Origin of the sequence: Aequorivita aurantiaca, from assembly GCF_030410135.1 — a bacterium.
GTDB classification, from domain to species: Bacteria; Bacteroidota; Bacteroidia; order Flavobacteriales; family Flavobacteriaceae; genus Aequorivita; species Aequorivita aurantiaca.
The window spans coordinates 288,358-403,700 of record NZ_JAUGQQ010000002.1 but is presented as its reverse complement, the minus strand read 5'-3'; the positions used below and the strand labels follow the sequence as shown (position 1 = coordinate 403,700).

Here is a 115,343-nt window from a genome sequence, read left to right as displayed (position 1 = left end):
CAAAATCGAGAACTTTTGTACCACATTTCCACATTCCATTGCAAAGCGGAAGCAATGATATTTTAAAATTGATGCGCCGCCGATATATGCGTGAACTTTATACGGAAAGGGTTGAAAAAATACGTGAAGTTATGCCTCACGCTTGCATTGGTGTTGATGTTATCGTAGGATTTCCAGGCGAAACGGACGTACGTTTTCTTGAAACCTATCATTTTTTGAATGAATTGGATATTTCGTATTTGCACGTTTTCACATATTCTGAAAGGGACAACACGCCAGCTGCGGAAATGGAAAACGTAGTACCAATGAAAGTACGAAATAAACGAAGCAAAATGTTGCGTGGACTTTCTTCGAAAAAGAGAAGAGCTTTTTATGAAAGCCAGCTTGGCACAACTCGCACCGTTCTATTTGAGGGTGAAAATAAAGAGGGTTACATTCACGGTTTCACAGAAAATTATGTGAAAGTAAAAACTCCGTGGAATCCAGAATTGGTTAATACATTACATGAAATAACACTTACGGAGATTGATACGGATGGACTAGTGAGGTTCAAGACCGCTGAAAAAGTGTTTGCCTAAATATTTATACCTACCGGTAGCAAATCTTTATATACTCTGCGGTTTTTCCGCATAAATCCAGCAATTTCTGGACTGGTGGGAACAAGGCTAATACCACGTTTTTTCACTTCCTCAAAAACCGCTTTTATAAAAATCTCACGAAAACCCTGCTCTTCAAGGTCCTCGGGCATTTCATATTTAGTTAGGAAAATTTTTCGGTCCTGTAGGGCATATTCAATACGCGCCATATTATCGCCAATTTCGAGTTCAAATTGTCTTAAAAACTCGTTGTCGTTAATTTCTACATCTTCAATCATGAGGATTTATTTTAAATTCGAGAATTATTCAAAATGCAGTAATAAATTTTGAACTCCTAAAACTTTGCACTGTGAAATTCTGGGGTTCAAAATATATTTAAAGAACCATTAAAAATGATCGAATTACACCAAAAGCTAACTGTTCTATAATTCTATCTTTGTATTCGTAAATTTACGAATAATCTTTAAGCTTTGCCCTTACTTCATAAAAGACTTATGAATTCCAAAAAAACACACGTCTATTTTGTCCCCGGATTAGCGGCTGGAGGTGAAATATTTAGAAATATAAAGCTTCCCGAAAAGTATCAAATACACATTTTGGAGTGGCTAATTCCTCAAAAGGATGAAACGTTGCGCGAATACGCAAAAAGAATGGCAAATCGCGTAATTGAAGAGAATGCTATTTTGATTGGTGTGTCCTTTGGTGGAGTAGTAGTGCAGGAAATGAACGAATTTTTGAACTTGAAAAAATTGATAATAATTTCAAGCGCCAAAACTAGGAATGAGCTTCCACGACGGATGCGAGTTGCAGGGTTTACCCGAGCCTATAAATTAATTCCCACGAGTTTGGTTTTAAGTGCGGATGACCTTACGAGATTCGCAATCGGGCCACGAACAAAAAAACGTTTGGCGCTTTATCAACAATATCTATACGTGCGGAACAAACAATATTTGGATTGGGCTCTCGAAAAAATGGTACGATGGAACCGAACAGAAAAGTTGGAAAATGTAATCCATGTCCATGGGGAAATTGACATTGTTTTTCCTATTAAATATATAAAAGACTGCATAGTAATTGAAGATGGAACACATATTATGATATTAAACAAAGGAAGCGAAATTTCCAAAAAGTTATTGGAAATTTTTGCAGAATAAATATATCCGCCGGTTGAAAAATGGCTTAATTCTGTATCTTTATTGAAAATATGAAACTATGAAAATGATTGGTAAAATAGGTTTGGGATTGGGGATTTTAGCAGTTTGCGCGCTTAGCATACACGCCGTACAGGATGCCCCAACTGATGAAAATTTTGAAAAGAAATTAATAAATGATTATAATGTTTATGCATTGCCATTACCCGAAAATTTGGAATTTGCGGGCGAACCCGTGCCGCTGAACAATCCGGATATTCGTGAACGAATGGATCGGGAATTGTTGGTTAACGTGTATTGGCAATCAAATGGATTGCTTCTTTTTAAGCGTGCAAACAAATATTTTCCGCAGATAGAGCCTTTGTTGAAAAAATACGGCCTGCCGGATGATTTTAAATATTTGGCAGTCGCTGAGAGTGGTCTGGAATATAAAAGTTCGCCCGCGGGCGCTTCTGGAATTTGGCATTTTATGAAAGGCACTGGTTTGGAATATGGCCTTGAGATTAATGATTACGTTGACGAACGCTACAATCTCGAAAAGGCTACCATGGTAGCGGCGGAATATTTAAAAAATGCAAAGAATAAATTCGGAAGTTGGACAATGGCCGCCGCGGCATACAATGCTGGGGTAGGTGGAATGAATAAGCAAATAAACCGTCAAAAGGAAACCAGTTATTACGATTTGCTGCTGAATGATGAAACCAGCCGTTACGTTTTCAGAATTTTGGCGTTGAAGGAAATGCTAAACAATCCGCAGAAATATGGCTTCAATTTCAGGGAAAAGGATTTATACACAAACATCCCGACGTATACAGTTAAAGTTGATACTCCGGTAGAAGATTGGGCAGAATGGGTGAAGCCCTACGGAATTAATTATAAAATTTTAAAACTACATAATCCGTGGCTTCGGGATACGTTCTTGAAAAATTCCTCAGGAAAAGTTTATGCTATTGAAATACCCGAAAAAGGTTATTACCAATAACCCTTAAATCACAAAAGTTGAACCCGTAAAAAATTTTTACGGGTTTTGTTTTGAGGCGAAATGGGCTTTTTCTTCAACACCCAAATTCTTCAGAAGGGAAATACCGTTTAGAAAAGAGTTATAATTTAACTCAAACGATATTTCATATTTTTCATTATATGGATGGAGTACGCCCCGCCGAACATCTACTATGCGTTTCGAATCATCAATAAAAAAGGAAGTAGGAAACCCTAGACTATGCTTCATAATTTCCACTATCCTGTCGTGCTTATTTTCTTTTTCGTCCACATAAATAATGTTAATTTTGCTGGAATACCCACGGGTTGCCTTTCTAACATTCTCCTTCGAATCCCAAAAAAGGATTACAAAATCAATGTTTTGGTAATATTTTTCCGCAACTTCATTCAGGGCTGGAATTTCACCCACCCCTGGAGTACACCATGAGGCATAGGTCATTAAAAATATCGGCTTATCAAACTTGTTGAGATCAATTTTCTTCCCCGAAAGTTTTCTTACCTTGAAATTATCAAGATAACTTCCATTCACAACATTGTTGATCAATGAGTCAAAAAGAAATTCAGCACGTTCAAAATCTTGTTCCACGTAGGCGCGCTGTGAGTTTTTCGTATACTTCTTTATGTTTCTTTGAATTGCTTCAGAAAATAAAGGGCCTTGCTCAATTTGGGATTGAGCTGAAAAAAAGAGCAATAAGAAGAGGTAAAGTAGTTTTCTACCCATAAGCAAAAGCTTTGGGCAAATTTAAAGTATTTAATTGATTTACAGGAGTATATTCGATGATCTGCTTCCAAATTTCGTTCAAGTGCTCAGCCTTGGGAAACTACAGATTAGAATTTAAAATCTTTTGCCGCCACGACCTCCGCGCCCAAACTGTTGGCGTGGCTGTCCCATTTTTTTCATTTGCTGTTTCATCATTTTAATTTGATCATCTAGCATATTGTGTTTGTCCAAACCTTTGGCTTCGGCCATAAGCTGTTCCGCCTCTCGTTTCCGGTTCTTGGTCATTGCGATACCGGCTAGGTTTAATTTGGTCATGGCCATATCGGCAGACATATTGAGCCCTAATTTTTCTGCTTTCTTAAAATATTTTTCGGCCTCCACCATGTTGGTTTGTGAAACCATAAGGCCATTTAAATAATTGTAATATCCTTCCTGCTTTGGCACCAAGGCTGCTGAGGGCTCTTTAATTTTGTCCAGCCATTTTTTTGCGCCCGCGAAATCCTGTTTACGAAGACGTAGAAAGGCGAGCAGAATAATTTCGTTTTTGAAATACAAGAATACAAAAATCAAAGAAAGCAGAATGAGCATAATGCCGTTGCCAATATTCGTTTCGGTGAGTTGCCAAATAGCCGTTCCGAAAACCAGTGCGGCCAAAACTAGTTTAATGTTTTTATTGAACATTTTTTATAGGGATTTATAAGTTATTGTTGAAGTTAGTGTGGTTGGAACTTCCACGTTATTCATATCGCGCATTATGGTAATGCCTTGAACTTGCTGCGTCACCACCATGGAATTTATGAATCCTGTTTTGGTATGCGCGATCGCCACAGTTTGTTGGTCGCCCTGCAATTCCATTAATATCGTCTCGTCATTTGTTCTAAGTTGCACATTTGCAATTGATTTCAAGTCTATTGCATCTTTACTATAATTGGTTAGGGTCCATGTATTATTTGCGGTCACTGAGCCCGTATAGCTATTCTTCCAGGTTTGATTTACTTTTATTTTAGTTTCTGGATATATGTAAGTGAACTGCTGCAAACTTTCAAGCAATTCTGTATTGTTAAATTCTTTGGCAACACTTTTTTGTATCAATGCCTTCGTGAAATCGTCGTCAAATTCCACTTGGTTAAGCATGCTCGAAACTAGGTTTTCCACTCCTGTAACCGACTCAATTTTGCCAGTTTTCAGCAAGACCATTTGAAATTTCGCGCCAATTAAACCTTGAAAAATTTTAGCTTCAATATCATTTTCATCAATGGGTAAAATGGAGGTGTCAAGATTTGTTAAAACACCATAAATGTTGGATTCCGTTTTGAGTTTAAAGGTTTCGAAGTTGGTATCGATTATAAATTTTCCATCCTCCACATTTACTACTTCCATTACAAAGGTTCCTCCCAGAGTGTTAGTCATAAAATGCTCAGTGCTGTCAATTTTTTGTACAATATTCTGAACGGCTGTCTGTTCAACCTTATATATAGCACCCTTTTTAAGATCGTATTCAATTTTATGTTGCGAATTTGCTGTATGCAAGCTTGCAAAATTCAGAAATATTAATAGAATGTAAAGTGGATTCATGGAGTGCAAATGCCTAAATTTTCAAAGGCGACAAAGGTATAAAAACTTACGGCTATATGGAAGATAATACAACTGCGAACTCGAAAAAAAATTAACGAGATAGTCGCCAATTTCGAAAATTTTATTCAAATATTTTTTCCGCATAGCATAGCTGCGAAAAAATTGAGGAATTTTTTATAAAAAAGGTTTGTGCAAGTGAAAACTTCTTGTATTTTTGCACCCGACTTTTGAGGTAGTACCCAAAGGTTCTTAAAAAAGGATATCACGGAAGTTAAAGCATACTATAATGAGCAAAAGAACATTTCAGCCATCAAAAAGAAAAAGAAGAAACAAACACGGTTTTAGAGAGCGTATGGCTACCGTAAACGGAAGAAAAGTGTTGGCTGCCCGAAGAGCAAAAGGCAGAAAGAGACTTTCAGTATCTTCAGAAGCGCGTCACAAAAAATAATGTTGATAAATTATATATAAAAGGTGTTGTTTTAACCAAGCAGCACCTTTTTTTTATACCCCAATGCGTCGTAATTTTGCGGCACCAAAAATAAAATTAAAATGCCTAGAAATTCTTCAATTAAATCTGTTTTAATTATTGGCTCCGGCCCAATTGTTATTGGTCAAGCTTGTGAATTTGACTATTCCGGTTCACAATCCTTACGCTCATTACGCGAAGATGGTATTGAAACTATTTTGATAAATAGCAACCCGGCAACTATTATGACTGATCCTTCAATGGCCGATCATATTTATCTTTTGCCCCTTACTACAAAATCAATTATAAAAATATTAAAAAAACATCCCCAAATTGATGCCGTGCTCCCCACAATGGGCGGCCAAACTGCCTTGAATCTGTGTATTGAAGCGGATGAAAAAGGAATTTGGAAGGACTTCGGCGTAAAATTGATTGGAGTTGATATTGATGCAATAAATATTACCGAGGACCGAGAAAAGTTCAGAAGTTTAATGGAAAAAATAGGAGTAGGTATGGCGCCGCAGGCAACCGCTAATTCCTATTTGCAAGGAAAGGAAATTGCGCAGGAATTCGGTTTTCCGTTGGTTATTCGCGCCTCTTATACGCTAGGCGGGGCAGGAGCTTCCATCGTTTACCGGGAAGAGGATTTTGACGAATTGCTTTCCCACGGTTTAGAAATTTCACCCATTCACGAGGTGATGATTGACAAGGCAATGATGGGCTGGAAAGAATATGAGTTGGAGCTATTGCGTGATAAGAATGATAACGTAGTAATTATTTGTACCATCGAAAATATGGACCCGATGGGAATACACACTGGAGATTCCATTACCGTGGCGCCGGCAATGACTCTCAATGACCGCACTTTTCAGAAAGTGCGCGATATGGCTATTTTGATGATGCGAAGCATCGGCGATTTCGCCGGTGGTTGTAATGTGCAATTTGCAGTGAGCCCCGATGAAAGAGAAGAAATAATTGCAATTGAAATTAATCCGCGTGTTTCCCGCTCCTCGGCTCTGGCTTCAAAAGCAACGGGATACCCAATTGCGAAAATTGCTACCAAACTTGCCATCGGTTACACTTTGGACGAGTTGAACAATCAAATCACAAAGTCAACTTCAGCGTTGTTTGAACCTACTTTGGATTATGTAATTGTAAAAATTCCACGTTGGAATTTTGATAAATTCGAAGGATCTGACCGTACGTTGGGTCTTCAGATGAAATCCGTTGGAGAAGTTATGGGCATTGGCCGATCATTTCAGGAAGCGCTTCACAAAGCCACACAATCCCTTGAAATTAAAAGAAACGGAATTGGCGCCGACGGAAAAAGCTACACCAATTACGAACAAATTCTCGACAAGCTGAAAAATGCAAGTTGGGACCGTGTTTTTGTAATTTATGATGCAATACAGATTGGAATTCCGCTGAGTAGAATACAGGAAATAACAAAAATTGATATGTGGTTTCTTCGCCAATATGAAGAGTTATTTCTATTGGAAAAGGAAATTTCAAAATATACTTTGGAAACACTCCCGAGGGAATTGTTGCTTGAAGCAAAACAAAAAGGCTATGGCGACAGGCAGATTGCGCATATGTTGAAATGTTTGGAAAGCCAAATTTATAAAAAGCGCGAGGAAATGAACATTCAGCGCGTTTATAAATTGGTTGATACCTGCGCCGCGGAATTTAAGGCCGAAACGCCATATTATTACTCCACTTTTGAAAATGAAATTCAACTTCAAGGTCAAAAGCCATATTCCGAAAATGACAGCATCGTTTCCGAAAAGAAGAAAATTATCGTGCTCGGTTCCGGCCCAAACCGAATAGGGCAGGGCATTGAGTTTGATTATTGCTGTGTTCACGGGGTTTTGGCTGCTGCCGAATGTGGTTACGAAACCATAATGATAAACTGTAATCCTGAAACCGTTTCCACAGATTTTGACGTGGCGGATAAACTGTATTTCGAACCGGTTTTTTGGGAACATATTTACGATATAATTCGCCACGAAAAACCAGAAGGCGTAATCGTTCAGTTGGGCGGACAAACCGCACTAAAACTGGCGGAAAAGTTAGACCGTTACGGAATCAACATCATCGGCACAACTTATAAATCGCTTGATTTAGCTGAAGATCGTGGAAGCTTTTCCACACTTTTGAAAGAAAATAATATTCCATATCCAGAGTTTGGAACTGCCGAAACAACTGAGGAAGCTTTGGCTTTGGCGGACCAATTGGATTTTCCGCTATTGATTCGTCCTTCCTATGTTTTAGGAGGACAAGGAATGAAAATCGTTATTAACAAAAAGGAATTGGAAGAGCACGTGGTGGATTTGCTTCGGAAAATTCCTAATAATAAATTATTGCTCGACCACTATTTGGATGGCGCCATTGAAGCCGAAGCGGATGCAATCTGCGATGGCGAAAATGTATACATCATTGGAATAATGGAACATATTGAGCCTTGCGGAATCCATTCCGGAGACTCAAACGCAACTTTGCCGCCTTTCAATATTGGTGAATTTGTGATGCAGCAGATAAAGGATCACACCATCAAAATAGCAAAATCTTTGAACACTGTAGGATTGATAAACGTGCAATTCGCTATTAAGGATGATATTGTTTACATTATTGAGGCAAATCCGCGAGCTTCGCGAACGGTTCCTTTTATTGCAAAAGCTTATGGCGAACCGTACGTAAATTATGCCACCAAAGTCATGCTGGGCCACAATAAAGTAACCGATTTCGATTTTAACCCGAAATTGGAAGGTTTTGCAATTAAACAGCCGGTTTTCAGTTTCAATAAATTTCCTAATGTAAACAAACAATTAGGGCCCGAAATGAAGAGTACGGGTGAAAGTATTTTATTCATTGATAGTTTAAAGGATGACGCCTTTTATGATTTATATGCTCGAAGAAAAATGTATTTGAGCAAATAGTATAAGAAAATCCATTAGCGTATAAATTGGTTTTTTTTTGTAAATTAGACTATCAACCTACGAAACCTTTCATTTATGAAAAAAATTACTTTGTACCTTTTCTTATTTGCATGTAACATTCTCTCTGCACAGAATGCTGTGGAAATTGCTTGGATACAGGGAATCAACGAATCTGTGGCTAGTCCTACAATTCAAATAGGCGATACAGTGCTTTGGTCCTGGGCGGATACTTCACAAAAAACGGTTACTAGTCTTCCCAACGGCGCTGAAGATTTTGATAGCGGCGCATTAAAAGGGTTGAACAGCAATTTTTCCTATACATTTAACAAAGTGGGCGTAACGGAATACCAAAATGATTCGGATCCTTCAATGCATGGAAAGGTGACGGTGGTAGGCAAGCTTTCCACGGAAGAAAAATTTATTAAAAACCTGAACTTCTACCCAAATCCGGTTAAAAATGATTTGACTATTTCTTCAATTTTCAAAATTGACACCTATCAAATATATAATGTTTTGGGAACTTTGGTATCTCAAGGAAAGGGCGCTAGCAATATCACTCAGGTGGACATGAGCCGGTTAAACAGTGGCTTGTATTTCGTGAAAGTGACTTCAAATAACATGCAAACCACTTTAAAAATCGCGAAAAAATAATTAGAAATACAATTTTCATTGTTGAGCAAAATAGTATTCCATCTTGCTTTATAAAAAATTATACCCCGCAATCAACATGAATGAATTGTAGGCTGATGAAAGATTATTATATTCAAGAACTTGCCGAGGTGTATGGTATCTAGCCGATACACTATATTTATTTTTAAATTTATACCCCACACCCAACGCGACAGCAATATCTGCGTTAACATCAAGATCATATTTTCCTCCCAAATCAGATTCCATCTTTGAATTTAAATTTGATACGTCAAAGAGAACTGCTGCATCCAAAAAGAAGACCGAATCTGAGTCCAAAAACATATAATACCTGCCTCCCAAAGGCAGTTCGATTGAATTGTAATCAATGGTTATTACATTTATTTTGGTGATTGTAGGTAAGGAATTGTCAACAATTGTAGCTTCCGAACTGTAACTTCTATAGGTAGGTTCCACAAATAATGCCCATTTGCCATTGTTGAAAGGCAGGACGAATTCCGCTTCAAGACCAATTCTAAAGCCTGTTTTATCTTCAAAATCAAGTCCATCTTCGCCCTGTCTTTTAATGGAAAATGATGAAAAAGTTATTCCCGGACGAAGGGTCAAATTAAATAGTCCGCTTTGTTCCTTGTTGCCATAAACAATTGTTTCAGATCCTTTACATCGGTTATAATCAGTAATAATCCGAATCAATTTACCTTTTTTATATTGCAGATTTTCAAAACTATTTTCATTCAAATCATTGCAGGGTAGGGCCGTCGCAAGTTGCTGTTTGTAATATTCATTTGTACCAATTGAAGAGGGGGAAATAAGATATCTTTTATAAACAAGTTGCGCAATATCGGCGTTTTCCAATTTAAGAAAATACCGTTTTATGTTCTCCCTTTCGGAGGCATAAAGAGATGCCTTCCCCTCAGCCAATACTCTTAAAAATAAGGTTTCATTCGTCATTATCGGATTGCGGACGTCGGTAAGATTATTGGTCACATCCGTTGATTGGTCGATATCCACAGTTGCTTTAATAAATTTAAAGGAGTTGCTTGAACCGAATTCAGTGACATTTTGAATACTGCCCATTTTCACCTCGGAGTTTTCCTCCAATTTATATTCAAATGTTGTGGGATTTGCGCGCCAATCTTCATTTTTAATAAGACATTGCGTTTTGGTTCCATTATCTGAAATAATATAACCAGGTTCGAAATTAGTTTGTGAAAATATGGGAAGACTTAATAATAAAGTCGCAAGGAGTAATTTTATTTTCATGGATAAGATTGTTAAAGGGATGCCAAAGATATATTTTTAAATTAAAAAAACTATTTTGGGGTCAATTATAACTTTTTGCCCATAAAATAAAGGATGTTATTCATCTTCTTCTGAAGCATTATTCAAAAGGTGACGGTCAATTTGTTTGTTCGCGATAGCTCCCAATTTCTTAAGTTTTTCTACCCTTGCGGCTAAATTCCCCCGACCTTCCAACTTCACCAATGCATTATCAAAGGAACTTTGTACGGTGCCCATCTGTCTTTTTATTTTTCCGAGTTCATCCAAAAGTCCCACAAATGAATCGTAAAGTTTGCCAGCTTCGGTTGCAATTTCGAGCGAATTCCTTTTTTGGTTATCATTTTCCCAGAGATTTTCTACTAGCCGCAAAGCTGCCAAAAGAGTGGAGGGAGTTACTATCATAACCTTTCTTTTAAAAGCTTCCTGATACAAATTTTGCTGATTGGCAACGGCAATTGCAAAAGCAGGTTCAATGGGAACGAACATGAAAATAGTGTCCGGGCTCTCATTTATGGCATGATAATATTTTTTGTCGCTTAAAGTAACAATGTGCTTTTTAATAGAATCTATGTGTTTTTTCAAATGTATATTCTTCAAGTTTTCATCCTCTTCGGAAACATATCTTTCAAAATCCGTCAATGAAACCTTACTGTCAATCACCATTTTTTTTCCATCCGGAAGATGAATAATAACGTCGGTTTGAAGTCTGCCGCCGTCAGGATTTTCGTGGCTGTCTTGCAGCGTATATTCACGGCCTTTTTCCAGGCCAGATTCTTCCAATACTCTAGAAAGAATCATCTCGCCCCAGTTACCTTGTATTTTCGAATTGCCCTTTAAAGCTTTGGTCAAATTATCGGCCTCTTGGCTTATTCTAATATTTTGTTCGTTCAAAAACTGAAGCTGTTTACCCAACTCGGCGTGGGTTCTCACGAAATCTATATTGTTTTTGCCGACCTTTTCCTCAAAATTTTTAATCCTTTCATTCAGTGGTTTCAAAATACCTTCAATATTGTCCTTGTTTAGTTCCGTGAATTTTTGGGTTTTTTCAATTAGAATTTTATTGGCGAGATTTTCGAATTTGTCATTAAAGTCCTTCTCAAAATTTTTGAACCGTTCTTTCTCCTTTTCAAATTCGGAAAGTAGGGCTTTATATTCGGCGTTTTGTTTTGAAAGTTGAATGTTTGCCTGTTCCTTTTCGTTTTGAAGCGCCTCTTTATCTGAAGCCAAAATCCCCAAACGCGCGTTCAATTTTTCTTCTTGTAATGTAGCATTATTGAGCCTTTCTTCCAATTTACCAGTTTCGGATTTGCTTTTTAAACGTGCAAAATAATTTCCCAAAAATGCGCCACCTATCGCCCAAATTGCAGCAAAAAGAAGGTAGAGAAAAGTTTCAATCATTATAAAAAAAATTAAAGATAAAGATATCTATTTCCGAATGGTAAAGCGGCCCGTGGCTGCATCAAAATCTATAATATCCTTCGGAAACAATGCAGCAAAATGATCGGCTTCAATTAATTTACAGGGTGAATCAAAAAATGTTTTTTCCGAAGTCATAACTAACATTTTATCCGCAAGTTGAATTGCCAAATCTATTTCATGCGTTGAAAAAAGAATAGTTTTTTGTGTGGAGGAAGTTAGGCTTTTCAGCAATTTTAAAATATAGGCCCTGTGATAAATATCCAAATGCGTGGTAGGCTCATCAAGAATAATGATGGGCGTATCCTGAGCCAATGCCCTTGCAATTGCAACGCGCTGCATTTGTCCATCACTCAATTCAAAACATTTTCTGGGGGCGAGCGCTTGGGTTTCAGTTGCCTGAAGCGCCCAATTTATGGCTTTCTTATCGTCATCGGCAATGCCGCCCATCCAATTGGTATAGGGCTGTCTACCAAGGGAAACCATCTCCAACACAGATAGATTTTTTGAGGCTGGGGCTTCTGTCAATACCACGCTCAACTGCGTTGCAAGTTGAAAGGGGGAGTATTCCTTTAAATTTTTTCCGTTTATAATTATTTGGCCATTTAAAGGTGTTTGCATTCCTGTCAACGTACGCAATAATGTGGATTTGCCTATGCCATTTGCACCTACTAATCCAACTAATTCACCTTTGGCAATTGAAAAATTTATATCCTCAGCAATTTTGGATTCAGCTTTTCTATTGGCATAGCCCACGGAAAGTGCCGTTGTTTGCAATATGATTTTTTTTTCTTCTAAATCCATTAAAAGAAGAGTTTACGTTTTCTTACCAACAACCAAATTACAACCGGCGCGCCAACTAATGACGTTATCGCGTTTATTGGCAGCGTAAATTCACTTAATGGCAGCTGTGCTACCGTATCACAAACCAACATTAGCAAGCTGCCGCAAATAAGAACAGCCGGCAATAATACAAAATGGTTCGCTGTTTTGTAGAACTGCCGAACCAAATGGGGTACGGCCAAACCTACAAAAGCGATGGGCCCCACGAATGCAGTGATGCTTCCGGCAAGAATACTGGTTGCAAGAATAATGATAAAAGTTGTTCGCTTAATCCGAAGCCCCATGCTTTTCGCATAATTTTCGCCGAGCAGCAGCGCGTTCAAGGATTTGCTGCTAAATACACTTAAAATTAATCCTACCAAAAAAGAAATTCCCAAAATTAGCACCCCCTGCCATGACTGATTTCCCAGGCTTCCGAAGGACCAAAAAATGTATTGTTGCAACTGTTCCGCATCACTAAAATAGGAGAGTACGGAAACCACAGCGGTGGTCACGCTGCCGAACATTAGACCGATTATCAAAATTGCCATCGTATCTTTAATTCTGAAAGTTACCGCTAATACCGCCAAAAGCACTAAAAAACTCCCCATTGCAGAGGCAATTACCAAACTCCATTGGCTTAATATAAGCGTGCCGAAAAAACCTCCAAATGCACTTGCGCCCAAAATCAAAATTGCTACGCCCAAGCTTGCCCCACTGCTCAGACCTAGCACGAAAGGTCCTGCCAATGGATTGCGAAAAAGCGTTTGCATCAGCAATCCGGAAATGGCCAACCCGCCACCGGCAAGCATGGCAGTTATTGCTTTCGGAAGTCGGTACTGCAGTATAATAAAGTGCCAAGTTTCCTTAGATGCGCCTTTTCCTAAAAAAATAGAAAAAATTTCATTTAATGGAATGGATACTGAACCGACGCTCAGATTAATAAAAAAAAGAACAAACAGCACCACAAAAAGTACTATAAAATGAAGTCGAAATGTGTGCGGGGTTTGCATTATTGCAATTTATCAAAAAAGTAAAGTTCGTGCTCTGGTAACAAATGCGGATGCAAAATTTTTATCAAATCTTTCAAAACTAAATCGGGTCTATTGGGAGCGAGTTCAAAATAAATAACTCCGCCGGTTTCGCCTTTTTTTAGGCTATAAGAATAAACATTTCCAGTCTTAAAAGCAGTAAACTGTGAATAAACTTGACTCGCGTTTTTCATTTCCTCCAAACTTGTGAACTGGCCTGGGCCAATCCAAAATTCTGCTTTCTGACCTTTTTCGAGCACCGATTCTAAGTTTAAGGATAATCCGCCCGTGCCGGGCGAATCCTTCCAAAGGTAATGGCCATTGGCATCGTCAATAAATTGGGAGCCCCAACTATCTCCCTGAGGCATGTACCAAACGTCCTTGTACATTGCCCCAGCGATAACCGTCGGTTTTTTTGAGGTTTGCGATGCTGTATTTTTTGCTGAAACATATTCTCTTTCAATATTTTTGAAAATACTGTCGGCCTGTTTTTCCTTGTTGAAAAGTACGCCGAAAAATTTAATCCATTCCGCTTTTCCCAATGGGGAGGTTTCGGTCCAGTCCGCATTGTACAAAACGGGAATGCCCATTTTTTCAATTGTTGCGAACGTGGAATTGTTACCGTCAACAGCAAAACCGACCACGGCATCCGGATTTAAATCTAATAATATTTCGGTGTTTATGGCTTCATTCCTGCCTAGTTCCGTAATTTCTTTAGCCGTTATTCTTTTACGGGTGTTTTCCGAAGAAATATAATTTAAGTTCGGAAAACCTACCAATGTTTCGGTTTCGCCCAACATTTCCAATGAAGGAATGTGCGTGGTTGAAGTTACAACTAACCGTTTTACGGGAATGTGGACTACTGCATCAAACTTTCCATGCTGGGGAAGGGAACCTTGTTTTGTTACCAAGGCATAGGTAAATGTTTTACTGGTTCCGGGCCAAGGATTTTTTAATGTAACAGTTTTATAGCCATCAAAGGATTGAATTTCAAACCCCTTGGAGTGCGTGATTGCGATTGTTTCTTTTTGTTGATCGGTTTGTAATTTTTCACTACTGGATTTGGCGTTGTTTCGGCATGAAGCGTAAACACAAAGCATAAAGATGAATAAAACAATTTTTTGCATCTTCAAAAATAATGGTTTTGTTTGGGTGTACTAGTATTAAAATTCTATTTTTGCCCAGAATTTTGGTGAGTGTTTTCCATAGTGGAAAAACCTCTTAAAAGGGAAATAGGTGAAAGATTTTGCCACTGAGAATTGGCAAGCTAAATCAGAAAAATCCTATGCTGTTCCCGCAACTGTAAGTCGTCCCGAATATTTCTTTGGGCGTGCATTCTTCAAACCACTGTTCGCATGGGCGAATGGGAAGGTGGCACAAAAGACAAGCCAGGAGACCTGCCAAATTCAAACATATAAATATCAAACTTTCGGGATAAAGGTTGAATTATGGAGAAAAATTGGCTACACATATTCTTTATGGTTTTTCTGTGCACGGCTTCCGCTTTTGCGCAACTGGACAGTATTCAGCAATTGCCGGAAGTGGTACTGACAGACTCCAAATTGATTCATTTTTCAAAAGGATATAAAGTAGAAAAAATTGCCGATTCCATTATTGAAAGAAACGCATTGTCATTAACGGAAATTCTTCGATATAATTCTTCCATTTATTTTAAGGAAAATGGTTTTGGGATGGTTTCCTCACCCTCTTTCCGTGGAACGAATGCCGCGCAAACTGCTGTAATATGGAACGGTATAAATATTAATTCGGTGTTTACGGGGCAGACTGATTTCAGTACCGTATCACCGTTAAATTATAGTGAAATTTCCATTCGCAGCGGCGGCGGAGGCGTGCAATATGGCAGTGGCGCCGTGGGCGGAAGCGTTCATTTGAACAATGGTTTTACTTTTCAAAAAATAGACACAACCCATATTGGCATTCGCTATGGAAGTTTTTCCACATTCGGCGGAAATATGAGCACTACCCAAACCTGGGGCGATCATTATTTAAACGTGGGAGTGGATTTTATTAGTTCTGAGAATGACTACTCGTACGTAAATAAAAACAAAAAAAACAATCACGGACAGTTTTTAAGGTTTACCGCAAAAGTGAACGAGGCTCGAAGAATGAAACACGGCGTGGCAACCTGGAATTCAGAATATTCCTATAATGACCGCAATTTCTCCGGGAGTTTAAATACAATTGGAAAAGATGCCTATCAGGATATTAACACTCGAAACTTGTGGCAATTGCAACAGAAAATAGGCAGGATGGATTTAAAGGGAAGTTTTGCCCATCTTTTTGAGAAATACACCTATTTCCCAAATAGCCAAAAGCCGCACGGTACCGGCGGCAACGCACATACATTTATGGGTGGTATGCAGGCAGAGGTTTTATTTGCAGAAAACATTCGCATAAACGGAAAAGCGGAATATACATTCGTTGAAGCGGAAGGGGACAATGTAGGAAGTAATACCCGCAAAACCTTGGCCGCAGTTTTATTGCTGAACCATAAACTTTCAGGGAAATTTACATATGGAATTAATTTCCGAAAGGAGTTTTTAAATGACTTTGATAATCCGTTTCTTTTTTCTGCCGATGCCAAATATAAGGTTACGACAAACTATGCGCTTCGGATGAATGGTTCAAAAAATTACCGTGTGCCAACGTTTAATGATTTGTTTTGGAATGCCGGTGGAAATAAGGAGCTGCAGCCGGAAACTTCATATCAGGTTGAAGTGGGACAGGAGTTTATGTTCAGAAAAGTTAGGGCAGATGTTGCCGCTTATTATATTTCTTCAGAAAATTTAATAAAATGGGTGCCAGGAAATGGCGGAGTGTGGCAACCCGAAAATATTAGCAATACCAGAAATTACGGCATAGAGGCGCAATTGGGATATTCCCTTAGGCTCAACCCCGCGCATTTATTGGATTTCAGTGCAAATTATTCCTATACAAAAGCAGAGGATTTGGAAACTGAAAAGCAACTTATATATGTTCCGTTTCATAAAATAATGGGAACATTGGATTACAATTTCAACAGATTTTCGTTCTATTTTCAAGGCTTATTCAATGGCGAAGCATTTACTACAACTGATAATAGTGACATTGTAGCTAGCTATTCGGTCTTCAATCTGGGTGCGCAATACACTTTACCCGCTAATGCGAATGTTACATTCGGAGGTCGGCTGAAAAATGTTTTCAATGTGTACTACGAAAGCGTTTCATACCGACCCATGCCATCTCGAAATTTTGAAATATTCTTAAACTTTAATATATAACTAATATGAAAACAATGAAAAAAATAATTTTTATGGCCTTTACGGCTTTGCTATTTGCCGCTTGTAGCAGTGATGATGATACCGTTGAAACGGAAATTGTGCCCGAGGCCTTTGCCGAAGGGATTTTTGTTACCAACGAAGGCCCATTCAATAATGGAAGTGGGAATATTACATTTATTTCGGAGGATTACAGTACCGTGGCACAGAACATTTTCAGAAACGTGAATGGAAAGGAATTGGGCAATATTGTACAATCCATGGGGTTTACGGAGGATAATGCCTACATAGTAGTGAGCAATTCCCATAAAATAGAAATAGCAAATCGTTACTCTTTCGAAAGTATTGATTCTATTACTACAGGATTGGACAATCCGCGATATTTTGTTTCCGTTGCCGGCAACAAAGGTTATGTGACCAACTGGGGCGACCCGATTGATAACACGGATGATTATTTAGCAGTATTGGATTTGCGCAACAATACTATTTCTGCAACAATTCCCGTAGATTTTGGCCCAGAGAGATTGTTAGAAGCAAATAATAAAATTTACGTTGCGCATCAAGGAGGTTATGGGCAGAACAATAAAATTTCCGTTATTTCGGGAAATAGTGTTGAAAGCATTATCACCGTTGGTGATGTTCCAAACTCTATGGTAGTTATGGGCAATACGCTTTACGTGCTTTGTGGCGGAATGCCGGACTATACAGGCACCGAAACTGCCGGCTCAATTGTTAAGGTGGATTTAGGAACAAATCAAGTTATGGAAACTTTCACTTTTGGCACAACGGAACACCCTAGCAGCTTGACAATGGATGGGTCTAATCTTTTTTATAATCTTGATGGGAAAGTTTATAAAGTATCCACCGCTTCCATTAATTTGCCGGGTACGGCTATTATAGATGGTAACTTTTATACGCTTCAGGCAAAGAACGGATTGCTGTATGCCGCAGATGCTAAAAATTATGCCAGCCAAGGTTCATTATTGATTTATGATATTGCCACGAACCAACAACTCGAGGAATTCCAAACTGGTATTGTGCCCGGAGGAATTTATTTTAATGAATAAACTTCTTTAAATAACTCAACTAAAAAAGAGTCCCATAAATACTGAATTTATGGGACTCTTTTTATTTATTATTTAATATTAATTATTCCCGATCATTTTTCCGTAAATGGGCGAATCCGCCTTACTGTGTGAAATTTCTTTTAACGGCTTGAAGTCCCTTCTACCGTGGAAGGGTCTGCCGGCTATCTCAAAAAGGGCAGCGGCAAGAAGGGGTTCGTTTTCATCGCCCAATTCCCCTAAATTGAAATAATCTTCCTGCAACGCAATCTGCGGAAATAAGCCCTCAACATAATCCGTATTTCCTGCTACATTGGCGGTTTTGAAAACCAACGGCAACATTGCATAATAATGCGATGCGTTCGCTTCCTGCCTGCTAAAGGCTGGTGCCGGCGCATCGTAAAGAAGAAACGAAGCCTGGAATTTGCCCGTGGTGGTATCGCCAACTTGTACCGTATTGATATAAGGCTTTAGGCTATTTATAACCAACTCACTGGCGGAAGCAGTTCTTCGAGTGGTCAAAATATAGACGTTAGAAAGATTAAGACTGTTTATGGCAGAACCATTGCTGATCGAGCTATCAAATAAACCATCCGATGCATTTTCGGCTTGACGGTCTGAATTCCAGAATTCCTTGTAAAATACCTGTCCGTTAAATTGTCCCGTAATCATACTGGCCAAATCGGTAGCCGTTTCAACCGAACCGCCACCGTTGTAACGAAGATCCAAAACCAAATTGGTAACGCCCTCGGCTATAAATTGGGCAAAGGCACTATTTAACTGTGTTTCATAATCTTTTATAAAACCATTGTACATTAAATAACCGATTTTTTCTGAATTGACATTTAGGGTTTTCACCAAAAAAACAGGGTTTTCGTTGTATTGGGTTTTGTTCAGATTAATCGTTTCTCCAGTGGAAATAAAATTAGAACCATCAAATGTTGCCAGCCCAATGGTATAGCTATCGGGCGTTTGCAATTCAATATAATTTTCCGTGGTTATTTGCTGTCCATCAATTTTGGTGAAAATATCTCCACGTTTTAGGCCCGCAGCTTCGGCATCGGTATTCGGCAAAACGTAACGCACATAGCCAAAAACATTGCCGCTGTTGTCCGGGTATTTCACAAGGCCAAACTCCATTCCGTTGCTCAGGCTTATTCCGCTGAGCGCATCTTCAATGACTCTAAAGTCACTAAAAATGGCACTAAATCTATCTTGTGGCGAAAGTAGGTAATCGAACAAACTTTCGGGGGAACCATAATTATCGAGAAAATTATCAAGTTCGCCTTGGCTGCCAAATGCGTCATTGGCAAGCTCTGGCGTATCGGCCTTGTACAGGTAATAATAGTTGAGCCCACGATATACAAAATTTTGAATTTCCAGTGTAGAAGCTATTTGGATGTTATCATCCATATCTTCAAAACAGGAAACGGCAAGGACCGCAACGGTTAACAGTGAAATGAAAAAATTTCTTTTCATAAATAAGTTTGTTATTGTTTGGGATTAGAACAGGTAAATTAGGGATTATATTGCAATGGTAAAAATATGTTTTTTTGACCAAATTCAATTCGGGACAAAATTTCTTATGAAAATAAAAATCAAAAAATATAAGCCTTTTACATGATTCAATGAACAGCTAATGAATAAAGGATGTAACAAAAATACAGCCCGTTCGTCATTAAAATAGAAGCCGGAAAAAACCAACCACCAAATGGACAAAACCGAATTTATTGCAATAGTAATGCCCTTTAGGGATAAACTATACCGTTTGGCCCGAAGAATTTTGGTTTCTAAGGACGAAGCTGAGGACGCTGTGCAAGAAGTTTTGTTGAAATTATGGAACGGAAAAATGAATATTGAAAACCTGAAAAATCCTGAAGCCTTTGCAATAACGATGACCAAAAATTATTGCTTGGACCGCTTGAAATCAAAACAGGCTTCGAATTTAAAAATCGTTCACAGTAATTACCACACTTCTGAAAATGTTGAAAAACAGATTGAATCCAATGATAGCGTGGCACTTGTTTTCAGAATTATGGACTCACTGCCAGAGCAGCAAAAAATTGTGCTTCAACTTCGGGATGTGGAACAGTTTGAATTTTCCGAAATCGCAAAAATGCTGGACAGCAATGAAACAGCGGTTCGAGTGGCGCTTTCCCGCGCACGGAAAACAGTTAGGGATGCAATGATAAAAAATTATAATTATGGAATTGGATAACATAAAAAAATTATTGGATGCCTATTTTGAAGGCATGACCAGTCTTGAAGAAGAAAAGATATTGCGGGACTATTTCACCCAACAAACCGTGGCGGATGCATTGGTTCAATACAAACCGATTTTTTTAGGAATGGAGGTAGCAAAGCAGGAACACTCGCACAAGGCGCTCCTTCTGCCCGATAGCAAGCCAAAGGTCAACAAAGCTTGGCGGTATTCGGTAGCGGCAATTTTAGTTGTTGGTTTGGGAGTTGGCAGTTTTTATCTGTCACAATCGCGTTATACGCAGGAGGAAATGGAAGCTTTAGCCGCGTTTGAACAAAGTAAAAATGCTATGATGCTGCTCTCCGAAAATTTGAACAGGGGAACGGAACAATTATCATACGTGAAGCAGTTTGCAATTACTAAGGATAGAATTTTTGAGTGAATGGTTAAAGAAATTGATTCCGTACAACGATTAAAAACAACGAGCCAGTGATTAATACACTAATATTAAAAAGAAGTAACTAATAGTAAATAAAAAAAAGATGAAAAAAATAGTAATTATTCTAATACTCACATTAGCGCCATTGGTTTCTTGGAGCCAGAATGCTTTCGATTCCTTTGAAGATGAAAAGGACGTAACCTCTGTAGTAGTTACAAAAAACATGTTCAAGCTTTTAAGTAAAATGGACCTTAATTCCACAGATCCCGAGGCCCAAGCTTATCTTAAAATGGTAAACGATCTCGACAACATAAAAATCTTCACCACCGACAATGCAACCGTGGCAAAGAAAATGGATGACGCTGTGGCAAAATATGTTTCCACTTCCTCAAATTTAGGCGAACTAATGCGCGTGAAGGAAGATGGCAAAAACATTAAATTTTATAGTAAGGAAGGTAAAAACGATAATTATGTAAGCGAGTTGTTGATGCACTTGGACGGAATAGTTGACGGCAAACCCACCACTATAATAATGAGTATCACCGGAAATATTGACTTAAAACAAATCTCTAAATTGACTGAAGAGTTGAAAGTTCCTGGCAGCAATCAATTAAAAAACATTGATAAAAAGAAAAAACAATAAAAAAATGGCGACACTAAAATACATTTCTGCACTTGTTTTTGGGCTTACGGCTTTAGTTTCCTGCAATGACAAATCCTTGCAGAAATATTTAGTAGAGAAGCAAGACGATGATAAATTCGTAAAAATGGATATTGCTGCAAGTTTGCTTCAGGGGAAAAACAACAATTTTACCCAAGAGGAGCAGGAAATCTTGAACACCATAAAAAAAGTGAATGTGGTTGCATATCCTATAATTGAGGGTGATACAGCTGATTACGAAAAAGAAAGGTTGGAATTAAAAGCAATCCTGGACCAAGAGCAGTATAAAGAATTGACACGAATAAAAAGTAATGATTGGAACGCCACTTTAAAATATACAGGCGAAGAAGATGCGATAAATGAGGTCATTGTTTTTGCAAGTGATGATAATCGAGGATTTGCCGTTTTCCGCCTTTTGGGCGAAAACATGCGCCCCGATCAAATGATGCAACTCATGAAATCTGCGGAACGTGGCGATTTGGACGTATCAAAATTGGAGGGTTTCGGAGAAATATTTAAGGATTAAGTTGTATATAAGCATTAAAAAAAAGGCTTCTTCGGTCAGGAAAGAAGCCTTGTTTTTTTATTTTATAAACGCGGAAATAATCCACATCAATGGTCGAAGTTATTGTTCTTATAATTTTTATTTTCTATATGCCTGTATAATTTCCGGGAGTTACTGCTCTCATTTCATCCTTCACACTTTCGGGAACCTCGAGGGTTTCAATAAAATTGGATATGGAGTTTTGGTCAATCCGTGCATTCGTTCGGGTTAATCCTTTCAACGCTTCATAGGGATTTGGATAACCTTCACGACGCAAAATGGTTTGGATTGCCTCTGCAACTACCGCCCAATTATTCTCAAGATCTTCCGCAAATTTTACTTCGTTCAACAGTAATTTGTTCAAACCTTTTATTGTGGAATGGAAAGCAATAATGGTATGGCCAATGGGAACACCAATGTTTCGTAAAACCGTGCTATCCGTAAGGTCTCGTTGCAATCTGCTAATGGGAAGTTTACCGGATAGATGTTCAAATATAGCATTCGCAATTCCTAAATTACCCTCACTATTTTCAAAATCTATCGGGTTTACCTTGTGGGGCATTGCGCTTGAGCCTACCTCGCCATCTTTAATTTTTTGTTTGAAATAATCCATTGAAACATAAGTCCAAATATCCCGATCTAAATCAATCAAAATGTTGTTTATTCTTTTAAAACAATCGAATAGAGCAGCCATATGGTCGTAATGTTCAATCTGTGTGGTAGGGAAGGAGTGGTGAAGTCCCAGCGTATCCTGAACAAATTTTTTCCCAAATGCACGCCAGTCAATGTTTGGATAAGCAACTTTATGGGCATTGAAGTTTCCCGTTGCACCTCCAAATTTGGCGGCACTTTTAATATCATTCATTAAATTGAATTGTTCCTCAATGCGCACCACAAAAACCTCAATTTCTTTCCCTAATCGGGTTGGTGAGGCGGGCTGGCCATGTGTACGGGCCAGCATTGAAACATGTGCCCAACCTTCCGAAAGAGCTTTTAGCTTATTTTTTAATTCCAACAAAAGTGGAACGTAAACTTCGTTTACTGCATCTTTTAATGAAAGGGGGATTGCCGTGTTGTTTATATCTTGCGAAGTAAGTCCAAAATGTATAAATTCTTTATACTTCTGAAGTTTTAGTGCGTCGAATTTTTCTTTAATGAAATATTCAACAGCTTTGACATCATGATTGGTAATCTTTTCGGTTTCCTTTACCTTGATTGCGTCTTGAACTGAAAATTCCAAATAGATGTTGCGCAACGATTGGAAGTGATCCTTATCAAACATTATTAATTGCGGCAACTCTAGTTCAACCAAGGCAATAAAATATTCAATTTCCACCTGCACCCGATATCGGATAAGCGCTTCTTCAGAAAAAAAAGGAATTAAACTTTCAGTTTTCGATGCATAACGGCCATCTATAGGCGATATGGCTTGTAAAGCATTGGTGTACATGGCTTAAAAATTAAAAACCCCAAAGATACAAAACCACAACGAGTAAAGCAGATACGGTAACTTTATTAAAGTGAAAATAATATTGAATACAAAAGTTAAATGGATCCCAATACCCGCAATAAATCAGCCAATAGTTGGTTAAAACTTCACTACGAAAAATTATATTAAGATTTAGTTGTACGAACAATTATAAAATAAGGAATAATTTTAGAAACAGCACACCGAATTAAAATCATCAGCGTAATTCGCAGAAGCAAGAAAAACAAATAAAGAAAACCTCAAAACACGCCGCAAAACCAGCCAAATCCTGAAGAGGAAGAAGAATGAAATATAGATTTATGGAAATTAACGAAGTTATAGAATACAGCGAAACCCCTTAATCATCACAATGAGAAAGAGGTTTCTGATTGTGGGGATATAAAAAATAGCGGATTTGTAAATGTATTGAAAAAAATGCTCCGTAACACATTCAATTGATTATTAACAGTTTAAAAAAATTATTGTTATGAGTAAAGAAGTAAATCCTAAACATAGTGTTGGGAGAGGCCCGCAAAGAGCGCAGCATAATGAGCCAAACGAAAAGAGTTACACCAATGCTGGCGCCAAAGAGGAGGTGGAAAACACTGCTAACGATGACGATTATTTGGAAAAAAAATGGAAGAAAATAGCATCCAATTTTAATAAGAAATATAATTTAGATGTGTCCTCAAGTGAAATGAAGGAAAATTCATTTTCCGATACCCTGAAAAATCTTGAGGAAAGAACTGGCAAATCGGGCACGGATCTTAAAAAAGAAATAGAAAATTGGAAGGAATGATAAGATGTAAAAAAATTAACAACTTTTTTAAAAACCTCTTTACTTTCCTCAACAATTATTTCACATATAAGGGATTTGGGTTAATGATACAATCATTACAGTTAAGATTAAACAAGAAGTGTGCGTACATTAGCACTTGTAAAAGCTGCTATGAAGAAGAAAAAGCTCCAGATGAAAATTTTCACTGGAGTTTTTTTATTTATCCCTTTGTTTCTTCCTAAAATCCGATGGCGATATGCCGTATTTTTCCCTAAAAATTTTTGAAAAATAACTCTTGCTGCTTAACCCGATAGCAATAACTATTTCAGAAATACTCAAATCTGTTTTCGTCAACAAACTATATGCGGCATCCAGCCTCACTTTCTGCACATAATTGTTGACCGTTGTTCCATAAAGCTTTTTAAATCCTTCTTGCAGTTTGTTCACGTTTAATCCGGATTCCCTTGCCAAATTTTCTACGGTTGGAATGTCAGAAATATTGCTTTCAATAAGGCCGGATATATAATTTATTTGCTTTAATTCTGAAGAACGTAAGAGTGTCCGATTACCCTCATCCTTTTTATCATCTTGGTATTGCAATATTTGCTGTGTCAAAATTTGATAGGCCATTCCTTCCAAAAACAATTTGCGCGTGAAATTTTCGCTAATAAATTCATGCATGGCAGTCAATATATCAGCTATGGCAAGACTATAATTTCCGTTATAATAAAAAGCTTTCTTCGCCTTAATATCTTTAAAAAGTTGTTCAAGTTCATCGTCAAGGCTATTTATGTCGCAAGCCATTTTGGATTGGAATTTTTCCCTTTCGATTTCTAGACTGTTAACGGTTATTTTTTGATTTGCCTTAAAGAATAAAACATGTCCATTCTGATTGCTACTGGCTACAATGGCATTTTGATATTGTTCAATTGGCTGTAGGTTTGCCTGGTTTTCAAAACGGTGAAATAGAATTCCTTCTGCAGTGTAAAGAAATTTTAAGGGATGGACGTTATTCACTATAAAGTGGATTTCGAGATCTTCCTTAAAAAGGCAGTCATATTGGATAAGTCCCAAACCGCCTTCAAAATTAATACCCCGTATGGTTCCTTTTCCTACCCGTGAGGGCAGTTCCAATAAATATTCGCCGCAATTTTCTGTATAAGAAATATCAAAAATTTTGGCAATATCCCTTATTACATCCTTTAGGGGGAGTGAAATAACTTGTATGGAGTTCATTATATAGGTTGTTTATTGGGCCAAATTACTATTCTGAAAGTAATTAAATTAACAATCATGAAAGAATTATTAAACTAACGGAATTAAAGGGCGGATTAAACCATCATTCCCCTAGTTGAAATTAAAAAAAAGCAATCGGCGAAACAATGAAAATTTTTCGAACTATAAAAAATATATTGATGAAAGTTTTTACTCAAAATATTTTTTGCGCTTTTTGCGTCGTTCCAATATAAACGAAAGTATTAACAGAGGTCCTAAAACAAACACAGCCGATTTAGCAGGCTCAATTTGCCCAAATCCCAATCCCAAAAAACCAAGAATGGCGGCAACAATTGTTAAAAATAGAAGGAGGAATGTCCAAAACATAGAAGGGGAGGTTGAGGTTTGTTAACGATGACAACGCCGTTTAAAGATAAAGGTTTGAAGCTTATATTTATAATAAAATAAAAAATAACTTTAGCTCAATCCGTTTGGTCAAGGGGCTTACTGTGGGTTTAAAGATTGAATTTGAATCGAACCTTCAATAATCTCCTCCACACATTCTGGATTTAATAATGTAGAAATATCGCCAAGATTGCTAGTATCATTTTCCGCAATCTTGCGCAGAATACGGCGCATAATTTTACCGCTTCGCGTTTTTGGAAGTCCTGTTACAAACTGGATTTTATCCAATTTTGCAATCGGACCAATATGCTCGGTAATTATTTGGTTAATTTCTTTACGAAGATTTTCCTGCAGACGTCCTTCACCTGTTTCCTTTAAAATTACAAAGCCATAAAGCGCCTTTCCCTTCACATCGTGAGGAAAACCAACAATTGCGCTTTCCGCCACAGCTGGATGTTCATTGATTGCATCCTCAATAGGCGCAGTGCCCAAATTGTGGCCAGAAACAATAACAACATCATCCACCCGGCCCGTAATTCGATAGTATCCAGTACTGTCCCGAAGTGCGCCATCACCGGAAAAATAAGTGTTTTTAAAGGTTGAAAAATAGGTTTCGCGAAATCGATCGTGATTTCCCCATATGGTGCGTGCCATTCCAGGCCAAGGATATTTTATGCACAATCTGCCACTCACCAAATTTCCTTTCAGTTCATTGCCGTTTTCATCCATAAGTGCAGGTTGTATGCCAGGCAGGGGTAATGTGGCATAAGTGGGAATGGTGGGCGTGGAATAGGGAATGGGCGAAATCATGATTCCTCCAGTTTCAGTTTGCCACCAAGTATCAACAATTGGACAATTTTTTTTTCCGATATTATCATTATACCAATGCCAGGCCTCTTCATTAATGGGTTCGCCCACACTGCCCAAAATTTTCAGGGATGACAAATCATATTCTGCGGAAAAATCCAAACGTTCCTTTGCCAATGCCCGAATTGCCGTTGGCGCCGTATAAAATTGATTCACTTTATGTTTTTGGATAACTTCCCAAAACCGCCCAAAATCCGGGTAAGAGGGAATTCCTTCAAACATCACCGTAGTTGCACCATTAGCCAACGGACCATAAAGAATATAACTGTGGCCGGTAATCCAACCGATATCTGCCGTGCACCAAAACACATCGTTTTCACGATATTGAAAAACGTTTTTAAAGGTATATGCGGTATAAACCATATAACCTGCGGTGGTATGAACCATACCCTTAGGTTTTCCAGTGCTTCCCGAAGTGTAGAGAATGAAAAGCGGATCCTCGGCATCCATCAATACGGGCGGGCAATCAATCGGGGCCGAATCCAATAATGGTTGCAGCCACACATCGCGATTGGGTTTCATTTTAACTTCACTATTGATACGCTTCACAACCAACACTTTTTCCACATTTGGACAGGATTCCAAGGCCTCATCCACAATACTTTTGAGATCGATTGTCTTTCCACCGCGATAGGAGCCATCACTGGTTATAACCATTTTACAATCGGAATCATTAATTCGCGTGTGCAGTGCGGTGGAAGAAAATCCAGCAAATACAACGGAATGTATTGCCCCAATGCGAGCGCAGGCCAATATTGAAATTGCCAGTTCTGGGATCATTGGTAAATATATACACACCCGGTCACCCGTACGTATGCCTTGCTGTTTCAGTACATTTGCAAAAATGCACACCCGCTCATGAAGTTGTTGGTAGGTTATATTTTCCGCCGGTTGTGAAGGTTCATTGGGTTCAAAGATTATGGCAGTTTTGTTGCCGTGCGTGTATAAATGTCTGTCAATGCAATTTTCGGTTATGTTCAATTTTGCGCCTTTAAACCAAGAAATTTCCGGCTTGGAAAAATCATATTCCACTACTTTATCCCAGCGTTTTCGCCATAAGAAGTTTTCTTCCGCAATTTCTTCCCAGAAATTTTCGGGATCGCGTACCGATTTTCTATAAACCTGAAAATATTCCTCTAAATTTTTAATATGATAGTTGCTCATGATTTTAGGATTACGGACTTTGTTATATCTGCGGAAAGTATTTAAAAATATATCAAAATATCATACCGGCCATTTTAATATTCTAAATTCCTTATTCCTTTTTCAGAAATTAAATTTCAATTTTATACCGCCGAACCAATTTCTTGGCATTCCCGGATAAAAATAACGGGGTTCAGAATTGCCAAAACCTGTAGCATTTATTAAAACAGAAGCGGCATATTTTTCATCCGTAAAATTATTGATGCCCGCATTTATCTCAACGGCAAATACACGGGAAATCTCTGATGTATAAGCAACTTTGGCATTGAACACTGAATATTTTTCAGAATAGATTGCGTTTGCATCATTCAATGGAACTTCGCCGATGTCCAGAAAATTTGTGTTTAAGACTAAATTTTTATACCCAAAATTAATACCCCCGCTGAATTTTTTATCGGGAACGCCAGTTAGTTGATTTTCAGAAAAATCAGAATCGCCATCAATGAAATCAACAAATTTATGATCGGAAAACTCGGCATTGAAATAAGGAGAAATATACCCAAAACCATTTATGGGCTGAAGGAAAGAGAGCTGCAACTCAATTCCTTTATGCTCTGTTTTTCCGGCATTTCTTCCAATATATTGATCATTCCCGGTGCGTTGGGCAACCAATAAATCATCAATATCCAATAGATAAGCATTAACTTGAAAATGCAGTTTTTTATTTAAAAGCAAAAGCTTGCTGCCTATTTCATAATTGTACCCTTTTTCGGGGCCTAATTCAGGATTTATAATGCCATCGGGCGTCAAGGTTTCCTCAATTGACGGATAATTAAAGCCACGGCTGAAATTGAAAAATGCGTTCAGATTTTCAGAAAATTGATAAAGCAGATTTACATTTGGAGCCCAAATAGGATTGAAATCACGATCCGCTGTTTTATTCGCCTCGCCTTCGTTGAATTCATCAATAAAACTATATTGTGTTGTATTGAAATTCAGCCCAAATTGTCCTTTTAATTTATTGGTAAAGGGAATGGTGATGGTTGCAAAAAGATTCAAATTTTTTCTTTTTTCAAAATTGGCACTTAGTATATTTCCTTCCAGACTTCCGTTCCCGTTGTTTTGCTCATAAAGATTTTCGATGGTATTCCAATGATATTCGTCTTGGTACAATTCTCCTCCAAAAGTTAGTTGAATTGCTTGTTTTCGAAATTTAAAGTCATTGGTAAAAACCGTTCGACCGCCAAAACTATTTGTAAACTCATCCAGAATATTGAATGGCCGCGGTTCGTAATGATCCAAATAACTATAGAATAAACTGGTGGTATTGCCAAAGTTTTTGGAAAAGGAATGGGCAAAACTTAAACCTGTCCACAGTTGTTTGTTAGCTTCATAACCTCGGGCTTCCTTCCACGTAAATGCAGCCTGGGAAGGGTTATCATCAAAATCGGATTTACTAATGGAACTTGGAATTTGTGCCCAATAATCAATATAATTCATTAAAATTGAAATTTCATTTTTGGAGTTCAACTTATACTTTGAGGTAAGAAGTAAGGTGCTGCGTTCATATTTGTTGTTCTCCCGAAAACCATTGGTTTTCAAATAGTCATAATTCACATTTAAAGAGAATTTTTCCGTGGAAGTTGCGGTTGAAACCATATTTTTTAGCAAGCCAAAGGAACCAACCGTGAAATTGGTATTCACAAAGAAGCCGTTTGTTGGGGCTTCTTTCGTGTTAAGCAGCAGCGTTCCGCCCAAATTGGTTCCATATTGGGTGGATTTTGGACCTTTTATAATTTCGATTAACGCAATATTTTCAGGATCAAAAACGTCAATTGCTGTTTCGCCCACACCGTTTGTGACCGGAAATCCATTAAAATACGCTCGAACTTTATTTGTTCCGTAAAGCGTGCGTGAACCCACTCCGCGAATAGTTATGCGGTTCGTATTGATAGCTCCACTTTGAATATATACGCCCGGTGTTTCATTAATGGCAGATACTACATCAATTGGGCTGTAGGCATTTAACTTTGTTGCCGTTATTATTTCTGTTGGAATAATTAATCCATCGCCCATGCCCGTATTCCGTATTTGGGACTGCGATGAAAGAAATATTGCATCCAAATTTTCATTTTTGGACATTGGCGTTAGTTTGAAGGAGTTGTTCTGTGATGTCATGACCACTTCGGCAATATAATAATCGGGATGTTCTAGCTGTAAACCAATGGGGAGTTTGTAAATTTCGGGAAGATAAAAGGTTCCATTTTCATCGGTAAGAGTTACTTTTTCGGTTTGGAAATACACTGAAACTCCGGCTAAGGGAATATTTGTCGCGGAATAAACATAGCCCTCAATTTCTTGTGCATTCAACATATTGAAAAGAGCAACGCAAGGTACCAACCACGCTGCCTTTAGTAAATTATATTCCATTCGCATTCAATTAAGATTAGCAATGAACCTTCCCACATTATTTGAAAATGTCCTTGGAAGTATTCTTCATTTTAAAATTAGAAATTAACGAGGGGATTGTAGAGTGTAACTACAAAGTTTACAGATTTTTTAACGGACGCGAGTGTTTTCCCATTTTTTTGAAGATTCATTTCTGAATGAAAAATCTTCGTTTTCAATAGTATAACAATTTCTTAAGAGAAAATTTTAGGGCAAAGCAATATTTTTATTCTTCAATATTTGTTAACCATAACGACGTTTTATTATGAAATATCCACACATTATTTTTCTCATATTCATTTTACCATTTTATCTTATTTCCCAAGAATCACCTGAAAAACAGTTGCCAGAACCGTTCGCAACGGAATCTGTCACCAATTATTCAAACGTGATTGGTTGGAAAGAAGGCGAGACTCCAAAAGCTCCCGAAGGATTTGTGGTCACCAAATATGCCAATGATTTCGAAAACCCGCGTTGGATGTATGTTTTGCCAAATGGAGATGTTTTGGTTGCTGAAAGCAATAGTAATTATAGCGTTATGAAGCAAATAGGAGCAACAATAATTGGAGCAGGAGGTTCCAACAATTTAAAGAAAAGCGCTGATGTGATAACTATTTTAAGAGATACCAATAATGACGGAAAACCGGATGTTCGGGAAACACTGCTAACTAAAAAAGAAGGACTCAACCAGCCATTCGGGATGCTTCTTTTGGACAAATGGTTTTATGTGGCAAATACAGATGCAATTTTGCGTTTTCCATATGAAGAAGGACAAACAAAAATTACAAATATGGGTGAGAAAATAGCCAATCTTCCAGCGGGCAAAATAAATCAACATTGGACACGAAATATAATTGCCAATGAAGATGGCTCCAAAATATATATTGCTGTGGGAAGCGGTGATAATATTGGTGAAAAGGGAATGGAACATGAGGTTATGAAGGCCAATATTCTCGAAATGAATCCCGATGGTAGTGACCTGAGGGTTTATGCCTCCGGACTTAGAAATCCGGTAGGGATGGATTGGGAACCTACTACGAAAATTTTATGGACCACCGTTAATGAAAGGGATGAATTGGGAGATAATCTTGTTCCGGATTATCTGACTTCGGTTAAGGAAAATGGATATTACGGATGGCCCTATTCATATTGGGGCAATCATTTTGACCCCCGTGTGCCCATTCCGCCAACCATTATGTTGAAAGAGGCGATTGTGCCAGAGGTAGATTTGGGACCGCACACAGCGTCATTGGGACTGGTTTTTTATACTTCGGATTCCTTTCCGGAAAAATATAAAAATGGGGCGTTTATAGCGCAGCACGGGTCGTGGAATCGTGATATCCTTTCCGGTTATCGCGTGGTGTTCGTACCTTTTGAAAATGGTAAACCCAGTGGAAAACCAGAAGATTTTTTGACAGGTTTTATTGTAGAACCAAAAAAGGATGAAGTTCGCGGAAGACCCGTGGGGATTGTTACAATGCCAGATGGATCTATGTTGGTTACGGACGATACGACTCACCATATTTGGCGAATTGCCTATAACGGAAAATAATTCTGCCCGAATATTCTAAAAAGTAAAAAACCGTAACAGCTTAATTATTATTGCTGTTACGGTTTTTTTATGCGGAGAAAGAGGGATTCGAACCCCCGGAGGTGTAACCCTCAACAGTTTTCAAGACTGCCGCAATCGACCACTCTGCCATTTCTCCAAAATTTCAACTTACTGCCAATTGAAGCGAACTTCTTTTTGCGTAGGCGGGTGCAAATATAAAAAGCTTTTTCATATATTCTAATGCTTTTGCGGTTTTTAATTTACTTTCTTGAATAAAAATTTACTCCTCAACGCTTCTATTTTTAGAGGTAAGTGTTGCCACTTTTTATTGCTATTTTTGAAATTGAATTTTGAATTATTACAAATGGCCATAAAAACAATTGAAAAACTGCAATGGCGCTATGCTACCAAAAGGTTTGATCCAACCAGAATCCTTTCACCTGATAAATTGGAAACTTTAAAGGAAGCATTCAATCTTACCGCAACTTCCTATGGTTTGCAGCCACTAAAGCTTATAGTAGTTGGCAATAATGAAATAAAAAAGCAGTTGATGCCCCTCACCTTTAATCAGCCACAGGTTCGCGATGCATCTCATGTATTGATATTTTGCATTGAAAAAAATATAAACGCTAGTTTTATTGTCGAACATTTTAAGAGGGTGGAGGACACACGTGAAACGCCGCGTAAAATATTAGATCCTTTTGAAAAAGCCTTAATTGACAATTTCACTGAAAAAAATACTGTGGAAATAAAGCAATGGATGGGTAACCAGCTCTATTTAACTTTAGGAGCCCTGTTAACAGTCTGCGCAATGGAAAGTATTGATTCCTGTCCTATTGAAGGTTTTGAACCTCAAAAGTATGATGAGCTTTTAGGATTAGCGAATTTGGGATTAGAATCCGTAATAGTACTTCCCGTGGGGTATCGCGATGAATCGGATTTTTTCATTCAACTAAAAAAAGTGCGAAGGGGAGTAGATGAACTAATAGTCGAAATTAATTGATTAAAGAGAATTAAATACTTAAGAAAATAGAATTATGCCAGGATTTGAAATTTTTGGCGCCGAGGAGCGCAAACAGGTAAACGAAGTTTTGGAAACGGGTATTTTGATGCGCTATGGTTTTGATGGTCTGCGAAATAACCATTGGAAGGCGAAAGAATTTGAAACAACCTTCGCAAAAAGAATGGACGTGGCATATTGTCAACTTGTTTCCAGCGGCACGGCTGCCCTAACCGTGGCTTTAGCATCTGCGGGGATTGGAGCTGGTGATGAGGTAATCATGCCAACTTTTACATTCGTGGCCAGTTTTGAATCTATTTTGGCCTTGGGAGCAGTACCTATTTTAGTGGATATTGATGATACTTTAACCTTAGACCCTTTGGCCGTGGAAGCAGCAATTACGCCTAAAACGAAGTGTATAATGCCTGTACATATGTGCGGATCAATGGCAGATTTGAGAACTTTAAAAGCTATTTGCGATAAACATAGATTAATACTTTTAGAAGATGCCTGTCAAGCACTTGGCGCAACCTATGAAGGTAAGCACGTGGGAACCTATGGCGATCTGGGATGTTTTTCTTTTGATTATGTAAAAACAATTACTTGCGGTGAAGGCGGCGCAATAGTTACAAACGATGAAAAGTATGCCCTGAATGCTGATAAGTATCAAGATCACGGCCACGACCATATTGGCAAGGATCGCGGAGCAGAAACTCATCCATTTCTGGGTTATAATTTTAGGATTTCGGAATTAAATGCTGCGGTGGGTTTGGCTCAGTTGGAGAAATTGGATGGAATTTTAAAAATTCAAAAGCAAAATTACTTGCTAATTCGTGAGGCATTGGAATCCATCAAGGAGGTTACTTTCAGAAAAGTTCCTGTGGGTGGAGAGGAAAATTATTCTTTTTTAAATTTCTTTTTGCCCACTCAGGAATTGACTGCGAGGGCTCATAAAGCGATATTGGAAGCTGCCGTGGATGCATGCTTTTATTGGTACACCAATAACTGGCACTACATAAATGGATGGGAGCATCTGCGAAATTTGAAAACTTTGGGAAATCTTCCCCTGGAGGTAAAAAATCAAATGCAGGATTTAAATAACACAGATTTTTCAAAGAGTGACGCGGTAATAGGTAGAACTATTTCGGCGCTTATAAAAATTGGATGGACCGACAAACAAGTCCAGGAAAGAGCCGAAGCCATGAAAAATGCAATAGCGTCAGTACTTTAATATTTCACATATTCCATAATTTCCAAACCATACCCAATCATTCCCACTCGCTTTGTTTGCTCACTATTTGAGATTAGCCGGATTTTGTGGATACCTAAATCGTGTAGAATCTGGGCCCCAATGCCAAAATCTTTATTGTCCATTTCAATACGGGGGGCTTTTGCAATTTGATTCGGTTTTTGGTTCTCTTTTAGTTCCTTCAAACGGTTTAGAAGGTTTAAGGATTCACTCTGTTGGTTAATGAAAACAACCGCACCCTTGCCCTGATTGTTGATAACGTTGAACATATCATCAAGCTTTTGTTCGGCGTTGTTTGTCAGAGTTCCCAAAATGTCACCATTTACCAAGGTAGCATTTACCCGAACTAAAACCGGTTCATTCTCTGTCCATGTGCCCTTTGTGAGCGCAATGTGAATTTGATCGTTGGTGGTCTGTTTATAGGCCCTTAAACGAAAACTTCCAAAATTTGAATTTATATTGAAATCTTCCTTTTTTACGATTAAGGAATCATGCTCCATTCGATATTTGACGAGATCTTCAATGGAAATAAGCTTCAGGTCAAACTTTTTTGCCACCTTCATTAATTGTGGTAGCCGCGCCATGGTTCCATCTTCATTTAAAATTTCCACCAAAATTCCGGCGGGTTTTAATCCGGCCAAACGTGCAAGATCAATGGCGGCCTCGGTGTGTCCTGTTCTTCTTAAAACACCACCCTGCTTGGCTCTCAAAGGAAAAATATGTCCGGGCCTTCCTAAATCTGTCGCTTTAGTATCTTCACTAACAAGGGCTTTAATGGTTTTGGAACGGTCATGAACCGAGATGCCTGTGGTGCAACCGTGACCGATTAAATCTACGGAAACCGTAAACTGCGTATGATGGAGCACGGTATTGTTTTCGACCATCATATTTAAATCCAAAGCTTTGCATCTTTCTTCGGTTAGCGGAGCGCATATAAGTCCGCGACCATGTGTGGCCATAAAGTTTATCATTTGTGGCGTTACCATTTCTGCGGCGGCAATAAAATCTCCTTCGTTTTCACGATTTTCATCGTCAACAACAATTATTATCTTACCATTTCGAATATCTTCAATGGCTTCTTCAATTGTATTAAGATGGATGGAGGTTTCTTTTTCTGTGGAAATCATAGCATTAATTATGTATTGCAAAGATATAAAATGTACAATCGTAATTTGCCAAAAATAAGATTTGGATAATCTGGGATTGGTATGGGAATTATTTTTTTCGTTTCAACCTAAATAGCCTGCCGATACGCTGCATAAAGTTATCAAAATCGAAAATACCCTGGTCGGTAGTTGCACGGTACGTAAGCCAAATGCTCAGGGGAAGCATGATTCCGGTGCTTAGCCACGAAGCAATGAATGGCGCCATTGTTCCATCCTCCGCGCTGTTTTTGGCGAATATGCCAATGAAGTGATACGTTAAAAATAAAAGAATGGCCACAACCATGGGAAGGCCCATTCCGCCTTTTCGGATAATGGCTCCAAGTGGGGCGCCAACGAAAAATAGAATTATGCACGCTACGCCCAAGGCATATTTTTCGTGAAGCGCTATTTCAGTTTTATTTAAGCGTTTTGTTTTGGCCTTAAATTCCACTTTTTTTGCATCAATGGTTTGCAGGGTTCCTTTTATGTTATTCAATGCCAATTTTACAATTTGTAATTGTTGGGTCGGGTTGTAAATATCCAATATTGTATTGATTTCTGGAGGTTTTGCAGATTCATCAATTTTGTTTTCCTTCAGTTTTTCCAAACCACTTCTGTAATACATGTTTTTGGTGTAGGCATGGATATCTTTGGAATAGGTATCAGAGAGCGAGTCGATCTCAATCCGAAGTTCACTTATATTATACATATTTTGGTTGTTCAGGTCGTTTTCTTTATCAATATCCTTTGCGTTTAGCTCGGTAAGATCAATGTTTATTGCATATTCATCAAAATAGCTTTTAGCAAAAGGATCTCCGGTTTGTTTAGCGGGATTTGAGGTTTGAATGTCTTCATAGTAATTGCCTTTTTTTAAAATTAAGGAAAGCGTATTGCTGCCTTCCTCACTGGCCAATTCGCCATTATCTGCAATTATTACAGTGAAATTTCCATTGGGTCGTGCCTCATTTTTTTTGTGGATTACCACGTCCTTTAAATATTGATCGCGGTCGCCACTTTTTTCTTCAACTTTAATATTGAACATATCCCCAATTTGGCTAAACTGTCCTTCTGAAATTACCATGGATGGTTGAAACTGGGAAATATTTCGCCGTAAATTTTGCCATTTGTATTCAGAATAGGGGATAACGTTATTTGCGAAAAAGAAGGCGGTAATTGCCAGAAGAACAATAAAACCAATAACGCTACCCATTGCTCTTTGCAGGGAAATTCCTGTGGATTTCATTGCGGCAAATTCATATTTTTCGGCGAAGCTTCCAAAAACCATTAATGAGGTAACTAAAATGGTCAGGGGAAGAACTAACGGGATCAATCTGGGAGATACATACCACAGAAACTTTAGGACAATCCAAACGTCGAGGTCTTTTCCGGCTAATTCAGAAATGTATAGCCAAATGGTTTGTAGGACAAAAATGAACATTAAAATAATGAAGACGCTAACGAACGTCTTCAAAAAGGTTATTAATATGTATCTGTCCAATATTTTCAATTGCCCAAATTACAGTTTATTTATGTAGTAGCCGTCCTTTTTATATTTAGCCTCATCAAAAGTAAAAAGGGTTTTTGAAACGGGCTGGTTAGTTTTGAAGGAATTTACGGTAAGTGTATATTTTGTGCCTTTGGCATCCGTTTGGATCAATTTGTAAATATGTTTCGTTTGTACATCAATACCCAAGAGGATATCCTTAATTTCCGCCTTGGAATCGATTGGGATCAGTTTCACAAATTGGATTTTACGACCCTTTACGTTTTGCTCTATGTCCATTTTATAATTGTATCCCTTTTCATAAAATGTCAACATTTTAGAAGGGGTAATATCCTTGTCATCCTTAGCATTATAGGTTGAGATGGTAACTTCTTCATCCTCTGGAACAATGGTGTAAATGTTTTTGCCATCAAAAATCCGAGTGGTGCCGAGCATATTCAAAACATATTTATCGCCCTGAAGTGTTACGTCGCCACGTGTTTCCTGGTTTACATTTTCTTTGGAATTGTTCAAGTTATACTTAAAATCGATTGTGATGTTGTCATAACTTTTTGCCTTGGCGGAAACTTCCTTCAAAAGTGATTTCGCATCCTGTGCCAGGGAGACTGATGTGATAAAAAATGCGATTAAAATAATACTGATTTTTTTCATTTTAGTTATTGTTAATTTCATTATCTAAAAATTGGTTCAAAGCTTCTATCGTTGGTATTAAAACTTGCCTTGCCTTGCTGCCTTCAAAGGGACCGACAATTCCTGCGGCCTCCAACTGATCAATAATTCTTCCTGCGCGGTTATAGCCCAATTTTAGCTTTCGCTGTAATAAGGAAGCTGATCCTTGCTGAGCAATTACCAATACTTCCGCGGCTTCGCGGAACATAGCATCGCGTTCTTCAATGTTAATATCAAGATTTGTGCCACCTTCCTCTCCCACATATTCGGGAAGCAAATAGGCGTCGGGATATGCTTTTTGGGATCCAATAAATTCCGTGATATCCGCTACTTCGGGAGTGTCAACGAAGGCACACTGAATTCGGGTTAATTCATTTCCTTGCGTGTATAGCATATCCCCACGACCAATCAACTGATCGGCTCCCGAATTATCCAAAATGGTTCGAGAGTCAATTTTGCTGGTTACCCTAAAGGCGATTCGGGCCGGGAAATTGGCTTTAATTATTCCCGTTATTACATTAACGGATGGTCTTTGTGTGGCAACGATTAAGTGAATGCCGATTGCACGGGCAAGTTGTGCCAATCTTGCAATGGGGGTTTCAACTTCCTTGCCGGCGGTCATAATTAAGTCGGCAAATTCATCTATTACCAAAACAATATATGGCAAATATCGGTGTCCCTCATTAGGGTTCAGTTTTCTGTTTTTGAATTTGATATTATATTCCTTTATGTTGCGTACCATTGCGTCCTTCAGCAAATCATAGCGCGTATCCATTTCAATACAAAGCGAATTTAGGGTATGGATTACCTTTGTGGTATCAGTAATTATTGCTTCTTCCGTGTCGGGAAGTTTTGCCAAATAATGACGTTCTATTTTATTGAAGAGTGTAAGCTCCACCTTTTTTGGATCAACCAAAATGAATTTTACCTCCGCGGGATGTTTTTTGTAGAGCAATGACGTGAGCACTGCATTCAACCCAACGGATTTACCTTGCCCAGTCGCCCCTGCCATAAGCATATGGGGCATTTTTGCAAGATCCACCACAAAAGTTTCATTGCTAATTGTTTTTCCAAAGGCAATGGGCAATTCCATTTCAGCATTTTGAAATTTAGCCGAAGCTATAACGGAACGCATGGAAACAACTTTTGGATTCTTGTTGGGAACCTCAATCCCAATGGTTCCGCGACCTGGGATTGGCGCAATGATACGGATTCCCAAAGCTGAAAGGGACAACGCAATGTCATCTTCCAAATTTTTTATTTTGGAAATTCGGATTCCTGCATCTGGCACGATTTCATAAAGTGTGACGGTTGGGCCTACGGTTGCCTTTATATTGGCAATCCCAATCTTGTAATTATTTAGGGTTTCAACAATGCGATTTTTGTTTTCCTCAAGCTCTTCTTGGTCAATAGTTATTCCGCCGCCTGAAGTATGGTCACGAAGCAATTCGATACTAGGGAATTTATAATTGCTTAGCTCCAGTTTGGGGTCGAATTCACCAAAATCCTTTACCAATCTTTCACTTATGTTTTCTATTTCTTCCTCTTCGGCGGCTTGCTCAACTTCCATTTCCACATCGCCCTCAATATCGGATTTTAATATAATTTTTTCGGGAGGTGGGACGGGGCTTGTTGTTTTTCTCTCTACATTTAGTTGTGGAATAAATTTTTCTTCATCTTCTACTTTATCTTCATCGACTTTTTCCTCTGATACAAGGCTTTGAGCGGCGTTTTCTTCTTTCTTATCAGAAATAAATTCTGAAGCTATATGTTTTTTTGAACTTTTGAAGGCGTTGATGGCCATTTCCGGCGTGAGTTTTAAACGGACCACCAAATATACAATGAGCACAAAAACCATCACGAGGAGGGCGCCAACCAGACCAATGTAGTCTTGCATTAAGTCATTGATTTCATAACCAATAATCCCGCTGAAAACAGTTGTTCCTTCGCCGAAAAATCCAAAAAAGATGGCTATCCACAACATCAATAGCAAACCCCAGAACCAAAATTTGGTAAGTGGTTTTTTGGCATAGTCAAAGAAATAATAAACACCGGTAAGGGTAACGAGAAATGCAAAAATTAGTGCGGAAATTCCAAATCCGTCATAAATGAAGAAATGGGCCACGTTGGCTCCAAATTTGTTAAGCCAGTTTTTAGTTTGTAGCTCGCGTTCCGAAAGCAACCCTATCTCACTTTGATCAATTTGCCAAGTAAAAAAATAGGAAACAAAAGAAATCAGGAGCGCCAAACCAAGCAAAAATAAAAAGCTACCCAAAAGTATTTTCTGTTGTTTGGATAGCGAGAAACTTATTTTTTTACGCGGTGCGCTAGAGGTTGTTTTCTTTTTTTGGGCCATTAATAGGAAAGGTTGTATGTCAGCAAAAATACAAATATCAATGGGTAAAATTTAAAAATCCGAAGAACAAATGCAAATAGTTTTAAACCTACTGAAACTTGGGAATATAAATAATACAACCAATGATGACCGCAGTTATCGCAGCAAAGAAAACTGCACCCGCGGCAACATCCTTTATAAAACCTATTTTATTGTGAAAATCGGGGTGCACGAAATCGGCAATTTCCTCAACCGCAGTATTTATTCCTTCAATACATATAACTAGGCCAATGGCAAAAATTTGCAGCATCCATTCCGTTGCGGATAAATTAAAATAGAAACCGGCGAAAGTCATAATAAGAGCTATCGCCGATTGTACCTGAATGCTTGCTTCGTATCGAAGCAAAAGATATGCGCCTTTAAAGGCGTACCCACAACCTTTAATGCGCTTCCCAAAAAATGTTTTCCACATTACAAAAGTGGTTTTAGGGCCGAAAGATAGTCCGGCTCATCACCGATGCTTGGAACTTGTTGACTGTGGATTACCGTTCCATTTTCATCCAATACAACAACTGCGCGGGAATGCAGGCCTCTTAGATCGCCACTGGTCATTTCGACTCCATAATTTTTTCCAAAGTTGCCGCGGAAATCAGAAAGATTCGTTACATCATTTAGGCCTTCGTCATCCACAAATCTTTTTTGGGCAAAGGGAAGATCTTTTGAGATGCAAAGAACTTTCGTGTTTCTCAGACCCGAAGCTTTTTCATTAAATTTTCTCACGGAAGTTGCACAAACATTTGTGTCTATACTAGGAAAAATGTTCATCACCACACGTGAGCCTTTAAAATCTGCCAGTTTTTTGGTTGTTAAATCTTGTGCAGTCAACTCAAAATCTGGGGCAGAATCGCCAATTTTTGGGAGGGAACCGCTAGTTTCGATATTGTTATCTCCAAGTTTTATTGATGCCATAATGTTTAATTTTTTAAAGTGAAGGCTAAAGATAAGCATTCGTATTTTGTATTATATCCAACATTTTCTTAAAGAAAATGCTTCCTAAAAAAATCCCTTCATCCAAAAAAGGTGAAGGGATTAAATTTATTAATTTAGAATTATCGATCAATAGAGCCCAAAACTTTTTGTGCAAAATAATTTGCAGCATCGCGCTCGGGCATTCCGTCTTCAATCATCTTGTGAACTTCTACGGCACCGCAAAGGTTTGTGATAAGTTCACCTATAACGTCCAGTTCATCATCGGCAATTCTGTTATATTCACTATAGGATTCCAAAACCTCTATACAGTTTTCAATCTGTGCCACAGAATTATTGCGCTGTATGTGTCTAATTACCGGCAACTTCATCTACAAGATCTTTTAGGAGTTCATATTTATTTGTTTGTACCTGGTTTACCAATTCCCCATTTTTGAAAGTTGCAAAGGTTGGGAGATTGTCCACTTTTGCCATTTTTCTGCTTTCGGGAAATTTTTCGGCATCAACCATTACGAATTTATATCCTTCAGTTTCGGTGGCAAGTTTTTTAAACTTTGGTTTCATCAACCTACAATTGCCACACCAACCGGCTGAAAATTGAACAATTACGTCCTTTTCCTCGGCTATAAGTTCCTGCAGGCTGTCTTCTTTAAGTTCTAATAACATATCTTAATTGCTTAAGTAACTTGCTACACCTTCACGTGTGGCCATCATTGCTGCTTTACCTTCTTCCCAGTTTGCGGGACAAACTTCACCTTTTTGTTGAACGTGCGTATATGCATCTACCAGTCTTAGGTACTCATTTACATTTCTTCCCAAAGGCATATCATTTACACTTTCGTGGAAAATTTTTCCTTCTTCATCAATCAAATAAGTTGCGCGGTAGGTTACGTTATCGCCATCCACCATCAACAGTCCGGTTTCTTCATCATAACGCTCATTGGATATATCCAAAATTCCTAGTGCGTTTGCAAGATTTCGGTTTGTATCCGCCAAAAGGGGATAGGTCACGCCCTCAATTCCGCCATCATCCTTTGGGGTGTTCAACCAAGCAAAGTGAACTTCTGGAGTGTCACACGACGCACCAATAACCATTGTATTTTTATCTTCGAACTTTGAAAGTGCCTCTTGGAAAGAGTGAATTTCAGTTGGACATACGAATGTGAAATCCTTTGGATACCAAAACAGTAAAATCTTTTTATTGTTTTTTGTTGCCTCTTCAAATACGTTTACCTTAAACGTATCGCCCATTTCATTCATTGCATTAACCGAAAAGTTCGGAAATTTTTTACCTACTAATGACATACTTTTATATATTTTTAAGTTATTAAATTTACTGCTGCAAAGATAACAACTACGTACTGCTAAAGGAACGAGGTCGAATGGAATATTCTATAAAACAATAGATTTTGACAATGATTGATTTTTTATTGCATAAGAATTATTGATGAAACACTTAAGCTTGTTTCATTGTCAATTGACGTATTTTAATTCTGAATGCGGCAAATAGAAGAGTCATAAATGGGCTGAGCCAATTAAAGATTGCAAAGAAGAAATAATCTGCAACCCCAACCCCCAAAACGCTACTTTGGTAAGCTCCACAAGTATTCCAGGGAATTAATGCGGAAGTGACTGTACCACTGTCCTCAAGCGTTCGCGATAAATTTTCTGGCGCTAGATTTCGATCTTCGTAAGCTTTTTTAAACATTTTTCCCGGAATAACAATTGCCAAATATTGGTCCGAGGCAATAATATTTAGGCCCAAACAGCTAACAACCGTACTCGCGAATAAACCGAAAATGGTAGTTGCCAATTTCAGTAATTCTCGGGTTATACGCGCCAATGCGCCGATGCCATCCATAATGCCGCCAAAAATCATGGCGCAAATAATTAGCAAAATGGTCCAAAGCATCCCTAACATTCCTCCGGCGGAAAAAAGGTCGTTCAACTTTTCATTTTCTGTCACAATAGCTGTATCAGTAAAAATTGCGTTGGAAATGGCGCTTAAGTTCGTGTCCGAAATCTGGTTCAATACTGAACTCTGGAAAATAATGGCCACAACGGCAGCTGAAATTACGCCCACGGCCAAGGCAATCAGTGGTTTTGTTTTAAGCAGAATTAAAGCAATTACTATAACTGGAACTATAAAAAGCCATGGCGTTGTATTGAAGGTATTGTCAATGGTTGCAAGCAGTCCACTTATGTCGGCATCTCCCGTTACCTCAACCGAAGCGCTCATTATTCCAAAAGCAATTAGCGTTATTATAATTGTGGGTACGGTAGTAAAAGCCATATAGCGGATATGAGTAAAAAGATCGGTCCCCGCCATTGCTGGGGCCAGATTTGTGGTATCGCTAAGGGGCGACATTTTATCTCCGAAATACGCCCCCGATATTACCGCCCCGGCAATCATACCCGGATTTATGCCCAAAGCCGTACCGATTCCCACCAAAGCGATACCCACAGTCGCAGAGGTGGTCCAAGAACTCCCCGTAGCCACCGAGATAATTGCTGCAATAATTACCGATGCAGGAAGAAAAATCGCTGGACTCAAAACCTGTAGGCCGTAATAAACCATTGCGGGAATTACTCCACTAATCAACCAAGTGCCCGCCAAGGCGCCCACTAAAAGCAAAATGACAATCGGAACAAAAATACTTTTCAAGTTTTCCCAAACTTCCGCAAGCATGACTTTTAGCGAAACCTTATTAAAAAATCCAACAACGGCAGCAACAAGCCCACCAATCAAAAGTATGAGCTGGTTGGAATATTCACCAAACCATTCGCCATCCTTATAGAATATATTGTATGCAAGCAGTGCCATCAGCACTATTACGGGAATTAATGCTTCCCATATATTCAATTCTTTATTGTCCTGAATGTGTTGTTCTTGGATATCTATTTCAGAAAGGTTGTCATTTTCGTGCATAGCTTTTATCGGTAATTGCTTTGTAATGTTACGATTTTGTGAAAAGCTGTGCAACTTTTTACAAATCCCAAATTCCAAATTGCAACATTGGCTTCCGGAATACTAACTAAGCGAAAAGCGAAAAGCGAGAAGCGAAGAGTGTTAAAATAGATTTACATAACTACGAGGTAACAAATCTTAAGTTAACGAATTGATTAGTTCCGGAATTTCACGTCTCAAATCTGTTACCATGAGCACCCTGTCCTGAACAGCGTCGATGTGCAGCCGAAGGGCAAAATTCACATCCCAGCCTACAGCCTAAAGCGATAGAAAAAAATAAAACTTTATGAAATAGTACTATATTTGAACTTAAGCCTCGTGCATTATTCTCCCCCTTTAAATTAAAATTCGTAACCTCGGTTAACCCTTTTTTGGGTTTGTTGTGCTGGAAAGTTAGGAGGATTATTGATTAAACGGTAATGGGTACACGTGCGGAATAGCAGCAATAATTAATTAAAAACATGTACCTGCCATTTGAAAAACCAAGATGCCAAAAAGAAAAATAACGATAATCATAGTATTTTTTTGCATCGTAAAACTAACGCTTCATCTGATTGCTGACTCAAATTCAGGATTTCAAGGCGATGAATTATTACACATAGAAACAGGAAATTACCCGAGTTTTGGATATATGGAATTTCCACCCGTAATTGGTTGGTTGGCTTTTATCCAAAATCAATTTCATTCGCAATCCGTTTTTGTGCATCACATCTTTTCGCACATTGCTTCATTATTGATTTTAATATTTATCGCACTTACGACAGTTGAACTGGGTGGTAAATCAAAAGCGGTTTTTATTGTACTGCTTTGCATTTTGACGGCACCAGCTTTCGGTCGTGGACATCAATTATTTCAACCCGTAGCCTTTACGCATTTGTTTTGGCTGTTATCATTCTATCAATCGGTTAGGTTTATAAAAACGCTTGACAAAAAATATTTACTCTACTTAACAATCTGCGTCGGTTTTGGCTTCCTCACAAAATATGATATTCTTTTCTTCATAGCAGGACTTTCTGGTTTGCTATTGATCAAACGGACACGGACATCAATTTTGCAAAAAGACATTTGGAAAAACATTTTTTTGTTCATTTTAATTATAGCCCCAAATGTTTTGTGGCAATACAAGCATGGATTTCCAGTACTTGATATGTTCTCACGGCTTTATGAAACCCAATTGAACGAATTGACAATATTGGGAGTTCTTGAAAGTATCATCATATCATTAAATCTAGTAACATTAATTTTTTGGGTGGGAGGTTTGATTTATATGGTTACAACAAAAGATAATTTTAGTTATCGCCCAATTGCACTTACAATCCTTATTTCCATTGCACTATTGGCGCTTAATAAAAGCAAAGCGTATTATTTTTATCCTGCAATGATTACCTTAATGATGTTCGGGAGTATCTGGTTTGAACAAAAAATCCTGTCAAAACGCCAATGGATATTATATCCGGCAACTACTCTTCTTGTATTGTCGGGCATGGTGTTGATACCATTTGGGTTAGCCGTTCTGCCCCTGGACACATTTATTAAATTTGCAGGTATCGAAAAAAAAGACAATCGTTACGAAATTGAATATAAAGAGTATTACTCGAAATCAAAATGGGAAAAAACTATGGACGGACTTCAAACCGTTTACGATAGTCTACCACCAAATGACAAAAAGGATTGTATCATTTGGGGTAAACACTATAGTCAAGCAGGAGGAGTAAATCTATTTAGGGAAAATTACAATTTGCCAGAAGCGATATCATACCACGGGAGCTTCTACCTTTGGACACCAGAAAGGGGCGAATTACCTAAAACCATTATAGCGTTTTCAAACGGAGAAGCAGGAATAGATTTTTTTCAGTCCTTCTTTAATTCGGTTGTGGCGGTAAAGCGAATTTATAATCCATATGCCGATGACGAAAAAGATTTGTGGCAAACAATATATATTTGTAAAAAACCAAAACTAAATTTTGAACAATTGCGGAGTGAATTTAAAACAAGAATTTTCGAATAATTATGATAGCAAATAATAAATAGGCGAAACAGTAATAAATTCAAGGCTTTTTGCTCGTTTCAAAATTTATGCCTTCCCAAAAGTTACGTGCCGTTAACGGTAAGCTAAAAGCACGACAATTAATACTGAAAAGCAAAATGAAATTTGCTTGCTTTGGGTATATAAACGAAATTGATTGAAACGCTTTTTAAACAAGACCAATTTAAAACATTGGAAGAATATTTTTATTATTATGAACAACTGAAAACTAAAAATATTTAAAGCAATAGATAAAACCGAAAATAAAGTTTTTATAGTTTTAGGTTTTGATAAAGTTTCTATACCGTTAGAAATAGTACTTTTCCCAATAAGCGGGTGCAATTACTGTGCATTGTATGATTCATTTCTTGATAGATATTCCTTTTATGTAAACAAGTCCATTTTCTCGGATTATTTATGGAAACTTAAATAAAAGATTTCATTTTAAACTCCAACACACCATAGAAACCCAAAAACAAATTGCGCTTTTATAAATGAAAAAAATTACAAGAATATGGCACGGAAAAACCAAAGCCGAGCACGCACAGGAATATCTTAAATACGTGGAGGAAACAGGAATCGCTGAGTACAAAAACGTAAAAGGGAATCTTTCCGCAAAAGTATTGCGCAGATTGGATTGAGAAATATGTCATTTTCTAACAATAACAGAATGGGACAGCTATGAAAGCATTAAAAACTTTGCTGGAAATGATTATGAAAAGGCAAAATATTATCCCGAAGACAAAAAATTCTTATTGGAATTTGAGGAAAACGTAACCCATTATGAAACATTTGAGTAACAACGCAATCAAATGTAAACACTGCCCGTATTTTCCAATATTAAATTGCACGACGCGAAATACAAATAAAAACTACTATTCCCCGTTGGCGCTTCATCCTTCACCCTTCGCAAAGAAGTGCATTTTAACGAATAAAACTCCCGGTTATTGATCGGGAGTTTTTTATTTAATTTAAGTTGAAATGCTTATTCTAAAATCCCAACATCCACCATACATTCCCGCATCATTTGGTACGTGCGCTCAATATCATTATCCAAACCAATACTGAAACGAATCAATCCATCGCTTAGCCCCATTTCCTTTTGCTCCTCTTCGGGTATCTCAGAGGATGTGGAAGAGCCAGGCGCACTGAAAAGTGTTTTGTAAAATCCGAGACTTACCGCCAAATAACCAAGATTTCGTTTCTGCATTAGCTCCATTACTTCATTGGCCTTGTTAATGCCGCCAACATCAATGGTCAACATTCCTCCGAAACCGTATTCTTTATTCATCATTTTTTTGAAAAGCTCGTGGCCAGTGTGCGATTTCAAACCTGGATAAACGGTTTTTAACCCATCGGCCTCAAATTTTTCGGCTAAGTACAATGCATTTTCGCTGTGTTGCTTTATTCTTATGTGAAGCGTTCTTAAATTTTTCAGAATAGAAGCCGCGCGTAAACTGTCCATAGCCGGACCCAAAAGCATATTGGCACCATCGTTAACGTTCCGAAGTGCGTCAATAAATTCTTGTGTTCCGCACGTTACGCCGCCCATTGTATCACTGCTCCCGTTTATAAATTTCGTCAAACTGTGCAAAACAACATCTGCTCCTAATTTTGCGGGGGAAATGCTCAAAGGCGAGAAAGTATTATCAACAAAAAGTTGCAAATTGTGTTTCTTCGCAATTTTTGAGAGCCCTTCAATGTCGGCAATTTCCAAAAGTGGATTGCTAACGGTTTCGCAATAGATAATTTTTGTGTTTTTGGAAATAGCGGCTTCAACAGACTCAAGATTTGTAATATCTATAAATGATGTTTTAATATTCAATTGCGGTGCAAAGTTTTTCAGAAAGGCGTAGGTTCCGCCGTAAATGGTTCGGCTAGAAACAATATGGTCGCCCGCCTTACAAAGTTGAAGAATTGCTGGCGTAATTGCTCCCATTCCACTTGCGGCCACATTCGCTGTTTCCGTTCCTTCCATAGCAGCCAGGGCTTGCCCTAAATATAGATTTGAAGGGGTAGAGTGGCGTGAGTATAAATAGCACCCATCCGCGTTGCCTTCAAAGGTATCAAACATCGTTTTTGCGGAAAGAAAGGTGTAGGTAGAAGAATCGGAAATGGACGGGTTCACGCCTCCAAATTCGCCAAAGTATTGTAAATCCTGAATTTTGTCTGCTGGTTTAAAAGCCATTTTGTGTTTTTTATGATTACGGCAAAAATGCAAAAATTAATAGGAGTGGAAAAATATTTTAAATTCCAAATCAACAAATGCCAAATCCTAAATTCCGAATTCACAAATTCACAGATTTACGGATTCACAGATTCACAAATTCCCACAACTAAACTTTTAAACTCATAAACAGTATCGTACCTTTGCCACTTCAATTCAAAAAATCAAATTATATGAGCAAATATGATGTAGCAGTAATTGGTTCGGGCCCCGGTGGCTATGTGGCCGCAATCCGTTGTGCACAATTGGGAATGAAAACCGCAATCATTGAAAAATATGACGTTTTGGGCGGAACGTGTCTGAATGTGGGCTGTATTCCCAGCAAGGCGCTACTCGATTCTTCACATCATTATGAAGAAGCCATAAAACATTTTGAAGAGCACGGTATTGAAATTCCGGGCGAAATAAAATTGAATTTCAAAAAAATGATTGAACGCAAATCTTCTGTGGTGGACCAAACCACCAAAGGAATAGCGTTTTTGATGGATAAAAATAAAATCGATGTTTACACGGGAATGGGCTCTTTTAAGGATGCCACGCATATTGTAATTTCCGGAGAAAAGGAACAAACCATTGAAGCGAAAAATACAATCATCGCTACTGGCAGTAAGCCTGCATCGCTTCCGTTTATAAAGCTCGATAAGGATAGAATCATAACTTCAACCGAAGCTTTGAGTTTAAAGGAAATTCCGAAACATCTTGTGGTAATTGGTGGTGGCGTAATTGGTCTTGAATTGGGCCAAGTGTACCGCCGTTTGGGTTCCGAAGTTTCAGTTGTTGAATACATGGATCGAATTATCCCCACGATGGATTCCGCACAAAGCAAGGAATTGATGAAAGTGATGAAGAAGCAAGGGGTGAAATTCTATGTTTCGCATAAAGTTTCTGCCGTTTCCAAAAAAGGGAAGGAAGTTACCATTACCGCAACCGATAAAAATGAAAAGGAAGTTACATTCTCAGGCGATTATTGCTTGGTTTCCGTGGGAAGAAAACCCTTTACCGATGGATTGAAAGCCGAAAATGCTGGCGTGAAAATTACCGAACGCGGAATGATTGATGTAAACGACCAACTTCAAACAAATATTAAAAACATTTACGCAATCGGTGATGTTGTGCGCGGGGCAATGCTTGCACACAAAGCTTCCGAAGAAGGCGTTTTGGTTGCCGAAATTATTGCCGGACAAAAACCTCATATCAATTATAATTTAATTCCCGGCGTCGTTTACACGTGGCCAGAAGTTGCTTCCGTTGGAAAGACTGAAGAGCAACTTAAAGAAGCAAAAACTGAATACAAAAGCGGACAATTCCCTATGCGAGCCTTGGGAAGAAGCAGAGCCAGCGGCGATACCGATGGTTTTGTAAAAATACTTTCCGATAAAAATACCGATGAGGTTTTGGGAGTACATATGGTAGGAGCGAGGGTTGCCGATTTAATAGCCGAAGCCGTAGTGGCAATGGAATATCGTGCCAGCGCTGAGGATATTGCCAGAATGAGTCACGCCCACCCAACCTACGCCGAAGCGGTGAAGGAAGCTGCACTTGCGGCTACTGAGGATAGAGCGCTTCACGTTTAAGAAACTTCATATAAATAAAAAGAGCCGATAAGATCTATCGGCTCTTTTTATTTATTCTAATTTTTATTTAATTACGTTTACTTTCCAACTTCTACTTGCAGGATCAATATCTACCGCCCTTACATTTGCAACCCTAATGATAACTGTATTTGCTGGACTTACAAAGCAATTCCAAGAAATACCGAGTTCAATGGCTCCACTTGGGGAGCAATAGCAGTTATCACCTACAGCAGCACCGGGGACGGATACCGTTAAATCTGCGGAACTATTTTGTGTAATATTCGGAAAATCTAAGGTAGCTGTTGTAACATATCCTTTCATTATGGTTTGGCGCATTGTTGCCGGAGTGAAAAATAAACTACTCCCATTAAATTCCACAGCTCCCGCTTCAGGGGTACTTAAATTGGTGCCGCTAGTTAGTTTTAAAGGGGCCGAGCCCGCAGCGGCTGTACCGCCCTTTATATGTAAGTTTGCAGTGGGATTGGAAACATTTATACCCATATTTCCCGTACTTCTTACAGTTAGCCGTTCCTGGAACATTGTGGAACCCACCGGAGTTGTGCTTATTATAAATTTGGAAGGAGCGCTACCTGGAGTTGCCACACCATCCATATAAAACCGAAAACCTCCTGTTTCCACAATATTGTTGCCATCGTGAGTTTTTACGATAAGGGCTCCAATTTCCCCATTGGCTGCGAGAGCTGTGGGATTTTCGAGTGTGCCTCCCGTATTATAAAGAATATAATTTGGTGGATTGGTATTGGCGCTCGTAATTTGAAAATCATTATCGCCTGGACCCTTAAATTCGAATCGTTCAATTGGATCACTCGTTCCAAAACCTATTCGTCCATCATCGGTTATTACCATATCGGTTCCTGATAATTTTGCTCTCGTGGCGTAAATTAAATTGTCGCCACCGTTATTAGTTCCAGCAGTCCATTCTTCGGCCCCGATAGGAACCCAGCGATTGTTCGGAGCGTCCCAATAATAAAAACCTTTATTTTGTATGCCAATTGGGACGGTCAAAAAAACCATCATCCCATTCTGGTCGACTCCGGGATTTACTGTTGGAAAATTGGAAATGCGAGGTATAATAATACCATCTGTATTTAAAGGAGTTTCTGTACTTGATGGGGTAATATCCAATAAGCTCTTGGGCGAAGTATTATTGATACCAACTTGAGAAAATATGGGTAAAGCAAATAATACAAAAAATGCACAGAGTGCAGGAGTATTTGTTTTCATAGTAGGTGATAATTTGGGGCTATCGGAAGCAAAATTACTTAAATAATTAATATATACTTATTTATAGTGACGATATATACAATTATTCCTACGGTTTATCTGCTTTGAATAAATTTATTATATACTTGAAAGTAAATTATATAAAATGAAAAAGCCGCTCTTTGGAATAAGAGCGGCTCTTTTCAAACTTTTTTTATTTACTCAATAATCCCACCACAACTCAATCTTCCGCCGGCATCACCGGTTGGTTGGGTGGTGAAGTCATCTTTACCTTCGTGTACTATGACGGCCTTGCCTAAAATATCTTTATTTTCATCGCCACAACCTATGCACCACTCATCCGTTTTCATAGATATTCTTCCACTACCGTCATCCGCCACTTCAAAATTACCTATATCTCCCTTATGATAGCCTTCGGCGTCACCCCATTTTCCGTGCTTCGCGTGCGTGGGATTCCAATGCCCACCGGCCGAGGTTGCATCCGCAGCACTACAATCAGCCTTTTCATGAAGATGTATGGCATGTGTTCCAGGTTTTAGTCCGGAAAATTTTGCTTCGAAAGTTACTACTCCATTTTCCTCAGAAAAGTAAGCTTCACCTTGCACCGCGCTTCCGCTTTTGGATTCCATTGGAACCGATAATGTTTTTGCTTGATTCATTCCCTCTTGTTGGGTAGCGGAATTCGTTTGAATGGTATCGTTCAATCCATCCATATTGTTTATTTCCTTCTTCTCATTCTTGCAGCCGATAAAGGCCATTACGGCAAAAAGTCCGCAAACTAAACTAATTTTTTTCATGATTTATTTTTTGGTTTTTGTAATGGTTAAATTTAAAGGTACAATTGTTTTTTACCGACCGCAATAATTTAAGATTATTTTAAAAGTTCAAAAAACTCAATTCAGCAGTTTCTGTAATTGCATTGGGGTCAAGCTGGTATTGATATATTCCATTCTGCCCGATGGCAATTAGCAAATTATTTTGAACAATAACATCAAAGGCTTCTCTATTTATATTGTGGACCAAAAAGGAATTCGTTGGGTCTGAAATATCAAATACCTTTATTTCGTCATCGCATACAAACAAATAATCGCCGTAAAGTCCCATACCTTTTGGATGCATTAAATTTCTTATGCTTAGCAAAGTGGGATTGACTACATCCGTAATGTCATATATTTCTAACTGATTTACCGTAGTTCTGCAACCTAAGTTAGACCACAGGGTTACAAAAGCGGTGGTGGCATTTGCAACCACGGGATCGCAAGCTGTAAAATGTTGAACATCGGCTAAATAATTAGGTAGTTCCGGATTTTCAATACTGTAAATGAACATACCGCTTTGTGACCCAATATATAGATATTCTTTGTAGTTGAATAAGGTCTCAATTCTAAAACTTATGGGAACATTATTTACAAACACCGGATCGGATGGGGTAGTTATATTATAAACATTCAACCCGTATTCATCAACCGTATATAAATAATCCCCCTGCATAGCAAAGCGAGCCAAGGAACCGCCTTGGCCATCGTCATTTCCCATTGCCTCATTTTGCGATGCATTTTCACCATCTTGGCTACAACCCAGAGAAAAAACAAATGTGATAAAAAGTAAAATTAATTTTTTCATGGGTTATTTGTTTTAGGAATCCAATTTACAACTACACTGTTTTGCGGAATATCTACAGGGTAAAAACCATCTGGGGAAAGCATTACTGGGAAGGTGTTTTTAATTCGTTTTGAGAGGTTTAGCAAACCAGTTTCTAAATTTATTTCAATGGCAATTAAATCTGTTGCCTGATTGATATAACACACATTTTCTCGGATAGCTAAATCCGTTGCTCCAGGCGATTCAATAAAATAAATAGGGGTAGGGTTGGAGGGATTCTCATTATTATAAACATGGAAACCTTCATTTTTTTCATTTATAAAAAGATAGTCAGCTATCACATAAATTTTTCCGGCATCCACAACTGGCTTCGCTGAGGATAGGTTTACACTGCTTTCGAACGCTGGACGTTCCATATATACCGGTTCGAATTGTGATTCTATAATAGGCGCGGGCAAATCATCGGAACCGTTGCAGTCGCCGTGCCAACAACAACTTTGAAGAGTTGTTACGGCAATAAATAGAAGTATTAGCTTAGTTGTCAATTTCATAAATAGTAATTTAAATGATTACAATTTTACAAAATAGATAAGCAGAAAGGCTGAAGTTTTTACATTATTTTTAATGAGGTAATAATCTGAGCTTTGGCGTGTAAGGTTTTGTGCACCGGACATTTATCGGCAATTTGCAGCAACTTTTCTTTTTGCTTTTCCGTCAATTCTCCTTTCAATTGAATCTCCCGCGTGAAAGTGTCAATTTTAGCCGAATCTTCTTCACAAAATTCACAATCTACCGCGTGTTCCCTGGAATAATTTATGTGTACCACCACATTTTCTATCTCCCAAGTTTTTCGCCTTGCGTACATTTGTATGGTCATAGCAGTGCAGGCCGCAAGTCCTGCCGAAAGAAACTCATATGGTGACGGCCCAAAATTATTTCCGCCGAAATTTGTGGGTTCATCGGCAATAAAATGATGATCGCCCAATTTTAAATATGTTGTAAATATATCCCCCCCATCCAAACTTGCTGCCACTTTACTTTTTGAAATAACCTGGTCGGCCCTCGGAATATTGACGTATCGGGACGCCCATCCCGCGATCACCATCCCCACATAATTGGAATCTTCCTTATTGGATAGCAAATGGTCTACCCCGTCCAATGACACAAAACTTTTGGGATGATGCGCCGCTTTATAAATTTCCTCCGCATTTTTTATCTCTACGGTTTTGTCCTGCGGAGAATGTAAAATCAGCAGCGCTTTGCCGAAGGTCTTTACTATTTCCGTTAGCGGTTTGTTTTCAAGGTCATCCAAAAATTGTTTTTTGATGGTGAAATCAATGCCTCCGAGATTTACTTTTGCTTTGCCATGTTTGTTTATTTCAGCTTTGCTATCTTTTAAAAGATGCAATACGTGCGAAGGATTGCTAGGGGAATTTATAACGGCCACAGCCTTGATTGACGGTAATTTTTCTGCAGCGAAAATGGCGGCTGCCCCGCCCAAGGAATGACCAATCAATAGGGTTGGTGCCTTATAATCCCGCGCCAAAAAATCTGCTGCTTCCACTAAATCGTTTACATTACCAGAGAAATTGGTGTTTTCAAAATCGCCCTCACTTTCACCCAAACCCGTAAAATCAAACCGAAGCACCCCAAATCCGGAATTTGTGAGCGCTCGGCCCACATTTTTAACCGCTATTAAATTTTTGGTACAGGTGAAGCAATGTGCAAAAATGGCATAATTATGTGGTTTTTGGTCTAGCGGAAGCTCGAGGCGTCCCACAAGTTGTTGCCCTTTTTTGTTAGTGAATGAAACTTTTAGAATGTTCATAGCATATTTTCCTTAGCGTGAAATTTACAGAACAATTCCGGAACGGCCATAGTAAGATTTTCCTTTTCAATTCGCGCTGTAACCTTGTCTGTTTCTCCTAAATACTCTCCATCTATTTGAAATGGTACTTTTTTTCGGGTGGAAATCATAACTTTTTCAGTTGAAATTATTTCTACAAAATCTGAAGACAGCTCTGGTTTTTCCTGGATTGTTTTGAATATTTCAATAAAATCTAAATTTTTAAAAACGAGAACTTCAAATTTTCCATCATTTATTTTCCCGTCGGGATTGATGTTTGCTCCGGTTCCGAATTTATTTGCGTTGGCAATCGCAAGCAAAATTCCTGTTTTTTCAACTGTTCCCTTTTCCGTTTCAATCGTGAAATGAAAGGGAGAATCTGAATTGAAAATTGTGGGAATGGACTGCAAAAAGTACCCCAATTTTCCACGAATACCCGAATCCTCGTAATTTTTTACAAGCTCTGCATTGATTCCCAAATCGGCAATATGAAGGCACATTTTTTCATTAATGAAAAGAGTATCAATTTTTATAGTGCAGTTGGAGAGTGCAACCTCAATTTGTTCGGTCATTGTTTCGGGAATGCCGAAATTTACGGCGATCCCGTTTGCGGATCCAGCGGGAATTATTCCCAAACAAATTTCCGTGTTTAAAAGGCATTCCGAAACCAGTGAAATTGTGCCATCGCCCCCGGCAACCAAAACTCTTTCAGGACGATTTTTTTTGATAATGGATTTTATGGCTGCACTGTCACCATCACCCGTTGTTTTATATATTTTTAGGCCTTGATTTCTTTTGGCCGCCGCCTCGGTAACTGAGGCGATAATAGATTCCTTTTCCGAGTCGCCCGAGATTGGGTTGACCACCAAAAGAATATAATTTTCTGATTTCATTAGTAAAGTTTGATTTTAAAAATACCTATTTTGGAAATATCAAACCGTTAACAAAATCTCAATTAGTGAAACTCGATTTAAAACTTTACCGTGGCTATGCAAACGACAAGGAATTGGTTGTTTTCGGTCATGTGTTTAAATCTTGGGCACCGGACAAATACCGAATGGACCGCCGGGGAATCCGACATGCGGTATCGGTTATACATATGTTCCGGATAAAACCTTTGGAAAATGTGGAGATAAAGTTGAAATTCAGAAATCTTGAGGTTACCACCAAAACCTTGGCCGATGGATATTTTCGATTTACAATTCCATACACAGAAACGCTTGAAAGCGGATGGCATGGTTATGAAATTGTCTGCAAATATTACGACTTCGGGATTGTGGAAACCTCGGAATTATTGAAACCTTTTGAAAGTAAGGTGGGCGTGATTTCAGATATTGATGACACTTTTTTGGTTTCACATAGCCGTAATTTTTTAAAAAAACTTTATATTATTCTTTTTAAAAACATCAACAAACGCAAAATTTACAAAGATGTAGTGCCACACTATCAGGCCTTGAGCAGGGCAGGGCAGGAAAACGAAACCGCTTCCAATTCCTTTTTTTATGTTTCAAGCAGCGAATGGAATTTATATGAATTTATTGATGCTTTTACTCGAATCCATAAACTGCCGAAAGCGGTCATCAAACTCAAAAAAATTAAAACTGGAATTACCGATTTCCTTTTTACCGGAAGGGGAAGCCATGACCATAAATTTGAAAAAATAAAGGATATAATCATGTTCTATCCAAATTTGGAATATGTGCTGTTGGGCGATGATTCCCAAAGGGATCCTCCACTGTATGAAAAGATAGTCAAAATATTTCCGAAAAATATTAAGGCTGTTTATATAAGGCAGACTTCACGCCGGAAAAAATATAAAACAGAGAAAATCCTCAAAAACATTGCAACAATGAATGTTTCAACTTGCTATTTCAAGAGCAGTGAAGAGGCCATCGCACATTCCGAAAAAATTGGAATTTTATAAATGCTTTTACTGCATTTCAGTTGATTCCGGACTTTTATTGTCAAGTGTAGTTTGTCCTTCCCCTTTTAAATATTGGTCCAAAAATTTCAACACTTTTCCGTATGCCTCAATTTCGTTTTCCTTTTTTACGAAACCGTGGCCTTCGTCCTCGAATACCACATAATCTACGGGAACACCGTTCTTTTTAACGCCCTCCACAATTTCATCAGATTCAATCTGAAGTACTCTTGGGTCCTGCGCGCCCTGCAAAACCATCAACGGTTTATTTACTTTTTCGGTATGGAACAAAGGCGAAATTTCCTTAAGCCGAACCGAATCGGCAGTATTCGGGTCGCCCATTTCGGTATAAAGTGCATCCTTGAAAGATGCCCACCAGGGCGGAATGCTTTTTAATGTTCTTAACCAGTTGGTCACTCCAAAAATATTTACTCCAACTTTAAATTCTTCGGGAGCATAGGTGAGTGCCGCCATCGTCATATAACCTCCGTAAGAACCACCGATTATTCCTATTTTATCTTTATCTATATTTTCTTGGCTTGCCAACCAATCCTTTCCGGCAATGCAATCCTTTAAATCTTTGTCGCCGTGGTTTTGGTCGTCCATTTGGTAAAACGTTTTTCCATAACCGCTGCTTCCGCGATTGTTCACGGCCAGAACCGCATAACCATGGTTTACCAAATATTGAATAAAGGAACTGAAACCTTGCCGCGATTGACCGCCCGGTCCTCCGTGAACCCAAACTAACGCAGGAACCTTATTGTTTTCATTGGCAATTTTTGGCTCATAATAAATGGCTGGAATTTCAAGTCCGTCAAAAGATTTAAATCGAACGACTTTTGCCATAACCAAATCATCGGCATTTATTTCTTTGTTTAAAACATCCGTCAATTTGTGATATTTTCCTGTTTCTAAATTATAAGAATATGTATTTGTGGGCAATTGCGAACTCCCAACGGTCAATAACGCCATACTTTCATCCCTTGAAAAATTGGCCGCATTTATTGCCTGTCCGTCTATTTCGGGAAAATTTAAATCCTTTCTAGTGGCAACTTCGGAAACATACATTTTGGTTTTTGCATCTTCATTGGTGAACATTATTTGGTATTTGCCATTGTGCGTAAAATAGAAAGAAACGATATCCCAATCCTTCTCGGCTACCTTTTCCTTGCTGTCATCCTCAATGTTATATTTCATTAAATAGCTGAATTCAGCATCTTTGTCCGTGGTGTAATAAAATGATTTTCCATTGGGCGAAAAATCCTCTGGGGAATTTTTGCTGAGCGAATCGTTGATTTTCGTTTTTTGATTTGTTTTCGTGTTCAACAAATACAAATCGTTGTCGTTGGTGTTTATTTCTTTGGTAACGAGAATGTAGTTTTTATCGGAAGAAATTCCGCCAAAATCCATATTGTCTTCATTTTTATAAATGAGTTTTGATGTGAAGCTAGCAATATCCATTTCATAAATGTCCATAGCTTGTGGATTTCTTTCATTGCTACTGTAAAAAAAACTTTTACCATCCTTGGCCCAACCTTGAAAAAGCGCCCGCACATTTTTTTCTGGCGTCAATCTTTTAATGCCATTACTATCCTTTACGAAGATTTTAAAAATTTCATCGCCGTTGCCGTCCATTCGAAATAGAATTCTGTCATCATCGGGAAAATAAGAAATTCCATAAACCGAGGCGCTGTCAGATTGGGTTATCGGGGTAAGTTCACCTCCCTCGGTTTCCATGGTGTACATATTATAGATACCGGAACGGTTGCTGGTTATCAGCACCTTTGATTTATCTGCAGAAAAGCCGTTTGCTGAGGCATTTTCATTGCCCATAAATTGCTCAATGGAATATTGCTTTACTTCAGAAATTTCGTTGTTTTCATTTTCTGATTTTTCTTTACATGAAAAGAAGAGCGTTAAAATGGAGCAGATAAACAATACATTTTTCATAATTGAAGGTTTGGTTATTTGTAATTGAAGCTCAAAGCTAATGATTTTTTGCCTTTAAATTTAAAATCGTTTTCATTCAACAATCTTTTGGTAATAAAAAAAGGGTAGCTTTCGCTACCCTCTTTAAATGTGTTTCAATTAGATTTTTACAATCTTCTATTTGTATATCTATTTCTATCAAATTCGTCTCTTTCGTAAAACGTTTCATCTTCATAAACTGAATCTGATGGATTGTCACGATTATAGGATCTAAGCACAGTAGTTTCGTAATCACGATTCAAGGGAGTTCCATGAGCATAGCGTTTTGTTTCCGCAAAGGTGCGATGGTCGATACCATTTGCAAGGACATTTTTGTTTTCCTTATCAAGGTTCACCATTCCAATGGGAATAATTACGTGATTCTCGCCATCCTTGTTCACAAACTCGCGAACATCAATATTGTTTGGTCTTCCATAGGGATCGTGTCTTGCATCAACAATGGTTTTGTCCACATGGACATCCAAATACACCACTCGTTTAATATTTTTATTTACAAGTAGATTCTCGACCTTGCCCACCACTCTGTTGTCCGCGTCGCGTACGTCCCATCCCCGTACATCGGGATCATCACTGGCAACTTTGTAGTCAGAAAGTTCGTTAAGGTTATAGAGATGTTTTTCTTCGTTTTTCATAGCTTTTTAGTTTTATTGTTTAATTTTTATTGGGCAATTGTGGTTGTGTCAGTTTCCAAGGATAGAGTGTCTGCCGGAAGTTCGTTGTAGTCATCATTCATATCCTGAATGGTGTCGATCAATACTTCATTCTCATCAACATTGCGTTCATCCACATTATCATTGTAGCTCCAATAAATGTAAACACCTACGATGATTACAAGAATTAGCAAAATCCACGGCCACACGGGCTTTTTCTTTTCAATTTTAATTTCTGCCATAATTCATGATTTTTAAGGTTGATTTAAGTTTTGAATTTTAAAATTAACAAATCTCAAAATAGGTATCGCATAAATATCTGTTAACTATATTGTTAATTAATGCCTAAATGACTTTTTCGCATTATGGTTTTATAATGGTTAGAAATATTTCTCATACCTTTTTTGGTAGGAGTTTAACGTTTTGCCTTTCATAAAAACCATTCTTTGTTTTACTTTTAAAATATGATTAAGAAAGATGCAAAAAGCGGATTTATCTTCACTAAACACACGCCAAAGGAGCATTCCCCCTTCGATAAATTGTTTGATATTTTTCAAGAATTGATAACACACACGTCGGGCGATTTTGATGAAGCGATGGAGTGGCTAAAACAATTGGATGAAGAATATGAACTCACCAATGAAGACTACTCGTTGGACGATTTTGTGGAGGATTTAAAAAAGAAAGGCTACCTGCGCGAGGAGATAAAAATAGACGGTAAGAGCGGTCTGGCAATTACCGAAAAAACCGAAAGGGCTCTTAGAAAAAAGGCCTTGGAACAGATTTTTGGAAACTTGCGGAAAAGTGGTGCTGGAAACCACCGCACAAAACAAACGGGAAGAGGCGATGAGCAAGCTGGCGAGTTTCGGGATTACCGTTTCGGGGATTCGTTGGAACAGATTTCGATGACGGAAAGCTTCAAAAATGCCCAAATAAATCACGGCTTGGGAGATTTTACGCTCTCGGAAAATGATTTGGTGGTTGAGGAAACCATGTATAAAACCCAAATGAGCACTGTGTTGATGATTGATATCAGTCACAGTATGATTCTTTACGGCGAAGACCGGATTACTCCCGCCAAAAAAGTGGCAATGGCCCTTTCGGAATTTATTACAACGCGATATCCAAAAGATACACTCGATATTTTGGTCTTTGGCGATGATGCTTGGCCCATTCAAATTAAGGATTTGCCGTATTTAAATGTAGGTCCATATCACACAAATACCGTTGCGGGACTTCAATTGGCGATGGATTTATTGCGAAGAAAAAGAAATACCAACAAACAAATTTTTATGATAACCGATGGAAAACCTAGTTGCATCCAACTTCCCGACGGCCGCTATTATAAAAATAGTAATGGATTAGACACTCACATTGTAAATAAATGTTATGCAATGGCCTCACAGGCGCGGAAACTTCACATTCCCATCACTACTTTTATGATTGCCGAAGACCCATATTTAATGCTTTTTGTGGAAGAATTCACAGCGGCAAACAAGGGCAAGGCATTTTACACGGGCTTGAAAGGTTTGGGAGAAATGATTTTTAGCGATTACGAAACAAACCGTACAAAACGAATTAGATAAAAAAAATAAGCATTCAATGGCCGGCGTTCAGTTTTTTTTACGGTTTCAAGAGTTGCGCGCCATTAGTGATTAATTAAGAAGAGAGAAAATAAATTATGGAAATAGAAAAAATAAAAACATTTGGCGAACTTAAAAAAGCCGGTTACCAATCGAAATCAATAAAAGAGGAACTACGTCGAAACCTGCTTCAAAAAATTATGAAAAAGGAATCTCCATTCGTAGGCATTCACGGCTATGAATTAACGGTGATTCCCGAACTGGAGCGCGCCATTCTTTCAAAGCACAACATCAATCTTTTGGGCCTTCGCGGCCAGGCCAAAACCCGATTGGCGCGTCAAATGGTCGGACTTTTGGATGAATACATTCCCGTGGTTGAAGGCAGTGAAATCAATGATGATCCCTTTAATCCCATTTCGCGTTTTGCGAAAAATTTAATGCACGAGAAAGGCGATGATACCCCAATAAGTTGGCTGCATCGCAGCGAGCGTTTTTCCGAAAAACTGGCCACGCCGGATGTTACCGTGGCCGATATTATTGGCGACGTTGATCCCATAAAAGCAGCGAACTTAAAATTGACCTATGCCGATGACCGCGTGATCCATTTTGGGATGATTCCGCGCAGTAATCGTTGCATTTTTGTAATTAATGAATTGCCCGATTTGCAACCGCGAATTCAAGTTGCGCTTTTCAACATTTTGCAGGAAGGGGATGTTCAGATTAGAGGTTTTGCCGTTCGCTTGCCGTTGGATATCCAATTTGTTTTCACCGCAAATCCGGAAGATTACACCAATCGTGGAAGCATAGTTACCCCTTTAAAAGATAGAATTGGTTCCCAAATTTTAACGCATTATCCTGAAGATATTGAAACCGCGCGTACCATCACAGCACAGGAAACTGCCGAAGCTATTGCCGCGAAATCCAATGTTTATGTTCCCGAACTTGCTAAGGATATTTTGGAACAGATAAGTTTTGAGGCTCGAGAAAATGATTTCATTGATGCCAAAAGCGGCGTGAGTGCAAGACTTAGTATTACCGCGTTCGAAAATCTATTGAGCACTGCCGAAAGGCGGGCGCTTCATAATGGAGAGGAAAAAACAAGCATTCGTTTGGGAGATTTTGTGGGAATTATTCCATCCATTACAGGAAAAATTGAACTTGTTTACGAAGGTGAGCAAGAAGGTGTGAGCCAAGTTGCGCAACAATTAATTGCTGATGCGGTGAACACATTGTTTAAAGATAAATTCCCCAAAATAGAAAAACTAACTAAGCAAACTGATATTGACCCTTATGCTGAAATCGTCGCATGGTTTTTTGAAGAAAATGATTTTGAACTGCTCGATTCTTATTCCGATGAAGAATATAGAAGAGAATTGGATAGAATTATTCCACTGGAGCAACTTGTGGAAAAATACCAATCTGAAGTGGCTAAGGAGGATCGATATTTTTTGAAAGAAGTGGTTCTATGGGCGTTGGCAGAGAATAAAAAACTGAGCAAATTCAGTTTGGGCAATGGCCTTCATTTTAAGGACCTGTACGGAAGCTACATCAGCGGACTATAAATTATTCCTAAAAAAAATGGCCGCTATTTTTATGAATAACGGCCATTTCCTTTAATAAGTTTTAAATATTGGGAATCACCAACTCATCGCCAGGATGGATTAGATCCGCAGATTTCAACTTCCCTTTGTTTGCTTCGTAAATGGCGTTATAGTTATTGGCATCGCCATAATAATGTTTGGAAATTTTACTAAGTGATTCGCCACTTTTCACCGTATGGTGGGCAAAAACCGAATTGTCCGCAACCTTAATATCGGCCATAATATCTGTTGGGTTTTCACCGCCCACGCGTTTTATTTCATCCCATAAAAGGTTTTTTTCATATTGGTTCTTCGCCGTACCCCAAACTTTTAGCTGACCGTTTTCTTCTTTTACATCTCCATTTTGGATGTTCAATTTTTCTCCTAAATCGAGAACACTTTGATATTTTGACTTGATCATTTTATAATAAATTTTAAAGTTTATATTTTAAAGATACTATTTGAAATTTTTATTTTTTAGCGATTAATAAAACTTTAATAGATGGTTTCCAACTTTAAGAATGCCATTAAACTTTTAGAAAAAATTTAACTAAAAAATAATTTCAATTATGAAAAATAATCATTGCTCTTGAAATACCTTTGCGCCAAACTTTTAAAATCAACAAACACTATTATGAAACTAAAAACAATTGTATTGTCTCTTGCAGTAGTAACCATGTTTTTTGCAAGCTGTGAAGACACAAAGAAAAAAGAAGCTGAAGCTCAGGCCCAAGCGGAACAAATGCGTATGGAGCGCGAAAGGGATTCCCTAATGCAAGTGGAGGCTGACAATCAAGCTAAAATGGCTGATATGGAAGCAAACTCAATTGCTGCTAAGGCAATGGGGAACGAAAATCTTTCAACATTGGTTAGCGCCCTGCAGGCTGCAGATATGGCCCAGACTATGAAAGCGGAAGGTGAGTATACCGTTTTCGCACCATCAAATGAAGCTTTCTCTAAAGTTCCAAAAGCAACTATGGATAACTTAATGAAGCCAGAAAATAAGGAACAACTTCAAAAATTGCTTCAATATCACGTTCTTCAAGGTAAAATGAACTCCGCTGATGTTGTTGCAAAAATTAAGGCAGCAAACAACAAATTGGACGTAACTACTTTAAATGGCGAAGTTTTGACTTTGTCTGAAAAAGACGGTAAGGTTATGGTTAAAGATGCAAAAGGTAATACTGCAACTGTATCTACTGCTGACGTTGATGCTTCAAATGGCGTGGTTCACGTTGTTGATAAAGTATTGATGCCTAAAATGTAATTCAAAACATTGAATAAAATTAAAGAGCCCCGAACATGGGGCTCTTTTTTTGATTCGTTTGTTGGTAAAAATAATCCCTATTTAACCGCTTCGGAATTCACGTAAAAATCCTTTTTAATGGAAAATGAATCAATTGTTGAACTGAACTGTTTTGAATTCCATTCCGAAGTGGGAGTTATCCATTCCTCCTTGCCGTTAATTATCGCAATAACTGGCATCTCAAAATTCTCAACTATATCCACATATCTAAATTTAAGGATTTCTCCAGCCACTGAATATTCTACTTTTGGAATCATGGTTGTCCGCAAATATTGATCGAAATATTTAGTAAGGTTTATACCGCTTTTTTCGCTTATATATTTCTCAACTTGTTTTGAAGTAACATTTTGATGATAAAATTCAGAATTCATCTCGCGCAGAATATTTCGCCATTTTTCGTCATCGGCTATCAATTGACGGATATTGTGGAGAATATTAGCACCTTTGTAGTACATATCGCTACTGCCTGAATTGTCCACATTGTATTGTCCAATAATAGGGCTATCGTTCATAATATTTTTACGAACCCCAATTACATATTCCGATGAAGCTTTTTTTCCAAAATGATAATCTAAATATAGATTCTCGGAATAATTTGTAAAACCTTCGTGAATCCACATATCGGCCACATCATTATTTGTAATGTTATTTGCAAACCATTCGTGGCCACTTTCGTGAATGATAATAAAATCGAACTTTAATCCCCAACCTGTCCCCGAAAGATCCTTGCCCAAATATCCATTTGCATATTTGTTGCCATAGGTCACGCTGCTCTGGTGCTCCATTCCTAAGTATGGCGCCTCCACCAGTTTGTAGCCATCTTCATAAAAAGGGTAGGGACCGAACCAGTGCTCAAAAGCTTTCATCATCATTGGTGCTTGCTTGAATTGTTTCCTGGCTTTTTCCTCATTTTCGCGCAACGCGTAATAGTCCATATCAAGTATACCTTTTTCGCCTTTGTACTTTTCGCTCCAATGTACATAATCGCCAATGTTTATGTTTATCCCATAAGCATTGATCGGACTCTTAACTTCCCAAACCCAGGTTTTGGTATTTTCGTTTTCGATCACATTTTTGAGTCTGCCATTGCTTACATCCATCAAATCCTTCGGAGTGGTTACTGAAATTATAGCTCCGTTGTCGGGTTCTTCGGAAGGGTGGTCCTTCAACGGCCACCAAACGCTGGAGCCAATGCCCTGGTTGGAAGTGGCGATAAAATGTTTTCCATTGGAGTCCTTAGACCAGGTAAAACCACCATCCCACGGCGGGCGGCGGGCCACAATAGGTTTTCCGGAGAAGTGAATGGTTATTTTTTCAACCTTTCCTTTTTTCTGATTTTTTTTCAGTTTTAAAAAATGTGCATTGCCTTCCGAAGTGAATGAAATTTCAGTCCCATCCTGCAAAATTTTCTCAATTTTCATTGGATCCTGCAGGTCAATCTGCATCACATCTCCAGTACTTATGACTTTATATTGAATTACATTTTTTCCCGAAATGGATTTTTCCTCGGGAAAAACTTCAACTGAAAGGTCGTAATGCAGCACGTCCCACCAAGCTCGTTCCGCGGTAATACTGCCGCGAAGAGTATCGGCGCGTGTAAATTCTTGGGAGATGGCGGGGTAGGTAATAAAGATTACAATTGCGAGAATGGACAACTTCCTGAGGGAAAATGATCTTGGTTTATTTGAAATTTTTTGTACCATATTTTATTAATTTGTTTTTTGTGATTTTACCTAAACACGGAATTTGGAAAAACTACCACGCTTTCGTGTCCATCTTTTCCAACCGAAGCTACTCCGAAAAAATAATTGTCGATTACAATTCCCTCCAAAGTAAATTCGGAAACATTGCCCACATATCGACTGTAATTCCAAGTGGGGGAGGTGGTGTCGCGCCAATAAATTTTATACCCGGTGGCGCCTTGCACTTTTTCCCATTTCAATTTTGCCGAGGGCTCCACAATACCGCCAATGGAAACGTTTTTTGGTGCGGGTGGCGCCCACGCCAAACTTGCCATATTTATTGCGTTTACTGCAGTAAGTTTTGCGGCATAATCAAAATTCACAAATTTAAGTTTATCGCCGTATTCTATTCCATTTTCGGTGCGAATATCTTGATGTTGTTGGGTATAATTTTCGTGGGCTTCCATAATTCTTATTCCCGCCCAACCTAAATCATTAAAGGGCCGGTGGTGACCTCCGCGACCAAAACGGTCAAGTCTATAAACCATTATTGGGTTCATTTCCGGCATATATGTCTTGGTTGTTTCAAAAACGTAACGTGCAAGTTGGCGCGAATTTCCATCAACTTCGCCGCCATAAAATCTGCGCATTTGCCGTTCGCGCTCCGTTTCGGTGGGCGGCACGGGTTCCGAAAAAATTCTAAAATCGCGATTGCTGATTACGCCATTCACGCCTTCAATATTTCCAATCATATCATTATTGAGAACGCCGATAATTTCCCAGCCCTGCGATTTGGCATAATCGGCAAAACCTTTACCGCCAAAAAGTCCCTGTTCCTCGCCGCTCAGTCCCAAATAAACGATGCTACTCTCAAATTTATATTTTGAAAGTACTCTTGCAGCTTCAATAGCTCCGGCCATGCCGCTGGCGTTGTCATTGGCGCCGGGCGCATCTTTGGTAAAATCACTGCCATCACTATTGCGCGAATCAATATCACCACTCATTATAATATAGCGGTTCGGATATTTGGCGCCCTTCTGAACGGCGGCAACATTCACTATCCACGTATCCTTTGGCACGCGGTCGTTTCCGTCAGCTTTTACAAAGTCTTTTTGGTAGAAAATTTCTAAGCAGTTGTTACAGTCTTTTGAAATTTTTTCGAATTCCGATTTAATCCATCTTCGCGCAGCGCCGATTCCGCGGGTGCTGCTAATGGTATCGCTAAAAGTGTTTCTTGTGCCGAAATTGGCTAAAGTAGTAATATCCGCCTCAATTCTTTCCGAAGAAACCGCATCAATAATTTCGTAGATTCTAGGGTCGGTTTGGGAAAAGGAATGCGTAAAAAAAAGAAAGGCAGTAAATAGAGGGGAAATTTTCATTGAAAACATTTTTCATAAAAATACCAAAAAGATTCGGGGCAATTATGGCCCATCAATTTATTTCGCCCACCAATGCCAATTTTTTACCATTGGGGCTTACCGCCATTCGGGTTATATTCATAATCCCGTGCTCCTCGAGTGATGCTACGCGGCTCCATTCCGGCTCCCCGAGAGTATCATACATATAAAGCTTGTTGCCACTGCCAATGAGGATTTGCGTATCGTTCATCCAAACGAAATCCTTTATTCCAATGGGCAATTCACACACAAAGAAGCTTTCCATCGTTTCCATCTCCAAAAGATATACGTCTAAATTTCCCTCTTCGTTCACCAAGGAATAACTCATAGAATTTGTATTGGGAACTTTTTGGAGCGAACGGCCGGCATTTCGGAACAGAGTATCGGCTGATTTTTGTTGTAAATCGATAAGCGCCAAATCCATTTTGTCGCCGTTCAGAACAGTGGATAGAATTATTCTGTCGGTATAAAAGGCGAAATATGCGACCTGTAAATTTTCAATCAATTTCGAAGCATTTCTTGTTTCCGAATTGTATTGGTATAACCGCTGATGCCCATTTTTATCAAGTCTAACCGCGGCGACATCATTGTTTGCTGAGAATTTTTGAGGGGAATATTCACCACCATCAGTTTTTTGATTGAAGAATTTTTTTGATTTTGAAGTTAGATTATATTCAGCAATATCGGTTTGCCCGTTGTTATTTCCCGCAAAAAGAATCGTTTCATTTGAAGCGAACGACGGTTGATTGTCATAACCCGGATCGTTAGAAATGTTTTTCATATTCAACATTTCGAGACCTTCATATGCGGGCGAGATGTCAAAAATATAAACCTCGGTATTTTCCTGGGCGACGGATAAAATGGTTTGGAGAAAAGCGAATAGAAAAAGATATTTTGTCATTTTATTTAGGTTTGGTTTAAAAATAGCAAACTTCGAACCAATTTTATAAAATAAAAACCGCTCCAATTACGAAGCGGTTTTATTATAAATTGAGTACTTCAATTAAAACGGATATTGATTTTCGGAAATAACCTTATCTGCAATCGTTCTTCGCAACTCGCCGATGTTGGGCGTGTTTTGGTATTTCGTGAAACGCTTCAATCCCATCAGCATCATCCGTTGTTCGTCGCCTTCTGAGAAAGATAGAATGGCCTCTTTCGCTTTAACGGTAATAATATCTACGGCGTGATAAAGGTAAAGTTGCGCCATGGCAAGCTGTTCCTTTTGGGTATCCTTACCAAAACGTTTTGCATTCTTCTCGGTGCGCAAAATGCCACTTTCCGCCATATATATTTCAATCAAAATATCGGCTGCGGCCATTAACGTTTGCTGATGTTCTTCTAGTTCCGTGCCATATTTTTGAACTGCACTTCCGGCGACCATCAAAAATACTTTCTTCAATTTGGCGATCATTTCTTTTTCTTCGGAGAGCAATTCGGAATAATCAGGGGTTTCAAAAGATGGAATTCCCATCAATTCCGAAGCTACAGCCTGTGCGGGATTCAATAAGTCTACGTGGCCTTTCATTGCTTTTTTCACGAGCATTCCAACGGCCAGCATTCTGTTTATTTCGTTTGTTCCTTCATAAATGCGGGCAATTCTTGCATCGCGCCATGCGGCTTCCATTGGGGTATCAGCGCTAAATCCCATTCCACCGAAAATCTGAATTCCCTCATCAGCACAATTTTGAATGTCTTCGGAAACGGCTACTTTCAGAATGGAACATTCTATTGCATATTCCTCAACACCTTTCAATTCCGCTTCTTGATGACTGTTTCCCTGCGCCACGCGCAACGCAATTCTGTCCTCAATATTTTTTGCGGCGCGGTAGCTGGCGCTTTCACTCACATACGCATTGGTTGCCATTTCAGCCAATTTCAATTTTATGGCGCCAAAAGATGAAATCGGAACCTTAAATTGAATTCTTTCATTTGCATATTTCACGGCTTCGGTTATTACACGGCGCTGCGCATCAAGGCTGGCGGCAGCTAGCTTAATTCGTCCAACATTTAAAGCATTCATAGCAATTTTAAACCCTTCGCCACGACCGCCGAGCATATTTTCAGCTTGCACTTTGGTTTCATTGAAAAAAACCTGGCGGGTAGAGGAGGAGTGGATACCGAGTTTCTTTTCTTCATCACCCAGTGAAATTCCATTGGAGGGGTCATTTTCAACAATAAAACCGGTGATATTTTTGTCATCTTCAATTCTTGCGAAAACAATAAAAGTGTTGCAGAAACCAGCGTTTGAAATCCACATTTTCTGCCCGGTGATGGAATAATATTTTCCATCCTCGGAAAGAACAGCTTTGGTTTTTCCGCTGTTGGCGTCGCTTCCCGCGCCCGGTTCGGTTAATGCGTATGCCCCAAACCATTCGCCTGTGGCAAGTTTTGGAACGTATTTTCTAATTTGCTCCTCGGTTCCATATAAAGTAATTGGAAGGGTTCCAATTCCAGTATGCGCGCCAAAAGCCGTGGCAATTGAGCCGGTTGCGCCCGAAATGTAATCGCATACCAACATTGTGGTCACGAAGCCCATGCCGAGGCCGCCGTATTCTTCGGGAACGACAACTCCCAATAAACCGAGCTCACCGGCCTTGCGCATTATTTCTTCCGTTAGTGCATAATCTTTGTGTTCAAAACGTTCCTTTTTCGGCACAATTTCACGGTCCACAAATTCCTTCACGGAATCGCGCATCATTTTTTGTTCCTCGGAAAAATCTTCGGGAGTGAAGACGTCTTCGGCTTTGGTTTCTTTAACGAGGAATTGGCCGCCTCTTAATAATTCGGATTTATTCTTAATTTGTGTATCCATCTTAGTTCTGTTATTTTATTATTTTAAAAATTGATAAATACCAGCCGCACCTTGCCCAGTTCCCACACACATCGTCACCATTCCATATTTTCCCTGTAGATTTCGCTTTCGCATTTCATCAAAAAGTTGAACTGAGAGTTTTGTGCCCGTACAACCAAGTGGATGTCCCATTGCGATTGCGCCTCCGTTTACGTTTACTTTTTCTTTATCCAAATCAAGTTCGCGAATAACTGCCAATGATTGTGAAGCGAAAGCTTCGTTCAATTCAATCAATTCCAGCTGTTCCTTTTTTAATCCTGCTTGTTTCAGTGCTTTTGGGATGGCATAAACGGGGCCGATTCCCATAATGCTGGGTTCTACGCCTACAGCGGCAAAACTCACCAATCGCGCGATTGGATCGAGATTTAATTCCTTGACCATTTCCTCACTCATAACTATAGCGAAAGCAGCGCCATCGCTCATTTGTGATGAATTTCCGGCAGTCACGCTTCCGCCCTCGGCGAAAACGGGACGAAGTTTTGATAGAGCTTCTACGTTCGTTCCCTTGCGCGGACCTTCATCTTTATTTACTATATATTTTTCGGTAACTTTTTTCCCAGAATCGTTTACGAAAATGTGTTCGACCTCAATGGGAACAATTTGATCCTGAAAACGATTTTCATCCTGAGCTCTCAAAGCCCGCATATGGCTCGTGTAGGCGAATTCATCTTGGTCCTCACGGGAGACATTGTATTTTTTTGCAACCGCTTCGGCAGTTAAACCCATGTTCCAGTAGTAATCTTCGTGACCTTCCTTAGCCAATTTGTAATCGGGCACAGGTTTGTACCCACCCATTGGAATGTAGCTCATACTTTCAGCGCCACCAGCGATTATACAATCTGCCATTCCACTTTGAATTTTAGCAGCGGCGATAGAAATAGTTTCCAATCCAGAAGCGCAATAGCGGTTCACTGTCATCCCGGGAATATCAACAATATCCAAACCCATCAACGAAATCAATCTACCCATATTTAGGCCTTGTTCGGCTTCGGGCATTGCATTGCCGACTATAACGTCATCAATTCGTTTTTTGTCGAGTTCGGGCAACTCATTCATAATATATTTGATAGTTTCCGCAGCAAGTTCATCCGGTCTTTTAAAACGGAAAACTCCGCGAGGTGCTTTGCCGACGGCAGTTCTGTAGGCCTTTACTATATATGCAGTTTTTTGTTTCATATTATATTTTTTAGAGAAGAGAGTATAGAATAGAAGATGTCAATTATTTTCTCAGTTCTTTTTTCTCTATTCTTTATTTTTTTTTAGTTTCTCAATGGTTTTCCCTTTTGAATCATATGCTGAAGTCGTTCCAAAGTTTTTCGTTCTCCGGTTAAACTTAAAAATGCTTCTCTTTCCAAGTCGAGTAAATATTGCTCGCTTACATAACTTGCTTCGCTTAAATCGCCACCCGCCATCACGTAGGCCAGTTTATTTGCAATTTTTTTATCATGTTCGCTGATGTAATTTCCGGCTAGCATTTGGTCGGTTCCCACTAAAAACATTCCCAAAGCTTGTTTTCCGAGCACTTTAATATCAGTTCTTGGAATTGGTTTTGTGTAACCTTGGTCAGCCATAAAGCGTGCAACTTCTTTTGCTGCGGCAATCTGGCGTTTTTGGTTTACAACTATAATGTCTTTTCCTTTCTGAAGAATCCCGGTATCGAAAGCTTCATAGGCTGAAGTTGACACTTTTGCCATTCCTATTGCGAGGAAATATTCCTGCAATCTGTTAAGTTCAACATCATCTTTTTTATAAGTGTCGCTTGCTCGAAGGGTCATTTCCTTGGAACCTCCGCCGCCTGGAATTACGCCAACGCCAAATTCCACCAAGCCAATATAGCTTTCTGCCGCAGCAACCACGCGGTCCGCGTGAAGTGTAAACTCGCACCCACCGCCCAAGGTCATTCCGTGCGGAGCGACAATTACTGGAATTGAAGAATAGCGCAATCTCATACTCGTGTCCTGAAAATATTTGATGGCGGCGTTCATTTCGTCGTATTCCTGCTCAACAGCCATCATAAAAATCATCCCGATATTCGCGCCTACGGAAAAGTTTTTTCCGTTGTTCGCAATTACCAATCCGTCAAAATTCTCTTCGGCTAAATCAATTGCTTTATTAACGCCAGCCAACACATCGCCGCCGATGCTGTTCATTTTGCTACGGAATTCAACATTTAAAATTCCATCGCCCAAATCCGCAACAACTACATCTTTGTTACTCCAAACTTCTTTGGATTTGCGGATGTTGTCTAAAATAATAAATGAATCTTGGCCGGGAATTGGCAAATAGGTACCTTCAGTTCCGGCGGGCATACCTTGCGGTATGGCATAATAATGTGTTTGTCCTTCCTTTATATTGTAGAAAGAATCTATACCACTGTTCAGCATTTCCGTTACCCAGCGGGCGGGTTCTTTGCCCAAATCCTGAATCAATTCAATCCCTCTTTTAACACCAATGGCATCCCAAATTTCGAACGGGCCATTTTCCCAACCAAAACCGGCTTTCATTGCATCATCAATCTTGTAAAGTTCGTCGGTTATTTCAGGGATTCTTTTGGAAACGTATGCGAACATTGCGCCGAAATTTTTTCGGTAGAATTCGCCGGCTTTGTCTTCACCTTTTATAAGAATGGGGAATCGATCCGCCACCTTATCAACCGATTTGGTTTTTTCCAAAGTATCAAAAGATGCCTTTTTATTTTTTCGGTACTCCATCGAATCCAAATCCAAAGAAAGGATTTCGCTGCTGCCGTCGTCATTTTTTACCTTTTTGTAAAAACCTTGTCCGCTTTTGCTTCCCAGCCATTTATTTTGCATCATCGTGTCAATGAAACCAGGGATTTGATAGATTCCGTGTTCCTCATCTTCGGGTACGTTTTCATAAATTCCCTTTGAAACGTGAACCAAAGTGTCCAGCCCAACAACGTCAACGGTTCTAAAAGTTGCGGATTTTGGACGGCCGATTACGGGCCCAGTCAATTTATCAACTTCTTCAACGGTCAAGCCCATTTCCTTCACTTGGTGGAAAAGACTTTGTATTCCGAAGATTCCGATTCGGTTTCCGATGAAGGCGGGCGTATCTTTTGCAAGTATTGAAGTTTTTCCGAGGAATTTTTCGCCGTACATCTCTAAAAAATTGAGAACTTCTGTACTTGTTTTCGGCCCCGGAATTATCTCGAATAACTGAAGGTAACGCGGCGGATTGAAAAAGTGTGTTCCGCAAAAATGCTTCTGAAAATCCTCGCTGTGGCCTTCGCTCATTAAATGGATTGGAATTCCGGAAGTGTTTGTGGTAATCAGTGAGCCTTCTTTTCGATGTTTCGCAAGATTTTCAAATACTTGTTTTTTGATGTCGAGACGTTCCACAACAACTTCAATTATCCAATCCGCAGTGCTTACTTTTGAAATGTCATCCTCAAGATTTCCCGTGGAAATTCGCTTTGCAAAATCTTTGTGGTAGAGTGGGGCAGGGTTGCTTTTTATCGCTTTCTGCAGATCATTATTTACAATACGGTTTCGCACCGCTTTGTCACTAAGGGTAAGGCCCTTTTTCTTTTCATCTTCATTCAATTCACGGGGAATTATGTCCAGCAATAGCACTTCCACGCCGATATTGGCGAAATGGCAAGCTATTCCGCTTCCCATAATTCCGGAACCGATGACCGCTACTTTGTTAATTCTTCTCTTTGACATATGTTTTATAATTATGAATTCAGAATTCTGAATTTACTTTGATTCGTATATTTTTTTTGAATTGATTAGTTCAGTTATGGTTTCGGCCACTTTCTTGAATGTTCGCAGTTCCTCCGGAGTGACATTTTTCTTCACAGCCTCGTCGAAGCCTAAAACCACACTTTTGGAAAACTCACGCATTTGTTGTCCGAAGGGGGTTAAATGAATCAAAACGCCGCGACCATCCTCTGGGTTGGGTTTTCGTTCTATCAGCCCTTTCTTTTCCATAGATTTCAAGGTTCGCGAAAGGCTTGTTGCCTCCATTCCCATTTTGGGTCCAAGAGCCGTGGAAGGAGTGCCGTTCTCGGGATCAATGCTTATTAAAGCGAACCCGGTGGCCATGGTACTTCCTATTTTTCCGGCTTCTTCATTATACATTTTTGTCACGTTCATCCACGTGGAGCGGAGTAGGTAATCTATCGTTTTCTCTTTTGGCTTTTCCTCCATAGAAGATTGTGAAAAATTAGATTACCAAATATACAAAAATTTATTATGCACGCATAGTATTTAGATGTGTTTTTTGAACTGAGATGGTAAGAGATATGACGGAGAACATATTATTAAATAAAGTAGAAAATGAACAACATTAAATACGAGCACAAATCTGGCATCCTACGTCATTAGGCCGTAATTCATTCATCCTTTTCCGCGGAATAATCCAGCGAACCATTAACCACCTTTGCGGGTGAAGTGTAAGGATGTTCGGAGGAATTGTTCTTCGCCATAATATGTTGTACTATCCATCCTTTTAGTTTTAGAATGTCGGCAATCAGGGAGCGATGGCATCGCCACCAAACTGCTTCGGAACACATAATTGCGGTTGGATTTTTCGACGCCACTTCCTCTAAAATTTCTAGTGCATTTTTAAATTGTTGGGTTGCCATATAATCTGCATATCCTTTGAAGGATTCGTTGCGCCATGCGTCATTTTCGGAATGGGGCAGAGCTTTTCGTCGGCCGCCCAGATCTACCATATGAATATACTGGACGCCTTCTTTTGGAAGGGAATCTTGAAGTGTTTCAAACGAATGCAATAGGGCTAGGAATTTTTCCCACTCACGTGTGGAATGGCCTATGGTCCAAATAGTTTTCATTTCAAGAGAAGTTTTTCTTTTAAAGATACTAAACTTGGAAGTGAAGCGCTATTAACAAAAATGGTTTAACGGAACTTTAATTGGTTACAAATTTCAACCCTACGATAGATAATATCAATGTTGAAAGAAAAAAGACCCGCCAAAACGTAGCGGGTTCGTTAAAATAAAAAATTCCAACTAATACAGTTCCCACCGCCCCAATACCAGTCCAAACTGCGTAAGCTGTGCCTATTGGGAGTGTTTTTGAAGCTTTAATTAATAAAAACATGCTGATGGCCAGACAGACTAAAAATCCAATAAACCACAGTTTTGATATCCAGCCGGTGGTTTCCTTTACTTTGCCCAGACAAGCTGCAAAGCCAACTTCAAAGAGGCCGCCGATTATTAGGAGAATCCAGTTCAAAATTTACGTTTTTATAAGCTGTTTGATAATGGAAGTTTTTTCCGAAGTAATTTTCACGAAATAAATACCGGATGTCAATTCTGAAATTGAATAATTGGCTTCACCCAAAAACATTTGTTTTACGGTTCTTCCTTGGCTATCAATAATTTCAATTGTTCCCTCTTTTAAACCTGAGATTTCAAACGAACTAGTGGTTGGGTTTGGGTAGATTTTTAATTCTGAAAGTTGGTAATCTTCACTGCCTAGGATGCACGCATCTTGTACCTCTTGGCGAGAGTTGCAATTAGTATCATTATCATAAATTTCTACATTATTGGCAGGAATTTCAATATAATCACAAATGCTTTGTATGGCACAGTTTGTTAAATAACGATTGCCATTAATTTTTAATCGAATTATATCAGAACTATCAATATTTTCTAAACCTATTAGACTTTGAAGATTGGAATTCGTATCTATTAAAAGTTGACTACCTATATATGTGAGATTTAGATCCGAAAAATCCACTATGGGCATAAAATAAATTTTAAAAGTACTACCTATAATTGTTAAATTTGAGAGACCACTTAAATTTACCAAGTTACTATTTGACCCTATTTCAAGATTACCTGAAATTTCCGTTAAATTTTCTAAGCCAGACAGGCTTGATAAATTGTTGCAATTGCGAATTTGTAAAACAGATAAATTTGTAATATTTGATAAAGCTTCAATATTTTCCAAGTGATAATTTGAGGTTAAATTAATATCTCCCGTAACATTAATGTTTTCAAGCCCTTGTAGAGTCTGTAAGGAAAAATTATTCGTTATAGATAATTGTTCTGCAAAAATTAGGTTATCCAAGCCCAGTAAATTAATCAAATTGTCATTATCCTCTATGGTTAATCTTCCATTCGAATGAGTAAGCCCTTCTAGCCCTGAAAGTGATGACAATTGAGAATTTCCCTGAATAGCAATGTAGCCCACAGTATTCAGATTATTGAGTGGTTGAAGGTCAATTAAACTTGAATTATTGCTGATGTATAAATTATCATCTATAGAGGTAATATTTTGTAAACCAACAAGATTATTTAAAATATCATTATTACTAATAGATATTCCTTGGATGTTTCCGTTAATACTAAGAGCAGAAATATTCTCAAGATATTCATTAGATTGTATAGATAAAACATTTACCGAATTAAGGTTTTCCAATCCATTTAAATTCGTGAGGTTATCATTAAATGATATATGTAAATATTCTTCTATTGTTTGTAAATTATTGAGTCCTGAAAGATTAACTAGTTGTGAATCATGAATATAAAGATATCCTTGAATTTCCACAATTTGTGAAAGCCCGTTTAAATTTGTGATATTTTCGGAATAACCATCAATAGTGACGTTGCCCCCAATTATTGTACAACCAGGATAGTTTGTAGAAAAATTGTCAATTGACTCTTGGTTTGAGAAGTATATACCATTTGGTAAACAAGATTGCGCCTCCAACGAGGCTGATGTAATAAATATCAGATTTAAATAAAATGTAATTTTAAGAAAAGTGTTTAATACTAATTGTAATTTCATGATTAGGGTTTTACTGTGTTACAATATATTATTTTCTATTCACTCTTCCCATAAATCCTATCATACAAATCTTTATACTGCTCTTTAATCACCTTCCGTTTCATTTTCATTGTTGGCGTTAATTGTCCACCTTCAATGCTCCAAACATCAGGCGTTAATTCGAACTTTTTCACTTTTTCCCAATGTCCGAATTTTTCGTTGTAATGATCTATTTCCTCCTGGATGCGGGCAATCACTTCCTTATTATTGACCAATTCCTGTGAATCTGACGGTAAATTGTGGTTTTTTAATATTCCCCATTCTTTAATGAATTCAAAATCGGGCTGAATTAGGGCGGCCGGCATTTTTTCGCCTTCGCCAATTACCATCATTTGCTCGATGAAACGCGATTGTTTCATTACATTTTCAATTGTTTGGGGAGCTACATATTTACCGCCACTAGTTTTAAACATTTCCTTTTTGCGGTCGGTAATCTTTAAAAATCCCTCGCTGTCAATTTCGCCTATGTCGCCGGTATGGAAATAGCCACCTTCCATAGTTTTTTCGGTCTCTTCCTCATTTTTGTAGTAGCCGAGCATCACTTGCGGACCCTTTACCAATATCTCGCCATCTTCGGCTATTTTCACTTCTGTCTCGCGCAAGGGTTTTCCAACCGTTCCTATTTTAAACCCGTGGTTGCGCATATCGTTCACCGAAATTACGGGAGAAGTTTCGGTTAAGCCGTAGCCTTCCATTACTGGAATTTGGGCGGCGTTGAAAACTCTCGCCAATCGCGGTTGCAAAGGTGCGCTGCCCGAAGCGATTGCCTTTAAATTACCTCCCAAGGCTTCACGCCATTTGCTGAAAATAAGTTTGTTGGCCAGTTTAAGTTGCGTTTCATACCACCAGCCATTTTCTCCGTAGGGTTCATATTTTAGACCCAGCTCTACCGCCCAGAAGAAGAGTTTTTTCTTAATACCGGTGAGCTCGCCACCTTTGGCGTAAATTTTATCATATACTTTCTCCAAAAGTCGTGGTACGGCAGTCATAACTTCAGGCTTTACTTCCTTTAGGTTTTCGCTTATCGTGTCAAGACTTTCCGCGAAATGAATTTCTACCCCGCAATATTGATACATATAATGGAGCATACGCTCATAAATATGGCAAACTGGCAGAAAACTCAATGCGGTGGATTTGCCCAATACAATGGGAAGCCGTTCTGCACTAAATTTAGCGTTGCTGCCAATATTTTTATGTGAAAGCATAACGCCTTTGGGTTTTCCAGTGGTGCCGGAAGTATAGATTAAGGTTGCGAGATCATCTTCGTGGATTGCTTCCTTTCTTTTTTCTACTTCCGCTTGGTTACTATCGTCTTTTCCGTTTTCAAGTACTTCGTTCCAATTTTTGGCTCCTTCTATCTTATCAAAAGTATACACTTCCTTTAAGGACGGAACATTGGACTTGATTGCCATTACTTTGTCATAGACTTCTTTATCTGACACAAAACAATATATAGATTCGCTATGGTTTAGCACATATTCGTATTCATCTTCAGAAATTGTGGGATATACGGGTACATCCTGCGCGCCAGTTTGCATAATGCCAATATCGCAGATGTTCCACTCCGTTCGGTTTGAGGAGGAAATCAAGGCAATTTTATCGTTCGGATTTACGCCCATTTTAATTAGGGCACGGCTCAGCGCATTGGCTTTGTCAATATATTCTTGGGTGGAAGTAGCCTTCCATTCGCCATTGTATTTGGTTACTAGGGCTTTTTCCTGCGGGTATTTTTCAAGCTGATAGTATGGGAAATCGAAGAGTCTTTTGGGATCGGTCATAACAGATTTTTATTTGAGTGAAAATAATGAAAATTATTTACTTTCAATACTAAAAGGGAAAACCTGAAATCAACCTGAAAAGTTTTGCATGGCTTCTATAAAAATTTCTTGTTTGCCTCTGGAAATGCTAAACATATCGTTATTGTTCATAATAATATATCCGCCATCTGCTTTTACGTACTTTTTCACTTCTTTGATAAATTTTTGGTTGATGCGTTTGAATTGATGGGTGGAAACTAATAACCCAATAGACAAAATGTTCCACTTTGTCTATGGGATAGTTTTCGATAAAAAAATATTGGAATATTAAATTTAAAAGATGGGAGTTTCAGGATTCCCGGAACCATCAGTTACAAAATAGGTATCTAAATAGACGTCACATTTTGGCATTCTCTCCTTGAGAATAAAACCTTTTTCCACAATATTTTCTTCATTTTCTTCTGAAGAAACAAAGAGTGTTTTCAAGTTTTGGTTGTTTAAACTTTCACACAAATCAGACAAAGTGATTTCCGAATGTATAATATTCAGACTTTCCAAATGTCGCATTTCGTTAAAATATGGAATACTCGCTTTCGTCACATTTATATGATCGGCTATCGTAAGCTCCTTTAAATTACGAATACTGCTTATATGTTTAACACCTTCATCTGTAACATCCGTGCACTTCAAATACATTTCAGGAATGGAAACTCTCTTGGCGAAATAAAACATTAACTCATCATCCGCATCCCCATCAATAGAAGAAAATCCCGACATTTCTGTTGGGATATCCTGTAGTTTTTCAATGCGATAATGCCGTTGCCAGCATTTCTTTTCTTCTTTTGAAAGTTTCATATTTGTGAAATTGAATTCACTTTTTAAAGAATTTTATGAATGTTTTTCTATCCACTTTCGCGCATTAACTAACGCTTCAACCCAAGGCGAAACCTTGTCATCTTTTCTATCTTTTGGATAATATGCCCAATTCCACGGAAAAATTGAACGCTCCAAATGCGGCATCATCACTAAATGTCGTCCGGTTTTGTCGGTCATCATTGCCGTGTTGTAGCTGCTGCCGTTTGGGTTGGCAGGCAGTTTGTCATAGGCGTATTTCGCAACAATATTGTAATTTTTTTCTTCTTTCGGAAAATCGAATCTTCCTTCGCCATGTGCCGCCCAAATTCCCAAAGTACTTCCGGCAAAACTTGAAAGCATAACAGAATTATTTTCCTGAATTTTCACCGAAGTAAACACGCACTCAAACTTACCCGTTGCATTGTGAAGCATTTTCGGCTTTTCATCATCTTCAGGATTTAGAAGTCCCAATTCCACAAAAAGCTGGCAACCATTGCAAACCCCAAGTGAAAGTGTGTCTTCTTTTGCAAAGAAATTTTTCAAAGCTTTATTCGCTTTTTCATTGTATAAAAACGATCCGGCCCAACCTTTCGCGCTTCCCAAAACATCGCTATTACTGAAACCACCGACGGCGACAATCAATTTTATGTCTTCCAAAGTTTCGCGTCCCTCCACCAAATCGGTCATATGCACATCCTTCACATCAAACCCGGCAAGGTGCATCATATATGCCATTTCGCGCTCGCTATTGCTTCCTTTTTCACGAATGACGGCAGCTTGAGGGCGGCCTCCCCCGACCTCTCCAAAGGAGGGGAGATTACCATTGAAATTCTTTGGAAACTCAAATTTCAACGGTTGGTTTTTATAATTATCGAAACGCTGTTTTGCAAGCTTTTCACCACTTTGGTTTTTATCCAATAAATACGAAGTTTTATACCAAACATCGCGCATTTCAGAAATGTTAAATTCTAATTTATCTGAATTATTTTTTATGGAAAGTGAATCACTTTCTGAAACAGTTCCAATTTTCTTGAAATCGATTTTATTCTCAGAAAGCATTTTTTCAACCGATGCATCTTCCGAAGCTTGAATTACTACACCGCAATTTTCAGCAAAAAGTAATTTTACCAAATCATTTTCACCCAAAGTTGAAAGATCCAAATCTGCCCCTAAATTCACATCGGCAAAACACATTTCCAATAAGGTTGTAATCAATCCACCCGAAGCCACATCGTGCCCCGCGAGAATTTTATCCTCTCGAATTAATTGTTGTAAAGTGTTGAAAATATTCTTTACATATTCGGCACTTTTTACCGTTGGCGCGTCATTCCCAATGGCATTTAAAATCTGCCCAAAAGAAGAACCACCCAACTTAAATTCGTCCTGCGAAATATTTATGTAATATATGCTACCGCTCCCAATGCCTTGGGATCTCTGTAAAACAGGCTCAACAACTTTCTTAATATCGTTGCAATTTCCAACTGCCGAAATAATTACCGTTCCGGGAGAGATCACTTCGCCGTCCTTGTATTTCTGCTTCATCGAAAGTGAATCCTTTCCTGTGGGAACATTGATTCCCAAATCAATCGAAAAGTCTGAAACTGCTTTTACTGCTGCATACAAACGCGCATCTTCCCCAGCATTATTTGCGGGCCACATCCAATTTGCAGAAAGGGAAACGCTTTTCAAACCATCTTTTAACGGCGCCCAAACTATATTCGTCAGTGATTCGGTAATTGCATTTCGCGAACCGGCAGCGGGATCAATCAAAGCCGTCAATGGCGAGTGGCCAATACTTGTGGCAACACCTTCCTTTCCGTGAAAATCCAACGCCATAACGCCACAATTGTTCAATGGAAGTTGCAGGGGTCCGGCAGTTTGTTGCTTGGCAACGCGTCCTGTTACGCAACGGTCCACTTTATTGGTAAGCCAATCTTTACAGGCCACGGCCTCTAATTGAAGCACTTGCGTTACGTAATCTTTTATTTTTGAACCTTCATAATCAGGGTTTTTGTAATTCCTGTTTATGGTTTTATCTTTCATTACTGTTTTTGGGGAACTGCCAAACATATCCTCCAAGGCAAAATCCATAGGTTTTTCGCCTTTTTCATTTTCAAAACAGAAGCGTCGATCACCCGTAACCTGGCCCACTGCATACACAGGTGAGCGTTCCCGATCGGCCACCCGTTGAAGCGTGTCCATATCTTTTTCGGCAATTATCAACCCCATTCGCTCCTGACTTTCGTTGCCCATAATTTCCTTTGCGGAAAGGGTGGGGTCGCCCACTGGAAGTTTGTCCAAATCGATTCTTCCGCCTGTGTCTTCAACCAGTTCGCTCAAACAATTCAAATGTCCGCCGGCCCCGTGATCGTGGATTGAAATTATAGGATTTTCGTCACTTTCCACCATAGCACGGATTGCGTTTGCGGCACGCTTTTGCATTTCCGGATTGCTTCGTTGGATGGCATTCAATTCAATTCCGCTGTGGAATTCACCCGTATCTGCCGAAGAAACCGCGGCACCGCCCATTCCAATTCTATAATTATCGCCACCAAGTACAACTATTTTATCGCCTTCCTGTGGTTTTCCTTTTATGGCCTGGCTCGCTTTTGCATATCCAACTCCGCCAGCAAGCATAATCACTTTATCGAAGCCCAGTTTTCTTGCATCTTCCTCATGCTCAAAAGTGAGTACGGATCCGGCAATTAATGGCTGCCCAAATTTGTTTCCAAAATCGGACGCTCCGTTGCTCGCTTTTATCAAAATATCGAGTGGTGTTTGGTACAACCAATCGCGCTCTTTCATTGTCTTTTCCCAAGGTCTTTCGTCGTTCAGTCTGGAATAGGAAGTCATATAAACCGCGGTTCCCGCCAATGGCAACGAACCTTTTCCGCCAGCCAAACGGTCGCGGATCTCGCCACCGCTACCCGTTGCAGCACCGTTAAAAGGCTCTACGGTTGTTGGAAAATTGTGTGTTTCAGCTTTAAGCGAAATCACGCTTTCATAATCCTTTTCTTCGTACCAATCGGGTTTATCGGCAGTTTTTGGAGCCCATTGTTTTACGCTCGGGCCCTTTATAAATGCTACATTATCCTTATATGCCGAAACGATATCGTTCGGATTTTCGGCAGCAGTTTTTTTAATCAGTTTAAAGAGGGAAGTGGGCATTTCATGGCCGTCAATTTCAAATACACCATTGAAAATTTTATGGCGGCAATGCTCGCTGTTCACTTGGCTGAAGCCGAAAACTTCACTGTCAGTCAATTTTCTTCCAAGTTTTTCCGAAAGATTTTCTAGGTATTCAACTTCCTCGGCGTTTAATGCCAATCCTTCCTTTTGATTGTATTCTCCGATATTCCCAATTTCCAAAATTCCTTCCGGTTGAATGTGAATATCAAAAATATCTTGATTCAATTCCTTGAATTTTTGCGAAAGCATGGGGTCGAAAGTCCCTTTTTCGATAGTGCTATTGTGAAATTCCTCAATGCGAATAATTCCCTCGATTCCCATATTTTGGGTAATTTCCACCGCATTTGTGCTCCACGGTGTGACCATTGCGGCCCGTGGTCCCACAAATAAATTCGGAGCGGAAGGTTGCACAACGGACTTCTCAATTTTGGGCTGGTTGCCGAAAAGCCACTCCAACTTTTTACTATTTTCTTCTGAAATATTTCCTTGGGTTTGGACTGCAAAAACGGTGTTTTCAACGTTCCCGAAAAAGTGAATCATCCTTGTGAAAGTTAAGGGTTTTAAAAGGTGCAAATGTAACCAATTTTGAAAGAATTTTAATCAACAGAAAACGCAGATTTTATAATTTATGGAATGTTATAATCTTCTGGTTTCGAGCAATTAAATATCCAATATTATAGATTACCTTTCGATTTCAAAATTTTAAAATATTTTTTATGAAACTTAAAAAATTACTTTTTGCGATGATTATATTGCTGCCTGCAGCGCTATATTCCCAACAGTCTTTTCCGCCGGATGAGGTAATAGTTGGAACTTTTATTGGAAAAACTATTCCCTTGCGGGAATATGCGGTACAAGAGGAAAATTACGACCAAAGTGTTAAACAGATTAAAGTAGTCGCCAACCGTTCCCGGTATAATCCGCAGGTGAATGAAAATGCACTGCCGCTGGGCATAGACCAAAATGTTCAACGAAATTTTGGCGAAATACGTACCCGCGCCATTGAACAGAATTTTATTGGAGCCTCATCCTCAGAATCGGGTTTTGTGCCGCCGGATCCAACAGGTGCGGCAGGACCAAACCATTATGTGCATTCGGTTAATTCCATTGTGAAAATTTTCAGTAAAACGGGTGTGCTGTTGGTGGGTCCGGTTTCATTGGGAACGTTTTTGGGAATAGGGTCCAATTCAGGCGATCCCATTGTGATGTATGATCAACTTGCGGATCGATGGTTTGTTAGTGAATTTGGCTCATTGGGAAATTCCTTAGCGATCGGCGTTTCAGAAACGGGAGATCCCATCGGTGCTTATAATGTTTATCAATATACCTTTGGAAGTTTTCCTGATTATCCACATTATAGTGTATGGCATGATGCATATTATCTCACGGCAAACATTGGAACTACCAATAAAGTGTATGCCGTGGAAAGAGACGTAATGTTGGCTGGTGGCGCGAGCCCAAAGATTGTTGGGTTTCCGCTTCCGGGGGGTATTCAAAACACGAATACAGTTTTAAGCCCCGAACCTGCCAATCTTTTAGGAACTGTTTTCCCGGCAAATGCGCCTGGTTATGTAACCTATCTTCAAGATGATGGCTGGTCCGGAGTTAGTTTTGACCATTTAAAAGTTTGGGAAATTGACCTTGATTGGACCAACACTGGAAATTCCACTATTTCCGCGCCATTGGAAATTCCAACGGCGCCATTTAACTCTGTGTTTGCACCATTCGGAACGGGTGATGTTCAGCAGCCCGGAACTAACCAGAAGATTGATATGATTGGGGGGGTAATTTCCTATGCCGCCAATTACCGCAGTTTTTCGGGACACAATAGTTGGGTAATTACTTTTAACACTGATATTGATAATAACGATACTTCAGGAATTAGGTGGATCGAACTGCGGAATGATGCTTCCAATCCATGGAGTATTTTTCAGGAAGGAACCTATGCACCGGCGGATGGCCAGAGCAGATTTATGGGAAGCGCGGGTATTGATGCGGGGGGAAATATCGGATTGGCCTTTAATGTTGCAAGCAGTACCTTAAGGGCATCTATCCGTTATACCGGTAGGTTTAATGGGGATCCACTTGGCCAAATGACGGTTGCTGAAACGGAAATAGTTCCGGGAGCGGGCGTGCAGACCTTCACCAATAGGTTTGGAGATTATTCTCATTTAACCATGGATCCGAATAACTTCACCTTTTGGCATACGGCTGAGTATTTTTCTTCGGATAACAACTGGCGCACCCAAATTGCTGCATTTACCTTGTCCAGCGGATTTGCGAAAGATGTTGGGGTTAATGACTTGATACAACCCGTTAATGGAATATTGACGAATGCCGAGACGGTTGAAATAAGTATCCGAAATTTCGGAACTGCGGCACAAAGCAACATTCCCCTGGAACTTCGAGTGGATGGAAACTTAGTGGCTTCAGAAACCTTTAATGGTACCGTGGCAGCTGGCTCAACCGCCACATACACATTTACACAAACAATCGATCTTTCTACTACTGGGCAAACCTATTCCATAGAAGTGCGGACTAATTTAACCGGTGATGAATTTCCAGCCAACGATCCTTTTATAAAAGAAATAACAAATCTATTGGCTAACGACGTAGGGGCGATAGAAATTACGACACCAATTTCCGGCTCCGGATTGGGCAATGAAACCATAACCGCAACAATTAAAAACTTTGGCGCTGCTTCACAATCAAATTTTAATATTCAATATGTAATAAATGGCGGCACTCCTGTAATTGAAACATTTACCGGACCAATAGCCTCTGAACAGGAAATGATTTATAGTTTCGCGCAAACTGCAGATTTTTCTGCTTTGGGAAATTATACCGTTACGGTTTCAACTTCTCTGGCGAGCGATGGAAATCCATCCAATGATTCAGTTACGGCTGAAATAGAAAACATTTTATGCCAACCAAACTTGGATTGTTCCTTTGGAGATGGCTTCCGTTTAGTTTCGATTGCGGAAATTAATAATCCGTCTGCCTGTGAAGGTTATGGAGACTTTACAAATTTGATTGCGAATTTGGCACCAGGAAGCACTAACAACCTAACAATAACAACTGGTTATGGAGATCAATTTGTGAAAGTTTGGATTGACTTCAATGACGACTCTAACTTCACTACAGATGAAGTAGTGGTAAATAATGTGGAAATTGCCTCAGGACAAGGTTCCGGAACCTATACCGTAACTATGGATTTGGTAATTCCCTCGGGTGCCGCCATTGGACCACACCGTATGCGAGCTAAGACCAATTGGAACGGCCCTGTGCCGAATGATGCCTGCGAGGAAACCAATTTTGGAGAAACTGAGGACTATACAGCAAATATCGGAACCTTGGGAGTTGATGATTTTTCAATAACAAAGGGAGAATTTATAATAACCACCGAAGCTAACAATCAGTTTGATGTTTCACTAACAACTTCTTTTAATGGCGAAACCTATCTTGCTGTTTATAATATGTTGGGGCAACAACTTCGAATAAAAATGATCAACAAAATAGGCGATTCCTATAAAGCGAAACTTGATATGAGCCAAGCGGTAAGTGGAGTATATATTGTTAAGGTGGGAGGAAAGAACACCAAATCCTATAAAACAGGAAGAATTATCGTTAACTAAATCACAAATAGCATATAAAAAAAAGAGCGGGCAACGGCCCGCTCTTTTTATATTCATTAAAATATAGCAGTTATTGAACTGCGATTTTTTTGGTTATTCTTTTTGTGGACGAAACAAGTTCCAAAAGATAAATTCCACTCTCAATTGTTGAAAAATCTATCGTTTTTTCGGAAGCATTAAACGAGTTTTGTAGCACTTTTCTTCCCGTTAGGTCATAAACCGAATAACTTTCCACGGAAAAAGTTGTATTGTCTGTAATCCATAGAATTTCAGAAGTTGGGTTTGGATATACTGCGATGTTTTCCGCCTCAATATTTTCAATGCCAATTAAACCCCAGCGGTCTTCTGCCACTGGTCCGCCCCAGATTAAAGTGGCCAGATAAGGATTGTCAATAAAAGGATTTCTGTTTCCGTAAACGATTTCCAAATGTGGATTACGCTGATCTTCAAAGTCATTCACCGGATCTTCAGCATTCCACTGTAGGTAAACTTGGAGCATATCTGTTGTACCCTGTAACGGCCCAACACCATTTAACGTGGGTTTGCATCGGTCGCCGTAACGTGTGTACATATACATCATCATTCGCGCGACATCTCCTTTCCATTCATCACCGGGATACCAGTTTCCGCTGCCAACATTGCCAGCAACGCCAGAGCCTGAGGCAAATTTTTTGCTGCCACGGTTATTGTTCATCTGTTGGTCTGTGGGACGAATATTGTGCGGATCTGCAACAATACCAGTGGCATTATTATTTGCATCGCCCATCGGGGGATTAGCATTGGAACGGGCGAAGGTATGTTCGCGGTTATATTCACAATTCTGTCCTCCAAAGTCATCCTTATCACGACTGCGGTGTAGTGTACAACTACCATTATCATTATGGCCATAAAGCAAAAGTACATTGCTGTTATTGGCTGGATCTTCATCGGTGATTTTCATGGCATCGCGCGTGTCGCCATAATTGAACGATATGCTGGCATTTTCGATTTTTTGCTGAAGCGCGAAATATAAATCCTGCCCCGTTAAGGTTAAATCAACATCATTATAATAAGGCTGCTGCGCAAAAAGGGATTGTAGGCTTAATAGAATAGATAGGGTAAAAATTTTCTTCATTTTTTATAAGGGTTTTTTATTTGAGTCTTTTTTCTGCAATAAAGAAATATAAAATCCGTCAAAACCGCTTTTGCTGGGCATTATTTTTTCTTCATTTATTAGGGTGAAATCGCTTCCTTCTTCACGACTTAGGAATGCTTTCACCTGCATTTCGTTTTCTGAGGGCAAAATTGAGCAAGTAGCATAAACCAATTGCCCCCCAGGTTTAACCATGCGGGAGTAGCTATCGAGTAATTCCTTTTGGGTGGCGCGAATAGTATCCATAAACTCTGGCTTAAGTTTCCATTTTGCATCTGGGTTTCTTTTTAACACGCCCAGACCGGAGCAAGGAGCATCAATTAAAACCTTATCTGCTTTTTCCGCAAGTTTTTTTATCACTTTCGTGGAATCAATCACGCGAGTTTCAATATTGAATATTTCATTTCTTCGGGCACGTCGTTTCAGCTCGTTCAATTTGTTTTCATAGATATCCATTGCAATCAACTGCCCTTTGTTTTCCATCATCGTGGCAATGTGTAGACTTTTTCCTCCGGCTCCGGCACAGGCATCAATAATGCGCATTCCGGGTTTTGGATCTAACATCTCCGCCACTTTTTGTGACGAAGCATCCTGCACTTCAAACAATCCATTTTTAAAGGCTTCGGTGGTGAACACATTGGTTCGCTCCTTTAATTTTAACGCATCGGGATAGTCTTTTAAGATTTCGGTTTCAATATCGAGATCGGCCAATTCGTTTTGTAGTTTTTCTACGGTGGTTTTTAATGTGTTCACCCGCAAAACCACGTCAGCCTGTTGGTTAAGGGCCGATATTTCCTTGTCCCATTTTTTGCCCAATTCTTTCTGCCCCAATTCATCCAGCCAATCCGGAATGGATTCGCGAAATTTTCTAATTTTCGATAGCTCATCAAACTTTCCTTTTATTCTTCGGGTGGGCGTATCCTCAAACTGCTTCCATTCCGGAATTGCAATTCCGTTCAACGTAGCCCAAACGGTGAATAAACGAAATAAATTTGGGCGGTCAAAAGGCTCGCGTACTTCGGCAATTTCTGAATAAAGACGTTTCCAGCGCACAATATCATAAGTTGTTTCGGCAATAAATGCCCGATCGCGGGCGCCCCAACGCTTGTCCAGCTTTAAAGTGTTTTTGAGCACCTTGTCCGCTTGTTTGTTTTCATTAAAAATCAAATGAAGGGAATCTATCGTGGCGAATACTAAGTTTCTGTGTAGTTTCATTTTAAAATACTTTTCAAAACCCCGATACTCATTATTTCCATTACTGATAAATATGTGTTCGAAGTTGGAGGTTCAGCTTTCTTTTTGGAAAACTTTTACCGCTGCAAAGGTATCTTTTTAAATCGAAAATGAAATCGAAATTTATCGAAATCAAAACGGATTAGAAACGGTGAAATGAACATATCCCCCAAATGTTACTTAAGTTATTAGTACTTTTGAAAAAAAATTGAATCTATGCGATTTGTTGCTGCCATTCTTGCTGTCATTGCTCTAATATCTTGCGAAAATCAGCAAAAAAATGAATTTAATTCTGTGGAAATAAGCCCTGTTTTTATTGACAGTTTAAGTATTCGCGCCATTGAACCTTTAGACGAAAACAGAGTTTGGTTCGCGGCCGATAAAGGAAAGATGGGCTTGATTGATGGCGAAATACCAAAACTCGCAATTATAAAATATGGTGATTCCCTACTTCATTTTCGATCCATTGCCAGCACGAAGGAAGCCGTTTTCGTTTTGAGCATCGCCAATCCGGCGGTATTATATAAAATTGGTTTTAACGGGTCCGAAGCTACCAATATTGAGGAGGTTTATAATGAAAAGGGCGATAACGTATTTTACGATTCCATGAAATTTTGGAATGAAAATGAAGGTATTGCAATTGGTGACCCCGTGGAGGACTGTATGTCCGTCATTATTACCCGTAACGGCGGAAATACTTGGCAAAAGATACCCTGTGTAAACCTTCCAAAAATTGTTAGGGGCGAGGCGGCTTTTGCGGCCAGCAATTCAAACATCGCGGTTTTTGGCAATCACGCTTGGGTGGCAACTGGAGGTAGAAAGTCCAGGGTAATGCACAGTGCGGATAAAGGTGAAACCTGGGAAATTTTCGATACGCCCATAGTTAATGGCAAGGCCATGACGGGAATTTACAGCATTGACTTTTTAGATGAAACGACCGGCATTATTTTTGGCGGAAACTGGGAGGATAAGTCTAATAATGAAGGAAACAAAGCCATTACACGCGACGGAGGAAAAACTTGGAAGCTGATTGCCAATGGAAAGGAACCGGGTTACCGATCTTCCGTTAAGTTTGTTCCTGGTGCGAAGGGGCAGGGCATTGTGGCCGTGGGTTCTCCGGGAATTTCGTATAGTAGTGATGGGGGCAAAAACTGGAAGGAGCTTTCAAAGGAAGGATTTTTCGCTATAGAATTTGTGAATGATAGCGTTGCTTTTGCCTCCGGAAATAACCGTATTTCGAAATTGTTGTTTGAAAAGTAAAATGGGTATTTACAATATTAGCAGCGACCTCAATTTACTTTAAAACAGAATTTTTCATATCAAATGCTAAACCGATATAGGAATTATTGTTGAAATCAAATTCATCAATAATTTCCCAACCTAATTTTTTGGTGTGGGCTATCTTAGAAACTTCATTTACTTTATTTATAAAAGTCACGGAAATTGGGTATTTCTTATAAAACTCGATTCTCAATTCTTCAAAAAGTCTGTTTAAAATGCCCTTTCCCCTATAATTTTCCGCGATGCAAACAGGACCGTATTGGAAACTGTTTGTAGTGGTAATCTCACTTCCTTTAAAGGATAATTTCGGAAATCGGGAAACCATAAACTTAAAAATTTCCCATTGTTCAAAGTAGCTCCAACTTCCCGCAAAGGCATACGCAATAAGTTCCTCTTTTTCATTTTCAGTGATGAAAATTCCGTTTTCACCAATTATTTCATCAATTTGCTTAACTGTGAATGGAGTGGTAACAAATCCGTTTTTTCGTTCGGCATCTGTCATATTTCGGAATAAATATTTCTCTTGCAGCTCAAGAATTTCCACAATGTCCGCTTTATTTCCTAACCGTGTTTTCATAATAATTATTAGATTTTATGCCGGTGTATTTTTCGGAAGTAATGTTTGTAAAATCATCGCAATTCCCATAACGATAACGCAGCCAACAAGATTGAGCCATAAATAGGGCATAATGTCAATATACCAAAAATAGATAATGATAGCCTGTGTGATTAACGCGGCAATGAATACGGCTTTGCTTCGGACAAATTTTATAAAGAAGGCGAGCAGAAAAATACCCAAAACATTTCCGTAAAAAATGGATCCGATAATATTTACAAGCTGTATAAGGTTGTCGAATAAATTTGCGGTGCACGCCACTAAAATTGCAATGGCGCCCCACAAAAGCGTAAAACCGCGCGAAGCCGCAACGTAATGTTTTTCCCCTTTTCCGGGAACGTTTCTTTTGTAAAGATCTATGGTTGTGGTGCTTCCCAAGGCATTAAGCTCTGATGCAGTGGAAGACATGGCGGCGCTTAAAATTACAGCCAAAAGTAGGCCAATCAGGCCCCGCGGAAGATTGTTGAGAATGAAATGGATGAAAACATAATCCTTGTCATTGGTTTCCGCTTTTGGATTTGCTTTTTTTATAAGCGCCACGGACTGTTCCCTTAGTTGGTTTTCAGCAGTGTTCAGCTGTTTTATTTCCTTGATATAATTTTGTTTGTTCAAATCACTTTCAGCCTTCGAATATAGAATTTGCGTTTCGGCCAATTGCTGGTCAAGCGATTTCTTTTTTTCTTCCAGCGCTTCGAATTCAGTTTTATAGGATGAGTTTTTTACATCTTTTACGGCCGAAGGATTAAAGTGGAGCGGAGCACTGTTAAATTGATAAAAAACGAAAACCATAATTCCGACGAGCAAAATGAAGAATTGCATAGGCACTTTCAAAATTCCGTTCATAATCAAACCCATTTGGCTTTGTTTTACGCTTCTTCCGGAGAGGTAGCGCTGCACTTGACTTTGGTCCGTCCCGAAATAGGAGAGTGCCAGAAATGTACCGCCAATCAATCCGCTCCAAAAAGTATATCGGTTGTCAAAATCGAAAGAAAAATCCAGAATTTCCATTTTGCCGTTGGCACCAGCAATTTCGAGTGCCTTCGAAAAGGAAATATCCAATGGCAAATAATTCAGAATTAGAAGAAAAGCAATTAACATTCCGAAGAAAATTACCGCCATTTGTTGCTTTTGAGTAACGTTCACTGCTTTTGTGCCACCACTTACGGTATAAATAATCACAAGCAGTCCTATAATAATATTCAGATAAATTAAATTCCAACCCAGAACGGCTGAAAGTATAATAGATGGTGCAAAAATGGTGATTCCACAAGCCAGGCCACGTTGAATTAGAAATAAAATAGCCGTCAAGGTGCGCGTTTTTTTATCGAACCTACTTTCCAGATATTCGTAGGCGGTATAAACGTTTAATCTATGATAAATGGGAATGAAAACCAGACATATAACTACCATTGCAATGGGTAGTCCGAAGTAGAATTGCACGAAACCCATGCCATCATGAAAAGCCTGCCCCGGCGTGGAAAGAAAAGTGATGGCGCTGGCCTGGGTAGCCATAACACTAAGTCCAATGGTCCACCAATGTGCAGAATTACCTCCTTTTAAATAATCCCCAACGTCTTTTTGTTGTCTGGATTTCCAAGTGCCGTATAGCACGATAAATAGGAGAGTGCCAATTAATACAATCCAATCAATCTGTTGCATTTAGGCGTAGTTTTGCATTAATAAATAAAACAAATAGATATAGGCAGCGTTTAGCAGAAGCACCAATGAGTACTTCCACTTCCAAATGAATTTTTCCTTTTCTTCGGTCATTTTTTTTGAATTATTTTCCCAAGGAAAGCATATTCGCGAACAATCGATATGCCCCGGAAACACCCGCCGGAAGCTCCCTGAAAAAGCTTAGGCCGGTATAAATATAATGTCCTTTTCCATATTTGGCCACCAATAATGACCCTTTTGTTTGGGCTTCGCCTTTGTCATTCATTCCCAAAATAGGCGTAAATTCCTTAGCCCATTCATCAGGAAAATAGAGCCCTCTTTCCTGCACCCAGCCATCAAAATCCTTTGAGGAAATTTTATTGGGTGAATTCATAATTGGGTGGTCTGGCGCAAGTATTTTCACTTCCGAAAATTCATCCGTAACACGATCCCGCGATAATTTAAGCGCATAAGGGCCCAAATTTTCAGTTACCAAACTATTACTGGTGTTGTATTGAACTATGAGCGTGCCGCCATTTTCAACATATTTGTTTAATGAAGGTTGCGCAAACGCAAGCTCAGGAACGGTGTTGTAGGCTCGAATGCCAATCACAATAGCATCAAATTTTGAAAGACTGCTTTTTGAAATTGTGGAAGGGTCAATCGTTGAAACAGAATATCCTATTTGCCTCAAACTTTCTGGAATGGCGTCGCCCGCACCGTTAATGTATCCAATATTTTGTCCTTTTTTATGTATATCAATTTTGGCGATTTTCGCTTCGGAAGGTATCAAAACACTTTGATACGGAATATGTTCATAATCTATTGTGACCAATTCCTTATCAAAATTTTTTCCGTCCGCAACTATTCGTGTTTTTAAATAGCCTTCATTCTGGGTGGGCGGTGGCGTTACTATGAAGTTGAAGATTTTGGTTTCGCCCGTTCTTTCTATTTCAAAGGTTTGCTGGGCGGGCTCAACCTTCCAACCGTTCGGATGTTCAATGGATACTTTTCCAGAAATATTATCTTTTCCCGCACGAACAATTACGGGAATTGTTTTAGCCTCTTCATTTGCAAAAATCCACACCTTTTCAGGAATGGAGGCAGTCACTTCCGGCAATATCTCCAAGGGTCGGTACACTTCACCCTTAACGGGATCGTTGGATTTATAAATAATATTTTTCGTAAAGGGGATCGTTATATTTTCAAACTGCAGTTCAAAAACTAACTGCTCCAAGGCTGGAGTTTCCGGCAATCCGATAAACTTTTCAGGGCTTACATACATTCCCAAGCTACCGGTTTCATTCAACCAATAAGGTGAGGAGTAGGGTGGAATTTTGCTTTCTGAAGTTACTGTCGTCTCGATTTTTTTTATGGCATTAAAAGAAAGGTTTTCCGCGCTATTCCAAAGAATTTTTCCTTGTGGATTCTTTATGGATTTTAAAATCACTTCGTTTTTTCCGCGGTTGATTGCCTCTATATTTACCGCAAAATTTTGGTTGGGATTCACTGAATTTTTTTCAGAAACGGCTTCAATAAAAATGCCCCCACAATCCAAAATAAGTTGTTTCAGCTGTTTCATTTTAATATTTCGCCAATGTTCATCCTTTAAATCCAAAACTAATGGATATGCCTTCAATAGTTGGGGTAACATTGCTGAGGGATCATTAAAGTTGAAGTTGCTTTCTAACGGATTCAAAATTTCCCCAATTTTATTTCCTCCTTCTAGTCGGGTCCACGCCGTATCTATGCCTTCAAAAAGATTGTTGTCCGGAGGCTTGCTTCCTTTCAATAATTCTAAATATTCCGTTTCGGTGCCGCGGGCGCCTGTACTGCCAAAACCTTGCGATTTATGCATACTTCGGCTTAGGGCAGCTATTTCGCCATTGGAAAGTCCTAGGGCCGGAAAGTAATTGCCAGTCTCCACTGAAACTAAATTTTTTTTATCGGCTTTTTCAAACTTTTCGCGACTACCGTAGAACCACCACGAAGTGTTGAAAAACAATCTATGCGGCTGCCAAGTTCCAAATTCCTCCGCAGACTTTGGATATTTGGAAGCATCGTCAACCTGGTCGAAAGCATCCATACTCAACATGGCCGAAGCCGTATGGTGGCCGTGCGTGCTACCAGGGCTGCGATGATCAAAGCGGTTTATGATAATGTCCGGTTTAAATTTTCGGATGGCCAAAACTACATCGCCCAAAACTTCATTTTTGGTCCAGAATTCAAATGTTTCCTCAGGGTTTTTGCTATAACCGAAATCATTGGCGCGGGTGAAATATTGTTGCCCTCCGTCTATTTTTCTGGCTTCCATCAATTCCTGGGTGCGGATTACACCCAAAAGTTCACGGAGTTCGGGACCAATTAAATTTTGGCCGCCATCCCCACGGGTAATGGAAAGATAGGCGGTGTGCGCGTGAACATCATTCACTAAATAGGAAATGAGACGAGTATTTTCGTCATCCGGATGGGCGGCAATATAAAGTGCGGAACCCACAAAGTTTAACTTTTGCAGGTCGTGGTATATTTCGGATGCCGTAGGTTTTTTGGGTGCTTGCGCTGTGGCAACTATTGCTGTAAGAAAGAGTAGAAGAGCTGAAAAATAAGGTTTGTGCATAAAAATAAAGGCTGATTTATTCAAAACCATCCAAAGATAGTTATTTGTGAAAATTAATCGTGGGGCAGTTTGTCCTTATTTTTGTCAAGCTCGTGCTGATGTTCGTAAAATTCTTCGGCCTTTACAATGCTTACGCCTTTTTGTAGCATCATACTGTTTGGATAGGTAATAATTTCATTCTCTTTCGTGTGAAGGATTATATGAAATGTTTTTATATCCTCAATAATTCCTTCGCAGGGTGCCTCTTTATCGTGGATTTTTATGTAGTCGCCAATTTTGTAGGGAAAGGTGAAAAACATAATTATTCCACTGGTAACATTACTTAAAATAGACCATTGGGCAAAAAATGCAATACCAATAACAGCAAAAACTGACGACATTACAAGACCCAAGTTTCTAAAATCGACTCCCCAAATTAATACCAGTCCTATAGCCATAATTATAAATGCCGCAAAATCTACGTGTTTCATAATGAGGCCTGTCCTGTGCTCCAATCGTTCAATTTTTTTGGCAAAATTGCGAACCGTTCTTTTTAAAAACCAACGCAATAAAACAAGCACTAAAATCAACACAACGGATTCAATCAATTCGGGGTAGTATTCTTTTAAATTTATCATCGGTTATTTCAATTGCAGCGAATCGCGCAGGTTTAGGTGTTCATTTCCGTTTTTGCTCCAATAATCGGTTTTTATCCTTTTCAATTTTGTTGCGGTTGTTTTTAAACGAAGGGTATCATTTTGATCGGCCGCATTTATTTCTTCCCATTTTTCAATTTCGTATGGGAAAGTGCTGCTAAAGAAAAGCATTAACTGGCGCTGTAAATCGGGATAATTAAGGGTGTAAATAGTTATGGAATCGCCCTGTTTTAGACTGGCGAAGGCTTTGTGTCCCTTTATTTCCCTGTGTCGAAACCGCAAAAATTCGAAAGAGGGAACAATCATTACATCCCCGGTAGGAAGCTCCTCGGGATTGATTCTTATTAGGTTCCAAAGCTCATTTTCCAAATAGGTAATGGGCAGCGTAAAATGTTTGTCGGCTTCCCCTTCAAAATAGGAATGGCTTTCTATTTCGAATTCACCTCGATTGTTTAGTTGCATATATACCTGTCCACACCATTCCTGCACGCTATTCGTTACTTTTAATGGGCGCGCCCTCTCCAGTAAAGGGTTGAAAGTGCTTGTCATAATAGAGTAGGGATATATGCCTGTGTTAAAATTCTTCATTTGGTTCAGTTTTAAAACCATAATGTTTTCCTTGGAGGGATTATCGGCCTTAACCTGAACCGCGGGCACAAAATCCTCAGTAACGAAAATATTTACAGCGGTGCCTTCGCGAATTTCCCCATAGCGCTCCTGTAGCAGGCTGTATGAAGTGATTTCAGCCGTTCCGTCGAACCAATAATTTTTAAATTCGGAAGTAAGGTTTCGAAGAGTTGAAATTGAAGTACCTTCCCTTTCAGATATATTTTCTTGCGGAGATCCTTTTTCTTCGGATGAATTGCAACTTTTCAATCCACCTAAAACAATCAAGAGAAGAATGATTTTGAAAAAGTCCATAAATGCGAAGAATTTTGACCAAAAATACTACAAATTCAACGGTTGGCAATTTGGGTTAACGTTTTATAAACAAGTAGTGTGGGTAAGCCCATTACGTTAAAATAGGATCCCTCAATTTTTTCGATTCCGATATAGCCAATCCATTCTTGAATGCCGTAACTACCGGCTTTGTCAAAGGGTTTATAATTTTTGACATAATAATCAATCTCTTCCTCAGAAAGTTTTTTGAACCATACTTTTGTAACATCGTTCACCGTTTTCTGAAACCCTTTTGAAGTGAAACAGACCGAAGTTATAACCTCGTGCATTTGTCCGCTCAAATTTTGCAACATCTGTTTAGCATCTTCAAAATCCTTGGGTTTTCCTAATGCTTTTTGATTGTTCCAAACTATGGTATCGCTGGTTATTAGAATATCATTTTCATTTAAATCTACAAATATCGATGCTTTAAGTTGCGAAAGATAATCTGTTATTTCTGAATGCTTTAAATGGGGTGGATAATGTTCATCCACTTCTTTCACTTGGATACAAAAATCAATATCGAGCTCCTTAAAAAATGCCTGACGTCTCGGGGAGCCGGAAGCGAGAATAATGTTGTATTTCTTTAATTTTTCTCGTAGCATTTTCTAGGCAGACTTAAGATTTTATTTATAAAGTTATATTTCAAATTTACAAATTGAAAATAGGAATTGAGCAAATGCCCAAAAACATAATTACTTTCAATAATTGTGATAAAAAATGAAATTGCGATTGTGTTTCAGCTTCCCAAGCTTTAATACAGAAATAAAGCATCGGCGCAATAATGGCAAAAAGGAAATAGAGTACTATGATTTGCAATTGGTACAGATATTCGTAAACATAAAACACAGTCCCTAAAGTTAATATTGCACCTAATGCAAAAACTATTTTCATAGTGCGTTTTCTTCCCAACGCTATCGCCAGCGTATTCATTCCGCCATTTTTATCGCCATTGATATCCTCGAGATCCTTTACGATTTCCCGAATAAAATTAAGGGAGAAAGCAAAAAGCGCATAATGAAATACAATAATAAAAACGGCTCGCTGTGCGAACTGGTTTTCTGCAGAAATTGCAGGCAGTAATTCAAACAAGCCTACAATTAAGAGGCTAATGGCAACTAATGCGGAGACCAATAGATTACCTATAAGAAATATTCCTTTTAAATAAGCAGCATATAAATAAAGGAGTGCGGAAATAAGAATAAATAATGCCGCGAAGCTTGGTTTTCCGATACTATTGGCAAGATAGAAACCGAGGGTTACGCCCAGAATATTTAAGATTATAAAGAGGCTATTCGCAGTTTTTTCCGAAATCTTTTTGCCTATTAATACAGTTTTCGGTTTGTTAATTTTGTCAATTTCCACATCCAAAATGTCATTAATGATATTGCCCGCCGCGGCAATGGAAAGTGTTGCAATCACTAATAGGAAAAAACCAAAATTGGTTAACGTGGTTTCTGCATGAACTTTGGGAAAAAGGCTGTACTTCAATAAAATTTGTACCAACGCCAAAAAAAGTAAATTCCGGTAACGGATTAGATTTAGGTATTTCAAAGTTTCAAATTTCGGATTGGAATATTTTTTCAGAGGATTTAATTGAAGTTTGATTCTTGCCTAACAGTAATTAATTAATCAGTACCAACTCAGTCATATTTTGCGCTAACCCCACTGGTTATAATCCATTTTCCCTGCACTTTCAAAACTTGTTCAATCACTTCGCGCACACAGCCTTTCCCACCATTTTTGTGGGACACATATTTTGAAATGGCCTTAATCTCTGGAACCGCATCCTGAGGACAGGTAGGGAGGCCCACCTCTTGCATGATTTCGTAATCCGGCAGATCATCGCCCATGTATAGCGTGTTCTCGCGTTTAATTTTGTTGGTGGTTAAATAATTTTCCAAGATTTTAGTTTTGTCGTGCGCGCCCAAAAAAATATCCTTTATTCCAAGATTTTTAAGCCGAACGCGAACACCTTCATTAGTTCCGCCGGAAATAATGCACACATTAAAACCTTGTTCCACTGCCGCTTTTAGGCCATAACCGTCCTTAATATTCATTGTGCGGAACATTTCGCCTTGCGTATTTACTTGAATTGTGCCATCTGTAAGCACACCATCCACATCAAATATAAACGTGGTAATATGTTTTAGATATTCTTTATAGCTCTTTTCCATATTTCTGATTTAATTCCTTCGTAAACAGCTCATAAATTTCTTTATGACGTTTTTCGTCCAACAAATTTAAATGTTTTTCAACGGTTTTTATGTCATTCCGCTTTGCCGGCCCGGTTTGCGCTTCTTGGGGTGATAGCGCTTCAATCTTTGCAGCCGTTTCTGCAATTAGTGGTTTTAGCAAGTTAAAAGGTAATTTTTCAGTTTGTAATATTTCCGCTCCCACATAATATAAATGATTAACAAAATTATTGACGAAAACGGCCGCCAAATGTAATTTCGCCCTCTTTTCCGAAGAAATTGCCACAACATTTTCTGATATTGTTTCACCCAGCTGTCGCAGTAGTTGCAAATCCAGGTCATTCTCTGCTTCAATGCAAATCGGAATTTCTTTAAAATCTAAGTTTCGTTTTTTGGAAAATGTTTGCAGAGGATAAAATACCCCCCGACGGTTTTTTGAAGAAAGCACCCCAATGGAAGCACCTCCCGATGTATGTACAACAAGTTTATTTTGAAAAACTAAAGATTCCGAAAATGCAGAAATAGCATCGTCAGGTATGCCGATAATATAAATATCGGCATCAACGATGCTCGTAATATCAGTGGTAAAGGAAATGTTTTTGGATTTAAAATTAATTGCAGTTCTGTTTCGGTTAAATACTTGTAAAACAGAAGCTTTGCTATTTCTAACTAAAGCATCGAACAAATGGGAATTCACATTTCCAAAACCTAAAAATACTACCGATATCATAGTGCGAAATTAGGGTTTTTTATGAAAGTGAATGGGAATGTTTCCAATACAAATCCATATTCAATAATATTTTTATGATTATCGATATACTTTATGCTTAATAAGCTTTAGTTCACCCTCCTGTTCCAGCTGTTTAATGGCTCGGATAACAGTTTCCACGCGCTGTCCGGTTAAATCCGCAATTTGTTGCCGGGTTAATTCCACCTGAAAAAGGCCATCCGAACCATCTTTGCGTTTTAAAAAATCAATCAGTGCAAGAATGCGATGTTCGGGAGGATGTACTGAAATTTCCTTTAAAATTATAGCTTTGTAAAAAAGTCTTTTTGCCAATGCCTGAGTAAATTTTAGATGTACCTCAGGGCTTTCTTTCAGTAATTTGAATAAATTGGTTTTGCTAAGTTTATAAAGAACGGTAGGTTTTACGGCAGCTGCCGAGGCGGGATATTTAAAATCGCCTAAAAGGGGCGGCTCGCCAAAACTTTCTCCGTCATAAAATATTCCTTGCACAAATTCCTTCCCTTGTTCGTTTATGTTGAACATTTTTACTTCGCCCGTTTTTATTTGAAAATAGAAATCTGCTCGTTTTTTTTCCTGAATTATTATTTCCGAAGCATTTAAATGCTCAATAGAAGCGCTAAAATCCTGTAATAATTTTTCGGGAATCATGGGTTTATGATTTGCCTCATAAAATATGGGCTGTTTGGCATTGTAAATTTACACCAATTAAACAAAAGCGCATTTGTGTATAAAAACTCCCCCGATTCACCAATGAATTTTCAGGCTCTATTATACATGAATGAATGAAAATAATTTTTAATAAAATAAATCATAAGATGAAAAATTTATCAATTAAATCCTTAAAAGCCGAATTCGTGCACGATTATTATATGTACGTTCCCCTAACCATAATCCTGAACAGCTGCATTGGTTCAATAGCGGCTATGACCATATTGGCCCAAGGTACCGGACTTATTACGGGCATAGAATTAACTTTGTGTGTTTCCCTGTGCATGGGCTACAATGCCGTATTGCTGGCGGGTTCCAACCGAGGCTTTGCATTTTGGTTATTGGCGCTAAGCTTGTTGAGCAATTTGTTATTGATTTTAATAACTTTGCTATAAAAAATGGGCAAAGGAAAAATTGAAACCCGGGAGGATGTATCATTGCTTGTAAACACATTCTACGGAAAAGTGAGGCAAGACGCGCTTCTCGGGCCTATTTTCAACGGAATAATTACCGATTGGGAAACACACTTGAACCTGCTTACGGATTTTTGGGAAACGAATCTTTTCTTTAAACGAAAATACTTCGGAAACCCGATGCACGCCCACATGGAGGTTGATAAAAAGGTAGGCGGCACAATCAATGAACTTCACTTTGGTACATGGATAAATTTATGGCATGAAACAATTGATGAACTATTTGAAGGCGAAGCCGCCAATATTGCAAAAAACCGCGCCCGGAATATGGGCACCTTTATCCACCTAAATATTTTCAACGCCAGAAATGAAGCCTCGAAAAAGGAGGAATAGTTAACAGATTTCAGTAGTCTAAATGGGCGCAATTCCCTATTTTTGCGCCAAAATTTCCTCTAATGCAAAAAAAGATTGCTTCCGTTCTTTTCTCCACTCGTTTAACTGCCGTTTTATTTATAGTTTTTGCAGTGGCTATGGCCGCCGGAACTTTTATGGATGCCGACTCACAAAGCCCGCCAACACCTTATACCAGAGAACTTATTTACAACGCATGGTGGTTTGAAGCCATTATGCTGCTTTTCGTAATAAATTTTGTCGGTAATATCTTCAGATACAACCTCCACAAACGGGAAATGTGGGCTTCATTGATGCTCCACTTGGCTTTTATTTTGGTGATTGTGGGCGCTTTTGTAACGCGCTACATAGGTTTTGAAGGCATTATGCACATTCGTGAAGGACAGACGGAAAATTCTATACTTTCAGATCAGCCTTATTTGGAAGTATTTATAGATGGGGAATATATGATAGATGGCGTGGCACAGCGCAGAAAGTTGAAGTTAAAAAAACTGCGGCTTTCTGAAAAATTGGACAATACATTTACAATAAATACCGATTATAACGGCCAACCAGTAACTATTGCATACAAAAACTTTATTTCCGGAGCAAAGGAAGGCTTGACGCCCTCTGAAAATGGCGCGGAGTATTTGAAAATTGTTGAATCCGGGGACGGAGAGCGCCACGATCATTGGGTTAAGGTGGGAGAGGTTTCTAACATCCACAACATTCTTTTCGCCATTAACAAACCTACGGAAGGTGCCATAAACATTTCCTATTCCGAAGTTGGAGGATATTCCCTCAAAAGCCCATTTGAAGGAAATTATTTGCGAATGGCAGACCAGGCACAAGGCGAAGTGTTTGCAGATAGCACCCAGCAATTCAATCTTCGTTCACTTTACAGACTAGGCGGTATTTCCTTTGTGGTGCCAGAGCCCGTTACCAAAGGTCAATATGGAATCGTGAAGGCAGGGGAGGGCGAACCCGCAAATCAAGATGCACTTATATTGGAAATTTCATCAAAAAATGAAACTAAAACCGTTGAACTTCTTGGCGGAAGAGGGACAGCAATAAAGCCTATCGAAACAGAAATTGCTGGTCTAAAGGTGTATACAGGCTACGGTTCGGAAAGTATTGAACTCCCGTTCAGTATAACTTTGAATGATTTTATTGCCGAAAAATATCCCGGAACGGAAAAAGGTTATTCATCTTTCAAAAGTAAAGTAACCGTAATAAATGACGACAAAACACATTTTGATGCTGATATTTTTATGAACAATGTTTTGGACCACCAAGGCTACCGTTTTTTCCAATCCGGATTCGACCCCGATGAAGGCGGGACAATTCTCTCCGTAAATCACGATTGGTGGGGAACTTGGATTACTTACATTGGGTATTTCTTCCTTTATATTGGATTAATGGGAATTCTGTTCTTTAAGGGAAGCCGTTTTAAAAATCTTGAAAAAATATTGGATCGAATTAAGAAGAAGAAAGCACAGATGACCCTGCTTTTGCTTTTCGTTTCAATGACCGGATTGGCACAAGTGGCAGAGAAACCGGCCCATTCCGCAGTTCCAAAACAACAAATAGATTCATTGATATTAGCGAATGCAGTAAGCAAGGAACACGCGTCAAAGTTTGGACATTTAATAATTCAGGACAATGGACGGATGAAGCCCATCAACACTTTTGCGAGTGAACTACTTAGGAAAATAAGCCGAAATGACAATTACGAAGGCCTTGATGCAAATCAGGTTTTTATTTCGATGACGGAGTTTCCAAGACTTTGGGTGGAAGTACCGCTTATATATTTAAAACGTGGCAATGACAGTATTCGCCATGTGGCAGGGGTGCCGGAGGGACAAAAGGATATGGCGCTTTTGGATCTTTTTGACCAAAAAGGAAATTATAAATTGGAACCGTTTTTAGAAGCCGCAACGCGTACAGCAAATCCAAATCAATTTCAAAAGGATTTTATAAAGGCGCATGAAAACTTTTCACTTTTGAATGCAGCGCTTAGCGGTAGTATTTTAAAGATTTTTCCGATTCCGGAGGACGAAGGCAACAAATGGGTGTCTTTCCCCGAATTGGGTGAGGCAAATTTAAAGGGAATGGATTCCCTTTACGCAAAAAATATCCTGCCATTATATTTTGATAGTTTAAAGAAGGCTCGGCAAACCGGCGATTATACGCAAGCCGATGAATTTTTGGAAAGCATTACGAATTTTCAGAAAAAATACGGTGCAGAAGTAATGCCTTCTGAAAATAGACTGCGTGCAGAAACCATTTACAACAAAGTGGATATTTTCAATCGGTTGTACAAATATTTTGCTGTCTTTGGCATTTTGATGTTTGTATTTATCATTGCGCAACTTTTTAAGGATCGAAAAATATTGCGGGTACTCATAAAAAGTTCAAAAGTTTTGATGTGGGTGTTTTTCGCATTAATGACACTCGGTTTGGCACTACGTTGGTATGTGAGCGGCCACGCCCCTTGGAGCGATGCCTACGAATCTGTGGTTTACGTGGCTTGGGCTACCGTTTTCTTCGGCCTCTCCTTTGGAAGAAAAAGCGATTTGACCGTTGCCTCCACGGCCTTTGTTGCGGCAATCATTCTTTGGGTGGCGCACGAAAATTGGTTGGATCCTTCCATCGCAAACCTGCAACCGGTTTTGGATAGCTATTGGTTAATGATCCATGTTGCTGTTATTGTAATGAGCTATGGTCCCTTCACACTTGGGATGATGCTGGCGGCGACTTCCTTGTTTTTAATGATTTTTACTACCAAAAATAATTTTAAACGAATGGAGATAAACATAAGCGAACTAACCGTAATTACAGAAATGGCATTGACCGCCGGTTTGGTACTGTTAACAATCGGAAACTTTTTGGGTGGACAGTGGGCCAACGAGAGTTGGGGCCGTTATTGGGGTTGGGATCCAAAGGAAACATGGGCACTTATAAGTATTATGATTTACGCTTTCGTTATCCACGCCAGATTAGTGCCAGGCTTGCGCGGCCGTTGGACCTTCAACGTATTTGCTCTTTTCGCTTATGCTTCCATAATGATGACTTATTTTGGAGTGAATTTCTACCTTAGCGGATTGCATTCCTACGCAAGTGGTGATGCACCCGCCACGCCAACTTTTGTGTGGTACATAACTATTTTTGCGGTGATTTTAAGTATTGTGGCTTATTTTAGGTATAAGAAGTTTTATGGCAAGAAAAGGCACCCTAAATCCCCAAGAGGGAAATAAAAAACCACGAATTCACGAATTTGATTTAAAATAATTCGTGAATTCGTGGCAAAAAATTATAAAACTGAGAATCGTAAATCGAAACTCGTAAGTCGAAAATTTCTTATATCATATCTTCAGGTTTCACCCACGCATCAAATTCTTCCGCAGTGGTATAGCCTAAATTTACAGCTTCCTCTTTTAAAGTAGTTCCGTTCTTATGGGCTGTGTTTGCTATTTCAGCGGCTTTGTAATATCCAATTTTGGTGTTTAGGGCCGTTACCAACATCAAACTGTTATTCAATTGCTTTTTAATTACTTCATAATTCGGTTCAATTCCCTTCGCGCAATGTTCGTCAAAAGAAACACAGGCATCACCAATCAATTGCGCCGATTGCAAAAAGTTGGCCGCCATTACGGGTTTAAAAACGTTTAATTCAAATTGGCCCTGCATTCCGCCGACGGCAATTGCCATATCGTTGCCAATAACCTGCGCACAAACCATCGTCAATGCTTCACATTGGGTTGGGTTTACTTTTCCGGGCATAATGGAAGAACCTGGCTCATTAGCAGGTATGTTGATTTCTCCAATTCCGCTTCTGGGTCCGCTGGCGAGCATTCGTACATCGTTCGCAATTTTATTCAATGAAACCGCCAATTGTTTTAAAGCGCCGTGGCTTTCAACGAAAGCATCGTGTGCGGCAAGTGCTTCAAATTTATTGTTTGCGGTTACGAAAGGCAAACCGGTAAACTTCGAAATGTATTCCGCAACTTTTACATCGTAGCCTTTTGGAGCGTTCAATCCCGTTCCCACTGCAGTTCCGCCTAAAGCAAGCTCGGCCAAATGCGGTAGTGTATTTTTCAACGCTTTAATCCCGTATTCAAGTTGTGCGGCATAACCGCTGAATTCTTGTCCAAGGGTTAGGGGAGTGGCGTCCATAAAATGTGTGCGACCTATTTTCACCACATTTTTGTATTCGTCCGCTTTTTTGGTAAATGTTTTTTGAAGTTGCTCCACCCCGGGAAGCGTAGTTTCAATTAATTTTTTATAAGCCGCAATGTGCATTCCCGTTGGAAAGGTATCGTTTGAGGATTGGCTTTTGTTTACATCATCATTCGGCTGAAGCGTTTTCTCACCCTCGCCAATGCTTTTTCCGGCAAGTTGATGCGCGCGGTTTGCAATAACTTCATTCACGTTCATATTGCTTTGGGTGCCGCTTCCGGTTTGCCAAATTACCAATGGAAATTGGTCATCGTGTTTTCCTTCCAAAATCTCATCGCACACTTTCGCAATAAAATCCCTTTTTTCTTCGGTAAGAACGCCTAATTCACAATTGGTAAAGGCCGCGGCTTTTTTAAGATATGCGAAGCCGTAAATAATTTCCAAGGGCATAGAGGCGCGAGGGCCAATTTTAAAATTTTCAAAAGAACGCTCAGTTTGTGCGCCCCAAAGTTTATCGGCAGGCACTTTCACCTCGCCCATAGTGTCTTTTTCTATTCTATATTGTATTTCGGTTTTCATTTTTTTTCTTCTTTGAGGTCACTTTGATTAGGCAATAATAGCTATCAATTAAAGTGTGTTTATTTTAATTTGGTGTTTATAATTTGGAATATTGAAAGGCAAAGGTAACTAAAAGCCAAAAGTTGTTCAACCCGCACGGCTGTTTATTTGTTGTGAATAAATGGAAAATTTTTGTTGTCTTTTCTCAAAAAAACCTTTTATCTTTGAGGCATCAATTTAAACACGCTACGTTATGTTCACATTTGACCAATATTTAGGATTTTTAGCATTTTTAGCCATTCTTACCATGGGATTTTGGTTAATGATTTTCTTAATGGGAATTCTTCCATATTGGATTGGCGGCTCACTTTATGAAAAATGGAAAATGAAGCGTGAGGAAAAGAAAAGAAAGGAATTGAAATCTTAAACTCAATTTTAAGTTATAGAAAAAGGGAACCATATTGGTTCCCTTTTTTATTGGCAATTAATCACGGTTTAACCTTCAAATCCGCCCTCATCATCATTGCTTCTTTCGGGTCGCTGACGCTGTTTCTTTTGATTGAATCTATAGGTAAACGTCATAGTCACTTGACGTTGTCGCCACTGGAATTCACTTTCACTGGCAAAAGTATCGGTCAACGTAAAGCTGTTCCTTTTTCTTGTGTTGAATAAATCGCTCACATTCAAAGCCAAAGTAGCATTGTCATTGATGATGTCCTTACTCAAAGCCATATCGACGGAAAGTATGCCTTCATATTCCGTTTGTGAATTGTTTGATGGGCCTCTATAAAAGGCATTGGTTTGCCATTCAATTTTGGCGGGAAGTTTCACTTTGCTGCTGAAGCGTCCAAAATAACTTGTGTTTTCGGCGCCGTAATCCACATTGTTGTAGAAGCCTTCCGTTTTAAACTGGTAATAATTGAAACTTCCATTCAGGTTTAGCCATTTCGTGGGGTTATACAGCAAGCCCAACTCAAATCCGTAACGTTGGTTGGTCGATAGGTTGATAGGGAAGGTACGGATAACGGGCACACCGTTACTGGTAACTTCTCCGGTTTCCTCTTGTACTCTTTCAAATGCATCCGTTTCATATTGATAGTAAAGGGAGGTGGTTAAGGTTAATTTTTTCCAACGTTTTAAATACCCCAAATCAAAGGCACTGGCATAAGCAGGATCCAAATCTGGATTACCTTGAAAAACGTTTGCTTCGCTGGAGCGAGAAGGAAAGGGGTTGATAAACCAACTTCTGGGTCTATTGATTCTTTTGTTGTAACCGAGGGTAATATTTTCATTTTCCGCCAATTCATAAGTAAGGTTCACGGTTGGAAAGAAATTTGTATAATTTTTATCAAAGTTTAGATCGAAAGGTACGTCTTGCGTAACATTTTCGGCATCCACTTTTCCTTTCATTTGAGTATTCTCTACCCGAAGCCCTAAGAGAAAAGAGAATTTTCCGAATTTATTGCCGTATTGTGAATATAGCGCATGAACATTCTCATCGTAAATAAATATATTGGACAGACTGTCGTTCCGAACGTAATTGCCCGTAGTGCCAATTTCCTGAAACAGGGTATAATCGGTTGTAGTCTCTTCGAAACTGCCTCTATAACCTGCCTCAAATTGGGCGTTTTCACCAATGGGAAGCACATAATCCAATTGCGCTAAATATTCCTTTTCGTTTTCAATTTGGATTATATCCTCGGAAGGAAGTTCCGTGTTGTTCGGAAATGTTCTTTGGTCGGTTATAAATGAACGTTCCGTTTCCTCACCCCGATCATATTGAAGGTCGGCAGTTAGTTTATGTCCTTTATCATTAAAATTATTATCATAATTCAATGAGAATTGATAGTTGTAGTCATCCTCACTTTCGTTTTCGATCCGTAAAGTGCGTTCTTCCACATTGGAATTGTTGAGGTTTGAGGTTTCATTGATGGTTTCGTCATTTCCATCTCCCTTTCGGTAAAAACCACTGGCGGTAATTGAGGATGAATTTGATATAAAATATTCAATTCCCAAATTGGTATTGAATCCTTTCCCCATCCGGTCATATTGTCTGTTTTCAATTACCTGGTCAAATTGCGGATCAACACTTATAGGATTTCCATTATTGTCCAAAACCGGATTTCCGTTTTCATCCAAAAGCGGACGAGGAAAATAATTATTGTTGAAAAAGGCATTTCCGGGGCCATTTCTATAATAAACTCCGGTGGTATTAAAAATGTTGAACTTATCCGTGCGCAAGTTTATGTTTCCGGAGGCGCTGCTGTTTAGTGGAACGCCCACACTGGTGCTAAGTGAGCCATTCAGTCCTAGTGTTTTTTCCTTTTTAAGAATAATATTCAAAATTCCGGCGGTTCCTTCGGCATCATATCGTGCTGAAGGCGAAGTGATCACTTCAACGCGCTCTATAGCTTCGGCAGGAAGTTGGCGCAAGGCATCGGTTGAACCGAAACCTGCAATTGCCGATGGTTTGCCGTTTATGAGAATGCGCACATTTTCATTTCCGCGTAGCGCTATTGCACCGTCCACATCCACCGTAACGGATGGAACATTGTTTAATGCATCACTAACGGTGGCGCCACCCGCTGTTAGATCTTTTCCGATATTATATATTTTCTTATCGAGACGGATTTGAACTTCCGTTGTTTCGGCTCGGACCACTACCTCGTCCAAACTTGCGGCATCAAGCGCTAGCTTTACCGTGGGCAGCGTAGTGTTTTTATTTAGATTTTGATTTGGAATTTCCTTGGTTTTATAGGAAATGAATTCATATTTAACGGTATAGATTCCCGCCGGCACTTCAATGCTGAAGTTGCCCTGCGTATCCGTAATTCCTCCGGTAACAATTTTACCTTGCCTGTCAATAAAAGAAACAGTTGAGTATTCCAAAGGATAATTGGTGCCTTCTTCAAGAATAGTACCTTTTATGGTAACTTGTTTTTTTTCAGGATTTTGAGCTAACAGAATTGTTGAGGCAAATAAAAACAGAAGAGAGAGTGATAATTTCATTAAAATTTTTAATCAATTTGACCAGCGAAAATAGCCGTGGTTTAATTGAAAACTGTGAAATTTCTGTTAAATAAAAACCTTTGCATTATAAAATATCGAGTACTTTTTCAGGGGGTCTTCCAATTGCTGCGCGGGTTCCGTTTATAGCGATTGGCCGCTCAATTAAAATTGGATGCTTTATCATTGCGGCAATTATTTCTTGGTCTGTTAATACTTTGTCTTTATAGGTTTCTTTCCAAACAGCTTCTTGGGTTCGGACCAGTTCTTTGGGCGTAATTCCCAGTAATGATATAACTTGTTTTAATTCTTGTGTAGAAGGTGGATTTTCAAGATATTTTATAACTTCAATAGTTTCCCCTTTTTCCTCTAATAAATGAAGGGTTTGGCGGGATTTACTGCACCGAGGGTTATGGTAAAGTGTTGTCATTTTTTAAGATTTGCCGTTTAGGATTTTAATTCTTCGAGTTCCAATTTCAAATCATATTGTAAATCTTCGTGCAATGATTCAATTTTTTTTGAAATGAATTCGATTTGCCGGTTATACAGATTTGTAAGTGTTGTATTGCGTTTTATGGATGGTCTGAAATCCTTCAATTTTAGGCAAAAATAAATCAAAAGCGTTACTTCGGTTTCCTTATTTTGGGAATAGCGGATGAATTTCTTTACCTCTCGCAAAATCTTTCTTACACTCTTTTTAATGTAGAAAAAGGTTTTTGAATTGACTGCCTCAAAATCTACATCCATCTGCCTTTTTATACCTTGGACAAACGCTTCCTCATTATCAGATTCAAACAATAAATAGGTAAGCAATTCCTTATTTTCCTTTTTAAATTTTGAGAGGCGGAGGCATAGTTCCAGCAAGTCATTGGAGGAACGATGGTTAAGTTCGGTTTTAATTTCTTTTAGGGAAGCAGCTTTCATAATTTGGATTGGATGTAAAAATACCATTGATATTTAATATTGCCCTATGAATAAGACGTAAATAATTTTTATTGTATTTTTAGAATCGAAAAAATATAAAATGTTATTTATACGAACGGTCCTCCCGCTAATACCTCTGTTTTTCTTTGGCACGGCAACATTCTCCCAAAACAAATCACATGACAAGATTTACAAAACGTATGACAAAATTGTGGGTTTGGAAAACACAGGTTTGTTTAACGGCACCGAATTTACGGACCTGTTTTTAAACACTGACGGCAGTTACAGATATTTTAACGGCTTTGATTATGTAATGGGTTCGGTTACCTACCAAGGCCAATATTATGTGGACGTGTTATTGAAATATGACCTTTTGGAAGACAATTTGTTGACTGTGTCCGATGATAATCTGAGTATTTTCAATGTAAAATTGATTCCGGAATTCGTAGAATCTTTTTCAGTCCACAACCATAATTTCGTTCGACTTTCAACTATAAATCTTGGGTTTTCGGGCAATGGATTTTATGAAATCGCCTATTTGGGAAATACCTATAAATTATATATAAAACGTACAAAAAAGATAAAAGACAATGCCTTAAAAAGTGGCGTACAGTATAGTTTTTCGCCGAATGATTCTTATATCTTAAACAAAGATGGTAGTCATTCCGTGATAAAGTCGGAAAGGGATCTTCGGAAATTGTTGCCCGAAAACGAAGATGAAATCAACAGCTTTTATAAAACATACAAAGTGCTTTATAAATCTGATCCCGACGCGTTTATGATAAAACTTGTGAAATTTTTAGATGGGCTCGAAACCGAAAAACACCAACAATAATTTGAAGTATTTAATTTTTATGCAGCATAAATTATTTGCCTTTGTTCTATTTTTATTTTTCACTTCGGGAATTATCGGGCAAACTGAACAGAACATTTCAATTTCCTTCAACAATACCCCATTGAAGGAGGCGGTTTTACAAGTTGAAACCCTTTCAAACAAAAAATTCTATTTTGACGAAGCTTGGTTAAATGGATATTTTGTTACTAAAGAATTCGAGAGCCAACCACTTCGAAACGTATTAGAGGAAATTTTCAGCAATACAAACATCAACTTTGTATTTGTGGACGGGCGCGTAATTCTTTTGAACAATACTTATGTATATACTGAACTGCCCGCGGACTATTTCAATGAAGAAGACCCGGACAAAAATATAATCCAAGAAAATAATAATGCGCCCATTTTCGAGGAAGAATATTCCGCTCAACAAAACGTACAAAAAAGAAATTTAGTAACCATTGGCAAACAAAGGCCCAATTCGGCTAATAAAACCTATGTGCTAACGGGAATAATAAAAAATGACAAAACCGGGGAGCCTCTCCAAAATCTTTCCATCTCCACAGTTGATAGAAAAAGATATGCTGTAACCGATGCCAATGGCCGTTTTAGCATTCAATTGCCGTATGGCTTGAATGAATTGGAAACAAATCTTTTGGGATTTGAAAGAATCCGACAAGACGTGATTATGTATGGCGATGGCTCGTTGAACCTCAGTTTGCGTGAAAACACCGAATCTTTGGAAGAAGTAGTTGTAAAATCCAAAAAGGATGCAAATGTGCGTGACGCCGTTGTGGGCGTTACAAATATAAATATTGAAGCCATAAAAACAATTCCGTTGGTTTTGGGCGAACGCGATATTCTTAAAGTTGCCACCACAATGCCCGGAATAAAAACCACCGGCGAGGGCTCCAGCGGCTTCAATGTGCGTGGGGGAAGGGCAGATCAAAACCTTATTTTGTTGGATGACGCCGTGCTTTACAACCCTTCACATTTTCTTGGTTTTTTTTCCGCAGTAAATCCATTTACCACTGGCAGTCTGGAAATTTACAAGGCCAGTATTCCCGCAGAATATGGGGGTAGGCTTTCTTCCGTATTTGATATTGAGACCAAAACAGGCGACATGGAAAAGTTCAAAGGCGAAGGATCCGTAGGGCCAATAACCGCGAATCTTGCAGTGGAAGTGCCGCTAATAAAAGAAAAAGCCTCCGTTATTGCTGGATTTAGAGCAACCTACTCCGATTGGATCTTAAGAAGTCTGGATGAAGAGGAATTGAAAAATAGTGAAGCTTCCTTTTACGACGGTATTGTTAAATACAAGCACAATATTAACAGCAACAATTTTATTCAAGGAACTTTTTATTATAGCAAGGACCGTTTCAGCATAACTTCTGATTCTATTTTTAATTATAACAATAGACTAATATCCTTAAAATATGGCCATAATTTTAGTGAAAAAAGTAGGGCAGAGCTGATTTTGGTGAATAGCCAATATAAATATGGAATCAATTATGAAGCGGATGCCAATGAGGATTTTAATTTTGGATACGAACTTAATGAGTACCAGGCAAAATTGAATTTCAATTATAATATTAGTCCGAAGCACAAACTAAGTTACGGCCTAAGCAGCAAATTGTATTCCATAGATCCCGGGGACATTGAGCCGATAGGTACCAATTCCGATGTTGAAGCAAAGACACTTGACCGTGAAAAAGGTTTGGAATCTGCAATTTATTTAGCCGATTTATTTGAGGTGACGGACAAATTACTTTTGGATCTTGGCCTTCGCTATTCCTTTTATTCGGCCCTTGGACCGGCAACGCAAAATGTTTATGCGGAGGGAGTGCCAAAGAGTGAAAGCTCCATTATTGAGGTAAAGGAATTCGACAACAACCAAACTATCAAAACCTATAACGGCCCCGAATATAGATTTTCCGGACGCTATTTGTTGGGGAATGAATTTTCGGTAAAGGCTGGTTTCAACAGGACTATTCAATATTTGCATTTGCTTTCAACCAACACAACGCAGTCTCCCACGGACATTTGGAAACTTTCAGATTTAAACATTGCCCCACAGCGCGCCAATCAATATAGTTTGGGGTTTTTCAAAAATCTTTCCGGAAAGGATTTGGAATTCAGTATTGAAGGCTATTACAAAACTATGGACGATTTGTTGGACTATAAAATTGGCGCACAGTTAGTAATGAATGAAGATCTGGAAACCGAGCTACTGCAAGGGGAAGGAAAAGCTTACGGAGTGGAGTTTTTGGTTAAAAAGAACTCTGGGCGATTCAACGGATACTTGGGCTACAGCTTTTCACGCTCGTTAGTGAAGCTGGACAGCCAACTAATGCAGGAACGTGTGAACAACGGTGAATTTTTTTCCGCAAACTATGATAAGCCACACGATTTCTCCATGGTTGCAAATTACAAATTGACAAAGCGTTTTAGTTTTTCGGGGAATTTTACTTATCAAACCGGGCGCCCGATAACCTATCCAATTGGCAGATATGTTTTTGCGGGAGAGGAGCAGGTACTGTACAGTGACCGTAACCAATACCGAATCCCCGATTATTTCCGATTGGATTTAGGAGTTAATATTGAAGGCAACCACAAGTTGAATAAACTCGCGCACAGCTTTATCAATATTTCCGTTTATAATGTTTTGGGAAGAAACAATCCATATTCGGTATTTTTTGTGAATGAACAAGGGCAGATAAAGGCCTATCAAACTTCAATATTTTCTGTTCCAGTGCCAACCATAACGTATAACTTTAAGTTTTAAGGATGATGAGGACTAAAATTTTAATTACCGTTTTACTTGGAATATTTATTTCAAGCAGTTGCACCGAACCCTATGAAATAGAAGCAGTGGACTATGAAAATGTTTTGGTGGTGGAAAGCACAATTACTGACGAATTAAAACCTCAGATTGTAAAATTAAGTAGAACATCACCTCTTGAAAATACAGATATTTTAGTGGAAAATGGTGCCACCGTCACAATTGAAGGAAATAACGGCGAAAATTTTTCATTTTCCCAGAATAACATTTCCGGATATTATGTTTCGAACCAAGAATTCCGTGCGCAACCAAATGTGGCCTACACGCTACAAATTGTTACCAGCGATGGAAAACGCTATTCTTCCTCAACCGTTGTTTTACCGCCTGTTGTTGAAATGGATCAGGTTTACACCGAACCCATTATTGATGCCACTGAAAATAAAGATGGCGTTCAAGTTTTGGTCAATACCGAAGATCCAACGGGCAATGCAAAATATTTTAGATATGAGTATGAAGAAACTTATAAAATTACGGCTCCCAACCCATCATCTTTTAGCACGGAAATTATTAATTATAACCTAAGCACTGGCACCTATGACGTGATACTTACCCCACGGGAACCGGAAGAAATTTGTTTTTCAACAGAAACTTCCACAGGAATAACCCAAACCTCCACAACGGAGCTCAATGAAAATAAAGTTTTCAGGTTTCCGGTTCGCTACCTTTCTCGATTTGACCCAAAAATCCAGACCCGTTATAGTATTTTGGTAAAGCAATATGCGCAAAGTGTGGAAGCTTATACATTTTATAAAATAGTAAAAGAACTGGGAAGCATTGGCAGCCTACTTTCGCAGGGCCAACCTGGCTATGTAGCTGGAAATATGGTTGCCCACGCCAATCCGGATGAAAAGGTGCTCGGTTTTTTTGAGGCTTCTTCAACAACTTCGGAACGGCTTTACTTCAACTATGAAGATTTTGGGTTTAGGAAACCTCCATATTTTGTGGATTGTGAAGTAATGATTTTAGATTATCTAGACAACACAACCTTGGATGATGATCCCAATGAACGGGAAACATTCTATTATTTGGTTACTTCTAAAAACTACCAAGTTATTCGGTTGGCACAAGGCACACTCTATACAGTGGTACAACCAGAATGCAGCTTGTGCACCTCGTTTTCATCAAATGTACAACCCGATTTTTGGGAAGATTGATTATGGCAAATAAAATAATTTTTATCGTGTTTATTTTTTTTGGTTTGGCAGCAATGGGCCAAATTCCAAAGAATAATTTAAGTGAAGACGTTACGGTGTTTCCTGAAGAGAAAGTGAGTCTTACTATTAATTCAAATATATTGTTGGCAGGAGAGGCACTTCAATATAAGGCATTCATACTTGACGGCGCTGCCCAAAAAAGCAAACTCAGCAAAATAGTGTATGTTTCTTTGCGTAACAAGATGGATTCCGTAGTATTCAGCCATAAATTAAAGGTCGAAAACGGATCCGCAAATGGCGACTTCTTTATTCCATCCACATTGAAGACGGGTGATTATCGCTTGATTGGCTACACTAATTTTTCACGAAATAATACTAAAGATTCTTATACCCACGAGCGAATATTCATTTTAAATAGTTTTATTAAACAAGCCCCCGCGGCGAAATCCGCAGATACGGTAAGGTTGAATTTTGCGCCAAATGAACTCGAAAAACCTATTGAAAAAAATGCAGAATCTGGCTTCATCAAAATTACAACCGATAAAAATTACTATAACCTCCGCGAGAAGGTGAAACTTAGGTTGGAAAACCTTTCAGGAAACACTGTGGATGATTTTGTTCTTTCTGTGAGAAAAGTAAATCCTATAAAAATTCCAGAAAATGGCATAAAAGAAATTGCCCCACAACCCTTGGAAATTTTTTACATTCCCGAGATTCGCGGGGAAATTATTTCAGGTGTAGTAATTTCAAAAAATGATGGAAAACCTGTGGCCAATAAACAGGTTTCCCTCACAATTCCCGGAAAGGATTTTATTTTTAAATTGGCCAGAAGCAATCAAAATGGTAGGTTTTTCTTTTCAATAGCTGAAGCGTATGAGGCTGAAAAAAGCATGGTTCAACTAATTGATGAAGATTTAAAAACGGCTAATTACATTATAGTTATGGATGAGAAAGATTTCCGTCTGGATTCTTCCGAATCCAAATATTTAAAACTGGATACCGAATTGAAAAATTGGCTCCAAGAGCGAAGCGTGCAAGTTCAGGTAGAGAATGCATATTTCAATATAAAAAAAGATAGTATTTTAAGCCACGACCCGAACCCCGACTTTTTTGATAATCTGGGAACTGTTTATATATTAGATGATTATACCCGTTTCCCCTCCGTAAGGGAAACATTTGTGGAAGTCATTACCTTAGCCGCCATTCGCGGAAGCGGTGAAAACGCTAGGTTTTCGGTGAACAATACGTACAATCCAAATGGTATTGCAAAATTCAACGATATTCCGCCTTTGGTACTTATGGATGGTCTTCAGATTCAAAATAATGAAGAATTGATAGACTACAATCCGCGTGAAATTAAGAGCATAAGAGTTATTAACCAGCCTTACCGTTATGGCCCGAAGATATATAGTGGTATAATTTCAGTGTTAACCAAAAGTGGAACATTTTTTACCGCTCAGCCGAACTACAGTACGGAAATAAATTTATCTGCTACTGAAAGAATTAAAAAACTATATTTTACAGATTATGGTAATAACGCTTCATTGGCCCGAATTCCCGATTATAGAGTTCAATTGCTTTGGCAACCAAAACTTTTTTTAAAGAATTCGCAGAGCATAGGATTTTATACATCAGACGTTGCAGGAACATATCAAATTGCGCTAGAGGGATATAACAATGAAGGTTTATATATAAGTTCCACAGCGTATTTCACAGTGCAAACAAATTAATGTTTTGGGTTAAAGTATTTTCCGGTTATGTTAAAGTAATGTAAAAAAATGCTTTAATTTTATTCCGAATTAAAACAACTAAAACCAAACTCCTCCCTATGCTTCACTGGAAAGCCACCTATATTATTTTGGCCATTGTTTTCGGAGTTGTTGGTTTTATTGGCATAGGCGATGGGGAATTGGAACCAGCTAAATATATATGTGGCATTTTTATCTTGTTGTTACTGATATTTTGGGCCACTGATTTTTTGG

99 protein-coding genes, 1 tRNA gene and 1 riboswitch (2 of these 101 only partly in view) are annotated in these 115,343 nt (G+C 38.9%); of the genes, 35 read left to right on the top strand and 65 right to left on the bottom strand.

The genetic code is table 11. The annotated features are described in order from the left end of the window. A protein-coding gene (mtaB, locus tag QRD02_RS05165; RefSeq protein WP_290253850.1) for a tRNA (N(6)-L-threonylcarbamoyladenosine(37)-C(2))-methylthiotransferase MtaB crosses the window boundary here: on the top strand, positions 1-578 show its end. 754 nt of this gene lie to the left of the window's left edge; the window shows 578 of its 1,332 coding nt (coding positions 755-1,332); its start codon lies off the left edge, out of view; the stop codon is at positions 576-578. On the opposite strand, the gene QRD02_RS05160 is transcribed toward mtaB, so the two are convergent. Then, positions 575-874, bottom strand: coding sequence for a GNAT family N-acetyltransferase (locus QRD02_RS05160; RefSeq protein WP_290253849.1), 300 nt, complete (start codon positions 872-874; stop codon positions 575-577). The two genes, mtaB and QRD02_RS05160, sit on opposite strands and share 4 nt — an antisense overlap. Positions 875-1,090: 216 nt before the next feature. Here QRD02_RS05160 and QRD02_RS05155 point away from each other — a divergent pair, with 216 nt between their 5' ends. Both QRD02_RS05155 and QRD02_RS05150 read left to right on the top strand, forming a co-directional pair. Then, positions 1,091-1,750 carry an alpha/beta fold hydrolase gene (locus QRD02_RS05155; RefSeq protein ID WP_290253848.1) on the top strand — a complete coding sequence of 220 codons (660 nt, stop codon included), beginning with the start codon at positions 1,091-1,093 and terminating at the stop codon, positions 1,748-1,750. Positions 1,751-1,808: 58 nt separating this feature from the next. Continuing rightward, positions 1,809-2,729, top strand: coding sequence for a lytic transglycosylase domain-containing protein (locus QRD02_RS05150; RefSeq protein WP_290253847.1), 921 nt, complete (start codon positions 1,809-1,811; stop codon positions 2,727-2,729). 36 nt (positions 2,730-2,765) lie between these two features. Here the strand turns inward: QRD02_RS05150 and QRD02_RS05145 are convergent, their stop codons facing one another. The 3 genes from QRD02_RS05145 to QRD02_RS05135 all read right to left on the bottom strand — a co-directional run bounded on the left by QRD02_RS05145 (position 2,766) and on the right by QRD02_RS05135 (position 5,042). Further along, complete coding sequence (locus QRD02_RS05145; protein ID WP_290253846.1) at positions 2,766-3,467, bottom strand: TlpA family protein disulfide reductase; 702 nt, start codon at positions 3,465-3,467, stop codon at positions 2,766-2,768. A gap of 114 nt (positions 3,468-3,581) precedes the next feature. Further along, positions 3,582-4,148, bottom strand: coding sequence for a DUF2892 domain-containing protein (locus tag QRD02_RS05140; RefSeq protein WP_290253845.1), 567 nt, complete (start codon positions 4,146-4,148; stop codon positions 3,582-3,584). A gap of 3 nt (positions 4,149-4,151) precedes the next feature. Further along, on the bottom strand, positions 4,152-5,042 hold the full coding sequence (locus QRD02_RS05135) for a DUF6263 family protein (RefSeq protein ID WP_290253844.1): 891 nt from the start codon (positions 5,040-5,042) through the stop codon (positions 4,152-4,154). A gap of 286 nt (positions 5,043-5,328) precedes the next feature. On the opposite strand from QRD02_RS05135, the gene rpmH reads away from it, so the two are divergent. From rpmH to QRD02_RS05120, 3 genes are all read left to right on the top strand, one after another. Beyond that, entirely contained in the window at positions 5,329-5,490 is a 162-nt protein-coding gene (rpmH, locus tag QRD02_RS05130) for a 50S ribosomal protein L34 (RefSeq protein ID WP_290253843.1), read from the top strand. A gap of 101 nt (positions 5,491-5,591) precedes the next feature. After that, on the top strand, positions 5,592-8,444 hold the full coding sequence (gene carB / locus QRD02_RS05125) for a carbamoyl-phosphate synthase large subunit (RefSeq protein WP_290253842.1): 2,853 nt from the start codon (positions 5,592-5,594) through the stop codon (positions 8,442-8,444). Positions 8,445-8,519: 75 nt separating this feature from the next. Then, positions 8,520-9,095: a T9SS type A sorting domain-containing protein gene (locus QRD02_RS05120; RefSeq protein ID WP_290253841.1), complete on the top strand. Its 576-nt coding sequence runs from the start codon at positions 8,520-8,522 to the stop codon at positions 9,093-9,095. 48 nt (positions 9,096-9,143) lie between these two features. Here QRD02_RS05120 and QRD02_RS05115 read toward each other — a convergent pair whose 3' ends face one another. From QRD02_RS05115 to QRD02_RS05095, 5 genes are all read right to left on the bottom strand, one after another. After that, on the bottom strand, positions 9,144-10,355 hold the full coding sequence (locus QRD02_RS05115) for an outer membrane beta-barrel protein (RefSeq protein WP_290253840.1): 1,212 nt from the start codon (positions 10,353-10,355) through the stop codon (positions 9,144-9,146). 96 nt (positions 10,356-10,451) lie between these two features. After that, a complete protein-coding gene (locus tag QRD02_RS05110; RefSeq protein ID WP_290253839.1) occupies positions 10,452-11,771 on the bottom strand; it encodes a DNA recombination protein RmuC in 1,320 nt (439 codons plus the stop codon). Positions 11,772-11,798: 27 nt separating this feature from the next. Then, positions 11,799-12,593, bottom strand: coding sequence for an ABC transporter ATP-binding protein (locus tag QRD02_RS05105; protein WP_290253838.1), 795 nt, complete (start codon positions 12,591-12,593; stop codon positions 11,799-11,801). Next, on the bottom strand, positions 12,593-13,624 hold the full coding sequence (locus QRD02_RS05100) for a FecCD family ABC transporter permease (protein WP_290253837.1): 1,032 nt from the start codon (positions 13,622-13,624) through the stop codon (positions 12,593-12,595). Before QRD02_RS05100 ends, QRD02_RS05105 begins: the two co-directional genes overlap by 1 nt. After that, positions 13,624-14,769, bottom strand: coding sequence for an ABC transporter substrate-binding protein (locus QRD02_RS05095; RefSeq protein WP_290253836.1), 1,146 nt, complete (start codon positions 14,767-14,769; stop codon positions 13,624-13,626). Before QRD02_RS05095 ends, QRD02_RS05100 begins: the two co-directional genes overlap by 1 nt. 46 nt (positions 14,770-14,815) lie before the next feature. Continuing rightward, positions 14,816-15,061: riboswitch (cobalamin riboswitch) on the top strand. A 29-nt stretch (positions 15,062-15,090) separates the two neighbouring features. On the opposite strand from QRD02_RS05095, the gene QRD02_RS05090 reads away from it, so the two are divergent. Together QRD02_RS05090 and QRD02_RS05085 are read left to right on the top strand one after the other, a co-directional pair. Beyond that, positions 15,091-16,923 (top strand): TonB-dependent receptor, encoded by a 1,833-nt coding sequence (locus QRD02_RS05090; RefSeq protein ID WP_290253835.1) that lies wholly within the window; start codon positions 15,091-15,093, stop codon positions 16,921-16,923. A 14-nt stretch (positions 16,924-16,937) separates the two neighbouring features. Next, positions 16,938-17,987, top strand: coding sequence for a DUF5074 domain-containing protein (locus QRD02_RS05085; RefSeq protein ID WP_290253834.1), 1,050 nt, complete (start codon positions 16,938-16,940; stop codon positions 17,985-17,987). Positions 17,988-18,065: 78 nt separating this feature from the next. Here QRD02_RS05085 and QRD02_RS05080 read toward each other — a convergent pair whose 3' ends face one another. Then, on the bottom strand, positions 18,066-19,463 hold the full coding sequence (locus QRD02_RS05080; protein WP_290253833.1) for a GFO_1087 family putative carboxy terminal peptidase: 1,398 nt from the start codon (positions 19,461-19,463) through the stop codon (positions 18,066-18,068). A 232-nt stretch (positions 19,464-19,695) separates the two neighbouring features. On the opposite strand from QRD02_RS05080, the gene QRD02_RS05075 reads away from it, so the two are divergent. From QRD02_RS05075 to QRD02_RS05060, 4 genes are all read left to right on the top strand, one after another. Then, on the top strand, positions 19,696-20,202 hold the full coding sequence (locus tag QRD02_RS05075; RefSeq protein ID WP_290253832.1) for a GFO_1088 family ECF-type sigma factor: 507 nt from the start codon (positions 19,696-19,698) through the stop codon (positions 20,200-20,202). After that, entirely contained in the window at positions 20,189-20,626 is a 438-nt protein-coding gene (locus tag QRD02_RS05070) for a PG0215 family putative anti-sigma factor (protein WP_290253831.1), read from the top strand. The genes QRD02_RS05075 and QRD02_RS05070 overlap by 14 nt, the downstream gene beginning before the upstream one ends. Before the next feature lie 100 nt (positions 20,627-20,726). After that, positions 20,727-21,266 carry a GFO_1090 family protein gene (locus tag QRD02_RS05065; protein WP_290253830.1) on the top strand — a complete coding sequence of 180 codons (540 nt, stop codon included), beginning with the start codon at positions 20,727-20,729 and terminating at the stop codon, positions 21,264-21,266. 4 nt (positions 21,267-21,270) lie between these two features. Continuing rightward, complete coding sequence (locus QRD02_RS05060; protein WP_290253829.1) at positions 21,271-21,810, top strand: GFO_1091 family lipoprotein; 540 nt, start codon at positions 21,271-21,273, stop codon at positions 21,808-21,810. 124 nt (positions 21,811-21,934) lie between these two features. On the opposite strand, the gene purB is transcribed toward QRD02_RS05060, so the two are convergent. Beyond that, a complete protein-coding gene (gene purB, locus QRD02_RS05055) occupies positions 21,935-23,278 on the bottom strand; it encodes an adenylosuccinate lyase (RefSeq protein ID WP_290253828.1) in 1,344 nt (447 codons plus the stop codon). A gap of 505 nt (positions 23,279-23,783) precedes the next feature. Here purB and QRD02_RS05050 point away from each other — a divergent pair. After that, positions 23,784-24,095, top strand: a complete 312-nt coding sequence (locus tag QRD02_RS05050; protein ID WP_290253827.1) for a hypothetical protein — start codon at positions 23,784-23,786, stop codon at positions 24,093-24,095. 195 nt (positions 24,096-24,290) lie between these two features. Here the strand turns inward: QRD02_RS05050 and QRD02_RS05045 are convergent, their stop codons facing one another. Next, entirely contained in the window at positions 24,291-25,310 is a 1,020-nt protein-coding gene (locus QRD02_RS05045) for a helix-turn-helix domain-containing protein (RefSeq protein WP_290253826.1), read from the bottom strand. 115 nt (positions 25,311-25,425) lie between these two features. Between QRD02_RS05045 and QRD02_RS05040 the strand changes: the two genes are divergently transcribed. After that, a complete protein-coding gene (locus QRD02_RS05040; protein WP_290253825.1) occupies positions 25,426-25,701 on the top strand; it encodes a hypothetical protein in 276 nt (91 codons plus the stop codon). 92 nt (positions 25,702-25,793) lie between these two features. Here the strand turns inward: QRD02_RS05040 and acs are convergent, their stop codons facing one another. Together acs and QRD02_RS05030 are read right to left on the bottom strand one after the other, a co-directional pair. Beyond that, positions 25,794-27,725 carry an acetate--CoA ligase gene (gene acs, locus QRD02_RS05035; protein WP_290253824.1) on the bottom strand — a complete coding sequence of 644 codons (1,932 nt, stop codon included), beginning with the start codon at positions 27,723-27,725 and terminating at the stop codon, positions 25,794-25,796. 102 nt (positions 27,726-27,827) lie between these two features. Then, positions 27,828-30,134 (bottom strand): TonB-dependent receptor, encoded by a 2,307-nt coding sequence (locus tag QRD02_RS05030; RefSeq protein ID WP_290253823.1) that lies wholly within the window; start codon positions 30,132-30,134, stop codon positions 27,828-27,830. Positions 30,135-30,417: 283 nt separating this feature from the next. On the opposite strand from QRD02_RS05030, the gene QRD02_RS05025 reads away from it, so the two are divergent. Next, positions 30,418-31,704 (top strand): PQQ-dependent sugar dehydrogenase, encoded by a 1,287-nt coding sequence (locus QRD02_RS05025; protein ID WP_290253822.1) that lies wholly within the window; start codon positions 30,418-30,420, stop codon positions 31,702-31,704. Positions 31,705-31,776: 72 nt separating this feature from the next. Here the strand turns inward: QRD02_RS05025 and QRD02_RS05020 are convergent. Further along, positions 31,777-31,861, bottom strand: a tRNA-Ser gene (locus tag QRD02_RS05020). A 207-nt stretch (positions 31,862-32,068) separates the two neighbouring features. Here QRD02_RS05020 and QRD02_RS05015 point away from each other — a divergent pair. Further along, positions 32,069-32,707 carry an NAD(P)H-dependent oxidoreductase gene (locus QRD02_RS05015; protein ID WP_290253821.1) on the top strand — a complete coding sequence of 213 codons (639 nt, stop codon included), beginning with the start codon at positions 32,069-32,071 and terminating at the stop codon, positions 32,705-32,707. Between the two features lie 34 nt (positions 32,708-32,741). Then, positions 32,742-33,935, top strand: coding sequence for a DegT/DnrJ/EryC1/StrS family aminotransferase (locus QRD02_RS05010; RefSeq protein WP_290253820.1), 1,194 nt, complete (start codon positions 32,742-32,744; stop codon positions 33,933-33,935). On the opposite strand, the gene ribB is transcribed toward QRD02_RS05010, so the two are convergent. The 10 genes from ribB to nhaC all read right to left on the bottom strand — a co-directional run bounded on the left by ribB (position 33,932) and on the right by nhaC (position 43,522). Beyond that, on the bottom strand, positions 33,932-35,080 hold the full coding sequence (gene ribB / locus QRD02_RS05005) for a 3,4-dihydroxy-2-butanone-4-phosphate synthase (RefSeq protein WP_290253819.1): 1,149 nt from the start codon (positions 35,078-35,080) through the stop codon (positions 33,932-33,934). The genes QRD02_RS05010 and ribB overlap by 4 nt on opposite strands. 88 nt (positions 35,081-35,168) lie before the next feature. Continuing rightward, positions 35,169-36,596, bottom strand: a complete 1,428-nt coding sequence (locus tag QRD02_RS05000; RefSeq protein WP_353959566.1) for an LptF/LptG family permease — start codon at positions 36,594-36,596, stop codon at positions 35,169-35,171. An 18-nt stretch (positions 36,597-36,614) separates the two neighbouring features. After that, positions 36,615-37,253, bottom strand: coding sequence for an outer membrane lipoprotein periplasmic chaperone LolA1 (gene lolA1, locus QRD02_RS04995; protein WP_290253817.1), 639 nt, complete (start codon positions 37,251-37,253; stop codon positions 36,615-36,617). Position 37,254: 1 nt separating this feature from the next. Then, positions 37,255-39,627, bottom strand: coding sequence for an FtsK/SpoIIIE family DNA translocase (locus QRD02_RS04990; protein ID WP_290253816.1), 2,373 nt, complete (start codon positions 39,625-39,627; stop codon positions 37,255-37,257). Between the two features lie 88 nt (positions 39,628-39,715). Beyond that, on the bottom strand, positions 39,716-40,078 hold the full coding sequence (locus QRD02_RS04985; protein ID WP_290253815.1) for a diacylglycerol kinase: 363 nt from the start codon (positions 40,076-40,078) through the stop codon (positions 39,716-39,718). Next, on the bottom strand, positions 40,078-40,575 hold the full coding sequence (gene tpx, locus QRD02_RS04980) for a thiol peroxidase (RefSeq protein WP_290253814.1): 498 nt from the start codon (positions 40,573-40,575) through the stop codon (positions 40,078-40,080). Before tpx ends, QRD02_RS04985 begins: the two co-directional genes overlap by 1 nt. Positions 40,576-40,715: 140 nt before the next feature. After that, positions 40,716-40,964, bottom strand: a complete 249-nt coding sequence (locus tag QRD02_RS04975) for a DUF6952 family protein (RefSeq protein WP_290253813.1) — start codon at positions 40,962-40,964, stop codon at positions 40,716-40,718. After that, positions 40,945-41,259 carry a thioredoxin family protein gene (locus tag QRD02_RS04970; RefSeq protein WP_290253812.1) on the bottom strand — a complete coding sequence of 105 codons (315 nt, stop codon included), beginning with the start codon at positions 41,257-41,259 and terminating at the stop codon, positions 40,945-40,947. Before QRD02_RS04970 ends, QRD02_RS04975 begins: the two co-directional genes overlap by 20 nt. 3 nt (positions 41,260-41,262) lie before the next feature. Beyond that, positions 41,263-41,898 carry a peroxiredoxin gene (locus QRD02_RS04965; protein ID WP_290253811.1) on the bottom strand — a complete coding sequence of 212 codons (636 nt, stop codon included), beginning with the start codon at positions 41,896-41,898 and terminating at the stop codon, positions 41,263-41,265. 151 nt (positions 41,899-42,049) lie between these two features. Then, positions 42,050-43,522: a Na+/H+ antiporter NhaC gene (nhaC, locus tag QRD02_RS04960; protein ID WP_290253810.1), complete on the bottom strand. Its 1,473-nt coding sequence runs from the start codon at positions 43,520-43,522 to the stop codon at positions 42,050-42,052. A 526-nt stretch (positions 43,523-44,048) separates the two neighbouring features. Between nhaC and QRD02_RS04955 the strand changes: the two genes are divergently transcribed. Both QRD02_RS04955 and QRD02_RS04950 read left to right on the top strand, forming a co-directional pair. Beyond that, entirely contained in the window at positions 44,049-45,569 is a 1,521-nt protein-coding gene (locus tag QRD02_RS04955; protein WP_290253809.1) for an ArnT family glycosyltransferase, read from the top strand. 512 nt (positions 45,570-46,081) lie between these two features. Beyond that, on the top strand, positions 46,082-46,228 hold the full coding sequence (locus QRD02_RS04950) for a hypothetical protein (RefSeq protein ID WP_290253808.1): 147 nt from the start codon (positions 46,082-46,084) through the stop codon (positions 46,226-46,228). Positions 46,229-46,572: 344 nt separating this feature from the next. On the opposite strand, the gene QRD02_RS04945 is transcribed toward QRD02_RS04950, so the two are convergent. Continuing rightward, positions 46,573-47,775, bottom strand: a complete 1,203-nt coding sequence (locus tag QRD02_RS04945; RefSeq protein WP_290253807.1) for an aminotransferase class I/II-fold pyridoxal phosphate-dependent enzyme — start codon at positions 47,773-47,775, stop codon at positions 46,573-46,575. A 212-nt stretch (positions 47,776-47,987) separates the two neighbouring features. Between QRD02_RS04945 and lpdA the strand changes: the two genes are divergently transcribed. Then, positions 47,988-49,388 (top strand): dihydrolipoyl dehydrogenase, encoded by a 1,401-nt coding sequence (gene lpdA / locus QRD02_RS04940; RefSeq protein ID WP_290253806.1) that lies wholly within the window; start codon positions 47,988-47,990, stop codon positions 49,386-49,388. 63 nt (positions 49,389-49,451) lie between these two features. Here lpdA and QRD02_RS04935 read toward each other — a convergent pair whose 3' ends face one another. The 6 genes from QRD02_RS04935 to QRD02_RS04910 form a co-directional block, all read right to left on the bottom strand. Continuing rightward, positions 49,452-50,633: a phage tail-like protein gene (locus tag QRD02_RS04935; RefSeq protein ID WP_290253805.1), complete on the bottom strand. Its 1,182-nt coding sequence runs from the start codon at positions 50,631-50,633 to the stop codon at positions 49,452-49,454. Between the two features lie 197 nt (positions 50,634-50,830). Further along, positions 50,831-51,430, bottom strand: a complete 600-nt coding sequence (locus tag QRD02_RS04930) for a superoxide dismutase family protein (protein WP_290253804.1) — start codon at positions 51,428-51,430, stop codon at positions 50,831-50,833. A gap of 79 nt (positions 51,431-51,509) precedes the next feature. Then, positions 51,510-52,256: an LVIVD repeat-containing protein gene (locus QRD02_RS04925; RefSeq protein ID WP_290253803.1), complete on the bottom strand. Its 747-nt coding sequence runs from the start codon at positions 52,254-52,256 to the stop codon at positions 51,510-51,512. After that, entirely contained in the window at positions 52,253-52,786 is a 534-nt protein-coding gene (locus QRD02_RS04920) for a hypothetical protein (RefSeq protein WP_290253802.1), read from the bottom strand. The genes QRD02_RS04925 and QRD02_RS04920 overlap by 4 nt, the downstream gene beginning before the upstream one ends. Before the next feature lie 59 nt (positions 52,787-52,845). Further along, positions 52,846-54,063 carry a bifunctional alpha/beta hydrolase/OsmC family protein gene (locus QRD02_RS04915; protein ID WP_290253801.1) on the bottom strand — a complete coding sequence of 406 codons (1,218 nt, stop codon included), beginning with the start codon at positions 54,061-54,063 and terminating at the stop codon, positions 52,846-52,848. Beyond that, a complete protein-coding gene (locus QRD02_RS04910; protein WP_290253800.1) occupies positions 54,060-54,974 on the bottom strand; it encodes a diacylglycerol/lipid kinase family protein in 915 nt (304 codons plus the stop codon). Before QRD02_RS04910 ends, QRD02_RS04915 begins: the two co-directional genes overlap by 4 nt. Before the next feature lie 65 nt (positions 54,975-55,039). On the opposite strand from QRD02_RS04910, the gene QRD02_RS04905 reads away from it, so the two are divergent. After that, the gene (locus tag QRD02_RS04905) at positions 55,040-56,005 is read left to right on the top strand and encodes an App1 family protein phosphatidate phosphatase (RefSeq protein ID WP_290253799.1); all 966 of its coding nucleotides are present in this window, start codon (positions 55,040-55,042) and stop codon (positions 56,003-56,005) included. 6 nt (positions 56,006-56,011) lie between these two features. Here QRD02_RS04905 and QRD02_RS04900 read toward each other — a convergent pair whose 3' ends face one another. From QRD02_RS04900 to QRD02_RS04890, 3 genes are all read right to left on the bottom strand, one after another. Continuing rightward, on the bottom strand, positions 56,012-57,952 hold the full coding sequence (locus QRD02_RS04900; RefSeq protein WP_290253798.1) for a S9 family peptidase: 1,941 nt from the start codon (positions 57,950-57,952) through the stop codon (positions 56,012-56,014). 146 nt (positions 57,953-58,098) lie between these two features. Then, entirely contained in the window at positions 58,099-58,623 is a 525-nt protein-coding gene (locus tag QRD02_RS04895) for a PRC-barrel domain-containing protein (protein WP_290253797.1), read from the bottom strand. Between the two features lie 26 nt (positions 58,624-58,649). Then, the gene (locus QRD02_RS04890; RefSeq protein ID WP_290253795.1) at positions 58,650-58,883 is read right to left on the bottom strand and encodes a hypothetical protein; all 234 of its coding nucleotides are present in this window, start codon (positions 58,881-58,883) and stop codon (positions 58,650-58,652) included. Positions 58,884-59,105: 222 nt separating this feature from the next. On the opposite strand from QRD02_RS04890, the gene QRD02_RS04885 reads away from it, so the two are divergent. Both QRD02_RS04885 and QRD02_RS04880 read left to right on the top strand, forming a co-directional pair. Continuing rightward, entirely contained in the window at positions 59,106-60,227 is a 1,122-nt protein-coding gene (locus QRD02_RS04885; protein ID WP_290253794.1) for a vWA domain-containing protein, read from the top strand. A gap of 95 nt (positions 60,228-60,322) precedes the next feature. Next, on the top strand, positions 60,323-61,786 hold the full coding sequence (locus QRD02_RS04880) for a MoxR family ATPase (RefSeq protein WP_290253793.1): 1,464 nt from the start codon (positions 60,323-60,325) through the stop codon (positions 61,784-61,786). Between the two features lie 61 nt (positions 61,787-61,847). Here QRD02_RS04880 and QRD02_RS04875 read toward each other — a convergent pair whose 3' ends face one another. Beyond that, positions 61,848-62,225, bottom strand: a complete 378-nt coding sequence (locus QRD02_RS04875; protein ID WP_290253792.1) for a LysM peptidoglycan-binding domain-containing protein — start codon at positions 62,223-62,225, stop codon at positions 61,848-61,850. Between the two features lie 213 nt (positions 62,226-62,438). Here QRD02_RS04875 and QRD02_RS04870 point away from each other — a divergent pair, with 213 nt between their 5' ends. Next, the gene (locus tag QRD02_RS04870) at positions 62,439-63,071 is read left to right on the top strand and encodes a fasciclin domain-containing protein (RefSeq protein WP_290253791.1); all 633 of its coding nucleotides are present in this window, start codon (positions 62,439-62,441) and stop codon (positions 63,069-63,071) included. A 77-nt stretch (positions 63,072-63,148) separates the two neighbouring features. Here QRD02_RS04870 and QRD02_RS04865 read toward each other — a convergent pair whose 3' ends face one another. The 13 genes from QRD02_RS04865 to purL all read right to left on the bottom strand — a co-directional run bounded on the left by QRD02_RS04865 (position 63,149) and on the right by purL (position 82,208). Further along, positions 63,149-64,813, bottom strand: a complete 1,665-nt coding sequence (locus QRD02_RS04865) for a M1 family metallopeptidase (RefSeq protein WP_290253790.1) — start codon at positions 64,811-64,813, stop codon at positions 63,149-63,151. A 26-nt stretch (positions 64,814-64,839) separates the two neighbouring features. Continuing rightward, the gene (locus tag QRD02_RS04860; RefSeq protein WP_290253789.1) at positions 64,840-66,171 is read right to left on the bottom strand and encodes a M28 family metallopeptidase; all 1,332 of its coding nucleotides are present in this window, start codon (positions 66,169-66,171) and stop codon (positions 64,840-64,842) included. Between the two features lie 52 nt (positions 66,172-66,223). Then, entirely contained in the window at positions 66,224-67,090 is an 867-nt protein-coding gene (locus tag QRD02_RS04855; protein ID WP_290253788.1) for a TolB family protein, read from the bottom strand. Positions 67,091-67,192: 102 nt separating this feature from the next. Next, positions 67,193-69,004: an acyl-CoA dehydrogenase FadE gene (locus tag QRD02_RS04850; RefSeq protein WP_290253787.1), complete on the bottom strand. Its 1,812-nt coding sequence runs from the start codon at positions 69,002-69,004 to the stop codon at positions 67,193-67,195. An 18-nt stretch (positions 69,005-69,022) separates the two neighbouring features. After that, the gene (locus QRD02_RS04845) at positions 69,023-70,219 is read right to left on the bottom strand and encodes an acetyl-CoA C-acyltransferase (RefSeq protein ID WP_290253786.1); all 1,197 of its coding nucleotides are present in this window, start codon (positions 70,217-70,219) and stop codon (positions 69,023-69,025) included. An 83-nt stretch (positions 70,220-70,302) separates the two neighbouring features. Continuing rightward, positions 70,303-72,732, bottom strand: a complete 2,430-nt coding sequence (locus tag QRD02_RS04840; RefSeq protein WP_290253785.1) for a 3-hydroxyacyl-CoA dehydrogenase/enoyl-CoA hydratase family protein — start codon at positions 72,730-72,732, stop codon at positions 70,303-70,305. A 33-nt stretch (positions 72,733-72,765) separates the two neighbouring features. Beyond that, entirely contained in the window at positions 72,766-73,218 is a 453-nt protein-coding gene (locus QRD02_RS04835; RefSeq protein ID WP_290253784.1) for a MarR family winged helix-turn-helix transcriptional regulator, read from the bottom strand. 185 nt (positions 73,219-73,403) lie between these two features. Continuing rightward, a complete protein-coding gene (locus QRD02_RS04830) occupies positions 73,404-73,865 on the bottom strand; it encodes a DUF488 domain-containing protein (protein WP_290253783.1) in 462 nt (153 codons plus the stop codon). 76 nt (positions 73,866-73,941) lie between these two features. After that, positions 73,942-74,268, bottom strand: a complete 327-nt coding sequence (locus QRD02_RS04825) for a DMT family transporter (RefSeq protein ID WP_290253782.1) — start codon at positions 74,266-74,268, stop codon at positions 73,942-73,944. A gap of 3 nt (positions 74,269-74,271) precedes the next feature. Then, complete coding sequence (locus QRD02_RS04820; RefSeq protein WP_290253781.1) at positions 74,272-75,828, bottom strand: T9SS type A sorting domain-containing protein; 1,557 nt, start codon at positions 75,826-75,828, stop codon at positions 74,272-74,274. A 35-nt stretch (positions 75,829-75,863) separates the two neighbouring features. Further along, complete coding sequence (locus QRD02_RS04815; protein WP_290253780.1) at positions 75,864-77,645, bottom strand: AMP-dependent synthetase/ligase; 1,782 nt, start codon at positions 77,643-77,645, stop codon at positions 75,864-75,866. Positions 77,646-77,957: 312 nt separating this feature from the next. Then, positions 77,958-78,479 carry a hypothetical protein gene (locus QRD02_RS04810; protein ID WP_290253779.1) on the bottom strand — a complete coding sequence of 174 codons (522 nt, stop codon included), beginning with the start codon at positions 78,477-78,479 and terminating at the stop codon, positions 77,958-77,960. 33 nt (positions 78,480-78,512) lie between these two features. Next, positions 78,513-82,208, bottom strand: coding sequence for a phosphoribosylformylglycinamidine synthase (purL, locus tag QRD02_RS04805; RefSeq protein ID WP_290253778.1), 3,696 nt, complete (start codon positions 82,206-82,208; stop codon positions 78,513-78,515). Between the two features lie 176 nt (positions 82,209-82,384). Between purL and QRD02_RS04800 the strand changes: the two genes are divergently transcribed. Further along, on the top strand, positions 82,385-85,303 hold the full coding sequence (locus tag QRD02_RS04800) for a GEVED domain-containing protein (RefSeq protein ID WP_290253777.1): 2,919 nt from the start codon (positions 82,385-82,387) through the stop codon (positions 85,301-85,303). Positions 85,304-85,373: 70 nt separating this feature from the next. Here the strand turns inward: QRD02_RS04800 and QRD02_RS04795 are convergent, their stop codons facing one another. Together QRD02_RS04795 and QRD02_RS04790 are read right to left on the bottom strand one after the other, a co-directional pair. Next, the gene (locus QRD02_RS04795; RefSeq protein ID WP_290253776.1) at positions 85,374-86,417 is read right to left on the bottom strand and encodes an endonuclease; all 1,044 of its coding nucleotides are present in this window, start codon (positions 86,415-86,417) and stop codon (positions 85,374-85,376) included. A gap of 3 nt (positions 86,418-86,420) precedes the next feature. Then, positions 86,421-87,650 carry an RsmB/NOP family class I SAM-dependent RNA methyltransferase gene (locus tag QRD02_RS04790; RefSeq protein WP_290253775.1) on the bottom strand — a complete coding sequence of 410 codons (1,230 nt, stop codon included), beginning with the start codon at positions 87,648-87,650 and terminating at the stop codon, positions 86,421-86,423. Between the two features lie 234 nt (positions 87,651-87,884). On the opposite strand from QRD02_RS04790, the gene QRD02_RS04785 reads away from it, so the two are divergent. Continuing rightward, complete coding sequence (locus tag QRD02_RS04785) at positions 87,885-88,928, top strand: WD40/YVTN/BNR-like repeat-containing protein (protein ID WP_290253774.1); 1,044 nt, start codon at positions 87,885-87,887, stop codon at positions 88,926-88,928. Positions 88,929-88,962: 34 nt separating this feature from the next. On the opposite strand, the gene QRD02_RS04780 is transcribed toward QRD02_RS04785, so the two are convergent. The 10 genes from QRD02_RS04780 to QRD02_RS04735 form a co-directional block, all read right to left on the bottom strand. Further along, positions 88,963-89,526 carry a GNAT family N-acetyltransferase gene (locus QRD02_RS04780; RefSeq protein WP_290253773.1) on the bottom strand — a complete coding sequence of 188 codons (564 nt, stop codon included), beginning with the start codon at positions 89,524-89,526 and terminating at the stop codon, positions 88,963-88,965. Between the two features lie 15 nt (positions 89,527-89,541). Next, the gene (locus tag QRD02_RS04775; RefSeq protein ID WP_290253772.1) at positions 89,542-91,224 is read right to left on the bottom strand and encodes a sodium:solute symporter family protein; all 1,683 of its coding nucleotides are present in this window, start codon (positions 91,222-91,224) and stop codon (positions 89,542-89,544) included. A gap of 121 nt (positions 91,225-91,345) precedes the next feature. After that, positions 91,346-93,838, bottom strand: coding sequence for a PIG-L family deacetylase (locus QRD02_RS04770; protein ID WP_290253771.1), 2,493 nt, complete (start codon positions 93,836-93,838; stop codon positions 91,346-91,348). A 53-nt stretch (positions 93,839-93,891) separates the two neighbouring features. Further along, positions 93,892-94,455: a mechanosensitive ion channel domain-containing protein gene (locus QRD02_RS04765; protein ID WP_290253770.1), complete on the bottom strand. Its 564-nt coding sequence runs from the start codon at positions 94,453-94,455 to the stop codon at positions 93,892-93,894. 3 nt (positions 94,456-94,458) lie between these two features. Further along, a complete protein-coding gene (locus QRD02_RS04760) occupies positions 94,459-95,394 on the bottom strand; it encodes a septum formation inhibitor Maf (protein WP_290253769.1) in 936 nt (311 codons plus the stop codon). A 35-nt stretch (positions 95,395-95,429) separates the two neighbouring features. Continuing rightward, complete coding sequence (locus QRD02_RS04755) at positions 95,430-96,017, bottom strand: Maf-like protein (RefSeq protein WP_290253768.1); 588 nt, start codon at positions 96,015-96,017, stop codon at positions 95,430-95,432. A 46-nt stretch (positions 96,018-96,063) separates the two neighbouring features. Then, positions 96,064-96,966 (bottom strand): geranylgeranylglycerol-phosphate geranylgeranyltransferase, encoded by a 903-nt coding sequence (locus QRD02_RS04750; RefSeq protein ID WP_290253767.1) that lies wholly within the window; start codon positions 96,964-96,966, stop codon positions 96,064-96,066. An 89-nt stretch (positions 96,967-97,055) separates the two neighbouring features. Continuing rightward, positions 97,056-97,589 (bottom strand): KdsC family phosphatase, encoded by a 534-nt coding sequence (locus QRD02_RS04745; RefSeq protein WP_290253766.1) that lies wholly within the window; start codon positions 97,587-97,589, stop codon positions 97,056-97,058. Further along, positions 97,573-98,337 carry a Rossmann-like and DUF2520 domain-containing protein gene (locus QRD02_RS04740; RefSeq protein WP_290253765.1) on the bottom strand — a complete coding sequence of 255 codons (765 nt, stop codon included), beginning with the start codon at positions 98,335-98,337 and terminating at the stop codon, positions 97,573-97,575. The genes QRD02_RS04745 and QRD02_RS04740 overlap by 17 nt, the downstream gene beginning before the upstream one ends. Positions 98,338-98,415: 78 nt before the next feature. Then, positions 98,416-99,003 (bottom strand): Crp/Fnr family transcriptional regulator, encoded by a 588-nt coding sequence (locus QRD02_RS04735; protein ID WP_290253764.1) that lies wholly within the window; start codon positions 99,001-99,003, stop codon positions 98,416-98,418. Between the two features lie 167 nt (positions 99,004-99,170). On the opposite strand from QRD02_RS04735, the gene QRD02_RS04730 reads away from it, so the two are divergent. The 3 genes from QRD02_RS04730 to QRD02_RS04720 all read left to right on the top strand — a co-directional run bounded on the left by QRD02_RS04730 (position 99,171) and on the right by QRD02_RS04720 (position 103,123). Further along, entirely contained in the window at positions 99,171-99,458 is a 288-nt protein-coding gene (locus QRD02_RS04730) for a hypothetical protein (RefSeq protein WP_290253763.1), read from the top strand. A 3-nt stretch (positions 99,459-99,461) separates the two neighbouring features. Next, positions 99,462-99,869 (top strand): group III truncated hemoglobin, encoded by a 408-nt coding sequence (locus QRD02_RS04725; RefSeq protein WP_290253762.1) that lies wholly within the window; start codon positions 99,462-99,464, stop codon positions 99,867-99,869. A gap of 62 nt (positions 99,870-99,931) precedes the next feature. After that, positions 99,932-103,123 carry a cytochrome c biogenesis protein CcsA gene (locus QRD02_RS04720; RefSeq protein WP_290253761.1) on the top strand — a complete coding sequence of 1,064 codons (3,192 nt, stop codon included), beginning with the start codon at positions 99,932-99,934 and terminating at the stop codon, positions 103,121-103,123. Positions 103,124-103,226: 103 nt separating this feature from the next. Here QRD02_RS04720 and fumC read toward each other — a convergent pair whose 3' ends face one another. Then, a complete protein-coding gene (fumC, locus tag QRD02_RS04715; RefSeq protein ID WP_290253975.1) occupies positions 103,227-104,612 on the bottom strand; it encodes a class II fumarate hydratase in 1,386 nt (461 codons plus the stop codon). A gap of 244 nt (positions 104,613-104,856) precedes the next feature. Here fumC and QRD02_RS04710 point away from each other — a divergent pair, with 244 nt between their 5' ends. Then, the gene (locus tag QRD02_RS04710; protein WP_290253760.1) at positions 104,857-105,030 is read left to right on the top strand and encodes a hypothetical protein; all 174 of its coding nucleotides are present in this window, start codon (positions 104,857-104,859) and stop codon (positions 105,028-105,030) included. Between the two features lie 68 nt (positions 105,031-105,098). On the opposite strand, the gene QRD02_RS04705 is transcribed toward QRD02_RS04710, so the two are convergent. The 3 genes from QRD02_RS04705 to QRD02_RS04695 form a co-directional block, all read right to left on the bottom strand. After that, a complete protein-coding gene (locus QRD02_RS04705; RefSeq protein ID WP_290253759.1) occupies positions 105,099-107,612 on the bottom strand; it encodes a TonB-dependent receptor in 2,514 nt (837 codons plus the stop codon). Between the two features lie 85 nt (positions 107,613-107,697). Next, the gene (arsC, locus tag QRD02_RS04700; RefSeq protein WP_290253758.1) at positions 107,698-108,039 is read right to left on the bottom strand and encodes an arsenate reductase (glutaredoxin); all 342 of its coding nucleotides are present in this window, start codon (positions 108,037-108,039) and stop codon (positions 107,698-107,700) included. 17 nt (positions 108,040-108,056) lie between these two features. Further along, on the bottom strand, positions 108,057-108,533 hold the full coding sequence (locus QRD02_RS04695; protein WP_290253757.1) for a hypothetical protein: 477 nt from the start codon (positions 108,531-108,533) through the stop codon (positions 108,057-108,059). A gap of 100 nt (positions 108,534-108,633) precedes the next feature. Between QRD02_RS04695 and QRD02_RS04690 the strand changes: the two genes are divergently transcribed. The 5 genes from QRD02_RS04690 to QRD02_RS04670 all read left to right on the top strand — a co-directional run. Next, positions 108,634-109,368 carry a hypothetical protein gene (locus tag QRD02_RS04690; RefSeq protein ID WP_290253756.1) on the top strand — a complete coding sequence of 245 codons (735 nt, stop codon included), beginning with the start codon at positions 108,634-108,636 and terminating at the stop codon, positions 109,366-109,368. Positions 109,369-109,387: 19 nt separating this feature from the next. After that, positions 109,388-112,150, top strand: a complete 2,763-nt coding sequence (locus QRD02_RS04685; protein ID WP_290253755.1) for a carboxypeptidase-like regulatory domain-containing protein — start codon at positions 109,388-109,390, stop codon at positions 112,148-112,150. A 2-nt stretch (positions 112,151-112,152) separates the two neighbouring features. Continuing rightward, positions 112,153-113,361: a DUF4249 domain-containing protein gene (locus QRD02_RS04680; protein ID WP_290253754.1), complete on the top strand. Its 1,209-nt coding sequence runs from the start codon at positions 112,153-112,155 to the stop codon at positions 113,359-113,361. Positions 113,362-113,363: 2 nt separating this feature from the next. Next, entirely contained in the window at positions 113,364-115,091 is a 1,728-nt protein-coding gene (locus QRD02_RS04675) for a hypothetical protein (protein ID WP_290253753.1), read from the top strand. Between the two features lie 98 nt (positions 115,092-115,189). Further along, positions 115,190-115,343, top strand: partial view of a DUF1328 family protein gene (locus QRD02_RS04670; RefSeq protein ID WP_290253752.1) — the 5' portion only. It continues 20 nt past the right edge of the window; 154 of the gene's 174 nt are visible here — the first part of the coding sequence; it begins with the start codon at positions 115,190-115,192; the stop codon falls past the right edge of the window.

Bases quoted from the DNA above. Each gene is read 5' to 3' on its own strand.
- QRD02_RS05160 (WP_290253849.1), bottom strand. From the start codon at position 874: ATGATTGAAGATGTAGAAATTAACGACAACGAGTTTTTAAGACAATTT.
- QRD02_RS05155 (WP_290253848.1), top strand. From the start codon at position 1,091: ATGAATTCCAAAAAAACACACGTCTATTTTGTCCCCGGATTAGCGGCT.
- QRD02_RS05150 (WP_290253847.1), top strand. From the start codon at position 1,809: ATGAAAATGATTGGTAAAATAGGTTTGGGATTGGGGATTTTAGCAGTT.
- QRD02_RS05145 (WP_290253846.1), bottom strand. From the start codon at position 3,467: ATGGGTAGAAAACTACTTTACCTCTTCTTATTGCTCTTTTTTTCAGCT.
- QRD02_RS05140 (WP_290253845.1), bottom strand. From the start codon at position 4,148: ATGTTCAATAAAAACATTAAACTAGTTTTGGCCGCACTGGTTTTCGGA.
- QRD02_RS05135 (WP_290253844.1), bottom strand. From the start codon at position 5,042: ATGAATCCACTTTACATTCTATTAATATTTCTGAATTTTGCAAGCTTG.
- rpmH (WP_290253843.1), top strand. From the start codon at position 5,329: ATGAGCAAAAGAACATTTCAGCCATCAAAAAGAAAAAGAAGAAACAAA.
- carB (WP_290253842.1), top strand. From the start codon at position 5,592: ATGCCTAGAAATTCTTCAATTAAATCTGTTTTAATTATTGGCTCCGGC.
- QRD02_RS05120 (WP_290253841.1), top strand. From the start codon at position 8,520: ATGAAAAAAATTACTTTGTACCTTTTCTTATTTGCATGTAACATTCTC.
- QRD02_RS05115 (WP_290253840.1), bottom strand. From the start codon at position 10,355: ATGAAAATAAAATTACTCCTTGCGACTTTATTATTAAGTCTTCCCATA.
- QRD02_RS05110 (WP_290253839.1), bottom strand. From the start codon at position 11,771: ATGATTGAAACTTTTCTCTACCTTCTTTTTGCTGCAATTTGGGCGATA.
- QRD02_RS05105 (WP_290253838.1), bottom strand. From the start codon at position 12,593: ATGGATTTAGAAGAAAAAAAAATCATATTGCAAACAACGGCACTTTCC.
- QRD02_RS05100 (WP_290253837.1), bottom strand. From the start codon at position 13,624: ATGCAAACCCCGCACACATTTCGACTTCATTTTATAGTACTTTTTGTG.
- QRD02_RS05095 (WP_290253836.1), bottom strand. From the start codon at position 14,769: ATGCAAAAAATTGTTTTATTCATCTTTATGCTTTGTGTTTACGCTTCA.
- QRD02_RS05090 (WP_290253835.1), top strand. From the start codon at position 15,091: ATGGAGAAAAATTGGCTACACATATTCTTTATGGTTTTTCTGTGCACG.
- QRD02_RS05085 (WP_290253834.1), top strand. From the start codon at position 16,938: ATGAAAAAAATAATTTTTATGGCCTTTACGGCTTTGCTATTTGCCGCT.
- QRD02_RS05080 (WP_290253833.1), bottom strand. From the start codon at position 19,463: ATGAAAAGAAATTTTTTCATTTCACTGTTAACCGTTGCGGTCCTTGCC.
- QRD02_RS05075 (WP_290253832.1), top strand. From the start codon at position 19,696: ATGGACAAAACCGAATTTATTGCAATAGTAATGCCCTTTAGGGATAAA.
- QRD02_RS05070 (WP_290253831.1), top strand. From the start codon at position 20,189: ATGGAATTGGATAACATAAAAAAATTATTGGATGCCTATTTTGAAGGC.
- QRD02_RS05065 (WP_290253830.1), top strand. From the start codon at position 20,727: ATGAAAAAAATAGTAATTATTCTAATACTCACATTAGCGCCATTGGTT.
- QRD02_RS05060 (WP_290253829.1), top strand. From the start codon at position 21,271: ATGGCGACACTAAAATACATTTCTGCACTTGTTTTTGGGCTTACGGCT.
- purB (WP_290253828.1), bottom strand. From the start codon at position 23,278: ATGTACACCAATGCTTTACAAGCCATATCGCCTATAGATGGCCGTTAT.
- QRD02_RS05050 (WP_290253827.1), top strand. From the start codon at position 23,784: ATGAGTAAAGAAGTAAATCCTAAACATAGTGTTGGGAGAGGCCCGCAA.
- QRD02_RS05045 (WP_290253826.1), bottom strand. From the start codon at position 25,310: ATGAACTCCATACAAGTTATTTCACTCCCCCTAAAGGATGTAATAAGG.
- acs (WP_290253824.1), bottom strand. From the start codon at position 27,725: ATGAGCAACTATCATATTAAAAATTTAGAGGAATATTTTCAGGTTTAT.
- QRD02_RS05030 (WP_290253823.1), bottom strand. From the start codon at position 30,134: ATGGAATATAATTTACTAAAGGCAGCGTGGTTGGTACCTTGCGTTGCT.
- QRD02_RS05025 (WP_290253822.1), top strand. From the start codon at position 30,418: ATGAAATATCCACACATTATTTTTCTCATATTCATTTTACCATTTTAT.
- QRD02_RS05015 (WP_290253821.1), top strand. From the start codon at position 32,069: ATGGCCATAAAAACAATTGAAAAACTGCAATGGCGCTATGCTACCAAA.
- QRD02_RS05010 (WP_290253820.1), top strand. From the start codon at position 32,742: ATGCCAGGATTTGAAATTTTTGGCGCCGAGGAGCGCAAACAGGTAAAC.
- ribB (WP_290253819.1), bottom strand. From the start codon at position 35,080: ATGATTTCCACAGAAAAAGAAACCTCCATCCATCTTAATACAATTGAA.
- lolA1 (WP_290253817.1), bottom strand. From the start codon at position 37,253: ATGAAAAAAATCAGTATTATTTTAATCGCATTTTTTATCACATCAGTC.
- QRD02_RS04990 (WP_290253816.1), bottom strand. From the start codon at position 39,627: ATGGCCCAAAAAAAGAAAACAACCTCTAGCGCACCGCGTAAAAAAATA.
- QRD02_RS04985 (WP_290253815.1), bottom strand. From the start codon at position 40,078: ATGTGGAAAACATTTTTTGGGAAGCGCATTAAAGGTTGTGGGTACGCC.
- tpx (WP_290253814.1), bottom strand. From the start codon at position 40,575: ATGGCATCAATAAAACTTGGAGATAACAATATCGAAACTAGCGGTTCC.
- QRD02_RS04975 (WP_290253813.1), bottom strand. From the start codon at position 40,964: ATGAAGTTGCCGGTAATTAGACACATACAGCGCAATAATTCTGTGGCA.
- QRD02_RS04970 (WP_290253812.1), bottom strand. From the start codon at position 41,259: ATGTTATTAGAACTTAAAGAAGACAGCCTGCAGGAACTTATAGCCGAG.
- QRD02_RS04965 (WP_290253811.1), bottom strand. From the start codon at position 41,898: ATGTCATTAGTAGGTAAAAAATTTCCGAACTTTTCGGTTAATGCAATG.
- nhaC (WP_290253810.1), bottom strand. From the start codon at position 43,522: ATGCACGAAAATGACAACCTTTCTGAAATAGATATCCAAGAACAACAC.
- QRD02_RS04955 (WP_290253809.1), top strand. From the start codon at position 44,049: ATGCCAAAAAGAAAAATAACGATAATCATAGTATTTTTTTGCATCGTA.
- QRD02_RS04950 (WP_290253808.1), top strand. From the start codon at position 46,082: ATGAAAAAAATTACAAGAATATGGCACGGAAAAACCAAAGCCGAGCAC.
- QRD02_RS04945 (WP_290253807.1), bottom strand. From the start codon at position 47,775: ATGGCTTTTAAACCAGCAGACAAAATTCAGGATTTACAATACTTTGGC.
- lpdA (WP_290253806.1), top strand. From the start codon at position 47,988: ATGAGCAAATATGATGTAGCAGTAATTGGTTCGGGCCCCGGTGGCTAT.
- QRD02_RS04935 (WP_290253805.1), bottom strand. From the start codon at position 50,633: ATGAAAACAAATACTCCTGCACTCTGTGCATTTTTTGTATTATTTGCT.
- QRD02_RS04930 (WP_290253804.1), bottom strand. From the start codon at position 51,430: ATGAAAAAAATTAGTTTAGTTTGCGGACTTTTTGCCGTAATGGCCTTT.
- QRD02_RS04925 (WP_290253803.1), bottom strand. From the start codon at position 52,256: ATGAAAAAATTAATTTTACTTTTTATCACATTTGTTTTTTCTCTGGGT.
- QRD02_RS04920 (WP_290253802.1), bottom strand. From the start codon at position 52,786: ATGAAATTGACAACTAAGCTAATACTTCTATTTATTGCCGTAACAACT.
- QRD02_RS04915 (WP_290253801.1), bottom strand. From the start codon at position 54,063: ATGAACATTCTAAAAGTTTCATTCACTAACAAAAAAGGGCAACAACTT.
- QRD02_RS04910 (WP_290253800.1), bottom strand. From the start codon at position 54,974: ATGAAATCAGAAAATTATATTCTTTTGGTGGTCAACCCAATCTCGGGC.
- QRD02_RS04900 (WP_290253798.1), bottom strand. From the start codon at position 57,952: ATGAAAAATGTATTGTTTATCTGCTCCATTTTAACGCTCTTCTTTTCA.
- QRD02_RS04895 (WP_290253797.1), bottom strand. From the start codon at position 58,623: ATGAAAAACGAAGAAAAACATCTCTATAACCTTAACGAACTTTCTGAC.
- QRD02_RS04890 (WP_290253795.1), bottom strand. From the start codon at position 58,883: ATGGCAGAAATTAAAATTGAAAAGAAAAAGCCCGTGTGGCCGTGGATT.
- QRD02_RS04885 (WP_290253794.1), top strand. From the start codon at position 59,106: ATGATTAAGAAAGATGCAAAAAGCGGATTTATCTTCACTAAACACACG.
- QRD02_RS04880 (WP_290253793.1), top strand. From the start codon at position 60,323: ATGGAAATAGAAAAAATAAAAACATTTGGCGAACTTAAAAAAGCCGGT.
- QRD02_RS04875 (WP_290253792.1), bottom strand. From the start codon at position 62,225: ATGATCAAGTCAAAATATCAAAGTGTTCTCGATTTAGGAGAAAAATTG.
- QRD02_RS04870 (WP_290253791.1), top strand. From the start codon at position 62,439: ATGAAACTAAAAACAATTGTATTGTCTCTTGCAGTAGTAACCATGTTT.
- QRD02_RS04865 (WP_290253790.1), bottom strand. From the start codon at position 64,813: ATGGTACAAAAAATTTCAAATAAACCAAGATCATTTTCCCTCAGGAAG.
- QRD02_RS04860 (WP_290253789.1), bottom strand. From the start codon at position 66,171: ATGAAAATTTCCCCTCTATTTACTGCCTTTCTTTTTTTTACGCATTCC.
- QRD02_RS04855 (WP_290253788.1), bottom strand. From the start codon at position 67,090: ATGACAAAATATCTTTTTCTATTCGCTTTTCTCCAAACCATTTTATCC.
- QRD02_RS04850 (WP_290253787.1), bottom strand. From the start codon at position 69,004: ATGGATACACAAATTAAGAATAAATCCGAATTATTAAGAGGCGGCCAA.
- QRD02_RS04845 (WP_290253786.1), bottom strand. From the start codon at position 70,219: ATGAAACAAAAAACTGCATATATAGTAAAGGCCTACAGAACTGCCGTC.
- QRD02_RS04840 (WP_290253785.1), bottom strand. From the start codon at position 72,732: ATGTCAAAGAGAAGAATTAACAAAGTAGCGGTCATCGGTTCCGGAATT.
- QRD02_RS04835 (WP_290253784.1), bottom strand. From the start codon at position 73,218: ATGGAGGAAAAGCCAAAAGAGAAAACGATAGATTACCTACTCCGCTCC.
- QRD02_RS04830 (WP_290253783.1), bottom strand. From the start codon at position 73,865: ATGAAAACTATTTGGACCATAGGCCATTCCACACGTGAGTGGGAAAAA.
- QRD02_RS04820 (WP_290253781.1), bottom strand. From the start codon at position 75,828: ATGAAATTACAATTAGTATTAAACACTTTTCTTAAAATTACATTTTAT.
- QRD02_RS04815 (WP_290253780.1), bottom strand. From the start codon at position 77,645: ATGACCGATCCCAAAAGACTCTTCGATTTCCCATACTATCAGCTTGAA.
- QRD02_RS04810 (WP_290253779.1), bottom strand. From the start codon at position 78,479: ATGAAACTTTCAAAAGAAGAAAAGAAATGCTGGCAACGGCATTATCGC.
- purL (WP_290253778.1), bottom strand. From the start codon at position 82,208: ATGATTCACTTTTTCGGGAACGTTGAAAACACCGTTTTTGCAGTCCAA.
- QRD02_RS04800 (WP_290253777.1), top strand. From the start codon at position 82,385: ATGAAACTTAAAAAATTACTTTTTGCGATGATTATATTGCTGCCTGCA.
- QRD02_RS04795 (WP_290253776.1), bottom strand. From the start codon at position 86,417: ATGAAGAAAATTTTTACCCTATCTATTCTATTAAGCCTACAATCCCTT.
- QRD02_RS04790 (WP_290253775.1), bottom strand. From the start codon at position 87,650: ATGAAACTACACAGAAACTTAGTATTCGCCACGATAGATTCCCTTCAT.
- QRD02_RS04785 (WP_290253774.1), top strand. From the start codon at position 87,885: ATGCGATTTGTTGCTGCCATTCTTGCTGTCATTGCTCTAATATCTTGC.
- QRD02_RS04780 (WP_290253773.1), bottom strand. From the start codon at position 89,526: ATGAAAACACGGTTAGGAAATAAAGCGGACATTGTGGAAATTCTTGAG.
- QRD02_RS04775 (WP_290253772.1), bottom strand. From the start codon at position 91,224: ATGCAACAGATTGATTGGATTGTATTAATTGGCACTCTCCTATTTATC.
- QRD02_RS04770 (WP_290253771.1), bottom strand. From the start codon at position 93,838: ATGCACAAACCTTATTTTTCAGCTCTTCTACTCTTTCTTACAGCAATA.
- QRD02_RS04765 (WP_290253770.1), bottom strand. From the start codon at position 94,455: ATGATAAATTTAAAAGAATACTACCCCGAATTGATTGAATCCGTTGTG.
- QRD02_RS04760 (WP_290253769.1), bottom strand. From the start codon at position 95,394: ATGGACTTTTTCAAAATCATTCTTCTCTTGATTGTTTTAGGTGGATTG.
- QRD02_RS04755 (WP_290253768.1), bottom strand. From the start codon at position 96,017: ATGCTACGAGAAAAATTAAAGAAATACAACATTATTCTCGCTTCCGGC.
- QRD02_RS04745 (WP_290253766.1), bottom strand. From the start codon at position 97,589: ATGGAAAAGAGCTATAAAGAATATCTAAAACATATTACCACGTTTATA.
- QRD02_RS04740 (WP_290253765.1), bottom strand. From the start codon at position 98,337: ATGATATCGGTAGTATTTTTAGGTTTTGGAAATGTGAATTCCCATTTG.
- QRD02_RS04735 (WP_290253764.1), bottom strand. From the start codon at position 99,003: ATGATTCCCGAAAAATTATTACAGGATTTTAGCGCTTCTATTGAGCAT.
- QRD02_RS04730 (WP_290253763.1), top strand. From the start codon at position 99,171: ATGAAAAATTTATCAATTAAATCCTTAAAAGCCGAATTCGTGCACGAT.
- QRD02_RS04725 (WP_290253762.1), top strand. From the start codon at position 99,462: ATGGGCAAAGGAAAAATTGAAACCCGGGAGGATGTATCATTGCTTGTA.
- QRD02_RS04720 (WP_290253761.1), top strand. From the start codon at position 99,932: ATGCAAAAAAAGATTGCTTCCGTTCTTTTCTCCACTCGTTTAACTGCC.
- QRD02_RS04710 (WP_290253760.1), top strand. From the start codon at position 104,857: ATGTTCACATTTGACCAATATTTAGGATTTTTAGCATTTTTAGCCATT.
- QRD02_RS04705 (WP_290253759.1), bottom strand. From the start codon at position 107,612: ATGAAATTATCACTCTCTCTTCTGTTTTTATTTGCCTCAACAATTCTG.
- arsC (WP_290253758.1), bottom strand. From the start codon at position 108,039: ATGACAACACTTTACCATAACCCTCGGTGCAGTAAATCCCGCCAAACC.
- QRD02_RS04695 (WP_290253757.1), bottom strand. From the start codon at position 108,533: ATGAAAGCTGCTTCCCTAAAAGAAATTAAAACCGAACTTAACCATCGT.
- QRD02_RS04690 (WP_290253756.1), top strand. From the start codon at position 108,634: ATGTTATTTATACGAACGGTCCTCCCGCTAATACCTCTGTTTTTCTTT.
- QRD02_RS04685 (WP_290253755.1), top strand. From the start codon at position 109,388: ATGCAGCATAAATTATTTGCCTTTGTTCTATTTTTATTTTTCACTTCG.
- QRD02_RS04680 (WP_290253754.1), top strand. From the start codon at position 112,153: ATGATGAGGACTAAAATTTTAATTACCGTTTTACTTGGAATATTTATT.
- QRD02_RS04675 (WP_290253753.1), top strand. From the start codon at position 113,364: ATGGCAAATAAAATAATTTTTATCGTGTTTATTTTTTTTGGTTTGGCA.